Below are 115343 nucleotides of genomic sequence, written 5' to 3'. Positions count from 1 at the left end.
TTTGCAAACCTGGCCCGACTCTTGCTGTATGTCTTTTACTGCATCTCCGATCCCCATGCAGTGGAGACCTTTACCTATGCCAGTCGCCCCTAATTCGCTCCTACAGGCTGCCCCTGCGGCCAAGGCTCAAGCGCCCGCCGCCAATCCACCGGCAGTGGCTGCGGACCCACGGGACAAGGGCCCTGGCTTCGCTCAAGTGTTCGCCAGCCAGGCGTCGAAACCGACGGTCAAGGCCGACGATAACGCGCCAAAATCCACGCGGGACAAGCCTTCCGACAACAGCGCCAAACCGGTCGCGAACAACGATAAGCCTGCCGCCAACAACGACAAACCTGCCGCCAGCACGTCAGCGGTTGCCGATAGCGGCAATTCCTTGCCTGCCACCGTACCGGCCAAGTCCAGTGACAGCGCGAGCAGTGAAGGCGACAAGCCCACTGATCCGACACTGGCGCAGCAGCCTCCAGTCGACCCGGTGGTCGACCCGGCCTTGATTGCCACGGTCACCCCGGTTGTGGTGCCGGTACCGGTAGTGGCGCCGGTGGAAACGCCGGCGCCGGCGCCTGTTGCCGCTGCCAAGGATGACAAGGCCCAGCCCGTGGTCGCCGCACCCGTCGCCGCCACCGATCAGCCCCAGCCACCGGCTTTCGACCCCGAAGCCGACCCCCTCGACGCCATGCCGGCCGTGCGCCTGGCGATGGAGCAGGGCGGTCATGTGTCGGCCAGCAGCCAGACACCGGCGAAAACCGCACCGACTACGACTCAGGATCAACCGACCGCTGCACAGAGCTTTGCCGCTGGCATGGCCAATATGGTCGACCAGCAAGCCACCAAGGACAGCACCGACCAGGGGGGCGACAAAGCCTTCAGCGGGCTCATCGAAGGCGGCCTCAAGGACCTGAAGAACGCCAGCAGCGATACCCGTGTCGATGATTTTGCCAACCGCCTGGCCGCACTGACCCAGGCCGCCACGCCGAAAACCGCCAACGCCTTGCCGCCGGTGGCCAACGCACCGTTGGCCATGCATCAGAGCGGCTGGACAGAAGAAGTGGTCAACCGCGTGATGTACCTGTCCAGCGCCAACCTCAAGTCGGCGGAAATCCAGTTGCAGCCGGCTGAGCTGGGGCGCCTGGATATCAAGGTCAACATGACGGCGGACCAGCAGGCCCAGGTGACGTTCATGAGTGGTCACGCCGTGGTGCGTGAGGCGCTGGAAAGCCAGTCCGGCCGTCTGCGGGAGATGTTTGCCCAGCAGGGCATGGGCCAGGTGGACGTCAACGTGTCCGACCAGTCCCGTGGCTGGCAGGGCCAGGGCCAGGAACAACAGCAGCAGAACCAGGCGCGCGGCGTGAGCGGCGGCGGCGGCCGGGGTGACGGCAGCGACTTGACGGATCACGCCGAGGTGGCCGCGGCCGTCGCGCCGGTGACCCAGACCGTGGTCGGCTCCAGCGCCGTCGATTACTACGCCTGATGTAAGTCTGGCATAGGACAAAATGTGGGAGGGGGCTTACCCCCGATGAGGGTGTGTCAATTCATACATCAGTTGACTGATACACCGCTATCGGGGGCAAGCCCCCTCCCACACTTGATTTGTGGTGTTCCCTCGTCTGCGTCCAGCCAGACAACTCTGGCATAACACTTGCTCTTGCCTTTCCGAAGATCTATGAATCCCCGAATAGTGACGGATTATTGGCATGGCGAAGAGCGACGACGCAGCAACAGCACCCGCAGGCAAGGGTAAGGGCAAGCTCAAGCTTATCCTGGTGATTGTCCTGGGCCTGCTCCTGGCCATTGGCGCCTCTGTGGGCGGCACCTGGTACATCATGCACAGCAGTGCAAGCAAACCGGCACCCGCCGCCGAAACCGCCAGTAACGTCAAGCAACCGGCAATCTTCGAGCCGATGCTTCCGGCCTTTGTCGCCAACTTCAACCAGAACGGCCGTCAACGCTACCTGCAGGTGAGCATCACCTTGCTGGCGCGCAACCAGGCCGACCTGGATGCCCTCAAGGTGCACATGCCCGTGATCCGCAACAACCTGGTCATGCTGTTCTCCGGGCAGAGCTTCGACGCCCTGGCCACCCCGGTGGGCCAGGAAATGCTGCGCCAGAAGGTCACCGCCAGCGTGCAGGAAGTGGCCCAGAAGGAGCTCGGCAAAGTGGTGATCGAGCAGGCGCTCTTTACTAATTTCGTATTGCAGTAGGATCACGACATGGCCGTGCAAGACCTGCTGTCCCAGGATGAAATCGATGCGCTGTTGCATGGCGTGGACGATGGTCTGGTACAGACCGAAACGGCTGCCGAGCCCGGCAGCGTCAAAAGTTATGACCTGACCAGCCAGGATCGCATCGTCCGTGGACGCATGCCGACCCTGGAGATGATCAACGAACGTTTTGCCCGCTACACACGGATCAGCATGTTCAACATGCTGCGCCGCTCGGCGGACGTGGCGGTAGGTGGCGTGCAGGTGATGAAGTTCGGTGAATACGTGCATTCGCTGTACGTGCCCACCAGCCTCAACCTGGTCAAGATCAAGCCGTTGCGCGGCACCGCGCTGTTCATCCTCGACGCCAAGCTGGTGTTCAAGCTGGTGGACAACTTCTTCGGCGGCGACGGCCGTCACGCCAAGATCGAAGGCCGTGAATTCACCCCGACCGAACTGCGGGTGGTGCGCATGGTGCTGGAGCAAGCCTTCATCGACTTGAAGGAAGCCTGGCAGGCGATCATGGAAGTCAATTTCGAGTACATCAACTCGGAAGTGAACCCAGCCATGGCCAACATCGTCGGCCCCAGCGAAGCCATTGTGGTGTCCACCTTCCACATCGAACTCGATGGCGGCGGCGGCGACCTGCACGTGACCATGCCGTACTCGATGATCGAGCCGGTGCGCGAAATGCTCGACGCCGGTTTCCAGTCCGACCTGGACGACCAGGACGAACGCTGGGTCAAGGCCCTGCGCGAAGACCTGCTCGACGTCGACGTTCCCCTGAGCGCCACCGTGGCCCGTCGCCAGTTGCGCTTGCGCGATATTTTGCACATGCAGCCAGGCGATGTGATTCCAGTGGAATTGCCGGAAGAAATGATCATGCGCGCCAATGGCGTGCCGTCGTTCAAGGTCAAGCTCGGTTCCCACAAGGGCAACCTGGCGCTGCAAGTGGTCGAGGCGATCAACCGTCGCTGAGCCACCCCGATTGATGCACCCCCATTTATGAATGTTTGCTCCGCCGAGGACATGTAATGGCTACCGAACACGAAAGCACTTCCGCCGAAGACCAGGCCCTGGCCGACGAATGGGCTGCGGCCCTGGAAGAAACCGGTGATGTCGGCCAGGACGATATCGACGCATTGCTGGCCGCTGACGCCGCCACCGCGCCGGCCGGCAAGCGCCTGCCGATGGAAGAGTTCGGCAGCGTGCCGAAGAACAACGAGCCGGTGACCCTCGATGGCCCGAACCTGGATGTGATTCTCGATATCCCGGTGTCGATCTCCATGGAAGTGGGCAGCACCGACATCAACATCCGCAACCTGCTGCAACTCAACCAGGGCTCGGTGATCGAGCTGGACCGCCTGGCCGGCGAGCCGCTGGACGTGCTGGTCAACGGCACCCTGATCGCCCATGGCGAAGTGGTGGTGGTCAACGAAAAGTTCGGCATCCGCCTGACCGACGTGATCAGCCCGAGCGAACGCATCAAGAAGTTGCGCTGATATGAAACGGCTGATGGTGGGACTGTTAGTCGCGCTGCCATTGGCGGCCTGGGCCGCCGAGCCGGTGGCCCAGGCCGCCGTTGCGCCGGTGGGCGGTGGCGTCGGCGGGCAACTGACCCAGCTGGTGCTGGGCCTGTTGCTGGTGGTCGGCTTGATCTTCGTGCTGGCCTGGCTGATGCGCCGTGTGCAGAACATCGGCCCGGGCAATGCCCAGGTCATCGAGATGATCGGCTCGCGCGCCCTCGGCCCACGTGATCGGCTGGTGCTGGTGCAGGTGGGCGAGGAGCAGATTCTGCTGGGTATAACCCCCGGCCGCATCACCCCGCTGCATGTGCTCAAGACCCCGGTGAACGTGGACGCGTCCCAGCCCGCCACGCCAGAATTCGCCCAGCGCCTGATGGAGTTGCTGGGCAAGGATCAGAAGGATAAGAAGTAATGCGCGTTTTATTGACGCTCATGCTGTGGCTGGTCGCGCCACTGGCGTTGGCCGCCGACCCGTTGTCGATCCCGGCGATCACCCTGGGTACCAACGCGGCCGGAGCCCAGGAGTATTCGGTCAGCCTGCAGATCCTGCTGATCATGACCGCGCTGAGCTTTATCCCGGCGTTTGTCATGCTGATGACCAGCTTTACGCGGATCATCATCGTCTTCTCGATCCTGCGCCAGGCCCTGGGCCTGCAGCAGACCCCTTCGAACCAGATCCTCACCGGCATGGCGCTGTTCCTCACGCTGTTCATCATGGCCCCGGTGTTCGACAAGGTGAACCAGCAAGCCCTGCAGCCCTACCTGGCGGAGAAAATGACCGCCCAGGACGCGATCGACAAGGCTCAGGGCCCGATCAAGGACTTCATGTTGTCGCAGACCCGCTCCAGCGACCTGGAGTTGTTCATGCGCCTGTCCAAGCGGACCGACATCGCCACCCCGGACCAGGCGCCGCTGACCATCCTGGTGCCGGCGTTCGTCACCTCTGAACTGAAGACTGCGTTCCAGATCGGCTTCATGATCTTTATCCCGTTCCTGATCATCGACCTGGTGGTGGCGAGCGTGCTGATGGCCATGGGTATGATGATGCTGTCGCCGCTGATTATTTCGTTGCCGTTCAAGATCATGCTGTTTGTGCTGGTGGACGGCTGGGCGCTGATTATCGGCACGTTGGCCAGCAGTTTCGGCGGAGTGTAGCGACATGACTCCAGAAGTAGCGGTCGACCTGTTCCGTGAAGCGCTGTGGCTGACCACCATGATGGTGGCGGTGCTGGTCGTGCCGAGCCTGTTGGTTGGCCTGCTGGTGGCGATGTTCCAGGCCGCGACCCAGATCAACGAACAAACCTTGAGCTTCCTGCCGCGCCTGCTGGTGATGCTGATCACGCTGATCGTCGCCGGCCCGTGGCTGGTGCAAACCTTCATGGAATACATCCTGCAGCTGTATGGCAGTATTCCGCAGTTGATCGGCTGAGCCCATGCAATCGCTGCTGGCCTTGACCGATACCCAGATCAGTACCTGGGTGGCGTCCTTCATCCTGCCGCTGTTTCGCGTCACGGCGGTGCTGATGAGCATGCCGGTGTTCGGGACTACCCTGGTGCCACGCCGCATCCGCCTGTATTTCGCCGTGGCGATTACCGTGGTGCTGGTACCCGGCCTGCCGCCGATGCCGCCGGTCAATGCGTTGGACCTCAGTGCGCTGATGCTGATTGCCGAACAGATCCTGATCGGCTCGCTGCTTGGCTTCTCCCTGCAACTGTTCTTCCAGGCGTTCGTGATTGCCGGGCAAATCATCTCGATCCAGATGGGCATGGGCTTCGCCTCCATGGTCGACCCCACCAACGGCGTGTCGGCGGCGGTGATCGGACAGTTCCTGACCATGCTGGTGACCTTGCTGTTCCTGGCCATGAACGGCCACCTGGTGGTGTTCGAGGTGCTGACCGAAAGCTTCACCACCTTGCCGGTGGGCTCGGGGTTGGTGGTCAATCATTTCTGGGAACTGGTGGGGCGCCTGAGCTGGGTGTTGGGCGCATCGCTGCTGCTGGTGTTGCCGGCCATCACCGCGCTGCTGGTGGTCAACATCGCGTTCGGCGTGATGACCCGCGCGGCGCCGCAACTGAACATCTTTTCGATTGGTTTCCCGTTGACCCTGGTGCTGGGCATGGGGATTTTCTGGGTCGGCATGGCTGACATTCTCAATCAGTATCAACCGCTGGCGACCGACGCCCTGCAGTTCTTACGTGATCTGGCACGGGCGCGCTGAGCTATGGCCGAGAGCGAGAGTGGCCAGGACAAAACAGAAGACCCCACGGAGAAGCGCAAAAAGGACTCCAGGGAGAAGGGCGAGATTGCCCGTTCCAAGGAGCTCAACACCGTTGCGACCATGATGGCCGGGTCCGGCGCCTTGCTGATCTATGGCGGCGGCCTGGCGCTGGACCTGATGGAGCTGATGAAACTCAACTTCACCTTGCCCCGTGAAGTACTCCTTAGCCCCGGTGCCATGGGGCAATACCTGCTGCATTCAGGGAAGATCGCGATCCTGGCGGTGCAACCGATCCTGATCACGTTGCTGCTGGCTGCGCTGATCGGTCCGGTCGCCCTGGGCGGCTGGCTGTTCGCCGCGAGCAGCATGGCGCCCAAGTTCAGCCGGATGAACCCGGCAGCCGGGCTCAAGCGCATGTTTTCCAGCAAGGCCCTGGTGGAACTGCTCAAGGCCCTGGCCAAGTTCATCCTGATCCTGTTCGTGGCGCTGGTGGTATTGTCCTCCGACATCGACGACCTGCTGCGCATTGCTCATGAACCGCTGGAGTCCGCGATCATTCACAGCGTGCAAGTGGTGGGCTGGAGCGCGCTGTGGATGGCCGCAGGGTTGATCCTGATCGCCGCGGTGGATGCGCCGATCCAGTTGTGGGAAAGCCACAAGAAACTGCTGATGACCAAGCAGGAAGTGCGCGACGAGCACAAGGACCAGGAGGGCCGTCCTGAGGTCAAGCAACGTATTCGCCAGCTGCAACGCGAAATGTCCCAGCGCAAGATGATGGCCGCGGTGCCCGACGCCGACGTGGTCATCACCAACCCGACCCACTACGCCGTCGCGCTCAAGTACGACCCGGAGAAAGGCGGCGCGCCGATGCTGCTGGCCAAGGGCAGCGACTTTACCGCGCTGAAAATCCGCGAAATCGCCGTGGCCAACGACATCCTGCTGCTGGAGTCGCCGGAGCTGGCGCGGTCGATCTTCTACTCCACCGACCTCGACCAGGAAATCCCCGCCGGGTTGTACCTGGCCGTTGCGCAGGTGTTGGCGTATGTCTACCAGATCCGCCAATACCGCGCAGGCAAGGGCAAGCGCCCTGATCCGCTCAAGGACCTGCCGATCCCGCCAGACCTGCGCCGGGATTCTTGATCACATTCTCTGTGGCAAGCCGGCCTATTGTGGCAAGCAGGCTGACCGTGGCAAGCAGGTTGGCTGTGGCAAGCAGGTTGACTGTGGCGAGCGGGCTTGCCCTAATGCCGTTCAGTTAAGCGTACATCGCCTTCTGTAGGAGCGAGCTTGCTCGCGAAAAACGTCAACGATAACGCGTGTTTCCTGAGTGAACGCGGCGCCTGTGAGTTCTTCGCGAGCAAGCTCGCTCCTACAAAAAAGCCTTAACTGAACGGCATTAGGGCTTGCCCCGCGTCGGGCTGCGAAGCAGCCCCGGCAGGAACACTGCAGTCCTTCAGGCACAACTCAGTGTCTGTTTTTGGGGCCGCTTCGCAGCCCGACGCGGGGCAAGCCCGCTCGCCACAAATGTGCTCTCCTTCCCCTATGACCGCTCATCGCAAACACCCCTCAACCTGTCAACTTTGACAGTAGCCACCATCGCCTTATCGCGTTTCTATTGCCTCAGGCACTGCGCAACAAGATGCAGGATGTGAAGTGATGAAGCCATTTACAGGCAGAGTCAAAGCTTATAACCAGAAGACCGGCAAGGGCTCTATTGCGCCGGATGAAGGCGGGGACGACGTGTCAGTAGATCGGCGCGGCTCGGGTGGACACAGGCTTTCGAAGGGTCAGAAAGTCTCGTTCCTGATGATCCATCGACCGGATGGCATCTATGCCTATGACGTAAAACTGATCTGACGACACCTGTGCAGGTCCTTAATTGAAGTGTTCGGAGAACGGCTATGGCTACGGGTATTGTGAAGTGGTTTAACGGGGAGAAGGGGTTTGGCTTCATCACTCCCGACGACGGCAGTCCGGATCTTTTTGTCCACTTTTCGGCAATTCAGACTGATGGTTACAGAAGCCTTGAGGAGAATCAAAAAGTCGAGTTCGAGGTCACTCAAGGCCCAAGGGGCCCGCAGGCTGCCAACGTCCGTGCCCTATGAGCTTGATGATCGTTCCCGCAGGGTGCTGCAGGAACGATCAGCCATCAGGCCATCAAGTGCTCGCTGTCCTCCAGCACACTGCCAGCCAGCAGCTTTGCCAGCCCGATCAACTGAGCAACGCCCAGCGCACCTTCGCGTTTTGCCCCGCCCAATTCAATGACCCCGGCATATCCCAGGTGGCAACGGATGGACACATCTCCGATAGGTGGGAGGGGGCTTGCCCCCGATAGCGGCGCATCAGTCACCTGTTCTTGGCCTGACACACTGCAATCGGGGGCAAGTCGAATCGTCGCACCGCCCCTCCCACATTTGAACGGTGTATATCCGGTAGAACTCGGGCGCCTGTAGCGATCCATACCCTCAAAAGCAAAGTTGGAAGGCTTCTTGCAATACCGCCTTCAAGTCGCCAACTGGCGTCAAAAGTTTGCTTTAAGGGATACGGGGAATACCGGTGGTAGATCGCTCTCAAATGCTCAGCACGGCCCGTGGCACCCTGACTGATTTGTCACGGGGCAACCTGGGTGTGCCGTTGTTGTTGCTGGTGATGCTGGCAATGATGATGTTGCCGATGCCGCCGTTCCTGCTCGATGTGTTCTTCACCTTCAACATCGCTTTGTCCGTCGTCGTCCTGTTGGTCTGCGTGTATGCCCTGCGGCCGCTGGATTTCGCGGTGTTCCCGACGATCCTGCTGATTGCGACCCTGCTGCGGCTGGCGCTGAACGTGGCCTCCACGCGGGTGGTGATGCTCCACGGCCAGGACGGCCATGCTGCCGCAGGCAAGGTGATCCAGGCCTTCGGTGAGGTGGTGATCGGCGGTAACTACGTGGTCGGTATCGTGGTGTTCGCGATCCTGATGATCATCAACTTCGTGGTGGTGACCAAGGGTGCCGGGCGGATTTCCGAGGTGAGCGCGCGCTTTACCCTCGACGCCATGCCCGGCAAGCAAATGGCCATTGATGCTGACCTCAACGCTGGCCTGATCGATCAGAACCAGGCCAAGTCGCGCCGCCTGGAAGTGGCCCAGGAGGCCGAGTTCTATGGCTCCATGGACGGCGCCAGTAAGTTTGTACGCGGTGACGCCATCGCGGGCCTGTTGATTCTGTTCATCAACCTGATCGGCGGCATGGCGGTCGGGATCTTCCAGCACGGCATGACCTTCGGCGATGCCGGCAAGGTGTATGCCTTGCTGACCATCGGTGACGGTTTAGTGGCGCAATTGCCATCACTGTTGTTATCTACAGCTGCGGCGATCATGGTGACCCGTGCGTCGGGCTCCGAAGACATGGGCAAGCAGATCAGCCGGCAGATGTTTGCCTCGCCCAAGGCGCTGGCCGTGGCGGCGGGCATCATGGCGATCATGGGGCTCGTGCCCGGCATGCCCCATGTGTCGTTCCTCAGCATGGCGGCCATGGCTGCGGGTGGCGCCTACCTGTTCTGGAAAAAACAGAACACGATCAAGGTGAAGGCCCAGCAAGAGATCGCGCGCCAGCAGGAACTGCTGCCATCCCCGGCCCGTGCCCAGGAAACCAAGGAATTGGGCTGGGACGACGTGACCCCGATCGACATGATCGGCCTGGAAGTCGGCTACCGCCTGATTCCGCTGGTCGACCGCAACCAGGGTGGGCAATTGCTCGCGCGGATCAAGGGGGTGCGCAAGAAGCTGTCCCAGGACCTGGGCTTCCTGATGCCCACCGTACACATCCGCGACAACCTCGACCTGGCCCCCAGCGCCTACCGCCTGACCCTGATGGGCGTGATCCTCGCGGAAGCCGAGATCTACCCCGACCGCGAACTGGCGATCAACCCCGGCCAGGTGTTCGGCACGCTCAACGGCATTACCGCCAAAGATCCGGCTTTTGGCCTGGAAGCGGTGTGGATCGAAATCAGCCAACGCAGCCAGGCGCAGTCGCTGGGTTACACCGTGGTGGACGCCAGCACCGTGGTCGCCACCCACCTCAACCAGATTCTGTACAAGCACTCACACGAGCTGATCGGCCACGAAGAAGTCCAGCAATTGATGGGGTTGCTCAGCAAAGCCTCGCCAAAACTGGCCGAAGAGCTGGTGCCGGGCGTGCTGTCGCTGTCGCAGCTGCTCAAAGTGCTGCAGGCGTTGCTCGCCGAACAGGTGCCGGTACGCGATATTCGCAGCATCGCCGAGGCTATCGCCAACAATGCCGCCAAGAGTCAAGATACTGCCGCGCTGGTGGCTGCGGTGCGTGTCGGATTGTCCCGCGCAATCGTGCAAAGCATTGTGGGGCTTGACTCCGAGCTGCCTGTGATCACCTTGGAACCAAGGTTGGAACAAATATTGCTCAATAGTATTCAGAAGGCCGGACTTGGCCAGGAAGAGGGTGTCCTGCTGGAGCCGAGCATGGCTGAAAAGCTGCAGCGTTCGTTGATCGACGCGGCGCAGCGCCAGGAAATGCAGGGCCAGCCGGTGATTCTGTTGGTAGCAGGCCCGGTCCGAGCGATGTTGTCGCGGTTTGGACGCCTGGCAGTACCGAATTTGCACGTATTGGCTTACCAGGAAATTCCTGACAATAAGCAAGTGACCATCGTCGCGACAGTTGGGCCCAACGGCTGAGGTAGTGGGTTATGCAAGTAAAGCGTTTTTTCGCCGCCGATATGCGTCAGGCCATGAAACTGGTCCGTGATGAGCTGGGCGCCGACGCTGCGATTATCGGTAACCGCCGTATTGCTGGCGGTGTCGAGCTGACGGCTGCCCTGGATTACACCCCTTCGGCGCTGGCCCCGCGCGTGCCGAACATGGAACTCGAAGACGAGCTGCGCAAGACCGCCTCGCGCATTGTGTCGGCCCAGGCTGAGCTGAGCATGCGGGGTGACAGCGATGCCACCACCAATCGCCAGTTGTTCGCCGGCTTGCCGCTGACCGCTGCCGAGCCGCTGGTCGAACCTACGTTCAAAGAACCGCCACGTCCTGCAGCGCCCGCGCCGGCTGCCGCAGTCGACCAGCGCGTGTTCGATTCGATGCGCTTTGAACTCAACGGCCTGCGTGAATTGCTGGAAGTGCAGTTGGGCTCGCTGGCCTGGACCCAGTTGCAAGGCAGCAAACCGCACCAGGCTAACCTCTGGCGTCGCCTGCAACGCATCGGCCTGTCTGGCCCGTTGTCCCGCGACCTGTTGGCGCTGACCACCGAAATCGAAGAACCTCGCCAGGCCTGGCGCATGTTGCTGGCCCACCTGGCGCGGATGATCGCCACCCCGGAAATCGAACCCCTGGAAGAGGGCGGCGTGATCGCCATGGTCGGCCCTGCCGGCATGGGCAAGACCACCACCCTGGCCAAGCTGGCGGCCCGTTATGTGCTCAAATACGGCGCTTCGAATATCGCGCTGGTGAGCATGGACAGCTACCGTATCGGCGCCCAGGAGCAACTCAAGACCCTGGGCCGCATCCTCAATGTGTCGGTGACCCACGTCGACCCGGGCCAGTCGCTGGCCAACGCGCTCGACCCGTTGCTGCGCAAACGCGTGGTGCTGATCGACACCGCGGGGCTGCAAGCCAGCGACCCGGCCTTGCGCCTGCAACTGGAAAGCCTGGCCGGGCGTGGCATCAAGTCTAAAAATTACCTGGTGCTTGCAACCACCAGCCAAAAACAAGTTCTTACCGCTGCGTACCATAGCTACAAGCGCTGCGGGCTGGCCGGCTGCATCCTGACTAAGCTTGATGAAACGGCGAGTCTGGGCGAGGTGTTGAGCCTGGCCATCAGTCATGAACTACCGGTCGCCTACCTGACCGACGGGCCGCGGATCCCGGATGACCTGCATCTGCCGCGCCGTCATCAGTTGGTCAGCCGTGCCGTCAGCGTGCAAATGCAAGAAGAGCCTAGCGAGGAAGCGATGGCCGACATGTTCGCTGACCTCTACCACAACCCGGCAAAACGGGTGGGTTGAGTCAGTATGAACACCGTGAAATGTATCTACATCGATGGTCTGCAAGCGATTCACGCGGCCAAGCCATGTAGCCTGCGTCTAAGCAAGACAAGGTAAAGAAATAAAATGGGCAGCATGCATCCCGTACAGGTGATCGCGGTGACCGGCGGCAAAGGTGGCGTCGGGAAAACTAACGTGTCAGTGAATTTGTCCCTGGCGCTGGCAGAGCTTGGCCGTCGCGTCATGCTGCTGGATGCTGACCTGGGGCTGGCGAATGTCGACGTTCTGCTGGGACTGACGCCCAAACATACCCTCGCCGATGTGATCGAGGGCCGCTGTGAGCTGCGTGATGTGCTGCTCCAGGGCCCCGGTGGGATCCGTATCGTACCGGCCGCCTCGGGCACCCAGAGCATGGTGCACCTGAGCCCGGCGCAGCATGCCGGTCTGATCCAGGCGTTCAGCGATATCGGCGACAACCTCGACGTGCTGGTGATCGACACCGCCGCCGGGATCGGCGAGTCGGTGGTCAGCTTCGTGCGCGCCGCGCAGGAAGTGTTGCTGGTGGTCTGCGATGAACCCACCTCGATCACCGACGCCTATGCCCTGATCAAACTGCTTAACCGCGACTACGGCATGAACCGCTTCCGCGTGCTGGCCAACATGGCCCAAAGCCCGCAGGAAGGCCGCAACCTGTTCGCCAAGTTGACCAAGGTCACGGATCGCTTTCTCGATGTCGCCCTACAATACGTCGGCGCAGTTCCCTATGACGAGTGTGTGCGCAAGGCTGTGCAAAAGCAGCGTGCAGTCTACGAAGCGTTCCCTCGTTCGAAATGCGCCTTGGCGTTCAAGGCTATTGCTCAGAAGGTCGATACTTGGCCGTTGCCCGCTAACCCTCGGGGGCATCTGGAGTTTTTCGTCGAGCGATTGGTGCATCAGACGAGCGCAGGACCCGTGCTATGACAGCGACCGGCTACAACGCCTACAAGAAGTCCGCCCGTGACAGTCAGGGTGAGTTGATCGAGCGTTACGCGCCTTTGGTCAAACGCATCGCCTATCACTTGCTGGCACGCCTCCCCGCCAGTGTCCAGGTCGAAGACCTGATCCAGGCCGGCATGATCGGCCTTCTCGAAGTGTCGACCAAATACGACGCGAGCAAGGGCGCGAGTTTCGAGACGTATGCGGGTATCCGTATCCGTGGCGCGATGCTCGATGAGGTGCGCAAAGGCGATTGGGCGCCGCGTTCGGTACACCGCAATACGCGCATGGTCAGTGACGCAATTCGGTCAATTGAAGCAAAAACCGGTCGCGACGCTAAAGATCATGAAGTTGCGGCCGAACTCCAATTGAGTCTCGACGATTATTACGGGATTTTGAACGATACCTTGGGCAGCCGCCTGTTCAGTTTCGACGACCTGTTGCAGGACGGCGAACACGAAGGGTTGCACGAGGACGGCGCGAGTACGCATATGGAGCCGTCGCGTGACCTGGAGGATGAACGCTTCCAGGGCGCATTGGCCGACGCAATTGCCAATTTGCCGGAGCGTGAGCGACTGGTGTTGGCGCTGTACTACGACGAAGAGCTGAACCTCAAGGAAATCGGTGAGGTCCTGGGGGTCAGCGAATCGCGTGTCAGCCAGCTGCACAGCCAGTGCGCGGCCCGCTTGCGGGGGCGATTGGGAGAGTGGCGCGCGCGCTGACAGGCAGTGTGGGGACACTGCAGACGCAACCGCGAGGGCCTTGGCCGCCGCGGGGGCTAACCGTGGTGCCCTGGGCAGTCCTTTTTGTGTAACGCCTGTTGATTGAAATGGCGCGTCCAGGTGCTGGGCGCGTTTAAGACTGCTTGGAGGTCGAATTGGACAAGAACATGAAAATCCTCATCGTTGATGACTTCTCAACGATGCGGCGGATCATAAAAAACCTGTTGCGTGACCTTGGGTTCACAAACACGGTCGAGGCGGATGACGGCCTTACGGCGATTCCGATCCTCAACAGCGGGAGCATCGACTTTCTGGTAACCGATTGGAACATGCCGGGCATGACGGGTATCGACTTGTTGCGCCACGTGCGTGCCGACGAAAAACTGCGCAGCCTTCCCGTGCTGATGGTGACCGCCGAAGCCAAGCGTGAACAGATCATCGAAGCCGCCCAAGCCGGGGTTAACGGCTATGTGGTCAAACCATTCACTGCGCAGGCCTTGAAAGAGAAGATCGAAAAAATCTTCGAACGCATCCACGGCTAATGCTGCCACGGGGGAGCTATGGAGCAAAAAGAATCATCGCAGGCCGACTTTGAGTCGACCCTGAAAAAACATGCTCACCAGCTGGTCGACAGCCTTGAAAAAGGCCAGTTCGGCGATGCGGTGCAGTTAATCCATCAGCTCAACCAGACCCGTGACCGCGGCCTGTACCAGGAGGTGGGCAAGCTCACACGCGAGCTTCACAGTGCGATCGTCAATTTCCAGATTGACCCGCACATGCCTCAAGCCGAAGAGATTTCGCAGATCACCGACGCCACCGAACGCCTGTCCTATGTGGTCAGGCTGACTGAGGCAGCGGCCAACCGCACCATGGACCTGGTGGAAAACGCCACGCCCCTGGTCAACGGCATGGCCACGGAAGCCCAGGCGCTGAGCGTTGACTGGGGTCGCTTCATGCGCCGTGAAGTCGGCGCAGAAGAGTTTCGTGAGCTGGCCCGTCGGGTCGAAGGGTTCCTGTCACGCAGCGAGCAGGAAAACCGTACGGTTTCCAGCAACCTCAATGACATTCTGCTCGCCCAGGATTACCAGGACCTGACCGGTCAGGTGATCAAGCGTGTGACCCAGTTGGTCACCGAAGTGGAAAGCAACCTGCTCAAATTGGTACTCATGGCCGGCCAGGTCGACCGTTTCGCCGGCATCGAACATGACCGCGAAGCGATCCTCTCTGAAAAAGATCCACAAAAACATCTCGCCAAGGGTGAAGGTCCGCAGATTCATGCCGATAAACGTGAAGACGTTGTGTCAGGTCAGGATGACGTAGATGACCTGTTATCCAGTTTAGGCTTCTAAGGAGCACACCCATGAGCTTCGGCGCCGATGAAGAAATCCTTCAGGATTTCCTTGTAGAGGCCGGCGAAATTTTAGAGCAACTGTCCGAACAACTGGTCGAGCTGGAAAGCCGCCCGGATGATGCGAACCTGCTCAATGCAATTTTTCGCGGTTTTCATACTGTAAAAGGGGGCGCCGGCTTCCTCCAGCTCCATGAGCTGGTGGAGTGCTGCCACATCGCCGAAAACGTGTTCGACATCCTGCGCAAGGGTGAGCGTCACGTTGACTCGGAGTTAATGGATGTAATCCTCGAAGCGTTGGATGCGGTCAACGGCATGTTCAGCGAAGTGCGCGAACGTGCCCCGATCACCGCCGCCACCCCGGAACTGCTGGCCGCCCTGGCGCGCCTGGCAGAACCTGCCGACACCTCGGCCGCGCCCGTGGTGGAAGCGGCGCCGGAGCCGGTGGTCGAAGCCGAAGCGGATGTCACCGACAGCGAGTTCGAGCAGTTGCTCGACTCTCTCAATGCGGTCAAGGCCGAGGCTGAAGCACCGTCGGCCGTACCCGCACCCGCGGCCGCTGCGCCTGCCGAGCCGACCAGCGAAGACATTACCGACGCAGAGTTCGAATCCCTGCTCGACCAGTTGCATGGCAAAGGCCAGTTCGCGGCTGATGCCGTGGCCACTGCGGCTGCCCCGGAAACGCCGGCGGCAACGGCCAGTACCGATATCACCGACGACGAATTCGAAGCGTTGCTCGACCAGTTGCATGGCAAGGGCACCTTTGCCGCCGATGCCTTGCCGGAAGTCGCGGCCACTGGCGCGGCGCCGACGCCAGCTGCACCGGGCGCCGCTGCGGCCCCTGCTGACGACGGCTTGATCTCCGATCACGAATTCGAAGCCCTGCTCGACGAATTGCACGGAAAGGGCAAGTTCACCGAAGTGGCCCCGGCTGCTGCGGCGACTGCCACCCCCGTGGCCGCGAAACCGGCACCGGCCAAGGCCGCCGCGCCTGCTGCCGCCAAACCGGCGCCAGCCCCAGCGCCAGCCGCCGCGGCCGCCGCGCGTGCGCCTGCCGCTGCCGTAGCCGACAAGCCTGCCAGTGAAGCCGAAACCACCGTACGGGTCGATACCGCACGACTGGACGACATCATGAACATGGTCGGCGAACTGGTGCTGGTGCGTAACCGCCTGGTGCGCCTGGGCCTGAACAGCGGCGACGAAGCCATGCAAAAGGCTGTGTCGAACCTCGACGTGGTCACGGCTGACTTGCAGACCGCCGTGATGAAGACGCGGATGCAGCCGATCAAGAAAGTCTTCGGCCGCTTCCCACGCCTGGTTCGCGACCTGGCTCGCCAGCTCAAGAAAGAAATCAACCTGGAACTGGTGGGTGAAGAAACCGACCTCGACAAGAACCTCGTCGAGGCCCTGGCCGACCCCTTGGTCCACTTGGTGCGCAACGCCGTCGACCACGGCGTGGAAACCCCGGAAGAACGCGAAGCCTCGGGCAAGTCCCGCAACGGCAAGGTGATCCTGGCGGCGGAGCAAGAGGGCGACCATATCCTGTTGTCGATTACCGATGACGGCAAGGGCATGGACCCGGCGATCCTGCGCAATATCGCGGTCAAGCGTGGCGTGATGGACAAGGACGCCGCCGACCGCCTGACCGACACCGAGTGCTACAACCTGATCTTCGCCCCAGGCTTCTCGACCAAGACCGAGATTTCCGACGTGTCGGGCCGTGGCGTGGGCATGGACGTGGTGAAGACCAAGATCAGCCAGCTCAACGGCTCGATCAATATCTACTCGACCAAGGGCCAGGGCTCGAAAATCGTCATCAAGGTGCCGTTGACCCTGGCGATCATGCCGACCCTGATGGTGATGCTGGGCAACCAGGCCTTCGCCTTCCCACTGGTCAACGTCAACGAGATCTTCCACCTCGACCTGTCACGCACCAACGTGGTGGACGGCCAGGAAGTGGTGATCGTGCGCGACAAGGCGCTGCCATTGTTCTACCTCAAGCGCTGGCTGGTGGCATCGGCTGCCCATGAAGAGCAGCGCGAAGGCCACGTGGTGATCCTTTCGGTGGGCACCCAGCGTATCGGCTTTGTGGTCGATCAACTGGTGGGCCAGGAAGAAGTGGTCATCAAGCCTTTGGGCAAAATGCTGCAGGGAACCCCGGGCATGTCGGGCGCGACCATCACCGGTGACGGTCGGATCGCGCTGATTCTCGATGTTCCGAGCATGCTCAAGCGTTACGCCGCACGGCGTATTTGATTCTGGTGGGGCAGGGCGGTATTGCCCGTCCCGCCTAACGGAGTGTTTATGGTAGTCAAGGTCCTGGTGGTGGACGATTCGGGTTTCTTCCGCCGCCGCGTCTCGGAAATTCTTTCCGCCGATCCAACCATCCAGGTGGTCGGTACGGCCACCAACGGCAAAGAGGCGATTGATCAGGCCATAGCGTTGAAGCCGGACGTGATCACCATGGACTACGAAATGCCGATGATGGATGGCATCACGGCAGTCCGGCACATCATGCAGCGCTGCCCGACCCCGGTATTGATGTTCTCCTCGCTGACGCACGAAGGCGCCCGGGTCACCCTGGATGCGCTGGATGCTGGCGCGGTGGATTTCCTGCCGAAGAACTTCGAAGACATCTCGCGCAACCCCGAGAAGGTCAGGCAGATGCTGTGCGAGAAGGTGCACAGCATTTCCCGCAGCAACCGTCGCAGCCTGTTCAGTGCGCCTGCACCGGCACCCGCAGCACCCGTCGCGCCCCCGGCTGCGCCCACCAGCACCGCGTTCGGTCGTCCGGCCCCGGCGCCTGTTGCCCGGCCAGCCGTGGCCCCGGCCCGTGCGTCGGCGCCCAGCGCCTATTCGCAAGCGCCCAAGCGCAAGGCTTATAAGTTGGTGGCCATTGGCACGTCCACCGGCGGCCCGGTGGCGCTGCAACGGGTATTGACCCAGTTGCCGGCCAACTTCCCGGCGCCGATCGTGTTGATCCAGCACATGCCTGCGGCCTTCACCAAAGCGTTCGCTGAACGCCTGGACAAGCTCTGCCGTATCAGCGTCAAGGAAGCCGAGGATGGCGACATCCTGCGCCCTGGCCTGGCGCTGCTGGCGCCGGGTGGCAAGCAGATGATGGTCGATGGCCGTGGCGCGATCAAAATCCTGCCAGGCGATGAACGCCTCAACTACAAGCCGTGCGTGGATATCACCTTTGGTTCTGCGGCCAAGTCCTACGGCGACAAAGTTCTGGCGGTGGTCCTCACCGGCATGGGCGCCGACGGTCGTGAAGGCGCGCGGTTGCTCAAGCAGGGTGGCAGTGCGATCTGGGCCCAGGATGAAGCCAGCTGCGTGATCTATGGCATGCCCATGGCCATCGTCAAGGCGGACCTGGCCGACGCCGTCTACAGCCTCGACGACATCGGCAAGTATCTGGTGGAGGCTTGCCTCTGATGGATGTCTTGAGCCTGATCGGTATCACCATGGCGTTTGTCGCGATCATCGGCGGCAACTACCTCGAAGGCGGTCACCTCGGCGCATTGGCCAACGGCCCGGCGGCCTTGATCGTGATTGGCGGTACCGTGGGCGCCGCGTTGCTGCAGTCGCCCTTGAGCTCATTCAAGCGCGCCATGCAGATCCTGATATGGATTATTTTTCCGCCACGCGTCGACCTTCCGGGTGGCATCGATCGGGTGGTCAACTGGAGCCTCATCGCTCGCAAGGAAGGCCTGCTGGGCCTGGAAGGCGTGGCCGATGCCGAGCCTGACAGCTACGCGCGCAAGGGCCTGCAATTGCTGGTGGACGGCGCCGAGCCGGAAGCAATCCGCAGCATCCTGGAAGTGGACTTCTACACCCAGGAAAGCCGCGATATCAACGCGGCCAAAGTCTTTGAAAGCATGGGCGGCTACGCGCCGACCATCGGCATCATCGGTGCGGTAATGGGTCTGATCCACGTGATGGGCAACCTCGCCGACCCTTCGCAACTGGGCAGCGGCATTGCCGTGGCGTTCGTCGCCACCATCTACGGTGTGGCGAGTGCCAACCTGGTGCTGTTGCCGGTGGCCAGCAAGCTCAAGTCGATCGCCATGCGCCAGTCCCGTTACCGCGAGATGCTGCTCGAAGGCATCCTCTCGATTGCCGAGGGCGAGAACCCGCGCTCCATCGAATTGAAGCTCCAGGGCTTCATGGATTGATGTACATGAAAGGTGTAGGAGCGAGCGTGCTCGCGAAAAGGGTCAACGATAACGCGGGCATCCTGGATGAACGCGTGGCTCTCGGATTTTTCGCGAGCAAGCTTGCTCCTACAGGTGATTCGTTGTGCGGAGGTAATCGTCTGTGAGCCGTCGCCGTCGCGAGCCTGAAGAACATGTCAACCACGAACGCTGGCTGGTGTCCTACGCGGACTTCATCACCTTGCTGTTCGCGTTTTTCGTGGTGATGTATTCCATCTCGTCGATCAACGAAGGCAAGTACAAAGTGATTTCACAGGCGTTGATCGGCGTATTCAACGACGCCGACCGCTCGCTCAAGCCCATCCCCATCGGTGAGGAGCGGCCCAAGACCGTGACCCCGGCCAAGCCGCTGGTCAACGACAGCGATGAAACCGCGGCTGGCGTGGGTGGCACCAGCGACCCGCTGAAAAGCATCGCCGACGACATCAGCGCCGCATTTGGCGACCTGATCAGTTCCAACCAGATGACCGTGCGCGGCAATGAGTTGTGGGTGGAGATCGAACTCAATTCCAGCCTGCTGTTCGCCAGCGCCGATGCGATGCCGAGCGACCAGGCGTTTACGATCATCGACAAGGTGGCGGCGATCCTCAAGCCGTTTGAAAACCCGATCCATGTCGAAGGCTTTACCGACAATATCCCGATCAGCACCGCGCAATACCCGACCAACTGGGAGCTGTCCTCGGCCCGTGCCGCCAGCATCGTACGCATGCTGGCCATGCAGGGTGTGAACCCCGGGCGGCTGGCGTCGGTGGGCTATGGCGAGTTCCAGCCGGTGGCCAACAACGCCACGGTGGAAGGCCGCGCGCGTAACCGCCGCGTGGTGCTGGTGGTGTCACGTAACCTGGATGTACGCCGCAGCCTGACCGGTACCGGCACCGCCAATGCAACACCGGACGCGGCCTTGAAGCGGGCTGGCACACAAACTGCACCAGCCCTTGCAAAACCGCCGGTGCGTCAAAGCTCCGTCAATTCTCCGTCACCGGCTCAATAACTTTATGCAATGTCTCGGTCGCGTCTACGCCCACCGGGAGGAACCAACCGAATGAGAGTCTGGGCAGTTGCCAATCAAAAAGGTGGAGTCGGCAAGACCACCACCTCCATCGCTTTAGCCGGCTTGCTGGCTGAGGCGGGCAAGCGTGTGGTCGTGGTCGACCTCGACCCCCATGGCTCGATGACCAGCTATTTCGGTTACGACCCGGATGCCCTGGAACACAGCAACTACGACTTGTTCCTGCACAAGGGCAGTGTGCCGAGCGATTTGCCTGGCCAATTGCTGTTGCCTACCAGTAACGAAAGCATTTCCCTGCTGCCGTCCAGCACCGCCCTGGCCACCCTGGAGCGCCAGTCGCCGGGGCAGAGCGGCTTGGGCCTGGTGATCGCCAAGACCCTGGCGCAACTGTGGCAGGACTTCGACTACGCAATCATCGACAGCCCGCCGTTGCTGGGGGTGCTGATGGTCAACGCCTTGGCGGCCAGCCAGCAACTGGTGATCCCGGTACAGACCGAGCACCTGGCGGTCAAAGGCCTGGAGCGCATGGTCAGCACCCTGGCGATGATCAACCGTTCGCGCAAACAGGCGCTGCCGTACAGCATCGTGCCGACCTTGTTCGACCGCCGTACCCAAGCCTCCCTTGGCACTTTACGCGTGCTGCGCGACGCCTACCCGGAGACCATCTGGAATGGCTATATCCCGGTGGACACGCGCCTGCGTGACGCCAGCCGCGCGGGCCTGGCACCGTCGCAATTCGACCCCAAGAGCCGTGGCGTGCTGGCTTACCGCGCATTGCTCAAGCACCTGCTGTCCCAACAGCTTGTGCCGCAGGTGGCGTGATGAACCGTCCCGTCGAACTCAAGACCCGGCCGCAACTGGCACTGGAATCCTACCTGGATGCCTTGCTGCAGGAAGCCACCGCCGAAGAACTGCCGGAACCGATCCTGGTGCTGGAACCGGCCGTACAGGAACCGCCGCAAAGCACGCTGGATGAGTTTCAACTGGCCGTGCTGGAAGAGCAGGCGCGGGATGCGCGGGCGGTGCCCGTCGCCGCGCCGGTGATGCCGAGCGCCCCTGTGGTGGTGGCGCCCGTGGTGGTCGAACCGGTGGTCGAAGTCCACTTGCCACCGAGTATCACACCGCCGCCGGTCAGTGGTGATGATCGCCCGTCGTGGGCCGCCGAGCCGTTCGAATGCCTGTTGTTCGACGTGGCCGGCTTGACCCTGGCGGTACCGCTGGTGTGCCTGGGCTCGATTTATTCCCTGGAAGGCCAGGAGCTGACGCCACTGTTCGGGCAACCGGAGTGGTTCCTCGGCATCCTGCCCAGCCAGGCCGGCAACCTCAAGGTGCTGGACACCGCGCGCTGGGTGATGCCCGATCGCTACCGCGATGATTTCCGCCAGGGCTTGCAATACGTGATTTCGGTGCAAGGCTATGAGTGGGGGCTGGCGGTGCATCAAGTCAGCCGCTCGTTGCGCCTGGACCCGAATGAAATCAAATGGCGCAGCCACCGGGGCCAGCGCCCCTGGTTGGCGGGCACCGTGATCGAACATATGTGCGCGTTGCTTGATGTCGCTGAACTGGCCGAGTTGATCGCCAGCGGTGCCGTCAAATCGATGCCAGGCCACACACGCAGTTGATTGAACAACAAGGACCGCACGGTTGTGCGGCCCACGAAGCACACACGCCGAAACTAACGGCATTTGAAGGGGTAGGGGTATGAATAAGTCAGCGTCCGCGTCCGCACAAGGTTCGGATGATCCGATCCTGCAATGGGTGACCTTCAAACTGGACAACGAAACCTACGGCATTAACGTGATGCGCGTGCAGGAAGTGCTGCGCTACACCGAGATCGCCCCGGTACCGGGTGCACCGAGCTACGTGCTGGGCATCATCAACCTGCGCGGCAATGTGGTGACGGTCATCGACACGCGCCAGCGTTTCGGCCTGGATACCGTCGAAGTCAGCGACAACACGCGTATCGTCATCATCGAAGCCGACAAGCAAGTGGTCGGGATCATGGTCGACAGCGTCGCCGAAGTGGTCTACCTGCGCCAGTCGGAAGTGGAAACAGCGCCGAACGTCGGTAACGAAGAGTCGGCCAAGTTCATTCAAGGCGTATGCAACAAGAACAACGAGTTGTTGATTCTGGTTGAGCTGGACAAAATGATGAGCGAAGAAGAGTGGTCGGAACTGGAGAGCATCTGATTGTTCCTTGAAGCAGCGGTGATTGTCCTGGCCCTGTTGTGGGCCGGGACGTTGGCATTCCTGCTGCGCCACCTGCGCCAGCAACGCGAATCGGCCATGCAACAGGCCGAGCGCGATGCCGTGCGTGATCGGCGCGTGCTGGAGCTGGTCAAGCGCGTTGATCACTTCCAGCAGAGTGCGGTACGGGTCGGAGACGAAGTGCATGAACTGCGCGCGATCCTTGCTCCCCTGCCGGACAAGCTGGCGCAGATCGAGCAGCGTGATCCGTCGAGTCTTTCCTTTGCCCAGGCCGCGAAGCTGGTGGGCATGGGGGCTACGGTGGATGAACTGACGCAGTCGTGTGGGTTGACCCAGGCTGAGGCGCAGTTGATGAGTAAGTTGCACAGGAGCTGAGCGTACTCGCCAATCCACCCGGTCAATTAATTTCCAATCCCAATGACTTTTTTCTCCTCCCCAAAGGTCAACATCCTTCAAGCCCTTTGAACGCGGAGATTTCCCCCCATGACCACCCCCAAGGCCCTGTTGATCCTCCACGGCAAGCAAGCCCTCAACGAGGACGTGCGCGCCGCTGTAATGAGCCGGCGTGAGCAGGGCGAGGAGCTGGCCGTGCGGGTCACGTGGGAGGGCGGCGACGCCCAGCGCCTGGTCAAGGAAGCCCTGGCCGATGGCTATACCCACATCATCGCTGGCGGCGGCGACGGCACCTTGCGCGACGTGGCCGAAGCCATGGCCCTGGCCAGGACCGACGCCAGCCTGGTGCTGATGCCGCTGGGCACCGCCAATGACTTTGCCAAGGCCGCCGGCGTGCCGCTGGAGCCTGCGCAGGCCCTGGCGCTGCTGGATGTACCGGCCAGGGCGATCGACCTCGGCCAGGTCGGTGGGCAAATGTTCTTGAACATGGCCACCGGCGGTTTTGGCAGCCAGGTCACCGCGAACACCTCCGAAGACCTGAAAAAAATCCTCGGTGGCGCCGCCTACCTGTTCACCGGCCTGTCGCGCTTCAGCGAATTGAAGGCGGCGTATGGCGAGCTGGAAGGCCCGGGTTTCCATTGGAAGGGCGAACTGCTCGCGCTGGGTATCGGCAATGGGCGCCAGGCGGGCGGCGGGCATGTGTTATGCCCCGAAGCGTTGGCTGATGACGGGTTGCTCGACGTCAGCATCCTGCCGGCGCCCCAGGAAGTGGTCGGCACCTTGCGTGAGCTGATGAACAATGGCTGGGGCCTGGACACCATGTTCGTGCGCGCGCGCCTGCCGTGGGTTCAGATCAAACAGGCCGAGGGGTTGTACATCAATCTCGATGGCGAACCGCTGAAGGGCGACGATTTGCGCTTTTGCGCGCTGCCCAAGGCGTTGCGCGTGCACTTGCCGCTGGGCTCGCCCCTAGTCGTCCAGGCTGATGATCTGCTCGCGCACGGCAAATAACACCAGGCCCGCCACATCGAAAATCTGCAGGCGCTTCATGATCTGTGAGCGGTGCGCCTCCACGGTCTTGATGCTCAGGCCGAGGCCGTGGGCGATTTCGCGGGTGGACTTGCCGCGCACGATCAGGCGCAGGATTTCCAGCTGTCGCGCGGTGAGGTTGTGGTTCTGGGCGACGGAGGAAACCGGGCCCTGGTTGCGCACCAGCGCCTGGTTGATCACCGTATGGGCGATCGCCGGGCTCAGGTAGCGCTCATTGTTGCGCAGGGCCAGCAGGGCGTGCTCCAGTTCGTTGGCGGTGGTGTCCTTGAGCAGGTAGCCATGGGCGCCGGACTCCAGCGCGCGCATGATCAGCTCCGGGTCGGTGTGCATCGACAGGATCAGCACCTTGCTCGCCGGGTAGGCAGCTTTTAACTGTTGCAACGCGTCCAGGCCGCCGGTGTGTTTCATCGACAGGTCCAGCAGCACGATATCGGGCTGCAAGGCGCTGAACGCCTCCAGCACCTGTGCACCGTCGCTGGCCTCGCCGACCACCGCATAGCCGGGTATATCCAGGATCAGCGCGCGTACGCCGGCCCTGATCAGTGCGTGGTCATCCACCAGGAGTAAATTGCAGATCACTCGAGAACCTTAGGGGAACTGGCCCGTTCGAGGGCGCGGGGCGCCCAGGGGAAAAGCGCGTCGATCCGGGTCCCTTTGCCAGGCTGGCTGCTGACGGACAAGGTGCCCCCCAGTTGATCAATCCGCTCGGACATACCCGCCATACCCCGTTGGCCTTCCAGGCCGGGGTTACTGGCGGGCGAGAAACCCTGGCCGTCATCACTGATAAACAGCGATAACCCTTCGGGCAGGCGTTGCAGGCGTACCAGCAGGTTGCGGGCCTGGGCGTGGCGCAGCATGTTGGTCACGGCTTCCTGGGTGATACGAAACGCCGCCACGGCCATTTCTTCCGGAATGCCGGTCAGGCGTTGATGGCATTCCAGGCTCCAGTGCACCTGAGTGTTTTCCAGGGTCTTGAGCAAGTGTGCCCGCAGGCTGGCTTCCAGGCCCAGGCTGGTCAACTGGCGCGGGTTGAGAATCGCGGAGACGTCGCGCACCTTGGCCAGGGTTTCATTCAGGGTGTTGCACAGCACCGCGCATTGGCCTTGCAGGTCGTCCGGCAGGCGACGCTTGAGCCATTCGCTTTGCAGCTTGGCAGCCGTGAGCAATTGGCCGATATCGTCATGCAGGTCGCGGCTGAGGCGGTGGCGCTCGTTTTCCTGCACTTGCAGCAGGCGTTCGGCCAGTTCCTGAGGCTGGAACTTGATGGATTTGCGCGAACTCCATTGACGCAACCCCACCAACGCCAGCGTGGCCAGGTTGAACAGCAGCACCGCCAGCGGCAGGGTGTCGGCGCGAATATAGGCCCACAGGCTGAGCAGCGACGAGCACAGGCACAGGGCAAGGATCAGGCGCCGTGCATGGCTGCGGGACACGGACCTTGCGATGAGTGACTTGAGGCTGGCGTACATAACGGATGGAGCCAATGAGGGTTCGCTGCGATAAGACCGGTCACGGCGGCTGACGGGGCTCTGTTTGGAATGCGTGGCCGAATCGTTTTTGTACATGATGAAGTTGAGTGACTTCGAGCGGGGGCATAGTACCACCACTCTTACCGTTGGTCGCCTGGCGCCTGACACCGTTGAGTCATAATTCAGGCAAACGGTCTGGACGGTAAATACTGGGTCTAAACAATGGAGGGTTGTATTGTTTAAGTTGGATCGTATCGTTATTGCGGTTAGTGGCTAATTGATATCTTTTCGCCTGCAGGTCGATCACGGCCGATGAGTTGCGTCTGTCGTTTTTAGCTAACTCACGTATTAAAAGCGACCTGGCTGGACTCAGGAGGTGTGATGCAAACGTTGCTGCGGTTTATAGCTGTAGTCCTTTTGCGGGATTTGCAGTGTCACCGTGGCAATCAATGTCGTTTGTTCACTTTCATCCAGTGTCAGTTCGCCGGTCCTGGTGTCAATCAACTCCAATTGCCATGCCAGTAATGTCAAGCAATCGTGCAAGGCCTTCAGGGCTTGATCGTGCAGTTGCAGCGGGTTTTCCGCATTGGCGATCAGGTATTGGATGTGCCGGGAGAACTCGCTGATCGCCCGCAGGGCCAGGCTGTCGGCCTTCTCGGCCAGTTGGGTCAGGCTGACCGTCATGCAGTCGATGGCATCGCTGTCGTTGCGAATCAGATGCAGGTGGCTCAGGCATTCTTCCGACTTGGTCAGCAGCGTTTCGGCCTCAAGCAGGAACTCGGGAAGTGTGGTTTGCCATTCGTTTGCGCTATTCATCATGCAAGTCTCCACAACGTAAGGTCGGGTGATGAGATGTCGCACCAAGTGAATGGCGTAAAACTATCGCTGAAAGATGACTGAAATCTGTAGGTCGCTTCTGAGATTTCAGTAGGACCGTTATCTAAATACGGGCGACAGCCGAGTACGCGGCCCGCAGTTGAGTTCATTTGCACAACTTCGGTTGCCGCGACGTGAATGTCTGGAAGGCCAGTAGGCCGTGGACTTGCGATGGCAAACAAAAGCCTGACTCCATTCATGCAATGAGAATGGCGTCACATTAATGGCTATTAGATATCGCGAATATCAGGTTGGGCCTGATTGTGCATAGGGGAATCCCTTACGCAGCGGAACCTCGCGCCGATTTGGATGTCGCGCGATGTCGCTGCCTTGCCGAATGGAGAGGCCAGCGCAGTAAAGCATGATGTCAGTGTGACATCAATGGATTTACGTGGCATTTTAACGGGGTCAAGGTCTGGCGTTTGCCGCCGATAACTAGCGTAGGAGCGAGCTTGCTCGTGAAGAACTCAAGATGCCACGTGATCCAGAAGGGGCGCGTATCGTCGGTGCTAATCGCGACCTGCTTCAGTCAACTGCATAACCCTTAGCGCATCAGGAGCTTTTAATGGCCGGCATTCTCGACACGGTAGATCAACGCACGCAACTGGTGGGTGAGAATCGCCTGGAGATCCTCATGTTTCGCTTGGCGGGTCGGCAGTTGTTCGCGATCAACGTGTTCAAGGTGCAGGAAGTGTTGCAACTGCCCAAGCTGACCCTGATGCCCCAGCGCCATCCTTTTGTGTGCGGGGTGGTCAACCTGCGCGGCCAGACCCTGCCCGTTATCGACCTGTCCCAGGCCATCGGCATGCGCCCGCTGGTGCCGGGCCCGAACAGCACCATCATCGTCACCGAGTACAACCGCTCGGTGCAGGCGTTCCTGGTGGGCGGCGTCGACCGCATCGTCAACATGAACTGGGAAGCCATCCTGCCACCGCCGACCAGCGCCGGTCGCCAGCATTACCTCACGGCCATCAGCAAGGTGGATGACCAGTTGGTGGAAATCATCGACGTGGAAAAAGTCCTGGCCGAGATCGTGCCGTACAACGCCAAGGTCTCCCGCGAGAAACTCGATGATCCGGTACTGGAACGCGCCCGTGGCCGTGAAGTGCTGCTGGTGGACGACTCCAATGTGGCCCTGTCGCAACTGCGCGACACCCTCGGCCAACTGGGGGTGAAAATGCACATCGCCAGCGACGGGCTCAAGGCCCTGAACATGCTCAAGGGCTGGGCCGACAGCGGCCAGGTGATGACCGACAAGCTGCTGATGATCTTCACCGACGCCGAAATGCCTGAGATGGATGGCTACCGCCTCACTACCGAAATTCGCAACGACCCACGCCTGCGGAGCCTGTATGTGGTCCTGCACACTTCACTGTCAGGCAGCTTCAACGAGTCGATGGTGAAGAAGGTCGGCTGCGACAACTTCCTCTCCAAATTCCAGCCGGACAAACTGGTGGACGTCGTGCGCGAACGCTTGATGCTGGACGAAGTGTCCGCCTGACCTTAGGGTGACGTCTTTGCCCCTCAGGAACGCAGGCCCATGCTTCGTCTCAGCGCGCTGTACCGTTACCCCTTGAAGTCCGGCAAGGCCGAACCCCTTCAGCATATCGGCCTGGATAAACTCGGGCTGGCTGGGGATCGACGCTGGATGCTGGTGGACGAAGCCAGTGGGCGGTTCCTCACCCAGCGGGCCGTGGCGAAGATGAGCCAGCTGTCGGCGCTTTGGAACAGCGCAGGTGGCCTCAGCCTGAGCGCGCCCGGCCACACGCCGCTGGAAATCGCGCTGCCCGGCCGTGATGCCGAGTTGCGCGGCGTGACCATCTGGCGTGACACCCTGCGCGTACCGGATGCCGGCGATCAGGCCGCCGCCTGGGTCAGTGACTTTATCGGCAAGCCGACCCGGCTGGTGCACATCCCGCTGGAGCGCGCCCGTTACACCGAGGCGGGGTATGGCCAGGAGGGTGACCAAGTGGCCTTTGCCGATGGCTACCCGCTGTTATTGATCGGCCAGGCCTCCCTGGACGACCTGTCCGCGCGGGTGGGGCGGCCCATGGAAATGTTGCGTTTTCGTCCCAACCTGGTGATCGAAGGCGGCGATGCCTTCGCCGAGGACGGCTGGAAACGCCTGCGCATCGGTGACGTGGAGTTTCGCGTGGTCAAGCCTTGCTCGCGTTGCATTCTCACCACCATTGACCCCAGGACCGGCGAGCGCAGTGCCGACCGCGAACCCTTCGTCACGCTGGAGGCCTATCGCAAGACGGAGAACGGCGCGATGTTCGGCCAGAACCTGGTCAACGATGGCGTCGGTCGCCTGGAAGTCGGCATGCCGGTGACTATCCTCGAATAGATCGCCCGCCCATAAAAAATCTATGGTCCCCCCATTTTTGCAATACTGATTAACGGGCGATGTGGTTGGCTTGCTTAAATCTATCCGGCGTCTGTTTGGGGCTTGCCCCAGCGCCACGATGAGAGTCGCGCCTGACGATCCTTAAAAGCCCGTCGGCTTCTGAAGCCGATTTTTATGTCAGGATCTTCGCCAGGCCGGTAGGCCGTTCACGTCATCCGTTGTTCAGCTATCGCAAAACCTGAAGGGTGAATTGTGGTACTGCAACAACCGCAGGGTCAGGCGTTCAAGGCGTCTGGCCCTGCTTCATATTGCGCATGGTGAGCCGCTATCGCCCAAGCGATACGCGCCAGTTTGTTGGCCAGGGCACAGGCCACCACATTCGAGTGTCGTCGGCGCAGCAGCGCTCGCACCCAGTCGGCCAAAGCCCCCTTCTGATGATCCAGCCTCTGCATGTAAACCCTGGAGCATTGCACCAGCAGTTGCCGCAGGTGCTTGTCACCCCGCTTGCTGATCCCCAACAAATTGGCTTTGCCGCCCGTGCTGTACTGTCGCGGCACCAAGCCCACTGAAGCCGCAAAATCGCGACTGCATCGGTATTGCTTGCCATCGCCCATTTCTACAGCCAGAAGGCTGGCGGTGATCGGACCGACACACGGCATGCTAAGCAAACGGCTCCCCAGATCATCGTCGGCCAGCTGGCAAGCCAGTTGTTTGTCCAGTTCCTTGATCTGTTCATCCAGGTAAACGAAGTGATCGTGCAGGCGTTGCAACAGCACTGTCAGCCGCACAGGCAGCTCATGCTCGGCCAAAACAGCTGCCAAACGCTTCATGATGGCTGAGCCTTTGGGCAGGCTGATGCCAAATTCCAGCAGGAAACCGTGCATCTGATTGGCTGTCTTGGTGCGGTCATGCACCAACGACTCGCGCATGCGATGCAGGACAGACAGGGTTTGCTGAGACTCGGTTTTAGGCGTAACGAAGCGCATGGACGGACGGGAAGCCGCCTCGCAAATGGCCTCTGCGTCGATAAAGTCATTTTTGTTGCCCTTGACGAAAGGGCGGACAAACTGCGGTGAAATCAACTTGGTCGTATGCCCCATCGCCGCAAGCTGACGGGCGATGAAGTGAGAGCCGGCACAGGCTTCCGTTACCACGACGCAGCTCGGTAAGTTGCCGAAGAACCGCATCATCTGCGCTCGCGAGAGCTTTTTGCGAAACACCTCGCGGCCCGATTTGTCTTGGCCCAGAAGGTGGAAATTATGTTTGCCGAGATCGATCCCGATCAGTGCTGACTCGCTCATGATGATGGCCTCCAAAAACAAAACACCCTGCGAAAGCGTAGCCCTCGCAGGGTGTGGGGGTGACCATCTCATTAGCCCGTCTCCTGCGAGACGGGCATTTTTTTACGCGGCAGGAGCGCTTAGCCGCGGTATTCGCACAGGTAAGCGGTGTCCACGGCGACTTTCAGCTGGAACTTGCTGTTGGCCGGTACGTTGAACTGGCTGCCGGCGGCGAAGGTTTCCCAGTCGCTGCTGTCGGGCAGCTTGACGGTCAGGGCGCCGGACACCACGTGCATGATTTCACGCTGGGCGGTGCCGAATTCGTATTCACCCGGGGCCATGACACCAATGGTCGCCGGACCTTCTGCGGTGCCGAAAGCGATCGACTTGACGGTGCCGTCGAAGTACTCGTTGACTTTAAACATGGGCGAATCCTCGGAAAAGGGTCTGGAAAGGTCGGCCAGTATGCCCAAGGGCAGGGGAGCTGCCTAGACCGGCAAAATCAGCGGCAGCAGGCGGGCGGTGTTGCGCGCATCTTCCAGCGCCCGGTGTTGCTGGCCATGGAACTGCATCCCCGCCAATTGCAGGGCACCATTGAGCCCCAGGGGTTTGTCCAGGCGCCGCGCCTTGGCGAAGCGTTGCTTGAGGTTGACGTGGGGCGTGTGGGCGAGGGCGCTGCTCAGGCCATGACGCTGCCATTCCAGTTCCAATTGCTGGCGATCGTAGTCACCCCAACTGGCCCAGCCCTCCAGGCGGGGTTGATGCTGGCCCAGCCAGCGCTCGAACAGCGGCCACACCTCGGTGATGGGCGCGGCGCCGTCGATGTTCGCCTGGGTGATATGGGTCAGCTTGCGGCAGAACGGCGTCAGCAAGGGGCGCCGCAGCGGCCGCACAAAGCGCTGGAAATGGTCCAGTTCGCGGCCCTGTCGGTTGACCAGGCTCGCACCGATCTCGATGACTTCCATCTCCGTCACGGGCCAGCCGCCGTCATCCGTTGTGGCCTCAAGGTCAATAATCAGCCAATGATGCATGGTGCAGGTTCCCGTACTCTTCCCTTCCTGATGGGGATAGAGCGTAGCCCGGTCGCGTAGTTCCGCGCTGTTTTTGATTGAGGCCGGGCTTATTCGATCTCCAGCAGCACCTGGCGATTGCGCACCTGGTCTCCGGCGATCACCTGCACGTCCTTGATCACGCCATCCATGCCGGCTTTCAGCGGGTGCTCCATTTTCATCGCTTCGAGCACCAGCAACAGCTGGCCTTTGCTGACGCAGTCACCGGCCTGGACACGCACATCGACGATCGCACCGTCCATCGGCGCCTTGAGCGTGCCGCTGTTGGCCTGGGCCTGGCGGCTCGCGACCTGCTGCGTGCGGTCAACCACGCTGACACCCGGCAACCAGGCATGGGCGCCGTCAAGGTGGTAGGCGAGGCGGCGGCGAATGCCGTTGATCACCAGGGTGGCCCAGCGGCCGTCGGTGCGAAGGTCCTGGATGTCGACGCCATCGATGTGCAGCCGGTGATCGGCCAGCACACTTAGGGTGACGTGGTGAACGGCATCGTTGACGCTCAGTTGGTAGGTACAGGGGACAGTGGCGTTGTTGCGCCAGCCTGCCAGGTCCCGGCGATGCTCGGCGGCGCTGCGTTGGTAGAACAGTGCGGCAGCCAGGGCGATCTGTTCTGCACTGGCGGTCACGGGCGGGATAGGGCTGAAGTGCTTGGCGATAAACCCGGTGCTGACGTCGCCCTGGATAAAGTCCGGATGCCCGAGCAGGTCGGCCAGTAGCCGCTGATTGCTCGCAACCCCGAGCAGCACCGTGTCTTGCACCGCCCGCAGCAGTTTGCGCCGTGCCTCTTCACGGGTAGCGCCATGGGCGATGAGCTTGCCGAGCATCGGGTCGTAGAACGGGCTGATCTTTTCGCCTGTGCACAACCCATGATCGATCCGGATGCCGGGGGCCGGCTCCCAACGCAGCACCTCGCCGGTCTGCGGCAAAAAGCCCTGGGCCGGGTCCTCGGCATACAGGCGTACTTCCATGGCGTGGCCGCTGAGGGTCACTTGTGATTGCAGCAGCGGCAGCGGCAGGCCGGCGGCGACTTGCAGTTGCCAGTCCACCAGGTCGAGCCCGGTGATCAGTTCGGTAACCGGGTGTTCCACTTGCAGGCGCGTGTTCATTTCCAGGAAGTAGAACCGGCCGTTGCGGTCGAGCAGGAACTCCACGGTACCGGCGCCCACGTAATTCACTGCGCGCCCGGCCTTGAGCGCCGCTTCGCCCATGGCCTGGCGCAGTTCGGGCGTCATCACCGGGCACGGCGCTTCTTCAATGATTTTCTGATGGCGGCGCTGGATCGAGCAGTCGCGTTCGCCGAGGTAGACCAGGTTGCCGTGGCTGTCGCCGAACAGTTGGATCTCGACGTGGCGCGGGTCGATCAGCGCCTGCTCGAGGATCAACTCGTCGCTGCCAAAGGCATTGCGGGCTTCCGAACGTGCGGTGTGGAGGTTGTCCAGCAAGGACGCGGGATCGTGCACCAGGCGCATGCCGCGCCCCCCACCGCCGGCGCTGGCCTTGATCATCAGGGGGTAGCCGATGCGCTGGGCTTGCGCCTGCAAGGTGGCGTCGTCCTGGGCGCTGCCTTGGTAGCCGGCGATACAGGGCACGCCAGCCTCCAGCATGGCGAGTTTGGACAGGCGCTTGCTGCCCATCAGTTCGATGGCCTCGACGCTGGGGCCGATGAAGATCAGGCCGGCGTCTCGGCACGCGCGGGCGAAGTCGGGGTTTTCCGAGAGGAAGCCGTAGCCGGGGTGGATGGCGTCGGCGCCGGTCTTTTCGGCGGCCGCGAGGATGGCCGGGATATTGAGGTAGGACTGTTGTACCGGGGCGGGGCCGATGTACACCGCTTCGTCGGCCATCTGCACGTGCAGGGCCTGGGCGTCGGCGTCGCTGTAGACGGCGACGGTGCGGTAGCCCATTGCCTGGGCCGTGCGTTGGATGCGGCAGGCGATTTCGCCGCGGTTGGCGATCAGGATCTTGGTGAGCTGGGGCATTGGATTATCCCTTGGGTTATGCGGTGTCTGTTCCGGCCTCATCGGGGGCAAGTCGAATCGTCGCACCGCCAATCCACAGGCGGCGCGGAAAAAAATGTGGGAGGGGCGGTGCGACGATTCGACTTGCCCCCGATGACGTCACTTGCACCACCGAGGCTTTCTCTTCTGCACAAACGCCTGCGTCCCCTCGATCCCTTCTTCACTGGTCACCGCCTCGGCAAACCACTGCGCCGCCTGGTCCAGCAGCGGCCCCAACGGCTGTTCCACACTGGCCAGCAACAGCGCCTTGGTGCGCGCGTTGGCGCCTGGCGCGCAGCGCAGCACTTGCCCCAATACCTCATCCAAACGCTCCGCCAACGCCTGCGGATCGCGCTCGGTGAAGTGCACCAGCCCCAGCCGTTCAGCTTCCAGTCCATCAAAGCGTGCGGCAGTGAGTGCCAGTCGCCGCGCCTGGGTCAGGCCGATACGCTTGACCACGAACGGCGCAATCTGTGCCGGCAGCAACCCCAGGCTGGTCTCCGGCAAACCGAACTGCGCCTGGTGATCGGCAATCGCGATGTCACTCACGCAGGCCAACCCGAACCCACCGCCCAGCACTGCGCCTTGCAGCACCACGATGACCACTGGCGACACGGCTTCCACGTCTTGCAGCAAAGCGCCAAAGGCCCGGTTCAGTGCCTGCAATTGATCGCCTGCGCTGACCAGATCCTTCACATCGGCACCGGCGCAAAAGTGTCCGCCTGCGCCACTGATCACCACCGCGCGCACCTGGCTGTCCAACCCCGCCAGCACCGCGCGCAGTTCATTGACCATTTCCAGGCTCATTGCATTGCGGCTTTCCGGCCGGTTGAGGGTGATATGCAGCACCCCGTTATGCGGTTCGAGCAGCAGGGTGTTCATGGTTTTTTCCCCGGCAGGGTGCCCATCAGTTTGCAGATAATGCCGAGCATGATCTCGTCGGCACCGCCGCCAATCGATACCAGGCGCACATCGCGATAGGCGCGGGCCACCGGGTTGTCCCACATAAAGCCCATGCCACCCCAATATTGCAGGCAGCTGTCGCTGACTTCACGGCCCAGGCGCCCGGCCTTGAGCTTGGCCATGGAGGCCAGGCGCGTGACGTCCTGGCCTTTGATGTATTGCTCGGTGGCCTGGTAGACCAGTGCGCGCAGGCATTCGATTTCGGTGGCAAGTTCAGCCAGGCGAAAGTGAATCACCTGGTTGTCGATCAGCGCCTTGCCGAACGTCTGGCGCTCTTTGCAGTAGTCGATGGTGCTGTCGATGCAGTACTCCAGGCCCTTGATCATATTGGCCGCGCCAAACAGGCGTTCTTCCTGGAATTGCAGCATCTGCATCATAAAGCCGGCCCCCTCATGGCCGATGCGATAACGCTGCGGCACGCGCACGCCATCGAAAAATACCTGGGCGGTCTCGGAGCTGTGCATACCGAGTTTTTCCAAGGGCGGGCTGACGCTGATGCCCGGGGTGTTCATCGGCACCATGATCAGCGACTTGTTGATATGCGGCTTGTCGTCGGAGGTGTTGGCCAGCAGGCAGATAAAGTCGGCGCTGGGGGAATTGGTGATCCACATCTTGCTGCCGTTGATCACGTAGTCGCCGCCGTCCTTACGCGCATGGGTCTTCAGCCCGGCCACATCGGAGCCCGCACCGGTTTCCGAGACGCCGATGCAGCCCACTTTTTCGCCGCTGATGGCCGGGCGCAGGAATTCGTCGCGCAATTCGTCGGAACCGAAGCGGGCGAGGGCGGGGGTGCACATGTCGGTCTGCACGCCGATGGACATGGGGATGCCACCGCAGCGTATGGTGCCGAACTCTTCGGCGGCGACGATCGAGTAGCTGTAGTCCAGGCCCATTCCGCCGAATTGCTCGGGCTTGGAAATGCCCAGCAGGCCGAGGTCGCCGGCCTTGCGGAAGACGTCGTGGATGGGAAAGCGGCCGGCTTTTTCCCATTCGTCGACGTAGGGGTTGATCTCGCGGTCGACGAAGGCGCGGACGGTGCGGCGCAGTTCCTGATGTTCCTGGGTGAAGATCATTGTGCTTATTCTCCGGTTAGAAACGCGCCACGCCAAAGCTGTTCGGCTGCAACTCCCGCACTTCGGCTTCATCACAGATATCCAGCAGAAACCCCAGCAGCGTGCGGCTATCCCGTGGGTCGATCAGCCCGTCATCCCACAGGTTCGCGCTGCCATACAGCGCGGTGGATTGACTCTCGAGCTTCTGTGCAGTGACTTGCTCCAGCATATCCAGCACCTTGGGGTCCGGCACCAGGCCGTTCTTCAGTTGTTTGGCCTCGGTGACAATCCGCAGCACCTTGCCGGCTTGCGCGCCGCCCATCACGGCGGTGCGGCTGTTGGGCCAGGCGAAGATAAAGCGTGGGTCGAGGCCGCGTCCGCACATCGCATAGTTGCCGGCGCCGTAAGAGCCGCCGACCACGAGGGTGAGTTTAGCGACGCGTGCATTGGCCACGGCCTGGATCATCTTGGCGCCGTGCTTGATCACGCCTTGTTGCTCCGACTCGGTGCCGACCATAAAACCGGTGGTGTTGTGCAGGAACAGCAGCGGCGTACGGCTCTGGTCGCACAGCTGGATAAACTGCGCGGCCTTGCTGGCGCCCTTGGGGGTGATCGGGCCGTTGTTGCCGATGACGCCGACGGCCCGCCCCTGGATGTGCAGGTGACCGCAGACGGTGTGGGGGTCGAACTCGCCCTTGAACTCCAGGAAGTTCGAACCGTCGCCCAGGCGTGCGAGGATTTCGCGCACGTCATAGGGTTTTTTCGGGTCGTCGGGGATCAGTCCCAGCAAGTCGTCGGCCGGGTACAGCGGCTCCTGATAAGCCCGCTTGGGCGCAGGCGGCAGGCGATCATTCCAAGGCAGCAGGCTGACAATCTCGCGCACGATGCGTATGCCGTCGGCGTCGTTTTCAGCCAGGTATTCGGCGGTGCCTGCGGTTTGCGCGTGCATTTGGGCACCGCCCAGTTCCTCGTCGCTGGCGACTTCGCCGGTCGCTGCCTTGAGCAGCGGCGGCCCAGCCAGGAATAGCTTGGCCTTACCGCGCACCACCACCACGTAATCCGACAGCCCCGGCTGGTAGGCGCCGCCCGCCGTGGCCGAGCCGTGTACCACGGTGATCTGGGGCAGGCCCATGGCGGACATGCGCGCCTGGTTGGCGAAGCTGCGTGCGCCTTCGACGAAAATCTCTGCTGCGTAGTTGAGGTTGGCACCGCCGCTTTCAGCGAGGGTCACCACCGGCAGCTTGTTCTCCATGGCGATCTGTTGCAGGCGCAGGGATTTTTTCAAACCGGTAGGCGAAATGGTGCCGCCCTTGATCGCACTGTTGTTGGCCACCACCAGCACGCGCACACCGCTGACGTAGCCGATACCGGCGATCAAACCGCCACCGGCCGCGCTGCCGTCCTTGTCGTCGTGGAGCTTGTAGCCGGCGAGGCTGGCCAGTTCCAGGAACGGCGCGCCGGGGTCCAGCAGCCGGTTGAGGCGCTCGCGGGGCAGCAGTTGGCCGCGTTGGTCGAACTTGGGCTTGGCCTCCTGGGCCTTGCTGAGCAGGGCATCTTCCAACTGGCGCCACTGCGCGATGGTGGCGAGCAGGGCTTCGCGGTTCTGTGCGAACTGCGGGCTGTGGGCATCGATCGAGCTTTCAATCACGGGCATGGTTTATTGCTCCGCCTTGAGCACGTCTGGCAGGTACGCGCGGTGGAAACCATTGAACGGCGCGCTCGGTGGGTGCGCCTTGTGCAGCGGCCAGGCGCGGTTGCCCAGGCTGGCGGCGCCGTCGATGCGCAGGGTGCTGCCGCTGATGAAGGCCGCGGCGGGGCTGAGCAGGAACACAATGGCCGCACTGACTTCCGACTCGGTGCCGATGCGCTTGAGCGGCACGTGTTCGCGCAGGGTCGGGATCACGGCCTTGAACGCGCCTTCGTAGGTGTCCATGCCGCTGGAGGCAATCCAGCCCGGCGCTACCGCGTTGACCCGCACCCCGGCGTAACCCCATTCGAACGCTGCGGTCTTGGTGAAGTTGTCCATGCCCGCACGCGCCGCACCCGAATGGCCCATGCCGGGCATGCCGCCCCACATGTCCGCGAGCATGTTGACGATGGCGCCGCCGTGTTTGCTCATCGACTGGTTGAACACCTCGCGCGCCATCAGGAAGCCGCCGACCAGGTTGGTGCGCAGTACGGTTTCGAAGCCTTTTTGATTGATCGACGCGAGCGGCGACGGGTACTGGCCGCCGGCGTTGTTGACCAGCCCATGGATCGGGCCGTGGTCATTGAGGACCTGCGTGACCAGCGCTTTCACCGCCTCTTCATCGCGAATATCGCAGGCCAGCCCGTGGGCGCTGCCACCGTCTTCGGCAATTTCCGCCGCGACCTTTTGCAGTTTTTCCGGCTTGCGCCCGACCAGGATCACCTGGGCACCGAGGGCTGCCAGTTCATGGGCGGTGCAGCGGCCAATGCCGCTGCCGCCGCCGGTGACAATCACGGTGTGACCCTGGAACAGGTTGGCTTTGAAGATCGAGTCGAAGGCCACGGCGACATTCCTTTTATTGGCATTGATCGGCGATGTGTTGCGGCACGGCGATGGGGATTTCCAGCAGTTGCTGGGCAAAGGCCTTGCCTTGCGGGTCAATGCGCAGGCTGGCGATACCGCCGCCGCCCAGGGCATTTTCCAGCAGGAAGTTGAGGCTGTGGCTGCCCGGCAGGTACCAGCGTTCGACACGGCCGTGGAGCGGGTCGAGCACGTGGCTCATCCAGTCGACGACCACGGCTGGGGTCAGGGTCTCGGCGATCCACGGCAGGTACGCCGGGTCGCGGGCGATCACCCCGATATTGCTGTGGTTGCCCTTGTCGCCAGAGCGCGCCACGGCGAGTTTCACCAGGGGCACGCTGGCGTCGGCACGGCCCTCGGGCATGGGCGGGTCGACGGGGGCGGAGGGCGTGCCCAGCGCATCGAGGGTGGGCAGTTCGCAGGTGTGACGCTGGCCCTGGACGTCGATGAGCAACGCACACGCAGACTTATCGACCAGGAATGAAAACAGTCGAATCAGCGGATACACCGTCGGCCGCCCACCGACGATGCCGGTCAGCCCCGGCGCCATGCCGGTGGCCGCCTGGGCGATCTCGCGGGCGAACAGCGCCAGTGCCTGCTTGCTCGGGTGCCGCACCGCGATCTTCACCACCACTTCGCGGCAGTCATGGCGCTGGGCGTGGGCGCCGTAGGTGGCTTCACTGCCGAGCAATTCGATATTCACCTCGGTGTAGGGCGCCCAGCCTTGTTGGCTGAACAGTTCCGAGGTCTTGTGGATGATCGCTTGGCTGACTCGCTCGGCCTTGGCCACCGCGTCGATCCCGGCGATCAGGCAACTGGCGGTGCAGCGAAAACCATCGGGGTAGGTGGCGCTGACTTTGTATTGAGCGGTGGGCGGCAAGCCCTTGGCGCCATGCAGGCGCACGCTGTGCTTGCCTTGCTGGTGCAATTTGACCTGGCTGAAATCGCAGATCACGTCAGGCAATAGGTAAGCGCGGGGGTCGCCGATTTCGTAGAGCAGTTGTTCGGCCACGCTCAGTTCGCTGATCAGCCCGCCGCTGCCTTCGACTTTATTGACGGTGAACTGGCCGTCGGCGCTGACTTCAACAATGGGGAAACCGATGTGTTCGTAGTCCGGCACGTCGCGCCAGTCGGTGAAGTTGCCGCCGGTGCACTGGGCGCCGCATTCGATGATATGCCCGGCCAGGGCGGCCTGGGCGAGGCGGTCGTAATCCTGCCAGGACCAGTTGAATTCATGCACCAATGCCGCACTGACCACCGCGCTGTCGACCACCCGGCCGGTGATGACGATATCGGCGCCCAGCTTCAGCGCCTGGGCAATGCCCGGTGCGCCCAGATAGGCGTTGGCAGACACGCACAGGGGCGGCAGGGGCGCGCCGTTGAACATGTCAGTGATGCCTTGCAGGTGCGGGAGTTGGGCGTGCAGGTCATCGCCCAGCAGCACCGCGATTTTCAGTGGCACGTGGGCCTTGTCACAGGCCGCTTGCAGGGCGGCGGCGCAGGCGTGCGGGTTGATCCCGCCGGCATTGCTGATCACGCGGATGCCCTGGCGCTGGATATCGCCCAGCAACGGCGCGAGGACCTCGACAAAGTCCGTGGCGTAGCCGGCCTGGGGATCTTTCATCCGGGCGCTGGCCAGGATCGACATCGTGACTTCCGCGAGGTAGTCGAACACCAGGTAATCCAGCTTGCCGCCGTGCACCAACTGGGCAGCGGCAGTGCAGGTGTCGCCCCAGAAGGCACTGGCGCAGCCGATACGAACCGTCTTGCTCATGAGAAATCCTTCCTCGAATGGCTGGCTTCGATCCTACCAAGCAAGCGCTTGGTTTGTAAACTTCGGATACAAGTTTTAGCCAAGCGCTTGCTTGGGTGGCGGCCACGGCCTAAATTGCCGCCCAAGACGTCAAAGAAGTAGAGGAGAGCAGCATGGATGAGCACAAAGCCCTGCGGGTGATGCGCACCATGGTCGACGGCGGCCAATTGACCGACCCCGACAGTGCCCGGGGCAAGTTGCTGCAAACCGCGGCTCACCTGTTTCGCAACAAGGGCTTCGAACGCACCACCGTGCGCGACCTGGCCAGCGCCGTGGGCATTCAGTCCGGCAGCATCTTTCATCACTTCAAGAGCAAGGATGAGATCCTGCGCGCGGTGATGGAGGAAACCATCCACTACAACACCGCGTTGATGCGGGCGTCGCTGGAAGAGGCGACGAACGTGCGCGAGCGTGTGTTGGCGCTGATTCGCTGCGAATTGCAGTCGATCATGGGCGGCAGCGGCGAGGCGATGGCGGTGCTGGTATACGAATGGCGCTCGCTGTCGGCCGAAGGCCAGGCCCAGGTGCTGGCCCTGCGTGATGTGTATGAGCAACTCTGGTTGCAGGTGCTGGGCGAGGCCAAGGCCGCCGGCTATATCAAGGGCGATGTGTTTATTGCCCGGCGCTTTCTCACGGGGGCCTTGTCCTGGACCACCACCTGGTTCCGTGCCGAGGGCAGCCTGACCCTTGAACAATTGGCCGAAGAGGCTTTGTTGATGGTGTTGAAGGCCGATTAAGACGCAAGCTGTTAATTTGGCGGTGGAAAAGTTGTCTCGCCAGACAAAAACGCCTAGCTTATCGCCATCAGAATAGTGAACGGTGTGTGCCTCGATGTTTTCGCCATGGCGGCTGGCTGCAGGACTTTCTTTATGGGCACTGGGCACCGCAGGGTGGATGCCAGCTTCGGCCGCGCAATTGGTGAGGATTGGCGCCGCGCATTTCCCGCCCTACACCGTACGCCCTGAGCAGGGCGCAGACACCGGTTTGCTGCCGCAACTGGTGGAAGCGCTGAACGCCGCGCAGGCGGACTACCAATTTGTGCTGGTCCCCACCTCCATCCCCCGGCGTTTCCGGGATTTCGAGCAAGGCCGGGTGGACATGGCGATCTTCGAAAACCCGGACTGGGGCTGGCAGAAGATTCCCCACACCAGTGTCGACATGGGGCTTGAAGATGCCGAAGTGTTCGTCGCCCAGCATGAACCCGACCGCGATCAAAGCTATTTCAACGACCTGACCGGCAAGCGCCTGGCGGTGTTCAGCGGTTATCACTACGCCTTCGCCAACTTCAACGCCGACCCCAGGTACATGGCCGAGCACTTCAACGCGACGCTGACCTACTCCCATGACAGCAACCTGCTGATGGTCGCCCGTGGCCGTGCCGATATCGCGCTGGTCACGCGCTCATACCTGAGTGACTTCATGGTGCGCAATGCCGAGATGGCGGGCCAGTTGATGGTGTCGGAGCGCATTGATCAGGTGTACCACCATTACGCCTTGCTGCGACCCAAGGCGCCGATCAGCGGGCCGGCGTTTGCCGAACTGCTCAAACGTTTACGCGATAACGGCGAGATGTTGAAGATTTTCGAGCCGTATCGCATTGATGTGATGGCCGTGCCCTGACCTTGGCCAGGGTGGGGGTGGCCTCAGTCAGACCCGCCGCGCAAACGTATCGCTATGGTTGCCCGACACTTTGCGGCAATGCACCAGCGCATCACGGATCATGAAGTTCACCAGGGTTGGCGACACACCCAGTTCCTTGGCGATGTCCTTTTGCGGCACGCCGTGCAGGCGGTACATCTCGAATGCATAGCGGGTGCGCTGGGGCAGCTCCGTCAGGGCGTCGGCGATGTTTTCCAGGGTGTTGAAATTGATGTGGGTGGTTTCCGGTGATGCGCCATGAATCACCACATTCAAGCCTTCCTCTTCCGTGCCCGAGTACTTGAGCTCCAGGGCTTGCTTGCGGTAGTGATCGATCGCCAGGTTGCGCACGATCTGGAACAGGTAACTCAACTGGGCCTTGAACGATGAGGTGATCGTCGGTGCCGATTGCAGCCGGAAGTAGGCGTCCTGCACCACATCTTCGGCCCGGGAGCGGCACCCGGTAATTCGTGCTGCGATCTTTACCAGGATCAGCCGATTGTCGACGAATGCCTGGAGCAGCGGTGAGTCGCACCTGCCTGTGGATACTTGTTCCGTCATGGAAATCACCTTGTCGCTAAAGAGGTTAGGGGAGGGCGTCCTTGCTGAGGCCTCCTACACATCGGGCAACAAATTATGCTTAATGATAATGATTGTCAAATGAGAAGGCGAACTAATCTTATGCCTTTGCGGAAGGTGTGAGCCACGTCTCGCTCGCCCCCGGCGACTAATTATTTGCCGGTGTCGTCCGTTCTTCTGGGTGACAGGTCCGTTAGTAAAACGGCCAAGGATCAGCACCCGCAGGAGGGCGAGATGGGTTTCTATCGTGCATACAGCGTGATTCAGTGTGGGGGCCACCGGCGATGAGTGCGCCGACTCGACTGCGCCTGTTTTGCCTGCCTTATTCAGGGGCCAGCGCCATGGTCTACGTGCGCTGGCGCCGCGCCCTGCCGGAGTGGTTGCAAGTGTGCCCGCTGGAGTTGCCCGGGCGTGGCATGCGCATGGACGAGCCGTTGCAGCGCGATATCAAGGTATTGGCCGCGCAGTTGGCGGATGAAATCAGTCGCGACCTGGACGGCCCCTACGCGTTGTTCGGTCACAGCCTGGGTGGCCTGCTGGCCTTCGAGCTGGCGCACGCGCTGAACGCACGCCATATACCTGCGCCGCTGGCGTTGTTCGCCTCCGGCACCGCCGGGCCCGCGCGCCGTGATGTCAGTGAATACGCCATTGAAAAGACCGATGAGCAACTGATTGCCCGCCTGCGCGAACTGCAAGGCACCGCCGAAGAAGCCCTGGCCAATCCCGAGTTGATGAAATTGATGCTGCCGATCCTGCGCGCCGATTTCCTGCTGTGCGGCAGTTTCACCTATGGCCAGCGCACGCCGCTGGACATGCCGATCCACGTGTTCGGCGGCAAGCAGGACAGTGTGCGCGCCGACCAATTGCTCGATTGGCAGGCCGACGCCGCCAGTGGCTTTTCCCTGGATATGTTCGACGGCCACCACTTCTTTCTCGTGCAGCACGAAAGCGCCGTGCTGCGCTGCCTGCGGCGTTATGCCGACGAGCACCTGGCCCGCTGGCGCAATGGCACGGCGCGGCAACTGGCCGCCGGCTGAACGCCCCCTCCCATTCCCGAATTTCCCGTAAGCCGATTTCAGGCAGGAACCCCAAGATGGACGCCTTCGAACTTCCCCGCACCCTGGTCCAGTCCCTTCAACAGCGTGCCGAGCAGACCCCGGACCAAGTGGCCCTGCGCTTTCTCGCCGAGTCCGCCGAACAGAGCATCGTGCTCAGTTACCGCGACCTGGACCTGCGCGCCCGCACCATCGCCGCCGCCCTCCAGGCCAACGCAGCGTTGGGCGAGCGCGCGGTGCTGCTGTTCCCCAGCGGCCCGGACTATGTCGCGGCGTTCTTCGGATGCCTGTACGCCGGCATCATTGCAGTGCCGGCCTACCCGCCGGAGTCCACCCGCCGGCATCACCAGGCGCGCCTGCTGTCGATCATCGCCGACGCCGAGCCACGCCTGCTGCTGACCATCGCCAGCCTCGGCGATGGCTTGGCGCAGCTCGAAAACGCGCCGCCGGTGTTGAGTGTCGACACCCTGGACGCACAAATCGCGGACAGCTGGCGCGCCCCCGACCTGCAACCCGACGACATTGCCTTCCTGCAATACACCTCTGGCTCCACCGCGTTGCCGAAGGGTGTACAAGTCAGCCACGGCAATCTGGTTGCCAATGAAGTGCTGATTCGCCGAGGCTTCGGCATCGACGTGAACCCGGACGATGTGATCGTCAGCTGGCTGCCGCTGTACCACGACATGGGCCTGATCGGCGGCCTGCTGCAACCGGTTTTCAGCGGCGTGCCCTGCGTACTGATGTCGCCGGCGTACTTCCTCGGCCGGCCGCTGCGTTGGCTGGAAGCGATCAGCGAATACGGCGGTACCATCAGCGGCGGCCCGGATTTCGCCTACCGTTTATGCAGTGAGCGGGTCAGTGAGTCGGCGTTGGCGCGTCTCGACCTGAGCCAGTGGCGCGTGGCCTATTCCGGCTCCGAGCCGATCCGCCTCGACACCCTGGAACGCTTCGCCGAGAAATTCGCCCGTTGCGGTTTCACCGCGAACAGCTTCTTCGCCTCCTACGGCCTGGCCGAAGCGACCCTGTTTGTCGCCGGTGGCCGCCGTGGCCAGGGCATCCCCGCGCTGCGTGTCGACGAACAGGCGTTGGCCGCTAACCGCGCCGAACCAGGGCAGGGCAGTGCGATCATGAGTTGCGGCACGAGCCAGCCGGACCATGCGGTGCTGATCGTCGACCCGCACACCTTGAGCGAACTGGCCGACAACGGCGTCGGCGAAATCTGGGCCAGCGGGCCGAGCATCGCCCATGGCTACTGGCGCAACCCCGAAGCCAGCGCCAAGACCTTCGTACAGCACGCCGGCCGCACCTGGCTGCGCACCGGTGACCTGGGCTTTATCCGCGAGGGTGAGCTGTACATCACCGGCCGCCTGAAAGACCTGCTGATCGTGCGCGGGCACAACCTGTATCCCCAGGACATTGAGCAGACCATCGAGCGCGAAGTGGAAGTGGTGCGCAAGGGTCGCGTTGCGGCGTTCGCGGTGAATGATCAGGGCCAGGAAGGTATTGGCATTGCGGCGGAAATCAGCCGCAGCGTGCAGAAGATCTTGCCGCCTGAAGCGCTGATCAAAGCCATCCGCCAGGCCGTGGCCGAGGCCTACCAAGAGGCGCCGTGCGTGGTGCTGCTGCTCAACCCCGGTGCCTTGCCCAAGACCTCCAGCGGCAAGCTGCAACGCGCGGCCTGCGCGGTGCGTCATGCCGATGGCAGCCTCGATAGCTATGCGCAGTTCCCCGACCTGCATGCGCCGGCGCCTAATGCGGCGCAGGGGTCGGAGCTGCAAAGCCGGATCGCGGCGATCTGGTGCGAACAGTTGCACGTGGCGAGCGTGGCGGCCGACGATCACTTCTTCCTGCTCGGCGGCAACTCCATCACCGCCACCCAGGTGGTCGCGCGCCTGCGCGAAGACCTCGGCCTGGAGCTGAACCTGCGCATGCTGTTCGAAGCCCCGACCCTGGAAGGCTTTGCCGCGCATATCGCGCAATTGCAACAGGACGGTGGCGTTGCCCAAGGCGCGATCCACACCCTATCGCGCGACGAAGACCTGCCCCAATCCCTGGCCCAGAATCGCTTGTGGATCACCTGGCAACTGGATCCCCTGAGCAGCGCCTACACCATCCCCGGCGCCCTGCGTTTGCGTGGCGAGCTGGATGAAGACGCGGTATGTGCCAGCTTCCAGCACTTGATCCAGCGCCACGAAGCCCTGCGCACACGTTTCTATGAGCGCGATGGCCAAGCCTTCCAGCGTGTGGACGCCAACAGCGATTTCGATCTGCACGTCATCGACCTCAGCCACCTGCCCGCCGCCGAACGTGACGCCCGCGCGCAACAGATCCGCGAGGACGAAGCGCGTACCCCGTTCGACCTGGAAAACGGCCCGCTGCTGCGGGTGACCCTGGTACGCCTGGAGGATGAAGATCATCAACTGCTGGTGACGCTGCACCACATCATTGCTGACGGCTGGTCGCTGAATCTGCTCATCGACGAGTTCTCGCGACTGTATGCCGCCGCTGCCCAGGGCCAAACCCTGGCGTTGCCACCCCTGGCTTTGCAGTACGCCGACTACGCAAGCTGGCAACGCCAATGGCTGGCCGAAGGCGAAGGCCAGCGCCAACTGGCGTACTGGAAGGCGCAACTGGGGGAGGAGCATCCGGCCTTGAGCCTGGCCACCGACCACCCGCGCTCGGCGCAGCAACGCCACACTGCTTCACGCCACAGCGTGCGCCTGGGCGCCAGCCTCAGCGAAGCGATTCGCCAGACTGCCCAGTCCCATGAGTCCACGCCATTCATGCTGTTGCTGGCGGCGTTCCAGACCTTGCTCTATCGCTACAGTGGCCAGCGCGATATCCGCATTGGCGTGCCCAACGCCAACCGCCCACGCCAGGAAACCCAGGGTCTGGTCGGTTTCTTTATCAACACGCTGGTGCTGCGCGCCGAACTGGACGGGCGTTTGCCGTTCAACCAGTTATTGGCTGCGACACGCCAGGCCGCCTTGGGCGCCCAGGCGCATCAGGACTTGCCCTTCGAACAACTGCTGGAGGCATTCCCGCAGGCCCGCGAACAGGGTTTGTTCCAAGTGATGTTTAACCACCAGCAACGCGACCTGAGTGCCTTGCGCCGCCTGCCGGGCATGCTTGCCGACGAGCTGCCTTGGCACAGCCGCGAAGCCAAGTTCGACCTGCAACTGCACACTGAAGAAGACCGCAATGGGCGCTTGGGCCTGTCGTTCGACTACGCCGATGAACTGTTCGAGCCTGCGACGATCCAGCGCCTGGCCGAACACTTCATCCACCTGCTGCACGCGATCTGCGAGCATCCGCAGCGTGCCCTCGGCGACCTCAAGCTGATGCAGCAGGACGAACAGCAAGCGTGGAGCCAGGCGCCGTGTGCCCCCGCTCAACAATGGCTGCCCGAACTGCTCAACCCATCTGTCTCTGATAACACCGCGCTGGTCTGGCAGGACGGCAGCCTGACGTTTGCCCAACTGCATACCCAGGCCAACCGCCTGGCCCATTACCTGCGCGACAAAGGCGTTGGCCCGGACGTGTGCGTGGCCATCGCTGCCGAGCGGTCGCCGCAGTTGCTGATCGGCCTGCTGGCGATCATCAAGGCCGGCGGTGCCTATGTGCCGCTGGACCCGGACTACCCCGCCGAGCGCCTGGCCTACATGCTCCGGGACAGCCGCGCGCACCTGCTGCTGACCCAGACCGCCTTGCTCGAACACCTGCCGACGGCCGACTGCGTGTGCGTGATCGCCATGGACAGCCTGCATCTCGACAGTTGGCCGACCCAGCCCCCTGGCCTGCACCTGGAGGGTGACAACCTCGCCTACGTGATCTACACCTCCGGCTCCACCGGCCAGCCCAAGGGCGTGGGCAACACCCATGCGGCCCTGGCCGAACGCTTGCAATGGATGCAAGCCACCTATCAGCTCAACCACACGGATGTGCTGATGCAAAAGGCGCCGATCAGTTTCGACGTGTCGGTGTGGGAATGCTTCTGGCCGCTGATCACCGGCTGCCGCCTGGTGCTGGCTGGCCCTGGCGAGCATCGTGATCCGCACCGTATCGCGCAGTTGGTCCAGGAACACGGCGTGACCACGCTGCACTTCGTGCCGCCGCTGTTGCAGCTGTTTATCGATGAACCGTTGGTGGCCGAATGCACCAGCCTGCGCCGCCTGTTCTCCGGTGGTGAAGCCTTGCCCGCCGAGCTGCGCAACCGCGTATTGGCGCAGTTGCCGGCGGTGCAATTGCACAATCGTTATGGCCCGACCGAGACCGCGATCAACGTGACGCACTGGCACTGCCGCGTGGAGGATGGCGAGCGCTCGCCGATTGGCCGCCCGCTGGGCAATGTGATCTGTCGCGTGCTGGATGAGCAGCTCAACCCCGTGCCCGTTGGCGTGCCGGGTGAGCTGTGCATCGGTGGCATTGGCCTGGCGCGGGGTTACCTCGGTCGTCCTGGGTTGACCGCTGAGCGCTTTGTCGCCGACCACCAAGGTGCGCGCCTGTACCGCACCGGTGACCGCGCCCGATGGAGCGCCGACGGTGTGCTTGAGTACCTCGGCCGTCTCGACCAACAGGTCAAGCTCCGCGGTTTCCGTGTGGAGCCGGAAGAAATCGAAGCTCGCCTGCTCGCCCTGGACGGCATCGCCCAGGCCGTCGTGCTGGTGCGTGACGCACAGTTGATCGGCTACTACACCGCCCATGCCGAGCTGGACGAACAGCAGGTCAAAACCGCCCTGGCCGCCGAGCTGCCGGAGTACATGGTGCCCGCCCTGCTGATGCGTCTGGACGCCATGCCCCTGAGCCCGAGCGGCAAGCTCGACCGCCGCGCTTTGCCGGAGCCGGTGTGGCAAACCCGTGAGCACGTCGAGCCTGAAACGCCGCTGCAACAGCAGATCGCCGCGATCTGGCGCGAGGTCCTTGGCCTGCCGAAGATCGGCCTGCACGATGACTTCTTCGCCCTGGGCGGCCACTCGCTGCTGGCCACGCAAATCATCTCCCGTACCCGCCAGGCCTGTGACGTCGAGCTGCCGTTGCGCACTTTGTTCGAAGCCAGCGAGTTGGGCGCTTTTGCTGAACAGGTCGGGCTGATCCAGGCGTCGGGGCAACGCAACCAACAAACCACCATCGCCAAGGTCGACCGCAGCGAACCGGTGCCGTTGTCCTATTCCCAGCAGCGCATGTGGTTCCTCTGGCAGATGGAGCCGGACAGCCCGGCCTACAACGTCGGCGGCATGGCGCGCCTGCGCGGGGTGCTGGATGTGGGGCGTTTCGAGGCGGCGTTGCAAGCCTTGATCATGCGCCATGAAACCTTGCGCACCACCTTCCCGAGTGTCGATGGCGTGGCCTATCAGAAGGTCGCGCCGCAGTCCGGCGTGCGCATGGGCTGGCAGGACATCTCGGCGCTCTGCGAAACCGAGCGCCAGCAACGCTTGCAGCAGCTGGCCGACCATGAAGCCCACTCACCGTTCAACCTGGAAACCGGCCCGCTGCTGCGCGCGTGCCTGGTCAAGGCCGGTGAGCAGGAGCACTACCTGGTGCTGACCCTGCACCATATCGTCACCGAAGGCTGGGCCATGGACATCTTTGCCCGTGAACTCAGCGCGTTGTACGAAGCCTTTATCGACGAGCGCGACTCGCCGCTGGCGCCATTGCCCGTGCAATACCTCGACTACAGTGTGTGGCAACGCCAATGGCTGGAAGCCGGCGAACGCCAACGCCAGCTGGATTACTGGACCGCGCAACTGGGTCATGAGCACCCGCTGCTGGAACTGCCGGGCGACCGTCCACGGCCACCGGTACAAAGCCATCGGGGCGAGCTGTACCGTTTCGATTTGAGCGCTGAACTGGCCGCGCGGGTGCGGGCGTTTAATGCCGAGCGCGGCCTGACCTTGTTCATGACCATGACCGCCACCCTGGCCGTGTTGCTCTACCGCTACAGCGGCCAGACCGACTTGCGCATCGGCGCCCCCGTGGCCAACCGGATTCGCCCGGAAAGCGAAGGGCTGATCGGCGCGTTCCTCAATACCCAGGTGCTGCGTTGCCAGCTCAATGGGCAGATGACCGTGGGTGAGTTGTTCGAACAGGTGCGTCACACCGTGATCGAGGGCCAGTCCCATCAGGACCTGCCGTTCGACCATCTGGTCGAAGCCTTGCAACCGCCGCGCAGTGCGGCGTACAACCCGTTGTTCCAGGTGATGTGCAACGTGCAGCGTTGGGAGTTCCAGCAGAGCCGCCAACTGGCCGGCATGACGGTCGAGTACCTGGCCAACGATGCGCGCGCGACCAAGTTCGACCTCAACCTGGAAGTCACCGACCTTGACCATCGCCTGGGGTGCTGCCTGACCTACAGCACCGACTTGTTCGATGAGCCGCGCATTGCGCGGATGGCCGAACATTGGCGCAATCTGTTGCAAGCGCTGATCGCCAGCCCCGAGCAGCGTCTGAGCGAATTGCCGTTGCTCAGCGCCACGGAACAGCGCGCGTTGCAGGACAGCCTGGGCGTCGAAGCGGGCGAGCACCGCCTTGATCAGTGCATTCACACGCTGTTCAGCCAACAGGCAAAAGCCCGTGGCGATGCGCCCGCGCTGACCTTCGCCGGCGTTACCCTCAGCTACCGCGAGCTGGACGCCCGCGCCAACCGCCTGGCCTGGATGCTGCGCGAGCGTGGTGTCGGCCCGCAGGTACGCGTCGGCCTGGCGTTGCCGCGCTCCCTGGAAATGGTCATCGGCCTGTTGGCGATCCTCAAGGCGGGCGGTGCCTATGTACCGCTCGACCCGGAATACCCGCTGGACCGCCTGCACTACATGATCGAAGACAGCGGCATTGGCCTGCTGCTCAGCGATGCAGCGATGTTCGAAGCCCTGGGTGAACTGCCGGCGACCGTGGCCTGCTGGTGCCTGGAAGATGACCTTCCGGTGCTGGAGAATTACCCGGCCGATGAACTGCCCTTTATCAGCCTGGCGCAGCACCAGGCCTACCTGATCTACACCTCCGGTTCCACCGGCAAGCCCAAGGGCGTGGTGGTGTCTCACGGTGAAATCGCCATGCACTGCCAGGCCGTGATCGAGCGCTTCGGCATGCGTCCGGACGACTGCGAATTGCACTTCTATTCGATCAACTTCGACGCCGCTACCGAACGTTTGCTGGTGCCGTTGCTCTGCGGTGCGCGGGTGGTATTACGCGCCCAGGGCCAGTGGGATGCAGAAGAGATCTGCGCGCTGATCCGTACCCATCGCATCAATATCCTCGGCTTTACGCCGAGCTACGGCAGCCAGTTGGCGCAGTGGCTGGCCACCCAGCAGCAGACGTTGCCGGTGCGCATGTGCATCACCGGTGGCGAGGCGTTGACCGGCGAACACTTGCAGCGCATCCGCGCAGCGTTCCAGCCGCAGGTGTTTTTCAACGCCTATGGGCCGACCGAAACCGTGGTGATGCCGCTGGCCAGCCTCGCGCCCGAGCAGTTGGAGGAGGGCGCCGGCAGCGTACCGATCGGCAGCATCATCGGGGACCGCGTGGCGTACATTCTCGACGCCGACCTGGCCTTGGTGCCGCAAGGTGCGACGGGTGAACTGTATGTCGGCGGCGCCGGCCTGGCCCAGGGGTATCACCAGCGTCCGGGCATGACCGCCGAACGCTTCGTGGCCGATCCCTTCGCGCGTGACGGCGGGCGTCTTTACCGCACCGGCGACCTGGTGCGCCAACGCGCCGATGGTCTGGTGGAGTACCTGGGGCGGATCGACCATCAAGTGAAGATTCGTGGCTTCCGTATCGAACTGGGCGAGATCGAAACCCGCCTGCTGGAGCACCACGCCGTACGCGAGGCCGTGGTGCTGGCGCTGGATTCGCCCAGCGGCAAACAGCTGGTGGCCTACCTGGTCAGCGATGCCGAGCACGGCGCATTACGCGATGCGCTCAAGGCGCATCTCAAGGCGCAACTGCCGGACTACATGGTACCCGCGCACCTGATCGTGCTGGACAGCATGCCGTTGACCGCCAACGGCAAACTTGACCGGCGTGCCTTGCCGCAACCGGACCCGGAAGCCAACCGCCAACAGTACGTGGCCCCGCGCAACGCGTTGGAAAGCACCCTGGCCGCGATCTGGTGCGCCGTGTTGAACGTGCCGCAAGTCGGCCTGGACGATAACTTCTTTGAACTGGGCGGCGACTCGATCCTGTCGATCCAGGTGGTCAGCCGTGCGCGGCAGGCGGGGATTCACTTCAGCCCCCGCGACCTGTTCCAGCACCAGACCGTGCAAACCCTGGCGGCGGTTGCCACGCTCGTCGAGCAAGTGACGGCCGAGCAGGGCGTGCTCACCGGCAGCTCGGGCCTGACGCCCATCCAGCAGTGGTTCTTCGATACCCCGATTCCCGAACGTCAGCATTGGAACCAGGCGCTTGTCCTCAAGCCCCTGCAACTGCTCGAGCCCCATCGCCTGGAGCAAGCGCTGTTGGCGGTGCTGGAACACCACGACGCGCTGCGCCTGAGCTTCAGCCAGCGCGACGCGCAATGGCACGCCGAGCACTTGGCCGTGCCCCAGGGCGGCGTGCTGATGCAGGCGCACGTGCACGATATGGCGCAGTGCACCGCGCTGTTCACCGAGACCCAGCGCAGCCTCGACCTGGCGCACGGCCCGCTGTTGCGCGCCTTGCTGGTGGATGGCCCGCAAGGGCAACAGCGCCTGCTGATCGCTATCCATCACCTGGTGGTCGATGGCGTGTCGTGGCGGGTGCTGCTGGAGGATCTGCAAAACGTCTATCGCCAGCTGAGCGAAGGCCAGTCCGTCAGCCTGCCGGCCAAGACCAGCGCCCTGCGTGACTGGGCTGCGCGCTTGCAGGCTTATGCCCACAGTGAATCCCTGCGCGAGGAATTGACGGTATGGCAGGCTCAATTGGCCGGCCCGGCCGTGGCATTGCCGGTGACGCGTCCTCTAGGCGCGCTGCGTAATCGGGATGCGGATACCGTCAGCGTGCGCCTGGATGCCGAACACACCCGCCAGTTGCTGCAACAGGCCCCCAGCGCCTACCGCACCCAGGTCAATGACCTGCTGTTGACCGCGCTGGCCCGTGTGGTGTGCCGCTGGAGTGGGCATGATTCGGCGCTGATCCAGCTGGAAGGCCATGGTCGTGAAACCCTGTTCGATGATATCGACCTGACCCGTAGCGTCGGCTGGTTCACCAGTGCTTATCCGCTGCGCCTGACCCCACTGGCGGAGCAGGGCGCTTCGATCAAGGCGATCAAGGAGCAACTGCGCGGCATCCCCCACAAGGGCCTCGGCTATGGCGTGCTGCGTTACCTGGCGGACGACCTGTGCAAGCAGACCCTGGCCGGGCTGCCCAGCGCCGGCATCACCTTCAACTACCTCGGTCAATTCGACCAGAGCTTTGGCGCCGATGCGCTGTTCCACCCGCTGGACGAGTCTGCCGGCCTGGCCCATGACCCGGATGCACCGTTGCCCAACGAACTGAGCATCGACAGCCAGGTGTACGGCGGTGAGCTGGTGCTGCGCTGGACCTTCAGCCGCGAACGCTTCGATCGGCAGACTCTCCAGGCTCTGGCCGATGCCTACCTGGCCGAACTGCGCAGCCTGATTGCGCACTGCCTCAGGGACGATGTTGGCGGTTTCACGCCGTCGGACTTCCCCCTGGCGCACTTGAGTCAGGCGCAACTGGACAGCTTGCCGGTACCCGCCAGCGTCATCGAAGACGTCTACCCGCTGACGCCAATGCAGGAGGGTTTGCTGCTGCACACCCTGCTGGAACCGGGCACGGGTCTCTACTATATGCAGGACCGCTACCGCATCGACAGCGCCCTGGACCCTGAGCGTTTCGCCCAGGCCTGGCAGGCGGTGATCGCCCGGCATGAAGCCTTGCGTGCCTCGTTCTGTTGGAACGTTGGCGAAGACATGCTGCAAGTGATCCATCAGCCGGGCAGTACGCCGATTGAGTACCTGGATTGGAGTGCTGATCCAGAAAGCGAGCAGGAGCCGCGTCTGCAAGCGCTGCTCAAGAAGGAGCGCGAAGCCGGTTTCGATCTGCTCAACCAGGCGCCGTTCCACCTGCGCCTGATCCGCGTCGGCGCCGAGCGCTACTGGTTCATGATGAGCAACCACCACATCCTCATCGATGCGTGGTGCCGCTCGTTGTTGATGAATGACTTCTTCGAGATCTACATGGCCCTGGGCGAAGGGCGCGAGGCACAACTGGCCACGCCGCCGCGTTATCGCGACTACATTGCCTGGCTGCAACGCCAGAACCTGAGCGAAGCACGCCAGTGGTGGCAGCAGAACCTGCAAGGCTTCGAGCGCACCACGCCGATCCCGAGCGACCGGCCATTCCTGCGTGAACATGCCGGCCATAGCGGTGGCATGGTGGTGGGCGACTGCTACACCCGTCTCGAGGCCCGCGACGGTGCGCAACTGCGCGAGTTGGCGCAGGCCCATCAACTCACCGTCAACACCTTCGCCCAGGCTGCATGGGCGTTGGTGCTGCGCCGCTTGAGCGGCGATCGTGACGTGCTGTTCGGCGTCACCGTGGCTGGTCGCCCGGTGGACATGCCCGAGATGCAGCGCACCGTCGGCCTGTTCATCAACAGCATCGCCCTGCGGGTAAAACTGCCCGAGGACGACCAGCGTTGCAGCGTGCGCCAGTGGTTGAGCGGCTTGCTCGACAGCAATATGCAACTGCGCGAGTACGAATACCTGCCGCTGGTGACGATCCAGGAACACAGCGAGTTGCCCAAGGGCCAGCCGCTGTTCGACAGCCTGTTCGTGTTTGAAAATGCCCCGGTGGAAGTCTCGGTACTGGATCGCGCACAAAGCCTGAATGCCACCTCGGACTCCGGCCGCACCCACACCAACTTCCCGCTGACGGCCGTGTGCTATCCGGGTGATGACCTGGGGTTGCACCTGTCTTACGACCAGCGTTACTTCGACGAAACCACCGTGCAAGGCATGCTCGGCGAGTTCAAGCGTTTGCTGCTGGCATTGATGCACGGGTTCCATGGCGACATGGCCGACCTGCCGCTGATGGGCGAGCAGGAACGTGCGTTCCTGTTGCACGGCTGCAACCAGAGCGCGCACGCCTACCCGCTGGAACGCAGTTATGTCGAACTGTTCGAAGCGCAGGTCGCCGCCCATCCACAGCGCATTGCCGCCAGTTGCCTGGACCGACAGTGGACCTATGACGAATTGAACCGTCGCAGTAACGGGCTCGGTCACGCGCTGATCGCGGCGGGTGTCGGCCTGGACCAACCGGTGGCGTTGCTGGCCGAGCGTAGCCTTGACTTGCTGGGCATGATCATCGGCAGCTTCAAGGCCGGTGCCGGTTACCTGCCGCTGGACCCCGGCCTGCCGAGCCAGCGTTTGCGCAGCATCATCGACCTGAGCCGTACGCCGTTGCTGGTGTGCACCGAGGCGTGCCGCGAGCAGGCCATTGCGTTGCTGGACGGTTTTGACTGTCAGTTGCTGGTATGGGAGGAAGTGCCGTCCCGGGGTGCCAACCCTGGTGTCTACAGCGCACCGTACAACCTCGCCTACGTGATCTACACCTCGGGCTCCACCGGTTTGCCCAAAGGGGTGATGGTCGAGCAGCGCGGCATGCTCAATAACCAGTTGAGCAAAGTGCCTTACCTGCAACTGAGCGAGACGGATGTGATCGCCCAGACGGCCTCGCAAAGCTTCGATATTTCCGTGTGGCAATTCCTTGCCGCGCCGCTGTTCGGGGCGCGGGTGGATATTGTGCCGAACACCATCGCCCACGATCCCCAAGGCTTGCTGGCGCATGTTCAGACTCAAGGCATCACGGTGCTGGAAAGCGTGCCGTCGCTGATCCAGGGCATGCTGGCCGAGGAGCGCATCAGCCTCGATGGCCTGCGCTGGATGCTGCCCACCGGCGAGGCCATGCCGCCGGAGCTGGCGCACCAGTGGTTGCTGCGTTATCCGCAGATCGGGCTGGTGAACGCCTATGGCCCGGCAGAATGCTCGGACGACGTGGCGTTCTTCCGCGTCGACCTGGCCTCGACCCGTGGCACTTACCTGCCGATTGGGACGCCGACCGACAACAACCGCTTGTACCTGCTGGACGGTGCGTTGGAACTGGTGCCCCAAGGCGCGGTAGGCGAGTTGTGCGTAGCCGGTACCGGTGTGGGGCGTGGCTATGTCGGCGACCCGTTGCGCACCGCCCCAGTGTTTGTGCCGAACCCGTTCGGCGCGGCGGGCGAGCGTTTGTACCGCACCGGCGACCTGGCACGCCGTCGCAGCGATGGCGTGCTGGAGTACGTCGGGCGTATCGACCACCAAGTGAAGATTCGCGGTTACCGCATCGAGCTGGGGGAAATCGAAGCACGCCTGCACGAACAATCGGACGTGCGCGACGCGGCCGTCGGCGTGCAGGAGGGGGACAACGGCAAACACCTCGTCGGCTACCTGGTGGCCGCCGATGAAACCTTGAACCCAGGCGAGCGCCTGGACCGCATCAAGCAACGCCTGCGCGCCGAACTGCCGGAGTACATGGTGCCGCTGCATTGGCTATGGCTGGACCGCCTGCCGCTCAACGCCAACGGCAAGCTCGACCGCAAGGCCCTGCCCACCCTGGAGATCGGCCAATTGCACAGCCAGGACTACCTGGCGCCGCGCAACGCACTTGAAGCCACCTTGGCCGCGATCTGGGCCGAGGTGCTGAAAGTCGAAAGGGTAGGGGTACAGGACAACTTCTTCGAACTGGGCGGACACTCGTTGCTGGCCACGCAGATTGCCTCGCGGGTGCAGAAAACCCTGCAACGGGATGTGCCGCTGCGGGCGATGTTCGAGTGCAGCACGGTGGCGGCGTTGGCCGAGTACATCGATGGGCTGGCGGCGAATGAGATCAGCGCGCAGAAGGTGGATCGCTTGAGTGATTTGATGGCGGAGTTGGAAGGCTTGTAATTTTCGCAGCCTGCGCGGGCCTCATCGAGAGCAGGCCCCCTCCCACAGTGACCGGGTTCATCCTGAAGGAAGGGGCTCGAGTGTGGGAGGGGGCTTGCTCCCGATGGCGTCAGCCCAGGCGCGGCTTATTTCGGTCCAAGAATCTTCACCAACTTATCCGGCGACGGCGCGCCTTGCTGTTGCTGCAAGCCACCCTTGTCATCCAGGTAGAAAATCGCCGGGGTTGCCGACAACTCCAAGTCATCCATCAACTGCATATTGGCATTGAGTTGGGCCTGGATATCCGCCGGGATTTTCTCCAGCGGCTTGAGCTTGCTGCCTTTGCCGGCGGCTTCGTGTTCTTCCAGGGCCTTGGGCGCGTCTTTGCTGGCCAGCAGCGCAGCGGATTTGCCTGGGCTGTCCTCGCGAATAATCCCCACCATGATATGTCGCAGCTGCACCTTGCCGGCTTTCACCCATGGCCGCGCCTGTTCCCAGAACATGTTGCAGTACGGGCAGTTGGGGTCGCTGAACAGGTAGACGGTGCGGGGGGCGTTTTTGTCGCCGTCCTGGATCCAGTGGCTCTTTTCCATCTTGGCCCAGACTTCCTTGGCCATCGGCGCGTACACCAGTTTTTCCAGGGGCGCGCTGCTCAGGTCATTACCCTGGGCGTCGTACAGGTTGCCGGCGATCACACTTTTGCCGTCGGCGGTCAGGTACAGGGCCATGCCACGGTTCTGATACTGCGCGGCGTAGCCGGTGAGGCCGCTGGGTGCATCGAATTTGCCGATGATCTTGGCACCCTTGGCTTCGATCTGTTTGATCGGTGCCGGCCAGTCTTCGGCCTGGGCCAGGGTGGCGGCCAGGCTCAGTGGCAGCAGGGTCAGCAGGTGGCGGAGGCGGGGCATGTCGGTTTCCTTGAGGGGGCCGTGGCGGCGGGGGCGGAGTCGAAGGGTTCCATGGCACGGGCCAGGCTGGCCTGGGACAGTTCACCGAGGTGGCTGTTGATCAGGCGTCCATCGGCTTGGTAGAACAGCGTGGTCGGCAAGGCCATGGAGCCCACGGCCTGGCCCAGGCGACCACTGGCATCGAACAGCACGTTGTCCAGGTTCAGGCCCTGGGTGGCCAGGTAGGTGCTGACGCTTTGCATGCTCTCGGCCTGGTTGACGAACAGGAAGGTCACGTCGGGGCGCATGCGTTGGGCGCTTTCCAGTACCGGCATTTCGCGACGGCAGGGCGGACACCAGGTGGCCCACAGGTTGATCACCAGCGGCCCGCCTTGATAGTCGGCCAATTGCACCACCTCGCCGTTGGCGGTGCGCAAGGTGATGTCTGGCAGTCGTGTGCCTTTTTCATACACGCTGAGGGACAGGCTGGTCATGCCCCAGAACACCAGGCCGGTGATTACCCCGGCGCTCAGCGGCTTGCGCAGGGCCGGGCGGCGCCAGCCGTACAGCAGCGCGCCGAGGATCAGCGCGATCACGCCCGGCCAGGCCAGAAAGCCGCCGTCGCGCAGGTCGACCATCTGCAGCGGGTCGTTGCTGTAGTAACTCCAATACATCAGTACGAAGCTGACCCGCGCGCTGAGCATGCCCAGCAGGAACAGGCTGAACAGCACCGACTCGGGGTTTTCCCCGCCACGCTTGGCCACGCGCCAGCCCACCAGGGTGGCGAGAATCAGCGCGCTGATCAGCAGGATGTGATTCAGGGCGATAGCGAAGGTGCCGATGGTCAGGGTCAGCATCAGAGGGCGCCCCGGGTCTGGGTCCAGCGTTGCAGGAAGGCCGCGGCATCCACTTCGCCGGTGATGCGCTGGGCACGCCGTTCTTCGCCGTCAGGGCCGATCCACACGAAGCTCGGCGGCCCTGGCACCTTGTAACGGCCGAGCAGCTCGCGGCTGGCGGCGTTGTCGGCGGTGACATCCAGGCGCAGCAGGCGCACGTCCTTCAGGGCGTCGAGGACTTCGGGTTTGCCGAATACCTGTTTCTCCATGATCTTGCACGACACGCACCAGTCGGCGTAGTAGTCCACCAGCACCCATTGGCCCTGGGCCTTGGCGCTGTCGAGCTGGCTTTGCAGCACGGCTGGGTCGTTGATGGTCATGAACGCGTCGTGGGCGGTAGGGCCGGCGACAGCGCGCGAGCCGCTGTAGACCTTCAACGGTTGCCACAGGTCATCGCTGCCACCTGCCGCGCCCACCAGCAGCAGGCCGCCCCACAACCCCAGTACCACGGAACCGGCGCCGGACAGCATGGCGACACGCCCGAAATCCTGTGCCAGGCGCCAGCCGCAATAGGCCATGGCCAAGGCCAGTACACCCCACAGGCCCAGCCACAGGGCTTCATCGACGACCGGACGAATCATCAGTATGGCGGTGGCCAGGAACAGGAAGCCGAAGATCCCCTTGAGCACATTCATCCAGGTGCCCGGCTTGGGCAGGAAGCGGTTGCCCACGGTCACCAGCAGCAACAGCGGCACACCGATGCCGATGCCCATGGCGAACAGGATCAGGCCGCCGTGCAGGGCATTGCCGCTTTGCGCGATATACAGCAGCGCACCGGCCAGGGGCGCGGTCATGCACGGGCCGACCAGCAGGCCGGAGAGGGCGCCGAGTACTCCGGCGCCGATCAGGCTGCCGCCACTCTGGTTACGGCTGACGTTGTCCAGGCGGTCGCGCAGGGCCACCGGCAGTTGCAGTTCAAAGAAGCCGAACATCGGCAGGGCCAGGATCACAAACAACGCAGCGAAGCTGCCCAGAATCCACGGGGTTTGCAGCAGCGCGGCGAGGTTACTGCCGAGTAGGGCGGCGACTACGCCCAGCGCGGCATACACCAGCGCCATGCACACGACATAACTGCCGGCCAGGGCAAAGCCACGACGCGGGCTGGCACCGCTGCCGACCACCAACCCGGCGAGAATCGGCAACATCGGCAATGAACAAGGGGCAAACGCCAGCAGCAGGCCCAGGCCAAAGAACACCAGCAGGCTCCAGCCCAGGCTGCGTTGTTGCAGGCCGCTGGCCAGGCTCTGGTCCTGGGCTTCGGCGGTAGCGGCCACGGCGGGGTTGCCCCCCAGGTCCACGGTGATCGACTGCGGCGGGTAGCACAGGCCGGCATCGGCACAGCCCTGCCAGCCCAGCTTGACCTTGCCGGTGGTCCCGGCGGGGATCTTCACTTCCAGGCCCTGGCGATACACTTGCTGCTCGCCGAAGAACTCATCGCTATGGGCTTCGCCTTGGGGCAGCGGCGGCTTTTCAGCCAGGCCGTCGAACTTCATGCGCTGCTGGTACAAGTAATAGCCGTCGGCGATCTGCCAATACCACTGGGTTTCACCGGACTCCAGGCGTTCGGAGGTAAAAGTGAAGGCTTTGCCCACCGGGAGGAAGTCGGGTTTGGTCTCGAATGGGTTGCCCGGCGCGGCCTGGACGAACCCTGCGAATAACGCCAGCAGAACGATAAACAAATGCCGCATGGTCAAGCCTTAGTTCGATGCAAGTGAGGCACACAATGTGTGGTGTTGATTAACCGATGATTAACCGGGCGCTATTCTAAAGTGTAGGGAATGTCTGAGGGGGCTTCTTTTCGCGGCATAATCGCTGCTTAATCCGCAGCACTTTTAATCACCCCCATCTTTCATGAAGGGTTCAGCATGCACGTACTGGTCTGTGAAGACGACGAACTGATCGCCAGCGGCATCGTGGCCGGCCTCGGCGCCCAGGGCTTTACGGTCGAGCGCGTGGCCTCGGCGGCAGCGGCGCGGGCGATGCTCAAGGCGGCTACCTTCGACATCATGGTGCTCGACCTCGGCCTGCCCGACGAAGACGGCCTCAAGCTGTTGCAGCAACAGCGCAGCCAGGGCCTGGAGATCCCGGTGCTGATCCTCACCGCGCGCGACTCGGTAACCAACCGCGTCGACGGCCTGCAGGCCGGTGCCGACGACTACCTGCTCAAGCCCTTCGACCTGCGCGAACTCGCCGCGCGCCTGCAAACTCTGCTGCGGCGGGTGGCCGGGCGTAGCGTCAACCTGATCGAGCATGGCCAACTGACCTACAACCCCAGCAGCCGCGAGACCTTCCTGGGCGGGCAGCCTGTGGACTTGTCGCGCCGCGAACAAGCGTTGCTGCAAGCCCTGCTGCACAACAAAGGCCGAGTGCTCTCCAGCGAGCAGCTCAAGGACAGCGTCTACGGTTTCAACGACGAGCTGGAGAGCAACGCGCTCAACGTGCACATCCACCACCTGCGGCGCAAATTGGGCAATGGCGTCGTTGAGACCGTGCGCGGCCTGGGCTATCGCCTGGGGCCGGCGGATGGCGGCCCGGCCGAGGCGGGAGAGAAGGTTTCGTGATGAGCCTGCGACTGCGGCTGACGTTCAAGCTCGGCGCCGCCTTTGTGCTGATCTGGGCCCTGGCGGCTGCCTGGATGCTCAATGATCTGCGCAACCAAATGATGTTTTCCCTCGACCAGCGCCTGGTGGCGTCCGCGCGCATGGTCGCTGGTTTGATGGAGCAAATGCCCGGCCTGGCGAGCACCGCCGAGGGCAAGCATTTCAGTGCCGAACAACTCAACGTGCCGGGGGGCATGGCATGCCAGGTCAGCTCCTTGCGCGGTGAGGTGCTGGCGCGCAGCCACACTACCCCTGACCAGGGCCTGGAATCCCACCGCAGTGGTTTCCGTGACCAGATCATCGACGGCGCGGCGTGGCGCAGCTTCACCCTGGCCCGTGGCGACCTGTTCATCACCACCGCCGACCGCCAGGTGGAGCGGGAAGCCTTGAACCTGTCGATCCTGCTGGCGGCCTCGGTGCCGGTGGGCGTGGCCCTGTTGGGCTGCTTGTGCCTGCTGTGGCTGGGCATCGGCCAGAGCCTGCTGCCGCTCAACCGCATGCGTGACGCGTTGATGCGCCGCAGTGCCGACTCCCTTGAGCCGTTGCAGATCCACCCGCTGCCCAGCGAGCTCAAGCCGCTGCTCGACACGCAAAACCAACTGTTGCAACGCATCGCCAAGACCATCGAGCGCGAACGCCGCCTCACCGGCGACGCCGCCCACGAGTTGCGCAGCCCGCTGACGGCGATCAAGACCCACCTGCAAGTGGCCCGCATGACCGAGGGCGCTGCCCGCGACCAGTCCCTGGCCCACGCCGAGGAGGGCGCCGACCGTCTGCACCGCACCCTCGAACAATTGCTGCTGCTGGCGCGGGTGGAGGGCAGCCTGTCGTTTGACGATGGCATGCAATCCAGTGCCGAGGAGGTTGCACGGCTGGCGATCCAGGACGCGAATGCCGGTGACAATTCGCGGATCGACCTGATCCTGCCGGACAACCTCTCAAGTGCCCCGGTGGAAATGCCGGTGGGCCTGGCGGTTGCGGCCCTGCGCAACCTGTTGGACAACGCCCTGCGCCACACCCCGGCGGCTACCCGGGTGGAACTCAATGTATCCACCACCGCCGACCAGGTGGTGTTTCGTGTGCGTGACCATGGCACGCAGATATCCGCCGAAGACCTGCAATACCTGACCCAGCGTTTCTGGCGCAATGGCAACAGCGAAGGGTGCGGCTTGGGCCTGGCGATCGTGCAAGCGATCGTGCAGCGCTGTTCGTGCTCGTTGACATTCGACAGCCAGCCGGATGGCCTGCGAGTTGACCTGGGCATGCCCCTGCGGCGCTGATCACCCTTTTTTCAAGTGTCACACATAGTTACCGCCCTCCTGAGGTTCAACCCTTCAGGATGGCGGTAATTTTTTTGCGCTTGAACGGGCTGAATGACTCGGCCTGTGTTGAAAAGGACAGCTCTTATGTTGGTGATCGATACCAGTTTTCCCTCCCGGGACTTCAACGAACGCAATGGCGAACCTGTGCGCCAAGTGATCCTGCATTACACCGCGGCACCCTTCGCCTCCTCCTTGCACACCCTGACCCGGAACGGGGTCAGTGCGCATTACTTGCTGCCCGACCCCGATGAGCCCGGCTACCGCACGGCCGGCTATGACGAATTGCGCGTGTTTCGCCTGGTGGACGAGGACAAGCGTGCCTGGCATGCCGGGGTGAGCCAATGGGGGGGGCGGGATAACCTCAACAGTCGCTCGATTGGCATCGAAATCGTCAATCAGGCGCGGGATGACGCCAGTGGGTTTACCTTTCCCTGTTACGCCGAGGAGCAGGTCGAGGTGTTGATCGAGTTGCTGCGTGACATTCTCGAGCGTTACCCACAGATCGGGCCGACCGACGTGCTCGGGCATTCGGATGTGGCCTATGGGCGCAAGAGCGATCCGGGGCCCCGGCTGCCGTGGCGCCGCTTGTTCGAGGCGGGAATCGGGGCGTGGTTTGACGAGTCGACGCGAGCCATGTACCAGCGCCGGTTCTGTCTCGGCTTACCGCCTGAAGTGGAGGTGGAGCGGGCATTCCAGCGCTACGGCTATAAGCCGGCGCAGAACCGCCATGGGTTTGAACTGAGGACCCGCGCATTTCAGATGCACTTTCGGCCGCGGGATTACTGCGGGTTCCTGGATGTCGAAACCTGCGCGATTCTGTATGCCTTGAATGAAAAGTACCTTGGGCTTTGAAGCCCCGCACCGTTCAAAGGTGGGAGGGGCGGGGCGACGATTCGACTTGCCCCGCCCACATTTTGATCCTCATGCCTCAGTCAACAATCACTTCTCCTAAATCCTCCTCTCGCTGGTGCGTTTCCAGAACAGGAAATCCGTGCGCATGCCCTTGGGCCAGACGCCAACGGATCGGCAGTTTGGTCACCATCATCAGCGTATTGAGGGATCGAGAGATGTCAGTCGCTACCAGCCGTATCGAAGACGCCCAGGCGCTTGTCAGCCCGGCACCCGCAGAAACGCTCTACCAGTTCGAAGAAACGCCGCTGCTGGCCCGTCAGCGCCAGCAGGAGTCCAATGCCCGCAGTTACCCACGGCGTATCCCCCTGGCGCTCAAGCGCGCCAAGGGGATCTACGTGGAGGATGTGGAAGGGCGCAGCTTCATCGACTGCCTGGCGGGCGCCGGCACCTTGGCGTTGGGGCATAACCACCCGGTGGTGATCGCCGCCATCCAGCAAGTGCTGAGCGATGAATTGCCGTTGCACACCCTCGACCTGACGACGCCGGTCAAGGACCAGTTCGTGCAGGACCTGTTCGGTCTGTTGCCGCCAGCATTGGCCCGTGAAGCGAAGATCCAGTTCTGCGGCCCCACCGGCACCGATGCGGTGGAAGCCGCGTTGAAACTGGTGCGCACCGCGACCGGCCGGAGCACGGTGTTGTCGTTCCAGGGTGGGTACCACGGTATGAGCCAGGGTGCCTTGAGCCTGATGGGCAGCCTGGGTCCGAAGAAACCCCTGGGGGCGTTGCTCGGTAATGGCGTGCAGTTCCTGCCGTTCCCCTACGACTACCGCTGCCCGTTCGGCCTGGGCGGCGCGCAAGGGGTTCGGGTCAACTTGCATTACCTGGAAAACCTGCTCACCGACCCGGAAGCCGGGGTGTTGTTGCCGGCGGCGGTGATCGTCGAAGTGGTGCAGGGCGAGGGCGGCGTGATCCCGGCCGATCTCGATTGGCTGCGCGGTTTGCGCCGTATCACCGAGCAGGCCGGCGTGGCGTTGATCGTCGATGAGATCCAGAGCGGTTTCGGCCGCACAGGCAAAATGTTCGCCTTTGAACACGCCGGGATCATCCCGGACGTGGTGGTGATGTCCAAGGCCATCGGCGGCAGCCTGCCGTTGGCGGTGGTGGTGTACCGCGACTGGCTCGACACCTGGCTGCCCGGCGCCCATGCCGGAACCTTCCGCGGCAACCAGATGGCCATGGCGGCGGGGTCGGCGGTGATGCGCTACCTCAAGGACCATGACCTCGCCGGCCATGCGGCGGCGATGGGCGAGCGCCTCGGCGAGCACCTGCGCCTCCTGCAGCGCGACTTCCCGCAGTTGGGCGATATCCGTGGCCGTGGGTTGATGCTCGGCGTAGAGCTGGTGGACCCGCACGGCCCCCTCGATATCCAGGGCCACCCACCGGTGCATCGCCAACTGGCACCGCTGGTACAGCGTGAATGCCTCAAGCGCGGCCTGATCCTGGAGCTGGGTGGCCGACATGGCGGCGTGGTGCGCTTCCTGCCGCCGCTGGTGATCACGGCCGTGGAAATCGACCGCGTTGCCGAGATCTTCGGGCGTGCATTGGCGGCGGCGGTCGCCAGCCTCTAATTTTTCAACGTCTTGGTACGTTTCTACAGATATCAGCGCTGCGCGTGGTGCGCAGCCAGCCTTTGAGCGACGGAGAACCGCAATGACCTCAGTATTTGACCGCGACGACATCCTGTTCCAAGTAGTGGTCAACCATGAAGAACAGTACTCCATCTGGCCCGACTACAAGGCCGTGCCGGAAGGCTGGCGTATCGTGGGCAAGAGCGGCCTGAAGAAAGAGTGCCTGGCCTATATCGAGGAAACCTGGACCGACATGCGCCCGCTGAGCCTGCGCCAGAAGATGGACGGCGCCGCGCTGGGCTGACACAAAACCTGGGTCAAGCCTGCTGGATGTGGAAGGCGGGCTTGATGTGGAAGGCTGGCTTGATGTGTGGCGAGCGGGCTTGTTGTGGCGAGCGGGCTTGCCCCGCGTTGGGCTGCGCAGCGGCCCCAAGACCAGCCGCTGAGTTGTACCTGATACACCGAGTGCTTCTTGATTGGGGCTGCTTCGCAGCCCAACGCGGGGCAAGCCCGCTCGCCACAACAAGCCCGCTCGCCACAACAGACCCGCTCCCACCAGAGGTCTGCTCCCACAACAGGCCTGTACCCCTTATACGTTCTTGTCTTTTTCCAGCCCACCCGCAGCCCCTGTCACCACCTGCACACTCAAGCGCGGCGTGGCCAGGTCGAGCCCGGCTTCGTCCAGATGGCGCTTGAGTGACAGGTTGAACGCCCGCGACACTTCCCACTGCTTGATCGGCGCGGTCTTGAAGCGTGCGCGCAGGATCGCGCTGCCCGACTCGAAGCTCTCCACGCCCTGAATCTCAAGGGGCGACCAGATATTGCGACGCTGCAGCGGGTCGTTGCGCATTTTATGGCCGACGTCGCGTATCAGCTTGATCGCGCTGTCGATGTCCATGTTGTAGGGGATCGCGACCCGGAAGATCGCGTAGCCGAACTCCCGCGAGTAGTTCTTGATGCTCTTGATTTCGCTGAATGGGATGGTGTGGACGATGCCGTCGATATCGCGCAGGCGTACGGTGCGGATGGTCAGGCCTTCGACGGTACCGAGGTGGCCACCGACGTCGACGTAGTCATCGATGGCCAGGGAATCCTCGATGATGATGAACAGGCCGGTGATCAAGTCCGCCACCAGCGACTGCGCACCAAAACCGATGGCCAGGCCGATTACACCGGCACCGGCCAGCAGTGGCGTGACGTTCATGCCCATGTTCGCCAGGGCAACGATGGCCGCGATGATAAAGATGGTCACGAACAGCACGTTGCGGATCAACGGCATCATGGTCTGCGCACGGGCATTGGCCAGGCCTTTGCGCGAGCGGGTGAGGGCGTGGAGGATCGCGGTGTCGCTGAGAATCCAGATCAGCCACGCGAACAGCAGGGTGCCCGCCAGGCCGAATAGCTTGACGGCGACTTCATGACCATCGCCTTCGGTAAAGCGGATCAGCGACAAGCCCCAGACTCGCAGCCCCAGCTCGATAAATGCCAGCCATACCGCCAGGTGGGCCAGGGTGTAGACGAAGCTTTTCAGGCGCTCGGAGTACAGCGCATGGCGCTTGTGCCCGCGTTGCGGTTTGAGCGCGTGGCGTCGGACCAGGCCGTTGATCACCATGCACAGCACCAGCAACACGGTGCACAGCAGCGACTGGCGCAGGGCGGTGCTGGTGTCGCCGGCCGAGACGAAGGTGGCGAACAGCGAGATACCCACCAGCAGCAGGGCCGGGATGAACCAGAAGGTGCCGATGATTTCGATCGTGTCGCTGAGGGCGCGGCGGGTCAGGCGTCGGGACAGCGGCTGGTTGCGGATCAGGTGCGCAATCGGCCGGCGAAAACGCAGGATAAACACACCGGTGGACAGCGCAGCCATCACATTGGCCACGGTCGCTGCGGTATGAGCCAAATGCTGGCCGAGCGCCGTGACCAGCCTGGGGTCGCTCAACGCTTCGCCAAAGGCGGCAAAGCTACCGATCCACCACAGTGGACGGAACGCCTGGTGCCGCAGGATATACAACGCGCGGTGGCGGTGCGGGCCGTCGAGCAGGGAGAACGCGATCACGCAGATCGCCGAGAAGCACGTACCGACCACCAGTGCGTAGGCCAGCACCATTGCCAGGGATTTGCCCAGGGACGACGGCAGTGCATAGCTCAGGTACACGGTGATCACCAGGGCGATCAGCCAAGGCCCCAGCTTGCGCAGGGCGAAGCGCAGCATGTCCCAGGTGCGCGGGTGTTGTGGCAATTCCTCGGGCAGGCCGAAGCGCTCGCGCACGCGGTGGCTGAGCCAGATCAACGCGGCGGCGAGCAGGCTCCACACCGCCAGGATCACGGCGAAACCGAAAATGATGGGGAGCCATTCATTGGCCGGCAGTATCAGTGCGCTCAGTTCATCCTTGGCCAGGTCAACCTCGTTGGACCAGCGGCTGATCGGGCTGTCGTCCCCGGAAAATTGTTGCTCAAGGTCCGACAGCGTGCTGCCGATCAACCCGAGCACGCCTTGTTCGGCGGCCGGCTGGGCTTTTTGCGTGGCTTCGCGCAGCTTCTTCAGGTCGCTCAGCAGTTGGGTGCGCTGCTGGTCGTTTTCCAGGGTCTTGATCACCTCGTCCAACGACTGCCCCAGGGGCACATCGGCCTGGGGTTGGGTCTTGTTGGTGCTGCCCAGCATGCCGGGCAAGCTCACGGCCTGGGCAGGTGCGAGCGGCAGCAGCGTGAGCAGGGCGATCAGTAGGTAGCAGGGCAGAGCGAACAGACGGGAAAGCACGGAGGCGGTCAACCTTGGAAACGACGAGTTGACCGAGTGTACGAGGCCGCTATGCCCAATGCGAGTGCATTTGTCATTCGGCCAGTTTGGCGAGGATCTTGTAGACCACGGTGCCCAGGATCAACAGCATGCCGATCCACATGCCGAACACACCCAGGGGCTTGTCACGAAAGTTAAAACCAACCGCGAGCATGATCATGCCGATCAGGATAGGGATGAGCATGGCGTGGAAGGAGGACATGGTGATCATGAGGCGATGGCCTTGTCAGAGTGGGAATAGTGACAAGTCTAGGTGGGATTGTGGGAAATGCAGGTGATATAGATCAGGTGTACGCGAAGCCAAATGTGGGAGGGGCAAATCGAATCACCGCCCCTCCCACCTGTTTAACTGCATTCAGCCTTTGGATCAGGGCAGGTCGTGGCTGGCGTAGAACGCGCCGAGTACTTTGACCAAATGCGCCAGGTCATGGCTGCCGCACAGCTCGCGGATGGAATGCATGGCAAACGTCGGCAGGCCGATGTCCACGGTGCGCACGCCCAGGTGGCTGGCAGTGATCGGGCCGATGGTCGAGCCACAGCCCATGTCGCTGCGCACCACGAAGCTCTGTACCGGGACTTCCTCGGCCATGCACAGGTGGCGGAAGAAACCGGCGGTTTCGCTATTGGTGGCGTAGCGCTGGTTGCTGTTGACCTTGATCACCGGGCCCGCATTCAGCTTGGGCCCGTGGTTGGCGTCATGCTTCTCGGCGTAGTTCGGGTGCACGCCATGGGCGTTGTCGGCTGAAACCAACAGCGATTTCTGAATGGTGCGTACGAATTCATCACCTTCAGGCAGCAGGCGGCGCAGGGTCTGTTCCAGCATCGGGCCGTCGGCACCGCAGGCCGAGCAGGAACCGACTTCTTCGTGGTCGTTGCACACCAGCACGCAGGTTTCATCGGTCTCGCTGGTGAGCAAGGCTTGCAGGCCGGCGTAGCACGACAGCAGGTTGTCCAGGCGTGCGCCGGCGATGAAGTCGCCGTTCAGGCCGATCACGGCAGCACTCTGGGTGTCGTAGAAGCTCAGCTCGTAGTCGAGTACCACATCGGCGTTCAAGCCGTGCTCGCGGGCCAGTTGCTCGGTGAGCACGGCGCGGAAGTCCACGCGTTCATCGCCGGCAAACTGCGCGAGGATCGGCGGCAACTCGGTCTGGGCGTTGATCGCCCAGCCCTGATTGGCTTCACGGTTCAGGTGAATGGCCAGGTTGGGGATGATCGCGATGGGCAGCTTGAAGTCGATCAGTTGGCTTTCGACCTTGCCGTCGCGGCGGAAGGTGACGCGACCGGCCAGGGACAGGTCGCGGTCGAACCACGGCGCCAGCAGCGCACCGCCGTAGACTTCCACACCCAACTGCCAGAAGCCCTGGCGTTGCAGCTCAGGCTGCGGCTTGACCCGCAGGCACGGGCTGTCAGTGTGGGCGCCAACCAGGCGGATGCCGCCTTGCAGTGGCGCGTGACGGCCGAGCTTGAAGGCGATGATCGAGGAATCGTTGCGGGTGACGTAATAGCGCCCGTTGGCTTCGGTGGCCCAGGTTTCGCGCTCGTCGAGACGCTGGAAACCGGCGGCTTCGAGGCGCTGGGCCAGGGCCGCGGTGGCATGGAAAGGAGTAGGGGAGGCCTTGAGGAAGTCGATCAGGCCTTGATTCAACGCTTCGCGCATAAATAGCTCCAGACAGCAATGCGCGGAGTTTACCGTCCGATGGCAAGAAGTGCACAGCACAAATGTGGGAGGGGGCTTGCCCCCGATTGCCGTGGCCCAGTCAACAAATACAGTGACTGACACTCCGCAATCGGGGGCTGCCCCCTCCCACATTTACTGTGTTTGCAGCTTTAGAACGGGGCTGGGCACTCGAAGCGCAAACGCTCGCCGCTTTGCGGGTGGGTAAAGCTCAGCATGCTCGCGTGCAGGCACAGGCGTGGCCAGGCGGCCAGGGCTTGTTCATGGGCGTACAGGCCATCGCCGAGCAAGGGGTGGCCGATGGACAGCATGTGCACCCGCAACTGGTGGGAACGCCCCGTGATCGGCGTCAACTCGACGCGGCACCAGTCGCCGCAACGTTCCAGCACCTTCCAGAAGGTCAGCGCATGTTTGCCGAATTCGTGGTCGACCACATGCCGCGGCTTGGTCGGCGGGTCATAGCGCAGGGGCAGGTCGATGCTGCCGCTGTCCAGTGCCGGCTGGCCCCAGGCCAGGGCGGTGTAGGCTTTTTCGGTTTCGCGATCGTGAAACTGGCGAGACAGCTCGCGGTGAGTATCGGCGTCCCGGGCCAGCAGGATGATGCCCGAGGTTTCCCAGTCCAGGCGATGGACGATGCGGGCTTCGGGGTAGCCGTTTTCCTGCAGGCGGGTGATCAGGCAATCCTTGTTGTCATCGGCGCGGCCAGGCACCGAGAGCAGCAAAGTCGGCTTGTTCACCACCAGGACGGCATCGTCCTGATGAAGAATATGGATGTTGGACAACGGCATTAAACAGCCTCGTAACAAACGCCAACGGCGGCTCGACCACCCGATGCCCGCAAAGGCATCAGGGTGACGGAGCCGCCGTGGCGACCGCCCTTTCGATCAACGATCAGGCAGGGTGATATTGAGTTCCAGAATCGAGCAGCTGCCGTCGTTTTCCAGGGCGACATGCACGTCATCGTTGCCGATATTGACGTACTTGCGGATCACCTCTACCAATTCCTTCTGCAAGGCTGGCAGGTAGTCCGGTGTACTGCGTTGGCCGCGTTCGTGCGCCACGATGATCTGTAGACGCTCTTTCGCTACCGACGCGGTACTTGGCTTTTTGTTGGCGCGAAAGAAGTCGAGAAATTTCATTGTTTAGTTGCCTCCAAAGATACGCTCGAAGAATCCCTTCTTCTTAACATCGAGGAAGCGATGTTCCACGGTCTTGCCCAGCAGACGATCGACCGCATCGCTGTACGCCTGGCCGGCGTCGCTCTGGTCGTCAAGAATCACCGGCACGCCTTGGTTGGATGCCTTCAAAACTGCCTGGGATTCCGGGATCACGCCCAGCAGGGTCACTGCAAGGATTTCCTTCACGTCTTCAACGCCGAGCATTTCGCCGTTGCTGACACGCTCAGGGTTGTAGCGGGTGAGCAGCAGGTGTTCCTTGATCGGGTCCTGACCCTCTTCGGCGCGCTTGGACTTGCTGGCCAGCAGGCCCAGCATACGGTCCGAGTCACGTACCGAGGACACTTCCGGGTTGGTCACCACGATGGCTTCATCGGCGAAGTACATCGCCAGGTGAGCACCGGTTTCGATACCGGCCGGGGAGTCACACACCACGTATTCGAAGGTTTCCTTAAGCTCGGCGAGGACTTTGCCGACGCCTTCCTTGGTCAGTGCGTCTTTGTCACGGGTCTGGCTGGCGGCCAGTACATACAGGTTCTCAAGGCGTTTGTCCTTGATCAGGGCCTGTTGCAGGTTGGCTTCACCATTGACGACGTTGACGAAGTCGTACACCACGCGGCGTTCGCAGCCCATGATCAGGTCGAGGTTACGCAAACCGACGTCGAAGTCGACGATGACTGTCTTGTGGCCGCGCAGTGCGAGGCCGGTACCGATAGCGGCGCTGGTGGTGGTCTTACCCACACCACCCTTGCCGGATGTAACCACGAGAATCTTGGCCAAGGTGTTTCACCCCTAAGGAAAAAGGACTTTTCAGCCCCTGAAAAACATCTCTTGGAACTCGCTGCAGGCGGACAGCCTTTGTAGGGAAAAGATGGGGTTCCCGCAGGGGAAACGCCAACTTCCAATTATTCCTACGCAAGTCTTGCCAGTTTCGCTGTGCTATCAGAGTCTAGAGATGCTTGGAAAATGCGGCAGTATCCGTTAAAGACGGATGATGTTCAACACATCGCCCGACAGGCTGACCTGTACACCAGCCCCCCACAGCGGATCGCGGCGCAAATCTTCTGAAACCTTGTACTGGCCTGCGATGGACACGAGTTCAGCGGTCAATTGCTGGCAAAAAATACGTGCCTTGGTGTCACCCTTGATACCGGCGAGCGCACGTCCGCGCATCGGGCCGTATACATGGATGTTTCCGTCGGCCAGAAGTTCCGCGCCGGGGCTGACCGATGAGATCACCACCAGGTCGCCGCCCTGGGCGTAAATCTGCTGCCCGCCGCGTACGGGGGAGGTGATGATCTTTGTCGGCTTGATCGTCGGTTCCGCCGGTTTTTCCGGTTTTTTCTTCACTTCACCTTCCGTCGGATCGAGTGGACGCTCGCGTGCGCCGGACGGTGGCAGTACTGGCAGTTCAATGGCGATGGCGGCGGCAATGTCTTCGATACGGCTGGCACGAATCGCCAGGGTGCGTAAGCCATGGGAGCGGCATACGCGCATCAGGCCGGGCAGGTCGATCGCGCCTTGGCCGGCCGGCAGCTTGTCCAGGGCCAGCACCAGCGGGGCATTGTTGAAGAAGTTCGGCGCCAGGGCGACCTTGGCGGCGAGCTGGCGGTCCAGGGCATCGAGGTCATTGCGGGCCAGTTCCAGCACGGTGATGGCGAGCATGCTGCCTTTCAGCTGGAACACGGGATCTTGGTCTAGCGGTTCGGTTTGGCTCATGGTCGGCAAAAGCGGCTTGTCACGAAAAGTGTCGAGACTTATAACGAGAACATCCACTGGCCGCAAGCCGAGTCGAACCGTTGTAGAATGCGCGGCCCTTGTCTTTACCGGAATCTGTAATGGATCGCCCGCGTTTTCGTGCTGTATTTTTTCACCCGCGTTTTTGGCTGTTATGGCTGGGACTCGGCCTGCTGTGGCTGATCACTCAATTGCCGTATCGCGCGTTGCTGGCCATTGGTCGCCTGCTGGGTGCGGGCATGTACCGCGTGGCCGGCGAGCGTCGCCGCATCGCCGCGCGCAACCTGGAGCTGTGCTTCCCGGAAAAATCCGCCGCGCAGCGCAAAAAGCTGCTCAAGGAAAACTTTGCTTCCACCGGCATCGCGTTCTTTGAAATGGCCATGAGCTGGTGGTGGTCGCGCCAGCGCCTGGCGCGCCTGGCTCACGTCGAGGGCCTGGAACACCTCAAGCAGGCGCAGTTGGATGGCAAGGGCGTGATCCTCATGGCCCTGCACTTCACTACCCTGGAAATCGGCGCAGCCTTGCTGGGACAGAAGCACACCATCGATGGCATGTACCGCGAGCACGGCAACCCCTTATTCGACTTTATCCAGCGCCGTGGTCGCGAGCGGCATAATCTCGATTCCCTGGCCGTCGAGCGCGAAGACGTGCGCGGCATGCTCAAGCTGCTGCGCGCCGGCCGCGCCATCTGGTATGCGCCGGACCAGGACTACGGCGCCAAGCAAAGTATCTTCGTGCCGCTGTTCGGCATCCAGGCCGCCACCGTGCCCGCCACCAGCAAGTTCGCCAAGCTGGGCAAGGCGCTGGTGGTGCCGTTCACCCAGGAGCGCCTGGCCGATGGCAGCGGTTACCGCCTGGTGATCCACCCGCCGTTGACCGACTTCCCAGGCGAAAGCGACGAAGTCGACTGCCTGCGCATCAACCGCTGGGTCGAAGCCTCGGTGCGTGAATGCCCCGAGCAATACCTGTGGACCCACCGCCGCTTCAAGAGCCGGCCACCGGGCGAACCCAAGCTGTACGAAAAACGTCGTCGATAACACCTGACCTTCCCCTGTTGGCCCCACATGGAGTGATGCAATGCGCCCAGCTGAACCGGTCACAGGCTTGATTCTTTCCGGCGGCGGAGCGCGAGCGGCGTATCAGGTGGGGGTTTTGGCGGCGATTGCCGAGTTGCTGCCGTTGGGGGCGCCGAATCCTTTTCCGGTCATCGTCGGCACCTCGGCCGGGGCGATCAATGCGGTCAGCCTGGCCAGCGGCGCCATGGACTTCACGGCGGCGATCCAGCGTCTTACCGCGTTCTGGCAGGGCTTTCGCAGCCATCGGGTGCTGCGCAGCGATTGGCCGGGGGTGATTCACCAGGCCAGCCGTTTCTGTTTTCACAGCCTGCTGGGCCTGGGCGCCCAAGTGCCGGTGGCGCTGCTCAACAGCTCGCCGCTGCGCGAGCTGCTCCACGACAAGCTGCACCTGGAGGGCATCGATGAGGCCATCCGCGAGAAGCATCTGCACGCGGTGGCGGTGACCGCGTTCGGCTATGAGTCCGGACAAGCGGTGACCTTCTATCAGGGCGGCGGCACCATCGACGCCTGGTTGCGCCACCGCCGTATCGGCGTGCCGACCCAACTGACGGTTGAACACCTGTTGGCCAGTTCGGCGATCCCCTTGCTGTTTGCCCCGGTGAAACTCGACCAGGAATATTTCGGCGATGGCGCCGTGCGACAGTCGGCACCCATCAGTCCGGCCTTGCACCTGGGGGCCAGCCGCGTGCTGGTGGTGGGGGTCAGTGGCAACCCACGGGGCAACGAGGCGGCGACACCGCGCGTCTTCACGGGCCAGCAACCGACCCTGGCGCAGATTGGCGGGCATATGCTCAACAGCACGTTCATCGACAGCCTGGAAAGTGATATCGAGTTGCTGGAGCGTTTGAACCAGTTCAGCCATTTCCAGCCTGCCGACAGCGCATCCCGCGGCCTGGCCCCGGTGGACGTGCTGGTGATTGCGCCGAGCCAGCCGATCGATGAAATCGCGGCGCGGCATCGTCAGGAATTGCCCGCGGCATTGCGCCTGTTCCTGCGCGGGCCGGGGGCGACCAAGACGAGTGGGGCAGGGGTGCTGAGTTACTTGTTGTTCGAAGCGGGGTATTGCAGCGAGTTGATTGAATTGGGCAGGAAAGATGCGTTGGCCAAGCGTGAAGAAATCACCCGGTTCTTAGGCCTGCCGCCTATCTGAATGTGGGAGGGGCAAGCCCAAATACCAGTCAGTTATCGCTCCTACAGAAGGCGCTGTACGCTTAACTGACTGGCATTGGGGCTTGCCCCTGACACATTTTGACCTGCGATGTTCGGTCAGAAGTGATACTTGACCAGGAAGCTCGCCGTGTCCTGGTTGGTCTTGAACGCCCCGGAATCCTCGATCCCGTACTTGTTCTTCCAGTAGTCGTATTCAAAACCCACATACAACTGCTTATCGCCCCAATGCAGCGCCTTGCCTAGGTCGTATTTGACCTGTGGGTTGAAGTGCAGGTTGGCGTGGTAAGTGCCACGGGCGTTCTTGTCGTTGTCCACCACCCAATCCATGAAACCGTCGATCAGGATGTCGGAGTTGCCAACGGGGAGGGTGTACGCCCATACCGGAGTGATCTGCCATACGCCGTCACCCGGGCGATTGCCTTCGGTCTGACGCTGGTAGAAGTTCAGCTGGAAGTAGTCGAAGCCTGGGATGTTCAGGTCGAAGCCAGGGCCGAGCAGGTACGATTCGTTATCGCCTTCGCCGAACTCATAAGTGAAGGCCAGTAACACATCCTTGATCGGGCCGAAGGACAAGTCCTTGTCCAGGATCTTGCCGAACGACAAGCGTGGGCTGAACTCGCCGTAGTAAGTGCTCGGGCCGACGTTGCCGTCTTCCTTGCCGTTATAAAAGATGCGGTCGAGGAAGAAGAAGTTGTCGCCGTACTTCCATGCGTCGGCATGTTCGAAGGTGACGGTTTGCTGGATCTGCGGGTTAACCGTGAAGCTCTTGCCCCACAGGTAAGTCAGGCTGTTGTTCTGCCACTGCAACAAGTCACCGGCCACGGCTTGGCCACCGGCCAGCAGCGATCCCGCCAGCATCAGGCCCTTGAACATAGGTTTCATTCGGTTGCTCCCGAGTTAAAGTTTTATGGTTTTTCTTCTACGCAGGCGCTCTGGTGTGGCGCCTTTTGGTTCGCTGCAAAAATCGTCTATTCGGTCAGCTTTGATGCTTTTAGCAAGAGCTGCGCCAACGTGTTTGAAAAACCAAAAAATCCCCGTCGGCTGCACGGAATGCAGTCGAATTCAGGGGATGTTTGTGCACATTGGTCGCTGTTGCAGGGCCGGGATAAGTTGGCCTTGCAGTCAGCTTTTACATTCGCTGTTTTTTTTTGAGTCGATTCGAGCGGGCGCGGAGAATACTGGCTCCAAAGCCTTGGCTCAAGTGCGCTGTTAGAGCGCGCAGGGGGCGAGAATGGGGCACGGCACATGGCCGGCCCCAGGTGAATGGCATGCATGGGATGTTCCTTGTCTGTTGTTATTTTTGGACTAACAAAGGCATCAATGCGTATGGGCGACGGCGGGGCGCTCTGCGCCGCCGAGGATATTGAACAGCACGTTCAGCGCCAGCGCGCTGAGGGTCGCCATGGCAATCCCGCTGTGGGTGATCGGGCTCATCCACAACGGCAGTTGTGCGAAGAACTCCGGGCGCACCACCGGGATCAGGCCCATGCCGATGCTGACAGCCACCAGCAACTGGTTGCGACGGTCGGCGATATCGGCTTCCTGGAGAATCTTGATCCCGGTGGCCGCCACCATGCCGAACATGGCAATCGCCGCGCCGCCAAGTACTGCTGGCGGAATCGACGCCACCAGGTAGGCGGCCTTGGGCAACAGGCTGAGCACAATCAGAAAGGCGCCGGCCATGATCGTCACCGAACGGCAGCGCACGCCCGTCATCTGCACCAGGCCGATGTTCTGCGCAAACGAGGAGTGGGTAAAGGTGTTGAAGAACCCGGCGAAGAACGATGCGCCGGCATCGCACAGCAAGCCACGGCGGAGCATCTTCGGGGTCACGTCCTGGCCGGTGATCTTGCCCAGGGCGAGGAACATGCCGGTGGATTCGACAAAGATGATCACGACCACCAGGCACATTGACAGGATCGGCGCCAGCTCGAATGTGGGCATGCCGAAGTGCAACGGTGTCACCACCTGTACCCATGGCGCCTGGGCCAGGCCGCTGAGATCGACCATGCCAAGCAGGCCGCACAAGCCGTAGCCGAGCGCCATGCCGATCAACACCGAGATATTCACCCAGAAGCCCCGCATGAAGCGGTTGATCAGCAGGATAGTGGCCAGCACCAGTGCGGCGATGGCCAGGTAGATGGGCGAGCCGAAGGTCGCGGCGGCGCTGCCACCGCCTGCCCAATTCACCGCCACAGGGAACAGCGACAGGCCGATGGCGGTGATCACGGTGCCGGTTACCAACGGCGGAAAGAAGCGCACCACCTTGGACATGAATGGCGCGATGAGCATGCCGAAGAACCCGGCGGCGATGGTCGCGCCGAAGATCCCCTGCAAGCCGATACCCGGCATGCCGGCCATGGCGACCATGCTGCCGACCGCGGCGAAACTGGCGCCCATCATCACCGGCATGCGAATCCCCAGGGGGCCGATGCCGAACGACTGGACCATGGTCGCGACACCGGCCACCAGCAGGTCGGCGTTGATCAGGAAGGCGATTTCTTCACGGCTCAGGCCGGCGGCCTGGCCAATGATCAGGGGGACCGCGACGGCGCCGCCGTACATCAGCAAGACGTGTTGCAGGCCTACCAGAATCAGTTGCAAGAGGGGCAGCCGCACCATGGCGGGTGCGGCAGGAATCTGCGGTTCGACTAACTCGGTCATGCAACACCTCGGATCTTTTTATTGTTGTGTTGTGTGGAACGCAATCTTCAAAACACGGCATGTCCAAATGTGGGAGGGGGCTTGCCCCCGATAGCGGTGTGTCATTCAACGTATCTGTGACTGATGCACCGCCATCGGGGGCAAGCCCCCTCCCACATTGGAACTGTGTGAATCCGTCAGTTGGTACGCGCCCCCTGATTGATCCAGGTGCCGATCAAATCGCGCTCCTGCTGGGTCATCTGGGTGATGTTGCCCAGCGGCATGATCTGGCTCGCCACGGCCTGCGCCTGGATACGCGCCGCCTGTTGCTGGATCTGCGCCGGTGTATCGAACATCACGCCTGCCGGTGCGGTGCTGAACAGCGGGCTGGTGGGCTTGGCCGAATGGCATACCGCACAGCGTTCCTGGATCACCCCATGCACCTTGTCGAAATCAATCGTCGCCTGGGCGGGGGCAGATGCTGCGACGGGGGCGGCTGGCGCTGCGGATTTCACGCCGCCGCCCAAGGCGGTTTCCGGCAACGGTTGGTACTCGATCGCGGCGGGTGCCTTGGCCACTTCTGCCACGGGCTTGGGCCCGGTCACGTAGGCCAGGGAGATCATCGCCAACGCCCCCACCGGCAAGGTCCAGGCATACTTCTGGCTGTTATGCCGGGTGTTGAAATAGTGCCGCACCAACACCGCTGCCACCGCGATACCCGCGAGGATCAGCCAGTTGTATTGGCTGCCGTAGGTGCTCGGGAAGTGGTTGCTGATCATGATGAACAGCACCGGCAGGGTGAAGTAGTTGTTGTGCCGTGAGCGCAGCAAACCCTTGGCCGGCAGGGCCGGGTCGGGCGTGCGGTTCTCCGCGATCGCCGCCACCAGCGCACGCTGGGCCGGCATGATGATGCGGAATACGTTACCGACCATGATGGTGCCGATCACCGCACCCACGTGCAGGTACGCGCCACGGCCGCTGAACACTTTGCTGAAACCGTATGCGGCGCCAATCAACAGCACGAACAGGATGAAACCGAGCAGGGCAGGGCGCTTGCCCAGGGCCGAGTCGCAGAGGAAGGAGTAGATGAACCAGCCGGCGAACAGCGAGCCAATGCCCAGCAATACGCCTTCGGTGCCGCTCAGGCTGCTGCCGGGGGCGAGCAGGTACAGCGTCGGGTTGAGGTAGAACACCACGCATAACAGCGCGACGCCCGACATCCAGGTGAAATAGGCTTCCCATTTGAACCAGTGCAGGTTGTCCGGCATGGTCGGCGGGGCCAGTTTGTATTTTTCCAGGTGGTAGATACCGCCACCGTGGATCGCCCACAAGTCGCCGGCCAGGCCGCTCTTGGGGTTGACGCGGTTGAGGTTGTTTTCCAGCCAGACAAAGTAGAACGAAGCGCCGATCCAGGCGACGCCAGTGATCATGTGAACCCAGCGCACGCTAAGGTTCAGCCATTCCAACAGATGTGCTTCCACAGTCTTTACCTCTCGCCTGTCACCCTTGTTGTCGGGTGATCCGGCCTTCTCTTATTGGTGGGGGGCGAGGATCAACCGCTCATCCTCTTTGAAAAAATGCTCATCGCAGTTATTGCCTGTGCCACTGCGATCAACCACCAGGAAGTCATCCCGCTTTTCGATCGTCAGCACCGGGTGGTGCCAGACGCCGCGATGGTAATTAATGCCCTGCCTGCCGTTGGTGACGAAGGCGCGGACCAAGCCTGATACAGGTGCATCGCCAAGTGGCGCGACCACGATCAGAAAGGGGTTGCCGAGCAGCGGAATGAAGGCCTGGCTGCCCAGCGGGTGTCTCTCCAGCATGCACACGGTCAGCGGCATATCCAGCGCGTCGGCGCGGAAGATGCTGATGATTGCGTGGTCTTCAGGCTGTGCGGTTTCTACCGTTGCCAGCTTGTGAAAGCGCATGGTCGAGCCGTTGTTGATCATGAAGTGATCGCTGCCGTCGGTTTCGATAACGTCTCCGAAAGGGGCGAAGGCTTCTTTGGTCAGCGGTTCGATCATCAGTGTGCGCATGGCTGTCTTCTTATCCGGATTCTGTGTTGTGTCATTCAGTTCATGTGGCGAGCGGGCTTGCCCTAATGCCGTTCAGTTAAGCGGACATCGCCTTCTGTAGGAGCGAGCTTGCTCGCGAAAAACGTCAACGATAACGCGTGTTTCCTGAATGAACGCGGCGTCTGTGAGTTCTTCGCGAGCAAGCTCGCTCCTACAAAAAAACCTTAACTGAACGGCATTAGGGCTTGCCCCGCGTTGGGCTGCTAAGCAGCCCCCATCAAGTCAGCGCGTTTCTACCGATACAACGCGGTGCCTGGTTTCAGGGCTGCTTCGCAGCCCAACGCGGGGCAAGCCCGCTCGCCACAGAGGTTCACTGCTTACTTCGAAACTTTACCCAGCACACGCAGGCGGCTTACGCCCCCATCCGGGAACACGTTCAAGCGGATATGGGTGATTGGCCCCAGCGCCTTGATCTGCTCAGCGAAGGTGTGTTCGGCGTGCATTTCCAGCTTTTGCGCCGGCAGCAGTTCGCGCCAGAACAGCGATTGGGTTTCGATCTGGCTGTCGGTACCGCCCTTGACGAACGCGCCCTGGATCGAACAGGTGTCCGGGTAGTTGCCCTTGAAGTGCAGGGTGTCGACGATGATCTTCTCGATCTCGCCGGGGTGGCCCAGCGCGACGATCACCCAGTCATTGCCTGGCGTGCGACGACGCGCGGTTTCCCAACCATCGCCCATGTTGATGCCACGGCCCGGGTTGAGGATGTTGCTCATGCGGCCGAAGTGTTCGTCGGAGCAGGCCAGGGCGCGACCACCATTCAAGGCGGCAGCCAGGTCGACCTGTTCGTTATCGCCCACTGCGGACCAGTCGCGGAACGGCACGCCGTACACACGCAGGCGGGCCACGCCGCCATCCGGGTAGATGTTGAAACGCAGGTGGCTGAACGCCTGGTCGTTGCTGATTTCGTGGTAGTGGTGGCTGTTGCCTTGCAGTTCGACGGCCGACAGTACTTCTACCCACTGGGTGTTGTCGTCAGGCTCGCCCGAGGCCAGGAAGCAGGCTTCCAGGGACGCCGACGGCGGGTAGTTGCCGGTGAAGAATGAAGTGTCGATGTCCACGCCCTTGATCGAACCCGGTACGCCCAGGCGGATCACTGCGCTGTCGTAGCCTTCGAAGCGCTTGCGGCGCGACTCCCAGCCGTCCATCCACTTGCCGTTGTCATCGAAAACGCCCTCCTTCCACACGGCCGGGGTCGGCTGGAACAGGCGGTTGGCGTCGGCGAACCAGTCATCGGTGACGGAGATGATCTTGGTGCCCAGGCGGGCGTCGGCCAGGTTGACGAACTTCTCGAAAGGTACAGCGTAAGCTTTCATTCTTCTTGTCTGCCTTAGATAGAGTGGCTGGGGATGGTCGTTTAGAGGGTCAGTAAACGGAACAGCGCGATCTTGTTGATCTCGGCCAGTGCGCAGTTGAACTCGGTGTCTGCCGAGTGGTGGATGCGCGTTTCGAACGCGGCCAGGATCTGGTGCCGGTTGCTGCCTTTTACCGCCATGATGAAGGGAAACTTGAACTTGGCCTTGTAGGCATCGTTCAGCTCGGTGAAGCGCGAGAACTCTTCGGCCGTGCATTGGTGAATACCGGCGCCAGCTTGTTCATTCGTGCTGGCTTCGGTCAACTGGCCCTGGACGGCCGCACGGCCTGCCAGGTCCGGGTGAGCGTTGATCAACGCCAGCTGACTGGCGTGATCGGCGCTCAACAGGATATCGCTCATGCGCTGGTGCAGGGTTTCGATCTGGTCGATCGACGCATCCAGGCCCAGGTCATAGGCTTTTTCGGCCACCCATGGCGAGTGTTCGTAGATATCGGCGAAGGCTTTGACGAATGCGTCGCGGCTCAAGGTCGAGGGTTTCAGGGTCTGGAACGTGGTCATTTCGCCACTCCCGTATAGGGGTGGGTTTCCTGCCAGTGGCGGGCAATGTCGACACGGCGGGCGAACCACACCTGCTCATGACCCTTGGCGTATTCGAGAAAACGCTTCAAGGCGGCCAGACGGGCAGGGCGGCCGATCAGGCGGCAATGCAGGCCGATGGAAAGCATCTTCGGCGCGTCGGCACCTTCGGCATACAGCACGTCGAAGGCGTCCTTGAGGTACTCGAAAAAGTCATCGCCCTTGTTGAACCCCTGCACCTGGGTGAAGCGCATGTCGTTGGTGTCCAGGGTATAGGGGATCACCAGGTGCGGCTTGCCGGTGGGGTTGTTCGGTTCCCAGTAGGGCAGGTCGTCGTCGTAGGTGTCGCAGTCGTACAGGAAGCCGCCTTCCTCCATCACCAGCCGCCGTGTGTTCGGGCCGGTGCGCCCGGTGTACCAGCCCAGGGGGCGTTCGCCGGTCAGTTCGGTGAGGATGCGGATAGCTTCGAGCATATGCTCGCGTTCCTGGGCCTCGTCCATGTACTGGTAGTCGATCCAGCGGTAGCCGTGGCTGCAGATCTCGTGGCCGGCTTCGACCATGGCGCGGATCACATCCGGGTGGCGCTGGGCGGCCATGGCCACGGCGAAGATGGTCAGCGGAATGTCGAACGCCTTGAACAGCTTGAGGATGCGCCACACGCCGGCACGGCTGCCGTATTCGTACAGCGACTCCATGCTCATGTTGCGCTCGCCCTGCAGCGGCTGGGCCGAGACCATTTCCGAGAGGAAGGCTTCTGACTCTTTGTCGCCATGCAAGATGTTGCGCTCGCCGCCTTCTTCGTAGTTGAGTACGAAAGACAACGCAATGCGTGCCTTGCCCGGCCAGTGGGGGTGAGGAGGGTTACTGCCGTAACCGATCAGGTCGCGTGGGTAGTCAGCGCTCACTGCAGTCTTCCTTCTTGTTCGTGGTAGCAATAGGTGTGGCGGCCGGGCAGTGAAAAGACTGGGTGGCGTCACAGCGATGAGTGATTGTATACAACTTATTGCCAACTTTGTAAGCCTGCATTTCTGCATTTTTTCCGCATCGCTCTCCTTCAAGGGTGTAGCAAGAAACTTGCCTGACTGGTCAGCTAATGGACAAAAGGTCGTTTAAAAGCAAGGATTACTGACGAATCGACTCGTCGAGCAATGTCGGCGGGGGGATCAAAAGCGTTGTGATATTTATTGTGTACAATTTTTTTAAAAAGTGTCTTAATCAGCCATCGCCGACTTTTTTGATGCCCTGAAAAAGTGCGGTTTCCTCTTCTACTGACTTCGGGAGGCGCACAAACGCCATGGGACGCTTGACCACACACGTTTTGGACGCCGCACATGGCTGCCCCGGCAGCGCAATCAAGGTTGAGCTGTACCGCGTCGAGGGCGAGAAGCTTGAACGGCTCGCCACCGCCCTGACCAACAGCGACGGTCGTTGCGACGCGCCGCTGCTGCAAGGTGATGACTACCGCAGCGGCGTGTACCAGCTGCAATTCAGTGCCGGCGATTATTACCGCGCCCGGGGCGTGCAACTGCCGGAGCCGGCTTTCCTCGACGTGGTGGTGTTGCGCTTCGGCATCAACGCCGAACAGGATCACTACCATGTGCCCTTGTTGATTTCGCCTTACAGCTACTCCACCTATCGCGGTAGCTGAGCGTCACCTCGCCTAACGCTCTTCGTTGGTTTTTTGCCCGCCCACACTGCGGGCTTTTTTTTTGCGTGTCGTGCGTTCAACTATCTAGCGCCAGGGGCACCTCGGCGATACCTAGGATGGGTGTTTTCCTCCTAGAAAAGAAAACACCATGACCTCGTCCATCGATCACCCAAGCGCTGCGCCCCCTTCCAGTTCCCCATCCGTTGCAGACGACAGCGATGCGCCACAGGCCATTCGTGAGCGGTTAACGCGGCGGATCAACGCCCATCCCCATCCAAGCCGCCTGATCAATCAGATCGGCCTTGTAGATCGGCGTTGTACAGAGTCGACGCAGGAACTTGCACGCTTGATAGGACGCTCTCCCAAAGTCTTGACGGTTATCCGTGCCGAGCTGCGCAAAGCATTCGGCATGGACCCCGACTGCTTGTTGTTCACCGAATCCAAGCGGCCAAGCGAAGCCGGCAAAGTCGACAGTTTGACCGATCGGGCGTTGATGTTGCTGGCGTTGCCCGTGGTAATGGCCAACGTTAACCAGTTCACCGCGCTGAGCGTCAAGGGAGATCCGGGTTGCCGCTTACCGTATACGCCGCTGGAAGCGTTGCAGCGTGTCAATGCGCTGAGGCTCTTTGAGCGATTGGATCACGCGGTTTCTGAATACTGGGGCACGCTGGCGCAGGGCTCCTGGCTCACCCGCCAGGAACGTTGGGTCGAGTTGCAAAAGACGCTCTTCGCTGACCGTGCGTTCATGGCGCGGCAACTTGAGGAGCTATCGAGCGCGGGCATGGCCCTGGTTCAAGCCCTGATCGACGCCCCTGCCGCAGAAGCACGCGAGCGGGCAGGCGGGGAGTGGGCCAGCGTCAAAGTGAGCCAATTGATGTGGCCGGGCACTCCTGCCGTCGCGATGCCCGGGGCCTTGCATCTTTACCGTGAGGGGGAGGCCAGTGATACGCCTCATGTGATTTACCTGCCGGGCGCCGCCCGCAATTTCTACGAGGCCCCATCCTTCCTTGCCCTTCAGTGCGACCTGCTGGCGTTGAACCGGTCGCTGTTCCACGACCTCTGGCATTGCTTGCCGTTAAGTCGCCGCAAAACCTTGTACCGGCCGGCGGACCTGTCGCCGGCCACCGGCTTCACGCGTGGCTTGGAGGTGAGGGACGATGCGCTGGCGCATGGCGCCCAGGCCTTGCTGGCCGGGCAATGGAGCAATGAGCTGGGGTGTGCGGTGAAGGTGTATTTTGCCCATGTGTTTTCTGACGTGCGGTCTCAGCCGCCACCGCTGGATGCCGTGCTTTTTTTCGCGCAGGTGGAGAGCGCCAGGCGCCAACTGGTCGGCGCTGCCCGGCTCGGGGTCATTGGCGATCAATTGCTCAAATGGGACCAGCAACGACGACGCGAAGAAATCATGTTCACCGGTGTGGCGCCGGGTTTGCCCATGCGTACCGTAGAACAGCAGGTCAAACGCTATGAAAAGGGCCTGGTCGCGTTATTGGCCGCGGATGACCCCTGCGCGGAGACTCCAGCCTATCTGGAGATCATGTCCCAGGTGGGGCGACTCAACGTCCATACCCATGTGCTGAAAACCTTGATGCAAAGCGCGCGGCATCGGCTGCTTGAGTTGGCATTCTGGGCAGAGCGCCCCCATGGGAAGGGAACGGCCAGACGTGTTTCCCTGTTTATGCAAGCCCAGACCGAAGCCTTGCGTTGCGAAGCGCAGTTGCTGCACGGGCTCAAGTTGATCAGTGCGGCCCATCGAGACCTGGTGGTCGAAGTGGTGGCCCAGCCCCTGGCAGCCAAACGCCCGGGCAGCGATACCCGGGTGCTGTCGATCGCGGTGGGCAGCGAACCGGACGCCTTCTACCCACTCCATAATGTCTGGGTGATGACCACGGCGGCAGCGGTGCGGGTTCCGGCCCGCCAGCATCCGGTGGTGCTGTACGCGTTCGGCGTGGAGGGGGGGATTCAGGCGTTTGCCGGTTTGGACGCCTTGACCCGAAGCCTCAAGACGAGCCTGAGCAGCCCGGATGGCTCTGTGCTGTGGGGCACCGTCGAGCGGGATAAACGCTCCGATCTGCGGGGGCATGCGGCACGTGAAACGCTCGCTGTTCGCTACCTTGAGATCCCGGGCAAGCCAGCGCTGGCCTCGCTCAAGAAACTGCTGGGTAGTTACTCTCGCTTGCACAACAGCAACGAGGACATCACGCGTATTTTCAGTGAGGTGACGGATCCCGGGCTGAGCCGCTCGCTGTTGATGGTCGAGCTGGAAGATCAACTGAGTATTCCCCTCAATAACCTCCTGAGCCGGGCTCTGGCCAATGTCGAGCTGCTGCGCAAAGCGGTATCCGAAGCGAAGAAACTGCCCACGTGGTTGGCGCGCGCAAGCCGTGCCCAGCGTAAAAAATTCCAACACTTGGAGCGTGTGTACCTGGGCAGTACCTTTGCCTTTCATGATCGGATCGAGCACTACCTGCCTGACCTGAACACGTTCGCCCGCCAAGCCTTGATCGACCGTTTACGCCAGGATGGTTTTTCCCCGCTGCCGGATATCGACGAGCCTTTGATTGAGCTGCCCGATGATGTGCGCGGCTCTTTCTGTGGCTGGAGCAGCACCTGTACCGTGGGTGATCGCAACATAGTGTTGACGCCAACCACGACGCGCACGACGTTCAGTCTGCTGCAATTGGCGCTGCATAACCTGGACCCACTGGCGCCCTGGACGCAGTGGCGACTCGATCGCGCCCGCTATCTGCAAGCTGACTGGAAGCAACAGCTCAATGCCGGTTACCTGATCCGCCTGGTGTCTTCACTGGATATCGGTGGGCAATACGACGCGTTGATCAACCGGGCTTTTTACCCACTCATTGGTCCTGGCCGGACGCTCAGCGAAGGACGTATCCCCGCGTTGCTGAATCGCGCCCTGCGTGCGGGCGTTGAACATCATCTGTTCTCGGCGATTCAACGGGGTCTGACAGCCAATGCACAAAACCTGTTCATCGCCGCGATGGCGGCGATAACCCCGCAAGACTTGTGGAAGAGCCCGTACCAGTTGCAATTGCATGTGGTGCATGTGGTGGGGCACACCCTGCAGCATGATCGCTATATCGCGGGGATAGTGGTCGTGCAGGACAAGCTTTCCGGGCTCTGCGTGGTCTACTGGCCCGATGCGCCCCACGGCTTGGCGCTCACTGAGTACAGCAGCCTGCAAGTGGCCCAGGATGAACTCAATCGCATCGGTGCCTTGCCCGATAACGTCAAGGCACTCTCGCGGCAGGTCGCCCCCGGTTGGGCATTCGAGGCGATCACCCATTATCCGGAGGCGGTTGGCGAGCGCGCTGTGGGGGCCGCGCACTTGATTGTCGCGCCGGCTTTTTTCTTCATGAAAGGGATCTGGAAAGGTATCGGTTTTGTTCGCTCATTCAAGGTCAAGCACTTGGAGCCGACGCCGTTGCCGGAAGAAATTGAAAAACTGATCCTCGAGCAGATCGCTTGCGAGCCGCGGGAATGGTTGGCGATCGTCGGAACATCCCACAGCAACGCCCAGGCATTGCTCTACCGTGCCAGCCTGCTTGACCTGCAGCGCCGGACGCAGGCGGCGAGTCAATCCGGCAACGCGCTGCAAGACTATCGAATTCGGCGCCTTGGTGAGCAGGGCGATACCCGTGCGCGGGCGTTGGTGGCGTTTTTCTCTCCGGCCTTCGGGGTGTTGAACGAAGCCTATGAGTTGTTGCTTTCGGCACGGCGTTATCACCGTTCTGGCGACCCTCGGGATGCCGTCGAAGTCGGTTTCAGGAGCGCCTATCTGGCGATTGACCTGTTGATGAGCTTTATCCCCGGCCCCAAGAGCACCGGCATGGCGCGCCCCGCGCTGGGTAATGGGCTGAGAAAAATACACCGCTTGCGCATGACACCGTATGACGGGCTTTCACGCCCGGAACCGCCCAAGGTGACCCAACTCAAAGCCCTGGAACGCTTCAAAGCCAAGGGTGTGCCCGAGGGCGCGGTGGCGCTTAAAGGGCCTGGGGCGTCCGGCGTCTACGTGAAAAACGGCGAGCTCTTCGTGGCGGATGAAACCCACCATTACCCACTTTACCGGCGCGACAACGAACGGGTATTGCGCCTGAAAAACCAGCAGGCGCCGGGGCAGGACGAACTGATTATCAACGTCCACCAACCTGGGGAGTGGTTACTGGGCGCTGATGCGCCCCAGCCGGTGGCGGGGACGAGTACCGCTGGGCTTGACCCCTGGCGTGCGCCAATGCCGGTAGTGTCGGATTGGCGGCCAACCAGTGTGCGCGCAGCGACAGAACATCGTATTTACCAGTCACCCGCCACAGCCAACGAATGGTTCGATTGGAGGGTTCAGGTTCCTCTCGAGCAGATGTCTGCCGCCACGGAGTTCGGGACGTTTCATGTGAGCCAGGACGCCCGAGGGTTTTCCTACGACGCTATCTACATCGGGGCGCAATATGACACGCCGACCGTGTCGGGGATCGGGTATTACCGGTTGCTTCATGAGGGTAGCAATGCGCCAAGGAGCGGTATTGCGTTTATTGTCCCGGACGAGCCGCTGGTTTCACGCGCCTACGTGGATATCGAACGTTGGACAAGCACTGCGCCAGGCGAACAGCCGATACCGGTATCGCGCAATGCGACGGGTGACTGGCAAGTGCATACGCGTTTGTTCGACCGGCCGTTGGAGCACTATGTCGGCACGGCCTTCCCCACCATGACCCTGCACAGCCAGAGAATGGCAGCCAGAAGGCTGATCGAGTTGGCCGACACTGCCTACTCGGTCTCGACCACTCACCTGCTCAATATCCGGGCGACGCTGGACAATTGGCTGGCCTCCAATGCCAGGGGCTCGAGCCAGACCGATGACTTGCTGAGAATGTTACGCCGCACCGAACGAGCGCACGGATCAATCCGCATCGGTAACGAGAGCAACGCGCCGGGCTTCACTCGCGTCGACTTCAGGGCTCCCCACTTGGATCCTGTGTTGCGATATAGCGGTCCAGGGAGAACGGCTCAGCGCAACACTGCACAACGCGCCGCCATCCGGAATGTCCTGGAGCAGCAGGGCTTCAACGTGTATGACGTCGAGGTAAGAAGAAACAGGTACCTGAGCAATGAATTTATCGCGACGCACCGTTCTTCCGCGTCAGGCAATGTGTACTACATCAGCGCCCTGTGGGTTGAGCGAGCCAGTGTTCAGTTGAAAGAAAGGCTGACCGATCACTGGTTGAATGTCGCCATCAGAGCCAACCCGGGTTCGCTTCCCGTTGTGAGTGTCCAGCGCGCCATGCAGGAAAATCGATTGGTCCGGATCGTGGCAGGTATTCAATGGCCTGTCTTTCAGGCGGATCCACCCAGTGTTTATTTTGTGAAGGTGTGAGCGCCTCGCCGCGATCGACTCGACAGTGTGCAGGCTGAAGCGTCTGCCAGTGACCTCATCGACTCAGCAGAGACGCTGCCCCGGCCCCGCTGAATAATGCGGCGCTGACGCGGTTGAACCCGACCTGGCCCTTGCCGCTGCGCAGGTAGCGTGCCGCTCCCTGTGCGCCGAGCCCGTAGGTCAACTTGCACAGCAGGTCGAGCACCGTCCAGGTGGCGATCATGACCAGCAGTTGCGGCAGGAAGGATTGCCCGCTGTCGAGAAACTGTGGCAGGAAGGCGGCAAAGAACAGAATGTCCTTGGGGTTGCTGGCGCCCAGTACAAACGCGCGGCCAAACAAGCTGCGAAAACGCGGCGTGGCGATGGCCTGTGGTACGTGCACGGCGAGGCTCGGCTGGCGCGATTGCTGCCAGCTTTGCCAGGCGAGGTAGAACAGGTACAGCGCGCCGAGCAGTTTCAATGCGCCGAACAGTTGCTCACTGGCCAGCAGCAGGGCGCCCAGCCCCAGTGCCGATGCACTCAAAAGGCAGACCGAGGCAAACACGCCACCCAGGAATGCGGGGTACGAACCGCGCAGACCATAGTTGAGGCTGTTACTGATCATCAGCAAGGACAGTGGGCCGGGGATCAGGATCACGATCAATGCAGCGCCGCTGAACAGCAGCCAGGTTTCCAGGGTCATGCCTTACTCCTTTTTATAGAAATATGAATTTAGCGATGAAAATCGCGCACAGCACCCACAGGCTGAGGGAAATTTCGCGGTACTTGCCGGTACCTGCTTTCAGCGCCACATAGGTGATAAAGCCCAGGGCGATACCGTCGGCGACCGAGAAGGTCAGCGGCATCATGATCGCGGTCACGATTGCCGGGATGCTGTCGGTGGCTTCATCCCAATGGATATGGGCCATGCTCGCCATCATCAGCATCGCCACATAAATCAGTGCACCGGCCGTCGCATAGGCCGGGATCATGCCGGCCAGCGGTGCGAAAAACATCGCCGCCACAAACAGCACGCCCACGGTCACGGCGGTCAGCCCGGTGCGACCACCGGCCGCGACGCCGGCAGCGCTTTCCACATAACTGGTCACCGGCGGCACGCCGACCATGGCGCCAAACACGCTGGAGGCACTGTCGGCCTTCAGCGCCCTGGACAGGTTATGGATCTTGCCATCGTCGCCCACCAGCCCGGCGCGTTGTGCCACGCCCATCAGTGTACCTGCGGTGTCGAACATGTGCACAAAAAGGAAGGCAAATACCACGCTGATCATGCTGACATTGAATACACCTTTGATGTCCATGGCCATCCAGGTCGGTGCCAGGCTCGGTGGGGTGGAGAGAATGCCGTTGTAGTGCACCAGGCCCAGGCCCCAGCCGGCCAGGGTCACGGTGATGATGCTGATCAGGATCGCGCCAAACACGCGGTGATAGCTGAGGATCGCGATCAATAGAAAACAGATGGCCGCCAGCAGCGGGGCGGGTTCGTGCAGGGAACCGAGTTTGATCAGGGTGGCGGGGCTATCGACGATGATGCCCGCGGTTTTCAGGCCGATCACCCCGAGAAACAGCCCGACACCGGCGCCCATGGCATGGCGCAGGCTGACCGGGATGCTGTTGAGCAGCCATTCACGCACGCGCGACAGTGTCAGGAGCATGAACAGCACGCCAGAGATGAATACCGCACCCAGTGCGGTCTGCCAGGTGTAGCCCATGGTGCCGACCACGGTGTAGGTGAAAAACGCATTCAAGCCCATACCCGGCGCCAGGCCCACCGGCCAGTTGGCATACAGGCCCATCAACAGGCACCCCAGGGCGGCGGCGATGCAGGTGGCGACGAACGCCGCACCGTGGTCGATACCGGCGTCGGCCATGATGTTCGGGTTGACGAAGATGATGTAGGCCATGGTGATGAAGGTGGTGAGGCCGGCGATCAGCTCGGTCTTCACTGTGGTGCCATGCAAGCGCAGTTTGAACAGGCGTTCGAGCCAGCCGTGGTTCGTGTGGGTGAGGTTCGGCGGGGCGAGGTCCAGCGGGGCTTCGGATTTGCGGCTATCCACAGCGAGTACTCCTCAAGCATTTTATTGTTATGTCCAGCGCGCACGCGCTGTGAGGTACTGGCGGGTTTGTTGACCAATAGGTCAGGAACTCGCACGAAGCGAATTATGCTTTTGTATACAAAGAAAGCAAATAATGTTTTCTATTTCTTGTGCGAAATAGATGAAAGGCACATCCCGGTGGGGGGTGTGGCAAGCGGGCTGGCCTGTGGCGAGCGGGCGTGTTGTGGCGAGCGGGCTTGCCCCGCGTTGGGGCGCGAAGCGGCCCCATGACAGGCGTGTGTTTTTAACTGACACACCGCGGTGCCTGGTTTTGGGGCCGCTTCGCAGCCCAACGCGGGGCAAGCCCGCTCGCCACAGCGATCACGGCGGCCCTGCAAGGGCCTGGTTCACCGCCAACCAGCCGGTTACCGCTTCTTCGCCTGCTTCGGCGAAGGCGCGCTGCAGCAATTTCACCTGTTCGCGGCGCAGTGACTGCTCGAAACGCCGGCCGTCCTCGGTCAACGCCAGCAAGCGTTTACGCTTGTCGGCCTCGGACGCGACACTGTTCACCAAGTGCATTTCCTGCAATTGGCGCAACGGCATGTTAAGCGCCTGCTTGCTCACGCCCAGCAATTCCAGCAGTTCCTTCACGCTCAGGCCCGGGTAGCGCGCGATAAAAAACACGATGCGTTGGTGCACCCGGCTCAGGCCGCGGCGCTCGAGCATTTCGTCGGCCTTGGCGGTAAACGCCTGGTAGCCGAAGAAGAACGCTTCCATGGCGGCTTGCTGACTGTTCTGGTTTTTAAGGTCAAGCATATTGACGTATCTACTCAAGTCGTCGTAATTTCGGTCAACTAGTTTGACGTATTTCCCACAGGCTTCGCTAGCGGTGACCTTATGGCCTTCTCTGAACGTGTTACGCGCCTCAAAAGCTCCTTGATTCGTGAAATCCTCGCGGCGGCCCAGCGCCCGGAAGTGATGTCGTTCGCCGGAGGCTTGCCCGCCGAAGCGATGTTGCCGGCGTTGAACTGGGATGGCATGCCGCTGAATATCGGCCAGTACGGCATGAGCGAAGGCGAGCCGCAACTGCGTGAATTGCTCGCTGCCCAGGCCCGCGCCCTTGGCGTGCCGTGCCAGGCCAGCCAAGTGCTGGTGGTCAGCGGCTCCCAGCAGGCCCTGGACCTGGCGGCCAAGCTGTATATCGATAAAGGCACCCAGATCCTACTGGAAGGCCCGACCTACCTGGCCGCCTTGCAGATCTTCCAACTGTTCGGCGCCGAATGCCTCACCGTGCAACTGGAAACCGACGGCCCGAACCTGGCCGCCCTGCGTGCCAGCCTTGAACGCCATCGGCCGGCGTTCATTTACCTGATCCCGACGTTCCAGAACCCGTCGGCGGTGCGCTACAGCGAAGCCAAGCGCGAGGCTGTCGCGGCTTTGCTCGACGAGTTCGGCGTGACCCTGATCGAGGACGAACCCTACCGCGAGCTGACCTTCGATGGCGGCAGCGCGCAGCCCATTGCCGGCCGCCTGAAAAAGGCCAGCTGGATCTACACTGGAACGGTGTCCAAGACCTTGTTGCCTGGCCTGCGCGTCGGCTACCTGATCGCCAGCCCCGACCTGTTCCCGCATTTGCTCAAGCTCAAGCAATCGGCTGACCTGCACACCAACCGCGTCGGCCAGTGGCAAGCGATGCAGTGGTTGGGTACCGACAACTATCAACAGCACCTGGTCGAGCTGCGCGGTTTTTATCGCGAGCGACGCGATGCTTTTCAGGCTGCATTGGCGCGTCACTTCAGCGAGTTGGCCGACTGGCAAGTGCCCCAGGGCGGATTATTCTTCTGGCTGACCTTGAAACAGCCGCTCGATACCCGCACCTTGTTGGCTCCTGCACTCGATCAGGACGTCGCGTTCATGCCCGGTGAACCGTTCTTTTCCGAGCCGGACCAGCACCTGGGTTCACTGCGGCTCAATTTCAGCCATATCGACCCGTCCCGCCTGGACGAAGGTCTCAAGCGCCTGGCCGCAGTGGTCCGTCAAGCACAGCACGCGCAAGCGGCATAAGGGGAGCCCCATGTATAAGGTTTATGGCGATTACAAATCGGGCAACTGCTACAAGGTCAAATTGATGCTCAACCTGTTGGGCATCCCGTACCAGTGGGTGGATGTCGACATCCTCAACGGCGACACCGAGACCCCGGAATTCCTGGCCAAGAACCCCAACGGCAAGATCCCGGTGCTGGAACTCGAAGACGGCACCTGCCTGTGGGAATCCAACGCGATCCTCAACTTCCTGGCCGATGGCAGCCAGTTCCTGCCCACCGAGCCGCGCCTGCGCACGCAAGTGCTGCAATGGCAGTTCTTCGAACAGTACAGCCATGAGCCGTACATTGCGGTGGCGCGGTTTATCCAGCTTTACCTGGGGCTACCGGAAGATCGCCAGGAGGAATACAAGAAGCTGCACAAGGGTGGCTACAAGGCGCTCAAGGTCATGGAGCGCCAGTTGCAACTCACGCCCTACCTGGTCGGCGACCAGTTCTCCATTGCCGACGTGGCGTTGTATGCCTACACCCATGTGGCCGAGGAAGGCGGTTTTGATCTGGCGCCGTACCCGGCCGTGCGGGCTTGGTTGGAGCGTGTGGCCAGCCATCCCAGACATATCGCGATGCTCGACTGACTGACGCGGTCAAAAACTCTGGGAGGGTGTGTCGGACAGTTCCTCATTCAGCAGGTCGAAACAACGTTGTGCCGCCGGGCTCAGCCCCATCCCGCTACGACTGATCAACCCGATCTCCCGGTTCACGCCGGGATGATCGATGTGGATACGTTTCAACCCCTCCAGGCTGTCCGCCGCCGACTCCGGCAGCACACTGATTCCCAGGCCCTGGCGCACCAGCGCCAACACCGTAGACATGTAGTTGGCTTCCATGCCGGCGTGCATCGTCAGCCGCGTCTCATCGAACAGCCCATCCACCTGCTCACGCACGCTGCTGTCGCGGCCGGTGAGGATGATCGGCTGGTCGGCCAGTTGTTGCAGCGTCAGCTGGCGATGGTGGGCGAGGGGGTGATCCAGCGGTACAAACGCGCACAAACGATCATTAAGCACCGGCACGAATTCCAGGCCATGGCTCAACCGCGCGCGTACGCCGATACCAAAATCCACCTCGCCTGCGCGCACCTGGGCGTGAATGCGGTGGGCCACCAGGTCCTGCAAGCGCACTTCGATCCCGGCAAAACGCTCGCGAAACAGGCGCAACGCCGGGGGCAGGGCGCCTGCGCAGACCGAGGGCAGGGCGGCGATGGTGACCACGCCCCGGCGCAGGGCGGCCAGGTCGCGGGAGCCAGTGACGATGTTGTCCAGGTCCAGCAGCAGCTTTTCCATCGGCCCACGGGCTTCCTGGCCGGCGGCGGTGATGCTCACATGGCGCGGGCTACGGTCCAGCAGGGTGACGCCGAGCCAGTCCTCCAGTTGTTGCACCTGGACTGTCAGTGCCGAAGGAGACAGGTGCAGTTCATTGGCGGCCTTGGTGAAACTTCCGGTACGGGCCACCGCGAGAAACGCTTGAATATGCTGGATTGAGTTCTTCATTTTGTTTTTCCGAACATGCGGGGCTGAATATTCCAATTTACAAAGACTAACCCGCTTCCAATACTCCAGGGAAAACAATAACCGGCCACCAAGGCCGCTCTGGAGTAACCCATGCTCGCTACCCTGGGTGTCATCACCATCCTGTGCCTGCTCGCTGCCGTCATGAGCAAACGCCTTTCGCCGCTGGTGGCCCTGATTGCCTTGCCGATCATCGCCGCGCTGCTCGGCGGTTTCGGCCTGCAAACCAGCGCTTTCATCATTACCGGTATCAAGAACGTCGCCCCCGTGGTGGGCATGTTTGTGTTCGCGATCCTGTTTTTCGGGATCATGACCGATGCCGGCATGCTTGATCCCATCATTGATCGCATCCTGCGTACGGTAGGGACGCGTCCTACACGAATTGTGGTGGGTACCGCGACCCTGGCCTTGCTGGTCCACCTGGACGGTTCCGGCGCGGTGACCTTTCTGGTGACGGTGCCGGCGATGCTGCCGCTGTATACACGGCTGGGCATCGACAAGCGCATCCTTGCCTGTGTCTGCGCGATGGCCGCCGGGGTCAACTTCCTGCCTTGGACCGGCCCGGTGTTGCGCTCGTCGGCAGCCTTGCACGTGCCAGTGGCGAACTTGTTCCAGCCGCTGATCCCGGTGCAGATCGTCGGCCTGATCTTCGTTTTCGCCTGCGCCTGGTGGCTTGGTCGTCGCGAGGAAAAACGCCTGGGCCTGGGCGCCGGTTCCACAGTGGATGCCGTGCCGCAACGGGTGCTCAGCGACGATGACATCCAGCTGCGCCGCCCACGCCTGTTCTGGGTCAACCTGATCCTGACGGTGCTGGTGATGGTGGTGATGATTGCCGGTTGGGTCGATCCCGTGGTGATGTTCATGCTAGGCACTGTGGTCGCGCTGTGCATCAATTACCCGAATGTCGACGCCCAGCGTGCGCGCATCGATGCCCACGCCAAAACCGCCCTGACCATGGCCAGTATCCTGCTCGCCGCCGGGGTGTTCACCGGCATCATGCAAGGCACCGGCATGCTCAAGGCCATTGCCGAAGTGGCGGTCGCGCAGATTCCAGCGGGCCACGGCAAGCTGATCCCCGCAGTGGTGGGCTTCATTTCCATGCCCCTGAGCATGCTGTTCGACCCCGATTCCTACTATTTCGGCGTCATGCCGGTGATCGCCGAAGTCGGCAAGGCCCTGGGCGTCGACCCGCTGCAAGTGGCCCAGGCCTCGCTGCTCGGCGTACACACCACCGGCTTCCCGGTCAGCCCGCTGACCCCCGCGACATTCCTGTTGGTGGGCCTGTGCAAGATCGAATTGGCCGATCACCAGCGCTTTACCATCCCTTTTCTGTTTGCTGCGTCGGTGTTGATGACCCTGACGGCGTTGCTCCTGGGAGTGATTTGAGATGAACACCTTGCGCATCGGTTCCGGTGCCGGCTATTCCGGCGACCGCATCGAACCTGCCGTAGAACTGGCCGAACACGGCGACCTGGATTACCTGGTCTTCGAATGCCTGGCCGAACGCACCATCGCCCTGGCGCAACAGGCGCGCATCAGCGATCCGCAGGGCGGGTATGACCCGCTGCTGAGCGAGCGCATGCGCCGCGTGCTGCCGTTTGTCGGCCGCCGCGCGGGGCGCCGACGTCTGCGAGTGATCACCAATATGGGCGCGGCCAATCCGGTGGCGGCGGCCCTTGAAGTGCGCCGCATCGCCAATGAGTTGGGCCTGGGCCTCAAGGTGGTGGCGGTGCTGGGTGACGATGTGCTCGACATCCTGCGTCCCGAGCAGGTGCTGGATAACGGCCAGACCTTGGGCTCACTGGGCGCGCGGTTGATTTCTGCGAACGCCTACCTGGGGGTCGATGGCATTCTCGAGGCCCTGGGTGCCGAGGCTGATGTGGTGATCACCGGGCGCGTGGCCGATCCGTCGCTGTTCCTGGCGCCGCAGATGTTTGAGTTTGGCTGGGCGATGGACGATTGGCCGCGTCTGGGGCGCGGCACACTGGTGGGGCATTTGCTCGAATGCGCGGGGCAGGTCAGCGGTGGGTATTTCGCCGATCCCGGCTTCAAGGACGTGAATGACCTGGCGCGCCTGGGGTTTCCGTTGGCCGAGATCAATGCCGACGGTGATGCGGTGATTACCAAGGTCGCGGGTTCCGGTGGACGGGTCAGTCGAGCGACCTGTACCGAGCAATTGATCTATGAAGTGCATGACCCTGCGGCGTACCTGACCCCTGATGTCACCGCCGACTTTTCCCAGGTGACCTTTATCGACGACGCTACTGACCGGGTGCGGGCCCAGGGCGCCAATGGCCGAGCACGGCCGGAACAGTTGAAGGTCAGCGTGGGTTACCTGGACGGTTGGATCGGCGAGGGGCAGATGTCCTACGGTGGCCCGGGTGCGGTCGCACGGGCGCAACTGGCGCGAGATGTCGTGCTCAAGCGCCTGGAGTTGATGGGGGTGAAGATGCAGGAGGTGCGCGCCGAGTTGATCGGCATGGACTCATTGCACGGCCCACGCAGCAGTGTCGAGCCTTGGGAAGTGCGTCTGCGCGTGGCTGCGCGCTGTGAAGAGCGCAGCGAGGCGGTACGTGTCGGCAATGAAGTGGAAACCCTCTACACCAACGGCCCGTCTGGCGGTGGCGGCGCCAGCAAGAGTGTGCGGCAGGTGGTGGCGGTGGCGTCGTTGCTGCTGCCGCGTAACGCGGTCAACCCGAGGATCGAAGCATGAAGCTGCACACCCTGGCCCATTCCCGCACCGGGGATAAGGGCGACACCTCGAATATTTCGATCATTGCCTATCGCGCCGAGGACTATCCCTCGCTTTGCGAACAGCTCACGGCCGAGCGCGTGAGCGAATTTTTTGCGGGCCTTCTGGAACCGGGGGCTGCGCCGATACGGCGTTATGAGTTGCCCAACGTGCAGGCGCTGAACTTCGTGCTGCCTGGGATCCTGCGCGGCGGGGTGACACGCTCGCTGGCGCTGGATGCCCACGGAAAATGCCTGGGCTCCGCATTACTGGACATGGAAATCCTGTAGGAGCGAGCTAGCTCGCGAAAATCGTCAACGATAACGAGGGGAACCTGACACCCCGCGGCGTCCTCAGGTTTTTCGCGAGCAAGCTCGCTCCTACAGAGGAGACGGCGTCTGTCAGAGCGCAGCGAAGCGCTTGTCCAGGTAATCGATGATCACCTTGGAATCGTACATCCACGTGGTCTGGCCATTCTCTTCGATGCGCAGGCACGGCACCTTGATCTTGCCGCCTTGCTCCAGCAGGGTCTGGCGATCTTGCTCGTTGTTCTTTGCATCCTTCAACGCCACCGGAACATTCAGGCGATGCAGGGTACGACGGGTCTTCACGCAGAACGGGCAGGCGTGGAACTGGTACAGGCTCAGGCCCTTGGCCGCCGCGTTCACCTGTGCCTGCTGCTCGGCGGGGCGCTGCTTTTTGCGTGGGCGGGTAATGAAGTCGCCCGCGATGATGACGTGGCCGAGGCCCACTCGAAGTGCTTTGACGAACATGGCTGAAACCTCTTGCCCATGACAGAAGGGGCCGCAGCTTACCTGAATTTTGCGGGCGAAAAAAAACCGGCGATGGACGCCGGCCTTTTCCTACGCAGCCTGTTACTTGATCAGGCTGAGGAATTCGCTACGGGTCGCCGCGTTTTCGCGGAACTCACCCAGCATCACCGAGGTGATCATCGACGAATTCTGTTTTTCCACACCGCGCATCATCATGCACATGTGCTTGGCTTCGATCACCACCGCCACGCCCAGGGCGCCGGTGACCTGCTGGACCGCATCGGCGATCTGGCGGCTGAGGTTCTCCTGGATCTGCAGGCGGCGCGCATACATGTCGACGATCCGCGCGACCTTGGACAGGCCCAGCACCTTGCCGCTCGGGATGTAGGCGACGTGAGCCTTGCCGATAAACGGCAGCAGGTGGTGTTCGCACAGCGAGTACAACTCGATGTCCTTGACCAGCACCATTTCGCTGTTGTCGGAGCTGAACAAGGCACCATTGGTGACTTCTTCAAGTGTCTGTTCATAGCCGCGGCAAAGGTACTGCATCGCCTTGGCGGCACGCTTTGGCGTGTCGAGCAGGCCCTCGCGGGAGACGTCCTCGCCAAGTTGGCCGAGGATCTCGGTGTAATTCTGTTCCAGGGACATGAAACTACCTGTTGGATTTTCGCAAAGCGCAAGGTTACGGTGGCCGACACATGGCTGCAAGCCTGACGATGGCACTTGTTACTCGTCGCGCCCTTCCATCATGGTGCGCTTGAGCATCACGTACACCGCGCCGGCGCCACCATGACGGGCCTGGCAGGAGGTAAAGCCAAGCACCTGGGCATGCTGGCGCAGCCAGGTGTTGACATGGCTCTTGATCATTGGCCGCTTGCCGTCCAGGCGCACGGCCTTGCCGTGGGTGACGCGCACGCAGCGGATTTCGAATTTGGTGGCTTCGGCCAGGAAGGCCCAGAGGGTTTCCCGGGCTTTTTCCACGGTCATGCCATGCAGGTCTAGACTGCCTTCGAACGGGATCTGGCCTGCCTTGAGCTTGCGCATCTGGCTTTCCTGCACACCGTCGCGGGCCCACATCAGTTCGTCTTCGGGGCCGACGTCGATCACGAACTGGTCCGACAGGCCGTCTACGGTGGTGGCATCGGTGCGCACGGTCGCAGCCTGGCGCAACTTGGCGATCTGCGCCCGGTCAGTCTTAGGCTTGCCGGTGTCGGCGCGGTCGTGCTTGATCGGCTTGACGCCGCGCAGCTCGTTCTTGAACAGGGAAAAATCGTCGTCTTGCATGTCAGCCTCCGCGAAGGGCGGGCAGTTTACCTAAATCGCGGCGGCCAGGGCGCAGGAAACGCTATCCAAGCGCCATCAGTCGTGTTTTTTCATCAGGTGCGAGGCGATGTTCAGTGACAACGGCTGGCGCATCCGCCGCCGGCTGCGCCGCCACAACCACACGCCGAACCACAGCACCAACAGGCCGACCACCACCAGGATCGCCGAGCCGCCAGGGCTGGCATTCAATTCGCCCAGTGCCGGGGAGTGCCCCGACAAGCCTGCGCCACCGGCCACCGCCAGCAGCACACCTACAACCGCCAGCAGCGCGGCAATGCCGGCCACCAGGCGCAGGCGCCAGTTGCTCGGGCCCTTGGGGCGCAAGCGACGAGCATCAAAACCATCGGATATCTTCATTCCGACCTTTCCTCCAGGGTATCGGCCCTTCGACCGGAAGATACACAGGTTGTTCCTGTGCCAGAGGCAATTGCAGCAAATGACAGGCATTTGCAGATGAGCGGGGCCCGCACGCGGCCGCTCCGCTCATCGCGCGGCTGTCAGATCAGGTCTTTGGTCAAGGCAAGGGTGGCGAAGTTGTCGGCCATGATGGCCATTTCGGTTTGCTGCACGTGTTCGGCAGTGAGGACGCCGCCCTTGTAAGGCAGGTCGCGGGTGGCACAGGCGTCCTCCACCAGGGTGCAGCGAAAGCCCAGGTTCTTGGCGGCGCGCACGGTGGTGCTGACGCTGGAGTGGCTCATGAAACCGCAGACGATCAGGTCCAGCGAACCCAGGTCCTGCAGGTGTTTTTCCAGGCCGGTGCCGTGGAAAGCGCTGGGCAGCAGCTTGCCGATGATGGTTTCGTCGCCGGCCGGTTCCAGGCCAGGGATGAATTCGCCACGCTCGCCCTGAGGGTCGAACAGGCCGCCCACGGTGCCCAGGTGGCGCACATGCACGATCGGGCGCCCGGCGCTGCGTGCGGCTGCGACCAATTGCTTGATATTGGCGACCGCCGCGTCCATGCCCGTGAGGGCGAGCGGGCCGCTGAGGTATTCCTTCTGGGCATCGATGATCACAAGGGTCGCATGGCTGAGATTGGCAGCTGCATAACCACGACCGCTGAGTTGAAACATCGTCTTTGGAACGGACATTCTGGGGCTCCTGTGAGTGGGGCTTTTGTGACATTGTCCACTGGCTGAGCGGTTCTGTGAATCGCTACGATCATAAGGTACGCCGTTGCTGGCGTGCAGCCATGTCAAGAGGCCGGCTTGTTCCAGCCAATGATGGCAAACTGGATGAAATCCGACGTACGGCGAGGGCGTTACGTACATCGTCGCTACGGGCGAAGGCTGTTAGAATCGCCAGTCGTTTTTTCCAGGAGCTTGCCCCCGTGATCACTTCTCGCCTGCGCACCTTGCGCGACCATATCCGTTGGGCTGTCAGCCGTTTCCATGGGGAAGACCTGTTTTTTGGCCACGGTACCGACAATGCCTGGGACGAAGCCCGGCAATTGGTGCTCGGCGCCTTGCACTTGCCGTGGGAAATCGCCGACAGCTACCTGGACTGCAACCTGGAAGAAGAGGAAATCTCCCATGTGCAGCGTTTGCTGCATCGCCGTATCCACGAGCGGGTACCCACCGCCTATCTGTTGAAGGAAGCCTGGTTCTGCGGCATGTCGTTCATTGTCGATGAGCGTGTGCTGATCCCACGCTCACCGATCGGCGAACTGATCGAAAACCGCTTCGAACCCTGGCTGGCCCAGCCGCCGGCGCGCATTCTCGACCTGTGCACGGGGTCCGGTTGCATTGGCATCGCGTGTGCCTATGAGTTCCCGGACGCCGAAGTGGTGTTGGGCGACCTGTCCTTCGAAGCGCTGGAAGTGGCCAACCAGAATATCGAGCGCCATGGCGTCGATGAACGCGTGTACACCGTGCAGGGGGACGGCTTTGATGGCTTGCCGGGCCAGCGCTTTGACCTGATCGTGTCCAACCCGCCGTATGTGGATGCCGAGGATTTTGCCGACATGCCGGACGAATACCAGCATGAGCCAGAGCTGGGCCTGGCGTGCGGCGACGATGGCCTGAACCTGGTGCGGCGCATGCTCGCCGAAGCGGCCGATCACCTGACCGAGAAGGGCTTGCTGATTGTCGAGGTGGGCAACAGCCAGGTCCACGTCGAGGCGCTGTACCCGGAAGTCGATTTTGCCTGGCTGGAGTTCCAGCGCGGTGGGCATGGCGTGTTCATGTTGACGGCTGAACAGTGCCGGGCGCATCAGGCAATCTTCGCCGCCAGGATCTAACTGAAGAAGAACCGGCTGTCGTGGCAAGCGGGTTGTTGTGGAAGGCGGGCTGTTGTGGCGAGCGGGCCTGTCTGTGGCGAGCGGGCTAGCCCCGCGTTGGGCTGCGCAGCAGCCCCAGTAAGATCACCGCGTTTTTTCAGACAAAACGCAGTGCGGGATTTGGGGCTGCTGCGCAGCCCAACGCGGGGCAAGCCCGCTCGCCACAGGGTTCCAGTTTGCTGCGCCACGGCGCCCAGTCGGATAGTCGGATAGTCGGATAGTTGGCGCACCTTCCACCTGTGTATCCCGTGTAACCCGGTCACTCGCGATTTACCGGTGCGTAGCGATCCAGATCAACAACCCCGCCTGAAACACGGTGAACGCTACCAGGCAGGTGATGGTAAAGCGTAGCCCGCTGTCCTCACGCTTGAACTTGGTGACCTTTTCCTCTTCCTTGCGCAGCTTCACTTCCTGCTCCGCCAGGTTCTGTTCGGCCTGTTGCAGCATTTGCGCGGCTTCGAGGATCTCCACGAACTGCACCTTCTCGGTGTTCCAGCTGTCCAGCACATCGCCGACCTTGCCGGGCTGCACGTTGCCTTTCAAATGCTGCACATCGGCGTAGGCCACGTCAAAGCCTTGGACACGCAGGAAGTGATCGCGACGCAGGCGCGTGGCTTCATTGAGCGCGTCCTTGTTGGCCAGGTCTACGCCGTCAACGCGGTAGTGGGCCCACTTCTTCTTCGCCCACGCGGCGCCTTGGGCGACCAGGAATCGGCCGATGCCACGGTTGGCCGGTTCGATTTCCAGGCTGTTGCCTGGGCCGAAGTGCACGCGGTGCTTGTCGTGATCGACCCAGATGTCCAGGTGATTCTGCTCGCGGCGCACCCGTTGGCCCGGTAACTGGATGACCATGCGCAGCAGGCTGTGGTGTTTGTCGTTGCGTTCGGCGTAACCGAACTGCACGAAACGCAAAGGCCTCACCCCCGTGGCGCGGTCAGTGGCCAGGGGCGCCAGGCGCAGCATCTTGAAATGTTCCGCCTGCACGTCTGCCCACGGCAGGGGCGCCGCGTCGACGACCTCGGTTTTTTCCGTGGCGGTTTCAGCGGTAGGTTCTGGTGTTGCTTCGGTGATAGTCATGCGGCGCGATCCTGTCCAAGCCCAGCCAGTCGACAGGCTTTTTGCTGTCGACCCTGGGCTTATCGGCCGCTTTTCCCAGTACTGGAGGCAATTAGTCGGTCAACGGGGTTGAAGTCCGTCGATAAAGCGCACCAGGCGTGTGCCCAGCTCGGCGGCCAGGGGCAATTGAGGGTTGTTATAGGAGGCCAGTTGCTGCTTCACGTCGTTGGGCACGATGCGCATCACGTGGTTCATGCCCTCGATTATCGTCAATTCGGCGTCGGGCTTGGCGTTCTTCAATTGCTGCGCATCGCCCACCCCCACCTGGATATCGTGGGTGCCCTGGATGATCAGTGCCGGCATGCGTAGCTTGGCAAAAGCTGCCGAGGGGTCGGCACGAAACAGGCTGATCAGATAGGGCTGAACGCTGGGGCGGAAAATCCCTTCCAGAGGGGCCGGCACATCGGGGTCCACCTGGCCGGCCTTGAGGTGGTCAAGGATTTCATTACTGCGCAGCAGCAGGGCAGGGGGCAGGTGGTCGGCCAACTGTTGGCGTATCACCTGGTCCACCGGACGGGCGCTGCCGGACAAGGAGACCACCCCCGCCGGATCGAGTTGCGGCGCGGCCAGGGCGGCCACCAGCGCACCTTCGCTATGGCCCAGCACAATCAGCGGGCCCATGCGCTTGTCGGCCTTGAGCAGCTTGCCCCAGGCCACGGCGTCGGCCACGTAGGCGTCCAGGGTCAGGTTGCGCTCATCGGGCGTGGCGGCCAGGCTGGCGGCAACGCCGCGCTTGTCGTAGCGCACGCTGGCGATGTTATGCCGGGCCAGTACCCAGGCCAGGCGCTTGAGGCTGTCGTTGCGCGCGCCGTCGGCGCTGTTGCCGTTGCGGTCGGTGGGGCCGGAGCCGGCAATGATCAGCACCACCGGCACCGGTTTGTCGGACTGGGGCAGCAGCAGCGAGCCAAACAGCTCGCCGCTGCCGGTGTCGAGGCTGATGGGCCGTTGCAACACCACGGGGGACGCGGCACAGGCCACGCCAGTAAACAGGGTCAGGGTCAGTAGCAAAACTCGAAGCATCATCACGCCATCATCAGGAAGGTGCCGGTTCGACCAACGTCTACCGGTAAGGTTTCGAGGATGAACTAGTCGGTTGGCCCGCGTATACTGGCGCGCTTGGTTATCACCTCTGAGTGATTACAACTGATTTCACGGAGCGCCCTGCATGTCCGGCAATACCTTCGGCAAGCTGTTCACTGTCACCACCGCAGGCGAAAGCCATGGCCCGGCGTTGGTCGCCATTGTCGACGGCTGCCCGCCCGGCCTCGAGCTGTCCCTGGAAGACCTGCAGCGCGACCTCGACCGCCGCAAGCCCGGCACCAGCCGCCACACCACCCAGCGTCAGGAGCCTGACCAGGTCGAAATCCTCTCTGGCGTGTTCGAAGGCCGCACCACTGGCTGTGCCATCGGCCTGCTGATCCGCAACACCGACCAGAAGTCCAAGGACTACTCGGCGATCAAGGACCTGTTCCGCCCGGCTCATGCCGACTACACCTACCATCACAAATACGGCGAACGCGACTACCGTGGCGGCGGCCGCAGCTCGGCCCGCGAGACCGCAATGCGCGTGGCGGCCGGTGCGATTGCCAAGAAGTACCTGGCCACCCAGGGTATCGTCATCCGTGGCTATATGAGCCAGTTGGGCCCGATCGAAATCCCGTTCAAGACCTGGGACAGCGTGGAAGACAACGCCTTCTTCTGCCCCGACCCGGACAAAGTGCCGGAACTGGAAGCCTACATGGACCAGTTGCGCCGCGACCAGGACTCCGTGGGCGCCAAGATCACCGTGGTCGCCGAAGGCGTCAAGCCGGGCCTGGGCGAGCCGATCTTCGACCGCCTGGACGCCGAGCTGGCCCACGCGCTGATGAGCATCAACGCGGTGAAAGGCGTGGAAATCGGCGCGGGCTTCGCATGTGTCGCCCAGCGCGGCACCGAACATCGCGACGAACTGACCCCACAAGGTTTCCTCAGCAATAACGCGGGCGGCATCCTCGGCGGTATTTCCTCCGGGCAGCCGATCATTGCGCACTTGGCCCTCAAGGCCACATCGAGCATCACCACCCCGGGGCTTTCGATCGATGTGCACGGCAATCCGGTGGACGTCATCACCAAGGGCCGCCATGACCCGTGCGTCGGCATCCGTGCCACACCGATTGCCGAAGCGATGATGGCGATCGTGTTGATGGACCACCTGCTGCGCAACCGTGGGCAAAATGCCGATGTACGCGTGAGTACCCCGGTACTGGGCCAACTGTGACGGATTGTGGTGGCGAGCGATGTGGCTCGCGCGGGGCTGTGAAGCAGCCCCTTGCGGCAACATGACACCCCCCGTCCCGTACTGGCGCCTCTCCAGCTTCTACCTGTTCTACTTCGCCCTGCTGGGGGCGACAGCGCCATTCCTGGCGCTTTACTTCGATCATCTGGGGTTCTCCAGCGCGCGCATCGGCGAACTGGTGGCCATCCCCATGCTGATGCGCTGCGTGGCGCCCAACCTGTGGGGCTGGCTCGGCGACTATACCGGTCGGCGCCTGGCCATCGTGCGTTTTGGCGCGGTGTGCACCCTGGCGAGCTTTTGCCTGATTTTCATCAGCAAGACTTACGCCTGGCTGGCGCTGGTGATGGCCTTGCACGCGTTCTTCTGGCATGCGGTGCTGCCGCAGTTTGAAGTCATCACCCTGGCCCACCTGCACACACAAACCTCGCGCTACAGCCAGGTCCGCCTGTGGGGCTCCATCGGCTTTATCCTCACCGTCGTGATCATGGGCCGCCTGTTCGACTGGCTGAGCCTGGATATTTACCCGGTGGTGGTCGTGGTGATCATGGCCGGCATCATCGGCGCCAGCCTGTGGGTACCGAACGCGCAGCCTGCCACCCAGGGCAATCGCCTGGCTGCCGAGGGTTTCCTCACGCAATTGCGCAGCCCCGGGGTCCTTGCGTTTTATGCCTGTGTGGCGCTGATGCAAATGAGCCATGGGCCGTACTACACCTTCCTGACCCTGCACCTGGAGCACTTGGGCTACAGCCGAGGCGTGATCGGTATGCTCTGGGCCCTGGGGGTGGTCGCGGAAGTGCTGATGTTCCTGGCCATGAGTCGCATCCTTACGCGCTTTTCCGTGCGTCGTGTGTTACTGGCCAGTTTCCTGCTGGCGGCGCTGCGTTGGTTGCTGCTGGGCTCGTTTGCCGAGTTTTTCTGGGTGTTGCTGTTGGCGCAAGTGATGCACGCGGCAACGTTCGGCAGTTTTCATGCGGCGGCGATTGCCTTTGTGCAACGCAGCTTCGGCGACCGCCAGCAGGGCCAGGGCCAGGCGTTGTACGCAGCGTTGGCCGGCACCGGCGGCGCACTTGGCGCTTTGTATGCCGGCTATAGCTGGAACCTGTTGGGGCCGACCCTCACGTTCAGCATCGCCAGCGTCGCGGCCCTGGCCGCCGCCCTTATCATCGGCTTTCGATTGCAAGAGCAGAACCAAGGAACCGTCCAATGAGTTATGTAGCCGTTTACTCCGTCACCACCCCGGATACCCCGAACAAGGTCCTGACCCATTTCGACGACATCGTCTCGACCCTGGCCGAGCACGGTGTGCGGTTCGAGCGCTGGCAACCAGGCCCACTGGCAAAAGGTGCCAGCGAGGCTGAAATGATCGCCGCGTGCCAGCCCCGGATCGACGCCCTCGGTTACGGCTGCATTGAGGTGTTCAGCGTCACCGGCGACCACCCGCAACGCACCGAGCTGCGCGCCGGCCTTCTCGATGAGCGCCGCTACAGCTCGGACCAGGCCAGGTTCTTTATCGCCGGCCAGGGGCTGTTCAGCTTGCACATCGGTGACTATGTGTACGGCGTACGCTGTGAGAAAAATGACCTGCTGGTGATCCCGGCCGGCTTGCCGCATTGGTTCGATATGGGAGAGCACCCGCACTGCGTGATCTTGCAGTTATCCCACCAGCCTGGGCACGCGGTCGCTGAGTTTACCGGGAGTGAGCTTGCCGCTGGATTTCCAGGATTGGACGACTAGTCGCTGGTTCGCGATTGTTCAACCCGCCTATGCGGAAAAGTATTGTGGGAAGAACCTTATTGGAGTGTAAGACTTGGCTGTTTTTGCCGGTCTTGCTCTTTAATTCCGTTCGTTATGTAAATCTCTCCAAACCTCGATGTTTATGCTGTCTGTCAATAGGAGAAATCCGAAGGTTAGGACAGCGTCCGCAAATAAAAGGAGAGAGATGAATGAGCGCGCAACAGGAGCAGGATCGATCGTCACCGACGCAGGACGAAGTGTCCACAGCGGTGAGAAAGCGCCTGAGCTTGTCCGGCAAGCCCCTGACCCCCGCGGAACAGGAAATCCTGCGCTGGGCCCTGGAGGGCAAGACTGTCTGGGAGATCAGCCAGATTCGAGCCAGTTCCGAAGCCACGGTGAAATTTCACCTGCGTAACATCTATGGCAAGTTGCAGGTCACCAACCGCGTGCAGGCAATGAATGAAGCGGTTCGGCAAGGCCTGTACTGAACGCATAAAAAAGGGCCGCGACGCTTGATGGCGTCGCGGCCCTCTTTATTGCTGGATAGCTCAGGCCGAATGGTAGGTCGGCAAGGCAAAGCGGTTCTGGCTTTGCAGCATCGAAATCTGCGGCAGCTCACTGGCTTGTTCGGCCAGGTCGCGGCGAATCGCGCTGATCACCCACGTCAGTTGATCGGCAGTGTGCAACTGCTGGTAAGAGATTGAACGCTTGACCTGCTTGCCTTCGCTGTTGCGCAGGGTCAACAGGATACCGCCGTCGGGACGTGGCTGGGTGGTGACGTCGTAGTTGGAGAATACTGAGGCGAATTTATCTTGGATCAGGCTCATGTCTATCAGCTCCGTTGGCTCAAGTTGGCAAGCATGGAGTGATAGGTGCAGTGATTGTGCCAGCTAGTGATTTTATAAAAAGTCTTTATAAATCAATAGTTTAAAAATATTCAGAATTTTCGGTTTCGTGCAATTTGCATGAATGGCCATCATGCATCCTGCATTTTGCGCTATTCGATAGGCCCGTCGCGGCGGGTGCTCAAGGGTAAAGACTGTCAGTACGTGACTAAATTCCCTTTTTTCAGCCGACGAGGGGCAGGGGATACAAAACTTTTCAAATCCCGCGTGTACAGCTGAAGAATCGCTGGCGTATTTTCCTGCAAGGCATTCGGCCTCCTGCCTTCGCAAGGCGCCGGTGTTTCCGGATCAGATAAAGAATAAGAAAAAGGATGTTCCGCCATGAGCCATCAGCCAAACGACATGATCACCTGGGGCATGATGCTGCGTAAGGTGCCAGCCATCGTGCGGGCCTTGCCCCGAGTGGTGCGCGGCATGCGCGCTGCGAATGTCACCGACCCGGCGCAGCCTTGCGGCCTGGGCTGGCACTTCGAACAAGCCACCCTGCGTAACCCTGATGGCGCCGCCTTGCTCTACGGCGACAGCATGCTCAGCTACCGCGACGCTAACCAGCGTGCCAACCGCATCGCCCATCATCTGGCCTCCCAAGGCATCGGGAAGGGTGACGTCGTCGCGCTGTTTATCGAAAACCGTCCCGAGTTGCTGCTGAACGTGCTGGCGGTGGCCAAGCTTGGCGGCATCTGCGCCATGCTCAATACCGCACAAACCCAGGCGGCGTTGGTGCACAGCCTGAACCTGGTCAGCCCGGTGGCAATCGTGGTCGGCGCGGAATTGGTGGATGCCTATACGGTGGTGCGCGATCAAGTGTCGATCCCGGCGGAGCGCACCTGGTTCGTCGCAGATCAGCATGCCAGCGCGGTCCCCGAGGGGTATGTCGACCTGATGGCCGCCAGTGCCGACTGTTCGCCAGACAACCCCGCCAGCAGTGCCCGGATCTTCTTCAGCGACCCCTGCTTCTATATCTACACCTCCGGCACCACCGGCCTGCCCAAGGCCGGCATCATGAAACATGGTCGCTGGACCAGGACCGCCGTCAGTTTCGGCAGCATCGCCCTGGACATGGGCCCGGACGATGTCATGTATTGCACCTTGCCGCTGTACCACGCCACCGGTCTGTGCGTGTGCTGGGGGGCGGCGATCATTGGTGCCTCGGGATTCGCCATTCGGCGCAAATTCAGCGCCAGCCAGTTCTGGGACGATGCGCGCAAATTCAACGCCACTACCCTCGGGTATGTCGGCGAATTGTGCCGCTACCTGCTTGACCAGCCCACCAGTACCCAGGATCGTGATAACCAGGTGACCAAGATGGTCGGCAACGGCTTGCGCCCCGGTGTTTGGGCACAATTCAAACAGCGCTTTGGCGTCGAGCATATCTGCGAACTGTATGCCGCCAGCGATGGCAATATCGGCTTTACCAACGTGCTGAACTTCGACAACACCATCGGCTTTTGCCTGCAACATTGGGCGCTGGTGGATTACGTCCCGGAGAGCGGCGAACCGCTGCGGGGCAGTGATGGCTTCATGCGCAAGGTGCAAACGGGCGGCCAGGGCCTGTTGCTGGCCAGGATTGATGAAAAGTCGCCGTTCGATGGCTACACCGACCCGGAAAAGAACCGCAAGGTGGTGCTGACCGACGTGTTCGAAAAGGGCGATCGCTACTTCAATACCGGCGACTTGTTACGCAGCATCGGCTTTGGTCATGCGCAGTTTGTCGATCGTCTGGGGGATACCTATCGCTGGAAGGGCGAGAACGTTTCCACCACCGAAGTCGAGAACATCCTGCTGCAACACCCGCAGATCGCCGAGGTCGTGGCCTATGGTGTCGAGATCGAAAACACCAACGGCCGCGCAGGCATGGTCGCCATCACTCCCAGTGAATCCCTGGCGGCCCTGGATATGCGCGAACTGCTGCAATTCGCCCATGGTCAATTGCCGCACTATGCGGTGCCGTTATTCCTGCGGATCAAGGTGAAGATGGAGACCACTGGCACCTTCAAGTACCAGAAGGTACGACTCAAGGAAGAAGCCTTCGACCCGGACAAGGCGGGCAACGATCCGGTCTACGCGTGGTTGCCGGGCTCGGACAGCTACGTGCCGGTCACCGGGCAATTATTGGCGCAGATCCAGGGCGGTGAGTTTCGCTATTGATTGTGTCTATGAAGGCTTTTGACAAAAAAGCCATGACAGTGGGGAACTCCATCGCGACACTGGGCGCCATATAAAGCACCAGAACAGGAGCCTCCCCATGTCAGACCACGCCAAACGAATGACCGAAGACGAAGCCGCCGAATTTGCCGAGCAGGTCTTCGACGTGGCCCGCAAAGGCGACGCGGCCATGCTCGCCGCGCTGCTGGCCAAAGGCTTGCCGGCCAACCTGCGCAACCACAACGGCGACACCTTGCTGATGCTCGCGGCCTACCATGGCCACGCCGAGGCGGTAAAAGTGCTGCTGGAATTCAAGGCTGACCCGCTGATCGCCAATGACAAGAACCAACTGCCGATCGCTGGCGCGGCGTTCAAGGGCAACCTGCCCGTGGTCAAGGCCCTGATCGAGGGTGGCGCGCCGGTTGACGCAGCATCCTCGGACGGCCGCACGGCACTGATGATGGCGGCGATGTTCAACCGCGTTGAGATGGTGGACTACCTGCTGGGCCAGGGCGCGAACCCCAAGGCGGTCGATGCCCAGGGTGCGACGGTGCTGGCAGCGGCGCAGACCATGGGCGCGATGGATACGGCGGCGCAGTTGCAGAAACTGGTGTAGGCTACGCGCCCTCGAAAACCAGCCCGTCACAGGATCGCCCCATGAAAACCGCCCTCGTCGAACTCATCAGCAACATCAGCACCGGCCTCATGAGCGACGACGAGGTGGCGCGCATCGCCGAAGAGGCCGCCCAGGCCTACGCAGACCCTGCGGCCTTCCTGGCGGCCAATCCGGACATCAACTACGACGACACCTTCCCGATCCCGCTGGGGGAGTGGGTGGTGGTCGGCAGCCTGCCGGACACCGTGCTGTTCCAGGCCGATACCTACAGTGATCTGTTTGCCCAGATCGTCGCGTCGTTCGGCCCGGGCGTGGCATTCAACCTCAAGCCCAAGCAACTGGCCAAGACCGAAGCGCTGACCGTCCTCAACCGCATCCAGATCCAGATGAGCGCCCTGAGCCCGGAAGACGGCGGCTATGTGTTGATGAACTTCAGCCAACCGCTGGATGACGAGATCCAGGCGGTGCTGGTGTACGGCAACGACCTGGCGCGCGTGTTGGCGCTGTGTGCCGAAGTCGGCATCAAGGGCGAGCCTTCCCTGGAAGCGTTGAAGGTGGCCGTTCACGTCTGAAATAAAACGGAACCCCCGCCAGGGCTGACTATCCTACAAGGGCATGCCCTCACTTAGGAGCGACACCATGGGTTCTACTTTCAACGGTCTGATCGGGTTGATCATCCTGGCGCTGGATATCTGGGCGATCATCAATGTGTTCCAAAGCGGCGCAAGCACCGGGGCCAAGGTGCTCTGGATCCTGTTGATCCTGTTGCTGCCAGTGTTGGGCCTGATCATCTGGGCGATCGCCGGGCCGCGCGGTAATGTGCGGATCTGACCCCTCACTCCCTTTGGCGTGTGAGCAATAAGTGTGGGAGGGGGCTTGCTCCCGATAGCGGTGTGGCAGTGCCAGATGAGTTGGCTGACCCACCGCTATCGGGAGCAAGCCCCCTCCCACAGTGGTCTTCAGCGCACTCCAGAGATTTGTGTGTCGAAATATTCGCTGCACGAAATTTTCACATCCCATCCAAGACAATTCGCCCGCTTTGAATCGCCGCCCCAAGGCTCTATCTCCAGTGCCGTTAACGGCAGAAGGGGGGCGCACATTCAGTAATTAATAGCGTTGCTCGCATTGATCGGGCACCATTTGCGCCACCGCGCAAACCGCCTACCCCCAGCCAGCCTGGGCGAGGCCGAGCGCCATTGCTTTATTTCGCAACTTAAACTTCCAATGGGTCCTGAAACGACATGGCAAACCCGGACGCCCTGAGTCAGCAGCGAGCTTCTAATCGCCTGCTGCAACCGACCGTCAAATCCCATCTGGCGTACACGCTGCTTTGCGCACTGGTCATGATGGTGATGTTTTCCCTGCTGCGCCTGGCGCTGCTGGCCTACAACCGCGAGATGATCCTCGACACCCCGGCCTCGACCTTCCTGGAAGCGTTCGCCAACGGCCTGCGCCTGGATATTCGCCTGGTGGTGTACGTGCTGATCCCGCTGCTGCTGGCCCTGTTCAGCGTACGGGCCATGGCCGCGCGTGGGTTCTTCCGTTTGTGGCTGACCGTTGCGTCCAGCATCGCCCTGTTCCTGGGCTTGATGGAGATGGACTTCTACCGCGAATTCCACCAGCGCCTCAACGGCCTGGTCTTCCAATATGTCAAGGAAGACCCGAAGACCGTGATGAGCATGCTCTGGTACGGTTTCCCAGTGGTGCGCTACCTGCTGGCCTGGGCCGTGGGCACGCTGATCCTGAGCATCGCCTTCAAGGGTGCCGACCGTGCCACGCGCCCGCGCGGCCCGTTCAGCGGTGGCAGCATCGGTACCCGCCAGGTGGCGCCGTGGTACTCGCGCATCGCGGTGTTCGTGGTTTGCCTGCTGGTCGCGGTCGTCGCTGCTCGTGGCACCCTGCGCCAGGGCCCGCCGCTGCGTTGGGGTGACGTCTACACCACCGAGTCGAACTTCGCCAACCAGTTGGGCCTCAATGGCACCTTGTCGCTGATCGCCGCGGCCAAGTCGCGCTTCTCCGAAGAACGCTCCAACATCTGGAAAGCCACCCTGGATCAACCGCTGGCCACCCAGACCGTGCGCGACATGCTGGTCTTGCCGCAAGAGAAACTGGTGGATACCGACACCGCCGCCGTGCGCCGTGACTACACGCCGCCGGCCGAAAAAACCCTGCCGATCAAGAACGTCGTCGTGATCCTGATGGAAAGCTTCGCCGGTCACTCGGTGGGCGCCTTGGGTCGCCCGGGCAATATCACGCCGTACTTCGACAAGTTGTCCAAGGAAGGCCTGCTGTTCGACCGCTTCTTCTCCAATGGCACTCACACCCACCAGGGTATGTTCGCCACCATGGCCTGCTTCCCGAACCTGCCGGGCTTCGAATACCTGATGCAGACCCCCGAAGGCAGTCACAAGCTGTCGGGCCTGCCGCAGTTGCTCAGTGCACGCAAGTTTGACGACGTGTATGTCTACAACGGCGACTTCGCCTGGGACAACCAGTCCGGTTTCTTCAGCAACCAGGGCATGACCAACTTCATTGGCCGCAATGACTTCGTCAACCCGGTGTTCTCCGACCCGACCTGGGGCGTGTCCGACCAGGACATGTTCAACCGTGGCCTGGAAGAGTTGAAGGCCCGCGAAGGCGGCAAACCGTTCTACGCATTGCTGCAAACCCTGTCCAACCACACGCCGTACGCGCTGCCCAACCCGTTGCCGGTGGATAAAGTGACCGGCCGTGGCAGCCTCGACGAGCATTTGACGGCCATGCGCTACTCCGACTGGGCCCTGGGCCAGTTCTTTGAAAAGGCCCGCAAAGAGCCGTACTTCAAGGAAACCCTGTTCGTGATCGTGGGTGACCACGGCTTTGGCAATGAACAGCAGATCACCGAAATGGACCTGGGCCGCTTCAATGTGCCGATGCTGATGATCGCACCGGGTATCCAGGAGAAGTTCGGCGAGCGTGACCACACCGTGGGCACCCAGATCGACATCGTCCCGACTATCATGGGGCGCCTTGGCGGCGACACCCTGCACCAGTGCTGGGGGCGTGACCTGCTGAACCTGCCGGAAGGCGACAAGGGTTTCGGCGTGATCAAGCCTTCGGGCAGCGACCAGACCGTGGCGTTGCTCACTGGCGACCGCGTGCTGGTGTTGCCTAAGGAAATGCCACCGAAGTTGTGGGAATACGAACTGGGCGCCGAGCCAACCGGTAAGGTCATTCCTGATTCGCCGGACGAAGCTGCACTGAAGCAGAAGCTTGAATCGTTCCTGCAGACCGCGACCAAGAGCCTGTTGGATAACACCGCAGGGGTGGTTGATGGCAAGCCGGACTAATTGACCGGCAATAAAAAAGAGGCCTTCAAGAAGGCCTCTTTTTTTGCCCGGCTTTTATATCTTGCCGAGCAGCAACAACACCAGCAGCACGACCAGGACCACACCGAGAATACCCGACGGACCATAACCCCAGCTACGGGAGTGCGGGAACACTGGAAGGCCACCGACCAGTAGAAGGATCAGGATAATGATCAGAATGAGGCTCATAGTTTTTTTCCTTGTAGGCCTTCTGTAAAGACCGGTTATTTAACGATAGGCCCGACAGTTGAATACGGACGCCTTAATAACTCCGACTGTGCGCCTGCGTGGAAAATTCCATGTTTTTTTAAAGCGTTTTGCAGCGTCGCTTATTTCTTTTAATACCCTCGCCAATGCACCTGCTTAGTTGAAAAAGATTGAACTTAGCCTGTGGGCAGGTATCCGACCGAGCCCGCGGTTTGCCTGGGGCATTCATCACTCTGATGGTGCGTGGGTGTAGGAAAAACCTTCGCTACACTGCCGATCACTTCTTCTGTGAACCACAAGGCTACTTTCTATGCAAAATCGCATGATGATCACTGGCGCCGGGTCCGGCCTGGGTCGTGAAATCGCTCTGCGCTGGGCCCGCGAGGGTTGGCAACTGGCCTTGTCGGATGTCAGTGAGCCGGGCCTGCAGGAAACCTTGAAGCGGGTGCGCGAGGCCGGTGGCGACGGTTTTATCCAGCGCTGCGACGTGCGCGACTACAGTCAGCTCACGGCCTTTGCCCAGGCCTGCGAGGAGAAGCTGGGTGGCATAGATGTGATCGTCAACAATGCCGGCGTGGCCTCCGGTGGGTTCTTCGCCGAACTGTCCCTGGAGGATTGGGACTGGCAGATCGCGATCAACCTGATGGGCGTGGTCAAGGGCTGCAAGGCGTTCCTGCCGCTGCTGGAAAAGAGCAAGGGCCGCATCATCAACATTGCTTCGATGGCAGCACTGATGCAGGGCCCGGCCATGAGCAACTACAACGTGGCCAAGGCCGGCGTAGTGGCGCTATCGGAAAGCCTGTTGGTGGAGCTCAAGCAGCAGGAAGTGGGGGTGCACGTGGTCTGCCCGTCGTTTTTCCAGACCAACCTGTTGGACTCGTTCCGTGGACCGACCCCGGCAATGAAAGCGCAGGTGGGCAAGTTGCTCGAGAGCTCACCGATTTCGGCGGCGGATATCGCCGATTACATTTATCAGCGGGTGGCCCAGGGCGAGTTCATGATCCTGCCCCATGAGCAGGGCCGGATGGCGTGGGCGTTGAAGCAGAAGAACCCGCAGTTGCTGTATGACGAGATGACCGTGATGGCGGATAAGATGCGCGCGAAGGCCCAGGCTGTCAGGGGGTGATTGGGATGGTGTGCATATCCGTTTCCTTGGTAACGGATATGCCCCGCTAAACCCGCCACAACCAAGCCTCTGTCTGTCAGGCAATTTACCCGCCTATGTAGGCGCTGCCTGATTTAGCCGCAAGCCATTGCTGCCACAAATCCAAGCGCGCAAGGTCAAGGTCCTGTCACTCGAAAAGGACAACCGCCATGCTGGTCTTAAGCCGCGCCGTAGGCGAAATCATCTCTATTGGCGATGACATCGCCTTGCACATCCTCGAACTGAACGGTACCCAGGTTAAATTCGGCATCCAAGCGCCGGTGGGCGTCAATGTGCACCGCGCCGAGGTGTTTGAGAAGATCGTCGAACGCCAGGGTGCCGGCGCCCATCCGCAACCCAACGCCTGAAACCGCACTCAGTCGAACAGATGCTTGGGCACGTCGTGCTTGAGCATCAACTGGCATTGTTCGCTGTCGGGGTCGAATACGATCAATGCCTGGCCCTTGGTCAGCGCCTGGCGCACGCGCAATACCCGGGTTTCCAGGGGCGTGTCGTCGCCATTGTCGGTACCGTCGCGGGTGACGAAGTCTTCGATCAGGCGGGTCAGGGTGTCGACTTCAAGTGCGTCGTAGGGAATCAGCATACAAGCCTCAACTAGAGAATCCCGGCGATGCTACTGCGCCGGGACCATTGTTGCCAGCGTCAGGACTTCTGACCGACCAGGCTGTCTACCGGCGGCACACGCGTGTCGCTCTCCATCTGCGTTTCGTGCTCGATCTGATGGCTGAACCTGTCCAGTGAACCCTGGGCCGGTTGCGCATCGCTGGCAAACACGGGGGGGCTGAGGATATACGCGCTCAGCAGGCGACTCAGGGCCGCCAGGCTGTCGATATGGGTGCGCTCGTAGCCGTGGGTCGCATCGCAACCAAACGCCAGCAGCGCGGTGCGGATATCGTGGCCAGCGGTCACCGCCGAATGGGCATCGCTGAAGTAATAACGAAACAGGTCGCGACGCACCGGCAGTTCATTGTCCGAAGCCAGGCGCAGCAGGTGGCGGGACAGGTGATAGTCATACGGCCCGCCGGAGTCCTGCATCGCCACGCTCACCGCGTGCTCGCTGGAGTGCTGGCCAGGGGCGACCGGTGCGATATCGATGCCGACAAACTCACTCACATCCCAGGGCAGGGCAGCCGCTGCGCCGCTGCCGGTTTCCTCGGTGATGGTGAACAGTGGGTGGCAGTCGATCAGCAAGGGTTCGCCGCTGTCGACGATGGCCTTGAGCGCGGCGAGCAGGGCGGCGACACCGGCCTTGTCGTCCAAGTGGCGCGCGCTGATATGGCCGCTTTCGGTGAACTCGGGCAGGGGGTCGAACGCCACGTAGTCACCGATGCCGATTCCCAGGGAGTCGCAGTCGGCACGGGTCGCGCAGTAGGCGTCCAGGCGCAGCTCCACATGGTCCCAGCTCACCGGCATTTCATCCACGGCGGTATTGAATGCGTGCCCTGAAGCCATCAATGGCAGGACGCTGCCACGGATCACGCCGTTGTCGGTGAACAGGCTGACGCGGCTGCCCTCGGCAAAGCGGCTTGACCAGCAACCGACGGGGGCCAGGGTCAGGCGTCCGTTATCCTTGATCGCGCGGACGGCGGCGCCGATGGTGTCCAAGTGCGCCGATACTGCGCGGTCGGGGCTGTTCTTCTGGCCCTTGAGGGTGGCGCGAATGGTGCCGCGACGGGTCATTTCAAACGGGATGCCCAGCTCTTCCAGGCGTTCGGCGACATAGCGCACGATGGTATCGGTAAACCCGGTGGGGCTGGGGATGGCGAGCATTTCCAGCAGCACTTTTTGCAGGTAGTTGAGATCCGGTTCGGGGATGGTTCGGGTCATAAAGACTCCTGACTGGATAAGATAAGGGCGGTTTTGTGGCGAGCTGGCTTGTTGTGGAGAGCTGGCTTGTTGTGGCAAACGGACTTGTTGTGGCGAGCTAGCTTGTTGTGGCGAGCGGGCTTGCCCCGCGTTGGGCTGCGCAGCAGCCCCCACATGTGCCAATGAGGTCTGACTGAAAGAGCGTGGTGCTTGGAGAGAGGGGGCTGCTGCGCAGCCCAACGCGGGGCAAGCCCGCTCGCCACAACAAGCCCGCTCGCCACAAAAAATCGCTACCACAACAAGCCCCCTCGCCACAGGGTTTATTGAGCGGTCGGCTGACTGTGTGGAAACAACAAATCCACAAACTTCTCTGCCGTCGGCTG

The 115343-nt window shown here is 61.9% G+C and carries 105 protein-coding genes (1 of these 105 only partly in view); 58 read left to right on the top strand and 47 right to left on the bottom strand.

What is annotated here, in order from left to right; genetic code table 11:
• The first annotated feature begins 76 nt into the window (after positions 1-76).
• The 11 genes from QU606_RS26470 (at position 77) to QU606_RS26420 (ending at position 8048) form a co-directional block, all read left to right on the top strand.
• Entirely contained in the window at positions 77-1468 is a 1392-nt protein-coding gene (locus QU606_RS26470; RefSeq protein ID WP_304997807.1) for a flagellar hook-length control protein FliK, read from the top strand.
• Positions 1469-1691: 223 nt separating this feature from the next.
• Complete coding sequence (gene fliL / locus QU606_RS26465; RefSeq protein ID WP_024076706.1) at positions 1692-2198, top strand: flagellar basal body-associated protein FliL; 507 nt, start codon at positions 1692-1694, stop codon at positions 2196-2198.
• Between the two features lie 9 nt (positions 2199-2207).
• Positions 2208-3176 carry a flagellar motor switch protein FliM gene (fliM, locus tag QU606_RS26460; protein WP_024076705.1) on the top strand — a complete coding sequence of 323 codons (969 nt, stop codon included), beginning with the start codon at positions 2208-2210 and terminating at the stop codon, positions 3174-3176.
• Between the two features lie 56 nt (positions 3177-3232).
• Positions 3233-3700 carry a flagellar motor switch protein FliN gene (gene fliN, locus QU606_RS26455; protein ID WP_024076704.1) on the top strand — a complete coding sequence of 156 codons (468 nt, stop codon included), beginning with the start codon at positions 3233-3235 and terminating at the stop codon, positions 3698-3700.
• Between the two features lies 1 nt (position 3701).
• The gene (gene fliO, locus QU606_RS26450) at positions 3702-4136 is read left to right on the top strand and encodes a flagellar biosynthetic protein FliO (protein ID WP_024076703.1); all 435 of its coding nucleotides are present in this window, start codon (positions 3702-3704) and stop codon (positions 4134-4136) included.
• Positions 4136-4879, top strand: coding sequence for a flagellar type III secretion system pore protein FliP (gene fliP / locus QU606_RS26445; protein ID WP_024076702.1), 744 nt, complete (start codon positions 4136-4138; stop codon positions 4877-4879). The genes fliO and fliP overlap by 1 nt, the downstream gene beginning before the upstream one ends.
• A gap of 4 nt (positions 4880-4883) precedes the next feature.
• Complete coding sequence (fliQ, locus tag QU606_RS26440; protein ID WP_003214552.1) at positions 4884-5153, top strand: flagellar biosynthesis protein FliQ; 270 nt, start codon at positions 4884-4886, stop codon at positions 5151-5153.
• A 4-nt stretch (positions 5154-5157) separates the two neighbouring features.
• Positions 5158-5943 (top strand): flagellar biosynthetic protein FliR, encoded by a 786-nt coding sequence (gene fliR / locus QU606_RS26435; protein WP_024076701.1) that lies wholly within the window; start codon positions 5158-5160, stop codon positions 5941-5943.
• A gap of 3 nt (positions 5944-5946) precedes the next feature.
• Positions 5947-7083 carry a flagellar biosynthesis protein FlhB gene (gene flhB / locus QU606_RS26430; protein ID WP_024076700.1) on the top strand — a complete coding sequence of 379 codons (1137 nt, stop codon included), beginning with the start codon at positions 5947-5949 and terminating at the stop codon, positions 7081-7083.
• A gap of 516 nt (positions 7084-7599) precedes the next feature.
• Complete coding sequence (locus tag QU606_RS26425; protein WP_024076699.1) at positions 7600-7800, top strand: cold-shock protein; 201 nt, start codon at positions 7600-7602, stop codon at positions 7798-7800.
• A gap of 44 nt (positions 7801-7844) precedes the next feature.
• On the top strand, positions 7845-8048 hold the full coding sequence (locus tag QU606_RS26420) for a cold-shock protein (protein ID WP_304997806.1): 204 nt from the start codon (positions 7845-7847) through the stop codon (positions 8046-8048).
• A gap of 44 nt (positions 8049-8092) precedes the next feature.
• On the opposite strand, the gene QU606_RS26415 is transcribed toward QU606_RS26420, so the two are convergent.
• A complete protein-coding gene (locus QU606_RS26415; protein WP_304997805.1) occupies positions 8093-8242 on the bottom strand; it encodes a hypothetical protein in 150 nt (49 codons plus the stop codon).
• 275 nt (positions 8243-8517) lie between these two features.
• Between QU606_RS26415 and flhA the strand changes: the two genes are divergently transcribed.
• From flhA to yegS, 15 genes are all read left to right on the top strand, one after another.
• Complete coding sequence (gene flhA / locus QU606_RS26410; protein WP_041160990.1) at positions 8518-10632, top strand: flagellar biosynthesis protein FlhA; 2115 nt, start codon at positions 8518-8520, stop codon at positions 10630-10632.
• 11 nt (positions 10633-10643) lie between these two features.
• A complete protein-coding gene (gene flhF, locus QU606_RS26405) occupies positions 10644-11960 on the top strand; it encodes a flagellar biosynthesis protein FlhF (RefSeq protein WP_024076695.1) in 1317 nt (438 codons plus the stop codon).
• A gap of 105 nt (positions 11961-12065) precedes the next feature.
• Positions 12066-12899 (top strand): flagellar synthesis regulator FleN, encoded by an 834-nt coding sequence (gene fleN, locus QU606_RS26400; RefSeq protein WP_003192912.1) that lies wholly within the window; start codon positions 12066-12068, stop codon positions 12897-12899.
• Positions 12896-13636, top strand: a complete 741-nt coding sequence (gene fliA, locus QU606_RS26395) for an RNA polymerase sigma factor FliA (RefSeq protein ID WP_024076694.1) — start codon at positions 12896-12898, stop codon at positions 13634-13636. The genes fleN and fliA overlap by 4 nt, the downstream gene beginning before the upstream one ends.
• A 167-nt stretch (positions 13637-13803) precedes the next feature.
• A complete protein-coding gene (locus tag QU606_RS26390; protein WP_160385018.1) occupies positions 13804-14178 on the top strand; it encodes a chemotaxis response regulator CheY in 375 nt (124 codons plus the stop codon).
• 18 nt (positions 14179-14196) lie between these two features.
• Entirely contained in the window at positions 14197-14985 is a 789-nt protein-coding gene (locus QU606_RS26385) for a protein phosphatase CheZ (protein WP_024076693.1), read from the top strand.
• Positions 14986-14996: 11 nt separating this feature from the next.
• A complete protein-coding gene (locus QU606_RS26380; protein WP_102624821.1) occupies positions 14997-17240 on the top strand; it encodes a chemotaxis protein CheA in 2244 nt (747 codons plus the stop codon).
• A 48-nt stretch (positions 17241-17288) separates the two neighbouring features.
• A complete protein-coding gene (locus QU606_RS26375) occupies positions 17289-18422 on the top strand; it encodes a chemotaxis response regulator protein-glutamate methylesterase (protein ID WP_304997804.1) in 1134 nt (377 codons plus the stop codon).
• On the top strand, positions 18422-19162 hold the full coding sequence (locus tag QU606_RS26370; RefSeq protein WP_168233199.1) for a flagellar motor protein: 741 nt from the start codon (positions 18422-18424) through the stop codon (positions 19160-19162). Before QU606_RS26375 ends, QU606_RS26370 begins: the two co-directional genes overlap by 1 nt.
• A gap of 142 nt (positions 19163-19304) precedes the next feature.
• Positions 19305-20192, top strand: coding sequence for a flagellar motor protein MotD (gene motD / locus QU606_RS26365; RefSeq protein ID WP_069076742.1), 888 nt, complete (start codon positions 19305-19307; stop codon positions 20190-20192).
• Positions 20193-20243: 51 nt separating this feature from the next.
• A complete protein-coding gene (locus tag QU606_RS26360) occupies positions 20244-21032 on the top strand; it encodes a ParA family protein (RefSeq protein WP_024076687.1) in 789 nt (262 codons plus the stop codon).
• Positions 21032-21832 carry a CheW domain-containing protein gene (locus QU606_RS26355; protein WP_024076686.1) on the top strand — a complete coding sequence of 267 codons (801 nt, stop codon included), beginning with the start codon at positions 21032-21034 and terminating at the stop codon, positions 21830-21832. Before QU606_RS26360 ends, QU606_RS26355 begins: the two co-directional genes overlap by 1 nt.
• Positions 21833-21911: 79 nt before the next feature.
• Complete coding sequence (locus tag QU606_RS26350; RefSeq protein ID WP_024076685.1) at positions 21912-22400, top strand: chemotaxis protein CheW; 489 nt, start codon at positions 21912-21914, stop codon at positions 22398-22400.
• On the top strand, positions 22401-22793 hold the full coding sequence (locus tag QU606_RS26345; RefSeq protein ID WP_024076684.1) for a DUF2802 domain-containing protein: 393 nt from the start codon (positions 22401-22403) through the stop codon (positions 22791-22793). It begins immediately after the preceding gene.
• 108 nt (positions 22794-22901) lie between these two features.
• The gene (yegS, locus tag QU606_RS26340; protein WP_024076683.1) at positions 22902-23822 is read left to right on the top strand and encodes a lipid kinase YegS; all 921 of its coding nucleotides are present in this window, start codon (positions 22902-22904) and stop codon (positions 23820-23822) included.
• Here yegS and QU606_RS26335 read toward each other — a convergent pair.
• The 3 genes from QU606_RS26335 to QU606_RS26325 form a co-directional block, all read right to left on the bottom strand.
• Complete coding sequence (locus tag QU606_RS26335) at positions 23781-24440, bottom strand: response regulator transcription factor (protein ID WP_024076682.1); 660 nt, start codon at positions 24438-24440, stop codon at positions 23781-23783. The genes yegS and QU606_RS26335 overlap by 42 nt on opposite strands.
• Positions 24437-25330 (bottom strand): sensor histidine kinase, encoded by an 894-nt coding sequence (locus QU606_RS26330; RefSeq protein WP_024076681.1) that lies wholly within the window; start codon positions 25328-25330, stop codon positions 24437-24439. Before QU606_RS26330 ends, QU606_RS26335 begins: the two co-directional genes overlap by 4 nt.
• Positions 25331-25699: 369 nt before the next feature.
• Positions 25700-26149, bottom strand: coding sequence for a hypothetical protein (locus QU606_RS26325; protein ID WP_024076680.1), 450 nt, complete (start codon positions 26147-26149; stop codon positions 25700-25702).
• Positions 26150-26771: 622 nt separating this feature from the next.
• Here QU606_RS26325 and QU606_RS26320 point away from each other — a divergent pair.
• A complete protein-coding gene (locus tag QU606_RS26320; protein ID WP_024076679.1) occupies positions 26772-27707 on the top strand; it encodes a chemotaxis protein CheV in 936 nt (311 codons plus the stop codon).
• Positions 27708-27746: 39 nt separating this feature from the next.
• On the top strand, positions 27747-28553 hold the full coding sequence (locus QU606_RS26315) for an MOSC domain-containing protein (protein ID WP_024076678.1): 807 nt from the start codon (positions 27747-27749) through the stop codon (positions 28551-28553).
• A gap of 275 nt (positions 28554-28828) precedes the next feature.
• Here QU606_RS26315 and QU606_RS26310 read toward each other — a convergent pair whose 3' ends face one another.
• From QU606_RS26310 to QU606_RS26270, 9 genes are all read right to left on the bottom strand, one after another.
• Positions 28829-29854: an IS110 family transposase gene (locus QU606_RS26310; RefSeq protein ID WP_024074122.1), complete on the bottom strand. Its 1026-nt coding sequence runs from the start codon at positions 29852-29854 to the stop codon at positions 28829-28831.
• A gap of 119 nt (positions 29855-29973) precedes the next feature.
• On the bottom strand, positions 29974-30258 hold the full coding sequence (locus QU606_RS26305) for a pyrimidine/purine nucleoside phosphorylase (protein WP_003226701.1): 285 nt from the start codon (positions 30256-30258) through the stop codon (positions 29974-29976).
• Positions 30259-30321: 63 nt separating this feature from the next.
• Positions 30322-30864: an exonuclease domain-containing protein gene (locus QU606_RS26300; protein WP_024076677.1), complete on the bottom strand. Its 543-nt coding sequence runs from the start codon at positions 30862-30864 to the stop codon at positions 30322-30324.
• Between the two features lie 89 nt (positions 30865-30953).
• Positions 30954-32876 carry an acetyl/propionyl/methylcrotonyl-CoA carboxylase subunit alpha gene (locus QU606_RS26295; protein ID WP_304997802.1) on the bottom strand — a complete coding sequence of 641 codons (1923 nt, stop codon included), beginning with the start codon at positions 32874-32876 and terminating at the stop codon, positions 30954-30956.
• A gap of 138 nt (positions 32877-33014) precedes the next feature.
• On the bottom strand, positions 33015-33776 hold the full coding sequence (locus QU606_RS26290; RefSeq protein WP_168232010.1) for an enoyl-CoA hydratase/isomerase family protein: 762 nt from the start codon (positions 33774-33776) through the stop codon (positions 33015-33017).
• Positions 33773-34930 carry a citronellyl-CoA dehydrogenase gene (gene atuD, locus QU606_RS26285; protein ID WP_304997801.1) on the bottom strand — a complete coding sequence of 386 codons (1158 nt, stop codon included), beginning with the start codon at positions 34928-34930 and terminating at the stop codon, positions 33773-33775. The genes QU606_RS26290 and atuD overlap by 4 nt, the downstream gene beginning before the upstream one ends.
• A gap of 16 nt (positions 34931-34946) precedes the next feature.
• Positions 34947-36563 (bottom strand): geranyl-CoA carboxylase subunit beta, encoded by a 1617-nt coding sequence (gene atuC, locus QU606_RS26280; protein WP_102624826.1) that lies wholly within the window; start codon positions 36561-36563, stop codon positions 34947-34949.
• A 3-nt stretch (positions 36564-36566) separates the two neighbouring features.
• Positions 36567-37439, bottom strand: a complete 873-nt coding sequence (locus QU606_RS26275; protein ID WP_024076672.1) for an SDR family oxidoreductase — start codon at positions 37437-37439, stop codon at positions 36567-36569.
• A 13-nt stretch (positions 37440-37452) separates the two neighbouring features.
• Positions 37453-39231, bottom strand: coding sequence for an acyclic terpene utilization AtuA family protein (locus tag QU606_RS26270; protein WP_304997800.1), 1779 nt, complete (start codon positions 39229-39231; stop codon positions 37453-37455).
• A gap of 152 nt (positions 39232-39383) precedes the next feature.
• Here QU606_RS26270 and QU606_RS26265 point away from each other — a divergent pair, with 152 nt between their 5' ends.
• Both QU606_RS26265 and QU606_RS26260 read left to right on the top strand, forming a co-directional pair.
• On the top strand, positions 39384-40007 hold the full coding sequence (locus tag QU606_RS26265; protein WP_024076670.1) for a TetR/AcrR family transcriptional regulator: 624 nt from the start codon (positions 39384-39386) through the stop codon (positions 40005-40007).
• Between the two features lie 94 nt (positions 40008-40101).
• Positions 40102-40890: an ABC transporter substrate-binding protein gene (locus QU606_RS26260; RefSeq protein ID WP_024076669.1), complete on the top strand. Its 789-nt coding sequence runs from the start codon at positions 40102-40104 to the stop codon at positions 40888-40890.
• A gap of 27 nt (positions 40891-40917) precedes the next feature.
• On the opposite strand, the gene QU606_RS26255 is transcribed toward QU606_RS26260, so the two are convergent.
• Positions 40918-41469: an RNA polymerase factor sigma-70 gene (locus QU606_RS26255; protein ID WP_024076668.1), complete on the bottom strand. Its 552-nt coding sequence runs from the start codon at positions 41467-41469 to the stop codon at positions 40918-40920.
• 302 nt (positions 41470-41771) lie between these two features.
• Between QU606_RS26255 and QU606_RS26250 the strand changes: the two genes are divergently transcribed.
• Positions 41772-42524 (top strand): thioesterase II family protein, encoded by a 753-nt coding sequence (locus tag QU606_RS26250; protein ID WP_304997799.1) that lies wholly within the window; start codon positions 41772-41774, stop codon positions 42522-42524.
• 56 nt (positions 42525-42580) lie between these two features.
• On the top strand, positions 42581-55465 hold the full coding sequence (locus tag QU606_RS26245; RefSeq protein ID WP_304997798.1) for a non-ribosomal peptide synthetase: 12885 nt from the start codon (positions 42581-42583) through the stop codon (positions 55463-55465).
• A 125-nt stretch (positions 55466-55590) separates the two neighbouring features.
• On the opposite strand, the gene dsbG is transcribed toward QU606_RS26245, so the two are convergent.
• The 3 genes from dsbG to dsbD are packed head-to-tail and all read right to left on the bottom strand — an operon-like array spanning position 55591 to position 58915.
• Positions 55591-56352 (bottom strand): thiol:disulfide interchange protein DsbG, encoded by a 762-nt coding sequence (gene dsbG, locus QU606_RS26240; protein ID WP_024076665.1) that lies wholly within the window; start codon positions 56350-56352, stop codon positions 55591-55593.
• A complete protein-coding gene (locus QU606_RS26235) occupies positions 56328-57188 on the bottom strand; it encodes a TlpA disulfide reductase family protein (RefSeq protein WP_024076664.1) in 861 nt (286 codons plus the stop codon). Before QU606_RS26235 ends, dsbG begins: the two co-directional genes overlap by 25 nt.
• Positions 57188-58915 (bottom strand): protein-disulfide reductase DsbD, encoded by a 1728-nt coding sequence (dsbD, locus tag QU606_RS26230; protein WP_069076731.1) that lies wholly within the window; start codon positions 58913-58915, stop codon positions 57188-57190. Before dsbD ends, QU606_RS26235 begins: the two co-directional genes overlap by 1 nt.
• 177 nt (positions 58916-59092) lie before the next feature.
• On the opposite strand from dsbD, the gene QU606_RS26225 reads away from it, so the two are divergent.
• From QU606_RS26225 to QU606_RS26205, 5 genes are all read left to right on the top strand, one after another.
• On the top strand, positions 59093-59788 hold the full coding sequence (locus QU606_RS26225; RefSeq protein WP_304997797.1) for a response regulator: 696 nt from the start codon (positions 59093-59095) through the stop codon (positions 59786-59788).
• Positions 59788-61107: an ATP-binding protein gene (locus QU606_RS26220; RefSeq protein ID WP_041160988.1), complete on the top strand. Its 1320-nt coding sequence runs from the start codon at positions 59788-59790 to the stop codon at positions 61105-61107. Before QU606_RS26225 ends, QU606_RS26220 begins: the two co-directional genes overlap by 1 nt.
• Positions 61108-61233: 126 nt before the next feature.
• Complete coding sequence (locus QU606_RS26215) at positions 61234-62001, top strand: N-acetylmuramoyl-L-alanine amidase (RefSeq protein ID WP_024076660.1); 768 nt, start codon at positions 61234-61236, stop codon at positions 61999-62001.
• Between the two features lie 215 nt (positions 62002-62216).
• Entirely contained in the window at positions 62217-63629 is a 1413-nt protein-coding gene (locus QU606_RS26210; protein WP_024076659.1) for an aspartate aminotransferase family protein, read from the top strand.
• Between the two features lie 82 nt (positions 63630-63711).
• Entirely contained in the window at positions 63712-63933 is a 222-nt protein-coding gene (locus tag QU606_RS26205; protein ID WP_304997796.1) for an MbtH family protein, read from the top strand.
• A gap of 285 nt (positions 63934-64218) precedes the next feature.
• Here QU606_RS26205 and QU606_RS26200 read toward each other — a convergent pair whose 3' ends face one another.
• From QU606_RS26200 to minC, 7 genes are all read right to left on the bottom strand, one after another.
• Positions 64219-66387 carry a mechanosensitive ion channel family protein gene (locus QU606_RS26200; RefSeq protein ID WP_168232016.1) on the bottom strand — a complete coding sequence of 723 codons (2169 nt, stop codon included), beginning with the start codon at positions 66385-66387 and terminating at the stop codon, positions 64219-64221.
• A 73-nt stretch (positions 66388-66460) separates the two neighbouring features.
• Positions 66461-66637, bottom strand: coding sequence for a hypothetical protein (locus tag QU606_RS26195; RefSeq protein ID WP_017845812.1), 177 nt, complete (start codon positions 66635-66637; stop codon positions 66461-66463).
• Between the two features lie 156 nt (positions 66638-66793).
• On the bottom strand, positions 66794-68083 hold the full coding sequence (locus QU606_RS26190; protein ID WP_024076656.1) for a M18 family aminopeptidase: 1290 nt from the start codon (positions 68081-68083) through the stop codon (positions 66794-66796).
• Positions 68084-68253: 170 nt separating this feature from the next.
• Positions 68254-68889, bottom strand: a complete 636-nt coding sequence (locus tag QU606_RS26185; RefSeq protein ID WP_003192838.1) for an RluA family pseudouridine synthase — start codon at positions 68887-68889, stop codon at positions 68254-68256.
• Positions 68890-68985: 96 nt separating this feature from the next.
• Entirely contained in the window at positions 68986-69240 is a 255-nt protein-coding gene (minE, locus tag QU606_RS26180; RefSeq protein WP_003175252.1) for a cell division topological specificity factor MinE, read from the bottom strand.
• A gap of 3 nt (positions 69241-69243) precedes the next feature.
• Positions 69244-70056, bottom strand: coding sequence for a septum site-determining protein MinD (gene minD, locus QU606_RS26175; protein WP_003175251.1), 813 nt, complete (start codon positions 70054-70056; stop codon positions 69244-69246).
• Between the two features lie 201 nt (positions 70057-70257).
• On the bottom strand, positions 70258-70995 hold the full coding sequence (minC, locus tag QU606_RS26170; protein ID WP_024076655.1) for a septum site-determining protein MinC: 738 nt from the start codon (positions 70993-70995) through the stop codon (positions 70258-70260).
• A gap of 119 nt (positions 70996-71114) precedes the next feature.
• Between minC and QU606_RS26165 the strand changes: the two genes are divergently transcribed.
• Both QU606_RS26165 and QU606_RS26160 read left to right on the top strand, forming a co-directional pair.
• Positions 71115-72050 carry a lipid A biosynthesis lauroyl acyltransferase gene (locus QU606_RS26165; RefSeq protein WP_024076654.1) on the top strand — a complete coding sequence of 312 codons (936 nt, stop codon included), beginning with the start codon at positions 71115-71117 and terminating at the stop codon, positions 72048-72050.
• A 40-nt stretch (positions 72051-72090) separates the two neighbouring features.
• Positions 72091-73239 (top strand): patatin-like phospholipase family protein, encoded by a 1149-nt coding sequence (locus tag QU606_RS26160; protein WP_069076727.1) that lies wholly within the window; start codon positions 72091-72093, stop codon positions 73237-73239.
• 116 nt (positions 73240-73355) lie between these two features.
• On the opposite strand, the gene QU606_RS26155 is transcribed toward QU606_RS26160, so the two are convergent.
• The 7 genes from QU606_RS26155 to puuE form a co-directional block, all read right to left on the bottom strand.
• Positions 73356-74141 (bottom strand): outer membrane protein OmpK, encoded by a 786-nt coding sequence (locus tag QU606_RS26155; RefSeq protein ID WP_024076652.1) that lies wholly within the window; start codon positions 74139-74141, stop codon positions 73356-73358.
• Positions 74142-74576: 435 nt separating this feature from the next.
• A complete protein-coding gene (locus QU606_RS26150) occupies positions 74577-75923 on the bottom strand; it encodes a nucleobase:cation symporter-2 family protein (protein ID WP_024076651.1) in 1347 nt (448 codons plus the stop codon).
• 176 nt (positions 75924-76099) lie between these two features.
• The gene (locus QU606_RS26145) at positions 76100-77383 is read right to left on the bottom strand and encodes a urate hydroxylase PuuD (protein WP_304997795.1); all 1284 of its coding nucleotides are present in this window, start codon (positions 77381-77383) and stop codon (positions 76100-76102) included.
• 51 nt (positions 77384-77434) lie between these two features.
• Entirely contained in the window at positions 77435-77938 is a 504-nt protein-coding gene (locus QU606_RS26140) for an ureidoglycolate lyase (protein ID WP_024076649.1), read from the bottom strand.
• Between the two features lie 356 nt (positions 77939-78294).
• On the bottom strand, positions 78295-79290 hold the full coding sequence (gene alc / locus QU606_RS26135; RefSeq protein ID WP_069076708.1) for an allantoicase: 996 nt from the start codon (positions 79288-79290) through the stop codon (positions 78295-78297).
• 41 nt (positions 79291-79331) lie between these two features.
• Positions 79332-79847 (bottom strand): 2-oxo-4-hydroxy-4-carboxy-5-ureidoimidazoline decarboxylase, encoded by a 516-nt coding sequence (gene uraD / locus QU606_RS26130; protein WP_024076647.1) that lies wholly within the window; start codon positions 79845-79847, stop codon positions 79332-79334.
• Positions 79844-80770: an allantoinase PuuE gene (gene puuE / locus QU606_RS26125; protein WP_024076646.1), complete on the bottom strand. Its 927-nt coding sequence runs from the start codon at positions 80768-80770 to the stop codon at positions 79844-79846. The genes uraD and puuE overlap by 4 nt, the downstream gene beginning before the upstream one ends.
• A gap of 389 nt (positions 80771-81159) precedes the next feature.
• Here puuE and uraH point away from each other — a divergent pair, with 389 nt between their 5' ends.
• Together uraH and QU606_RS26115 are read left to right on the top strand one after the other, a co-directional pair.
• A complete protein-coding gene (gene uraH / locus QU606_RS26120; protein WP_024076645.1) occupies positions 81160-81513 on the top strand; it encodes a hydroxyisourate hydrolase in 354 nt (117 codons plus the stop codon).
• A 148-nt stretch (positions 81514-81661) separates the two neighbouring features.
• The gene (locus QU606_RS26115) at positions 81662-86902 is read left to right on the top strand and encodes a dermonecrotic toxin domain-containing protein (protein WP_304997794.1); all 5241 of its coding nucleotides are present in this window, start codon (positions 81662-81664) and stop codon (positions 86900-86902) included.
• A gap of 55 nt (positions 86903-86957) precedes the next feature.
• Here QU606_RS26115 and QU606_RS26110 read toward each other — a convergent pair whose 3' ends face one another.
• The 3 genes from QU606_RS26110 to QU606_RS26100 form a co-directional block, all read right to left on the bottom strand.
• On the bottom strand, positions 86958-87584 hold the full coding sequence (locus QU606_RS26110; RefSeq protein ID WP_168232020.1) for a LysE family translocator: 627 nt from the start codon (positions 87582-87584) through the stop codon (positions 86958-86960).
• A gap of 13 nt (positions 87585-87597) precedes the next feature.
• Positions 87598-88929, bottom strand: coding sequence for an NCS2 family permease (locus tag QU606_RS26105; RefSeq protein ID WP_304998654.1), 1332 nt, complete (start codon positions 88927-88929; stop codon positions 87598-87600).
• 387 nt (positions 88930-89316) lie between these two features.
• Positions 89317-89751, bottom strand: a complete 435-nt coding sequence (locus tag QU606_RS26100; protein ID WP_304997793.1) for a MarR family winged helix-turn-helix transcriptional regulator — start codon at positions 89749-89751, stop codon at positions 89317-89319.
• Positions 89752-89832: 81 nt separating this feature from the next.
• On the opposite strand from QU606_RS26100, the gene QU606_RS26095 reads away from it, so the two are divergent.
• Both QU606_RS26095 and QU606_RS26090 read left to right on the top strand, forming a co-directional pair.
• On the top strand, positions 89833-90999 hold the full coding sequence (locus QU606_RS26095; RefSeq protein WP_277378481.1) for a PLP-dependent aminotransferase family protein: 1167 nt from the start codon (positions 89833-89835) through the stop codon (positions 90997-90999).
• A 10-nt stretch (positions 91000-91009) separates the two neighbouring features.
• Positions 91010-91612, top strand: coding sequence for a glutathione S-transferase family protein (locus QU606_RS26090; RefSeq protein WP_024076639.1), 603 nt, complete (start codon positions 91010-91012; stop codon positions 91610-91612).
• A gap of 9 nt (positions 91613-91621) precedes the next feature.
• Here QU606_RS26090 and QU606_RS26085 read toward each other — a convergent pair whose 3' ends face one another.
• Entirely contained in the window at positions 91622-92524 is a 903-nt protein-coding gene (locus tag QU606_RS26085) for a LysR family transcriptional regulator (protein WP_069076714.1), read from the bottom strand.
• 111 nt (positions 92525-92635) lie between these two features.
• Between QU606_RS26085 and QU606_RS26080 the strand changes: the two genes are divergently transcribed.
• The 3 genes from QU606_RS26080 to QU606_RS26070 are packed head-to-tail and all read left to right on the top strand — an operon-like array spanning position 92636 to position 95563.
• Positions 92636-93928 carry a CitMHS family transporter gene (locus QU606_RS26080; protein ID WP_304997792.1) on the top strand — a complete coding sequence of 431 codons (1293 nt, stop codon included), beginning with the start codon at positions 92636-92638 and terminating at the stop codon, positions 93926-93928.
• 1 nt (position 93929) lies between these two features.
• The gene (locus QU606_RS26075) at positions 93930-95255 is read left to right on the top strand and encodes an acyclic terpene utilization AtuA family protein (RefSeq protein ID WP_304997791.1); all 1326 of its coding nucleotides are present in this window, start codon (positions 93930-93932) and stop codon (positions 95253-95255) included.
• Entirely contained in the window at positions 95252-95563 is a 312-nt protein-coding gene (locus tag QU606_RS26070) for a hypothetical protein (RefSeq protein ID WP_102625227.1), read from the top strand. The genes QU606_RS26075 and QU606_RS26070 overlap by 4 nt, the downstream gene beginning before the upstream one ends.
• 111 nt (positions 95564-95674) lie before the next feature.
• Here the strand turns inward: QU606_RS26070 and QU606_RS26060 are convergent, their stop codons facing one another.
• The 5 genes from QU606_RS26060 to QU606_RS26040 form a co-directional block, all read right to left on the bottom strand.
• Positions 95675-96046 carry a glutathione S-transferase N-terminal domain-containing protein gene (locus QU606_RS26060; RefSeq protein WP_024076634.1) on the bottom strand — a complete coding sequence of 124 codons (372 nt, stop codon included), beginning with the start codon at positions 96044-96046 and terminating at the stop codon, positions 95675-95677.
• 102 nt (positions 96047-96148) lie between these two features.
• Positions 96149-96694: a GTP cyclohydrolase I FolE gene (gene folE / locus QU606_RS26055; RefSeq protein ID WP_024076633.1), complete on the bottom strand. Its 546-nt coding sequence runs from the start codon at positions 96692-96694 to the stop codon at positions 96149-96151.
• Positions 96695-96772: 78 nt separating this feature from the next.
• Positions 96773-97330: a Smr/MutS family protein gene (locus tag QU606_RS26050; RefSeq protein ID WP_003192796.1), complete on the bottom strand. Its 558-nt coding sequence runs from the start codon at positions 97328-97330 to the stop codon at positions 96773-96775.
• Between the two features lie 75 nt (positions 97331-97405).
• Positions 97406-97726 (bottom strand): hypothetical protein, encoded by a 321-nt coding sequence (locus QU606_RS26045; RefSeq protein ID WP_102625225.1) that lies wholly within the window; start codon positions 97724-97726, stop codon positions 97406-97408.
• Between the two features lie 140 nt (positions 97727-97866).
• Entirely contained in the window at positions 97867-98457 is a 591-nt protein-coding gene (locus QU606_RS26040; protein ID WP_024076631.1) for a cysteine hydrolase family protein, read from the bottom strand.
• Positions 98458-98696: 239 nt separating this feature from the next.
• On the opposite strand from QU606_RS26040, the gene prmB reads away from it, so the two are divergent.
• Positions 98697-99605 carry a 50S ribosomal protein L3 N(5)-glutamine methyltransferase gene (prmB, locus tag QU606_RS26035; protein ID WP_024076630.1) on the top strand — a complete coding sequence of 303 codons (909 nt, stop codon included), beginning with the start codon at positions 98697-98699 and terminating at the stop codon, positions 99603-99605.
• Positions 99606-99914: 309 nt separating this feature from the next.
• Here prmB and QU606_RS26030 read toward each other — a convergent pair whose 3' ends face one another.
• A complete protein-coding gene (locus tag QU606_RS26030) occupies positions 99915-100721 on the bottom strand; it encodes a hypothetical protein (RefSeq protein WP_024076629.1) in 807 nt (268 codons plus the stop codon).
• 99 nt (positions 100722-100820) lie between these two features.
• Positions 100821-101783, bottom strand: coding sequence for an alpha/beta hydrolase (locus tag QU606_RS26025; protein ID WP_024076628.1), 963 nt, complete (start codon positions 101781-101783; stop codon positions 100821-100823).
• Between the two features lie 142 nt (positions 101784-101925).
• Here QU606_RS26025 and aroC point away from each other — a divergent pair, with 142 nt between their 5' ends.
• The 4 genes from aroC (at position 101926) to QU606_RS26005 (ending at position 105257) form a co-directional block, all read left to right on the top strand.
• Complete coding sequence (gene aroC, locus QU606_RS26020) at positions 101926-103017, top strand: chorismate synthase (RefSeq protein WP_168232022.1); 1092 nt, start codon at positions 101926-101928, stop codon at positions 103015-103017.
• Between the two features lie 61 nt (positions 103018-103078).
• Positions 103079-104242 (top strand): MFS transporter, encoded by a 1164-nt coding sequence (locus QU606_RS26015; protein WP_150296157.1) that lies wholly within the window; start codon positions 103079-103081, stop codon positions 104240-104242.
• Positions 104239-104769 (top strand): acireductone dioxygenase, encoded by a 531-nt coding sequence (locus QU606_RS26010; RefSeq protein WP_024076625.1) that lies wholly within the window; start codon positions 104239-104241, stop codon positions 104767-104769. Before QU606_RS26015 ends, QU606_RS26010 begins: the two co-directional genes overlap by 4 nt.
• Positions 104770-104978: 209 nt before the next feature.
• Positions 104979-105257 carry a response regulator transcription factor gene (locus QU606_RS26005; RefSeq protein WP_024076624.1) on the top strand — a complete coding sequence of 93 codons (279 nt, stop codon included), beginning with the start codon at positions 104979-104981 and terminating at the stop codon, positions 105255-105257.
• A gap of 60 nt (positions 105258-105317) precedes the next feature.
• Here the strand turns inward: QU606_RS26005 and QU606_RS26000 are convergent, their stop codons facing one another.
• Entirely contained in the window at positions 105318-105596 is a 279-nt protein-coding gene (locus QU606_RS26000; protein ID WP_003172952.1) for a DUF3509 domain-containing protein, read from the bottom strand.
• Between the two features lie 399 nt (positions 105597-105995).
• Between QU606_RS26000 and QU606_RS25995 the strand changes: the two genes are divergently transcribed.
• From QU606_RS25995 to QU606_RS25975, 5 genes are all read left to right on the top strand, one after another.
• Positions 105996-107822 (top strand): long-chain-acyl-CoA synthetase, encoded by a 1827-nt coding sequence (locus tag QU606_RS25995; RefSeq protein ID WP_102625221.1) that lies wholly within the window; start codon positions 105996-105998, stop codon positions 107820-107822.
• Positions 107823-107919: 97 nt separating this feature from the next.
• Positions 107920-108435 carry an ankyrin repeat domain-containing protein gene (locus QU606_RS25990; RefSeq protein WP_150056425.1) on the top strand — a complete coding sequence of 172 codons (516 nt, stop codon included), beginning with the start codon at positions 107920-107922 and terminating at the stop codon, positions 108433-108435.
• A 41-nt stretch (positions 108436-108476) separates the two neighbouring features.
• The gene (locus QU606_RS25985) at positions 108477-109007 is read left to right on the top strand and encodes a hypothetical protein (protein ID WP_304997790.1); all 531 of its coding nucleotides are present in this window, start codon (positions 108477-108479) and stop codon (positions 109005-109007) included.
• Positions 109008-109074: 67 nt separating this feature from the next.
• A complete protein-coding gene (locus QU606_RS25980) occupies positions 109075-109266 on the top strand; it encodes a PLDc N-terminal domain-containing protein (protein WP_024076620.1) in 192 nt (63 codons plus the stop codon).
• A 410-nt stretch (positions 109267-109676) separates the two neighbouring features.
• Positions 109677-111764, top strand: coding sequence for an LTA synthase family protein (locus QU606_RS25975; protein WP_024076619.1), 2088 nt, complete (start codon positions 109677-109679; stop codon positions 111762-111764).
• 54 nt (positions 111765-111818) lie between these two features.
• Here QU606_RS25975 and QU606_RS25970 read toward each other — a convergent pair whose 3' ends face one another.
• A complete protein-coding gene (locus tag QU606_RS25970) occupies positions 111819-111971 on the bottom strand; it encodes a DUF3309 family protein (protein ID WP_010208879.1) in 153 nt (50 codons plus the stop codon).
• Between the two features lie 328 nt (positions 111972-112299).
• On the opposite strand from QU606_RS25970, the gene QU606_RS25965 reads away from it, so the two are divergent.
• Together QU606_RS25965 and csrA are read left to right on the top strand one after the other, a co-directional pair.
• A complete protein-coding gene (locus QU606_RS25965) occupies positions 112300-113115 on the top strand; it encodes an SDR family oxidoreductase (protein ID WP_024076618.1) in 816 nt (271 codons plus the stop codon).
• Positions 113116-113303: 188 nt separating this feature from the next.
• Entirely contained in the window at positions 113304-113501 is a 198-nt protein-coding gene (gene csrA, locus QU606_RS25960) for a carbon storage regulator CsrA (RefSeq protein ID WP_069076724.1), read from the top strand.
• An 8-nt stretch (positions 113502-113509) separates the two neighbouring features.
• Here csrA and QU606_RS25955 read toward each other — a convergent pair whose 3' ends face one another.
• The 3 genes from QU606_RS25955 to ngg form a co-directional block, all read right to left on the bottom strand.
• Positions 113510-113737, bottom strand: a complete 228-nt coding sequence (locus QU606_RS25955; protein WP_003236706.1) for a YheU family protein — start codon at positions 113735-113737, stop codon at positions 113510-113512.
• A gap of 59 nt (positions 113738-113796) precedes the next feature.
• Complete coding sequence (locus QU606_RS25950; protein ID WP_069076725.1) at positions 113797-114981, bottom strand: osmoprotectant NAGGN system M42 family peptidase; 1185 nt, start codon at positions 114979-114981, stop codon at positions 113797-113799.
• Positions 114982-115280: 299 nt separating this feature from the next.
• Positions 115281-115343 carry the 3' portion of an N-acetylglutaminylglutamine synthetase gene (ngg, locus tag QU606_RS25945; protein WP_024076615.1) on the bottom strand. It continues 1686 nt past the right edge of the window, so 63 of the gene's 1749 nt are visible here — the last part of the coding sequence; the start codon falls outside the window, past its right edge; the stop codon is at positions 115281-115283.

The sequence above is a fragment of the Pseudomonas sp. OVF7 genome, assembly GCF_030644265.1.
In the GTDB taxonomy this organism is placed as follows: domain Bacteria; phylum Pseudomonadota; class Gammaproteobacteria; order Pseudomonadales; family Pseudomonadaceae; genus Aquipseudomonas; species Aquipseudomonas gorinensis.
Note: the sequence above shows the minus strand (reverse complement) of the source record. Positions and strands in the feature narration are given on the sequence as shown.

What these genes read in the sequence shown, in the direction of transcription:
- QU606_RS26470 (WP_304997807.1), top strand. Translation starts at nt 77, where the DNA reads ATGCCAGTCGCCCCTAATTCGCTCCTACAGGCTGCCCCTGCGGCCAAG.
- fliL (WP_024076706.1), top strand. Translation starts at nt 1,692, where the DNA reads ATGGCGAAGAGCGACGACGCAGCAACAGCACCCGCAGGCAAGGGTAAG.
- fliM (WP_024076705.1), top strand. Translation starts at nt 2,208, where the DNA reads ATGGCCGTGCAAGACCTGCTGTCCCAGGATGAAATCGATGCGCTGTTG.
- fliN (WP_024076704.1), top strand. Translation starts at nt 3,233, where the DNA reads ATGGCTACCGAACACGAAAGCACTTCCGCCGAAGACCAGGCCCTGGCC.
- fliO (WP_024076703.1), top strand. Translation starts at nt 3,702, where the DNA reads ATGAAACGGCTGATGGTGGGACTGTTAGTCGCGCTGCCATTGGCGGCC.
- fliP (WP_024076702.1), top strand. Translation starts at nt 4,136, where the DNA reads ATGCGCGTTTTATTGACGCTCATGCTGTGGCTGGTCGCGCCACTGGCG.
- fliQ (WP_003214552.1), top strand. Translation starts at nt 4,884, where the DNA reads ATGACTCCAGAAGTAGCGGTCGACCTGTTCCGTGAAGCGCTGTGGCTG.
- fliR (WP_024076701.1), top strand. Translation starts at nt 5,158, where the DNA reads ATGCAATCGCTGCTGGCCTTGACCGATACCCAGATCAGTACCTGGGTG.
- flhB (WP_024076700.1), top strand. Translation starts at nt 5,947, where the DNA reads ATGGCCGAGAGCGAGAGTGGCCAGGACAAAACAGAAGACCCCACGGAG.
- QU606_RS26425 (WP_024076699.1), top strand. Translation starts at nt 7,600, where the DNA reads ATGAAGCCATTTACAGGCAGAGTCAAAGCTTATAACCAGAAGACCGGC.
- QU606_RS26420 (WP_304997806.1), top strand. Translation starts at nt 7,845, where the DNA reads ATGGCTACGGGTATTGTGAAGTGGTTTAACGGGGAGAAGGGGTTTGGC.
- flhA (WP_041160990.1), top strand. Translation starts at nt 8,518, where the DNA reads ATGCTCAGCACGGCCCGTGGCACCCTGACTGATTTGTCACGGGGCAAC.
- flhF (WP_024076695.1), top strand. Translation starts at nt 10,644, where the DNA reads ATGCAAGTAAAGCGTTTTTTCGCCGCCGATATGCGTCAGGCCATGAAA.
- fleN (WP_003192912.1), top strand. Translation starts at nt 12,066, where the DNA reads ATGGGCAGCATGCATCCCGTACAGGTGATCGCGGTGACCGGCGGCAAA.
- fliA (WP_024076694.1), top strand. Translation starts at nt 12,896, where the DNA reads ATGACAGCGACCGGCTACAACGCCTACAAGAAGTCCGCCCGTGACAGT.
- QU606_RS26390 (WP_160385018.1), top strand. Translation starts at nt 13,804, where the DNA reads ATGAAAATCCTCATCGTTGATGACTTCTCAACGATGCGGCGGATCATA.
- QU606_RS26385 (WP_024076693.1), top strand. Translation starts at nt 14,197, where the DNA reads ATGGAGCAAAAAGAATCATCGCAGGCCGACTTTGAGTCGACCCTGAAA.
- QU606_RS26380 (WP_102624821.1), top strand. Translation starts at nt 14,997, where the DNA reads ATGAGCTTCGGCGCCGATGAAGAAATCCTTCAGGATTTCCTTGTAGAG.
- QU606_RS26375 (WP_304997804.1), top strand. Translation starts at nt 17,289, where the DNA reads ATGGTAGTCAAGGTCCTGGTGGTGGACGATTCGGGTTTCTTCCGCCGC.
- QU606_RS26370 (WP_168233199.1), top strand. Translation starts at nt 18,422, where the DNA reads ATGGATGTCTTGAGCCTGATCGGTATCACCATGGCGTTTGTCGCGATC.
- QU606_RS26360 (WP_024076687.1), top strand. Translation starts at nt 20,244, where the DNA reads ATGAGAGTCTGGGCAGTTGCCAATCAAAAAGGTGGAGTCGGCAAGACC.
- QU606_RS26355 (WP_024076686.1), top strand. Translation starts at nt 21,032, where the DNA reads ATGAACCGTCCCGTCGAACTCAAGACCCGGCCGCAACTGGCACTGGAA.
- QU606_RS26350 (WP_024076685.1), top strand. Translation starts at nt 21,912, where the DNA reads ATGAATAAGTCAGCGTCCGCGTCCGCACAAGGTTCGGATGATCCGATC.
- yegS (WP_024076683.1), top strand. Translation starts at nt 22,902, where the DNA reads ATGACCACCCCCAAGGCCCTGTTGATCCTCCACGGCAAGCAAGCCCTC.
- QU606_RS26330 (WP_024076681.1), bottom strand. Translation starts at nt 25,330, where the DNA reads ATGTACGCCAGCCTCAAGTCACTCATCGCAAGGTCCGTGTCCCGCAGC.
- QU606_RS26325 (WP_024076680.1), bottom strand. Translation starts at nt 26,149, where the DNA reads ATGATGAATAGCGCAAACGAATGGCAAACCACACTTCCCGAGTTCCTG.
- QU606_RS26320 (WP_024076679.1), top strand. Translation starts at nt 26,772, where the DNA reads ATGGCCGGCATTCTCGACACGGTAGATCAACGCACGCAACTGGTGGGT.
- QU606_RS26315 (WP_024076678.1), top strand. Translation starts at nt 27,747, where the DNA reads ATGCTTCGTCTCAGCGCGCTGTACCGTTACCCCTTGAAGTCCGGCAAG.
- QU606_RS26310 (WP_024074122.1), bottom strand. Translation starts at nt 29,854, where the DNA reads ATGAGCGAGTCAGCACTGATCGGGATCGATCTCGGCAAACATAATTTC.
- QU606_RS26305 (WP_003226701.1), bottom strand. Translation starts at nt 30,258, where the DNA reads ATGTTTAAAGTCAACGAGTACTTCGACGGCACCGTCAAGTCGATCGCT.
- QU606_RS26300 (WP_024076677.1), bottom strand. Translation starts at nt 30,864, where the DNA reads ATGCATCATTGGCTGATTATTGACCTTGAGGCCACAACGGATGACGGC.
- QU606_RS26295 (WP_304997802.1), bottom strand. Translation starts at nt 32,876, where the DNA reads ATGCCCCAGCTCACCAAGATCCTGATCGCCAACCGCGGCGAAATCGCC.
- QU606_RS26290 (WP_168232010.1), bottom strand. Translation starts at nt 33,776, where the DNA reads ATGAACACCCTGCTGCTCGAACCGCATAACGGGGTGCTGCATATCACC.
- atuD (WP_304997801.1), bottom strand. Translation starts at nt 34,930, where the DNA reads ATGATCTTCACCCAGGAACATCAGGAACTGCGCCGCACCGTCCGCGCC.
- atuC (WP_102624826.1), bottom strand. Translation starts at nt 36,563, where the DNA reads ATGCCCGTGATTGAAAGCTCGATCGATGCCCACAGCCCGCAGTTCGCA.
- QU606_RS26270 (WP_304997800.1), bottom strand. Translation starts at nt 39,231, where the DNA reads ATGAGCAAGACGGTTCGTATCGGCTGCGCCAGTGCCTTCTGGGGCGAC.
- QU606_RS26265 (WP_024076670.1), top strand. Translation starts at nt 39,384, where the DNA reads ATGGATGAGCACAAAGCCCTGCGGGTGATGCGCACCATGGTCGACGGC.
- QU606_RS26260 (WP_024076669.1), top strand. Translation starts at nt 40,102, where the DNA reads ATGTTTTCGCCATGGCGGCTGGCTGCAGGACTTTCTTTATGGGCACTG.
- QU606_RS26255 (WP_024076668.1), bottom strand. Translation starts at nt 41,469, where the DNA reads ATGACGGAACAAGTATCCACAGGCAGGTGCGACTCACCGCTGCTCCAG.
- QU606_RS26250 (WP_304997799.1), top strand. Translation starts at nt 41,772, where the DNA reads ATGAGTGCGCCGACTCGACTGCGCCTGTTTTGCCTGCCTTATTCAGGG.
- QU606_RS26245 (WP_304997798.1), top strand. Translation starts at nt 42,581, where the DNA reads ATGGACGCCTTCGAACTTCCCCGCACCCTGGTCCAGTCCCTTCAACAG.
- dsbG (WP_024076665.1), bottom strand. Translation starts at nt 56,352, where the DNA reads ATGCCCCGCCTCCGCCACCTGCTGACCCTGCTGCCACTGAGCCTGGCC.
- QU606_RS26235 (WP_024076664.1), bottom strand. Translation starts at nt 57,188, where the DNA reads ATGCTGACCCTGACCATCGGCACCTTCGCTATCGCCCTGAATCACATC.
- dsbD (WP_069076731.1), bottom strand. Translation starts at nt 58,915, where the DNA reads ATGCGGCATTTGTTTATCGTTCTGCTGGCGTTATTCGCAGGGTTCGTC.
- QU606_RS26225 (WP_304997797.1), top strand. Translation starts at nt 59,093, where the DNA reads ATGCACGTACTGGTCTGTGAAGACGACGAACTGATCGCCAGCGGCATC.
- QU606_RS26220 (WP_041160988.1), top strand. Translation starts at nt 59,788, where the DNA reads ATGAGCCTGCGACTGCGGCTGACGTTCAAGCTCGGCGCCGCCTTTGTG.
- QU606_RS26215 (WP_024076660.1), top strand. Translation starts at nt 61,234, where the DNA reads ATGTTGGTGATCGATACCAGTTTTCCCTCCCGGGACTTCAACGAACGC.
- QU606_RS26210 (WP_024076659.1), top strand. Translation starts at nt 62,217, where the DNA reads ATGTCAGTCGCTACCAGCCGTATCGAAGACGCCCAGGCGCTTGTCAGC.
- QU606_RS26205 (WP_304997796.1), top strand. Translation starts at nt 63,712, where the DNA reads ATGACCTCAGTATTTGACCGCGACGACATCCTGTTCCAAGTAGTGGTC.
- QU606_RS26195 (WP_017845812.1), bottom strand. Translation starts at nt 66,637, where the DNA reads ATGATCACCATGTCCTCCTTCCACGCCATGCTCATCCCTATCCTGATC.
- QU606_RS26190 (WP_024076656.1), bottom strand. Translation starts at nt 68,083, where the DNA reads ATGCGCGAAGCGTTGAATCAAGGCCTGATCGACTTCCTCAAGGCCTCC.
- QU606_RS26185 (WP_003192838.1), bottom strand. Translation starts at nt 68,889, where the DNA reads ATGCCGTTGTCCAACATCCATATTCTTCATCAGGACGATGCCGTCCTG.
- minE (WP_003175252.1), bottom strand. Translation starts at nt 69,240, where the DNA reads ATGAAATTTCTCGACTTCTTTCGCGCCAACAAAAAGCCAAGTACCGCG.
- minC (WP_024076655.1), bottom strand. Translation starts at nt 70,995, where the DNA reads ATGAGCCAAACCGAACCGCTAGACCAAGATCCCGTGTTCCAGCTGAAA.
- QU606_RS26165 (WP_024076654.1), top strand. Translation starts at nt 71,115, where the DNA reads ATGGATCGCCCGCGTTTTCGTGCTGTATTTTTTCACCCGCGTTTTTGG.
- QU606_RS26160 (WP_069076727.1), top strand. Translation starts at nt 72,091, where the DNA reads ATGCGCCCAGCTGAACCGGTCACAGGCTTGATTCTTTCCGGCGGCGGA.
- QU606_RS26155 (WP_024076652.1), bottom strand. Translation starts at nt 74,141, where the DNA reads ATGAAACCTATGTTCAAGGGCCTGATGCTGGCGGGATCGCTGCTGGCC.
- QU606_RS26150 (WP_024076651.1), bottom strand. Translation starts at nt 75,923, where the DNA reads ATGACCGAGTTAGTCGAACCGCAGATTCCTGCCGCACCCGCCATGGTG.
- QU606_RS26140 (WP_024076649.1), bottom strand. Translation starts at nt 77,938, where the DNA reads ATGCGCACACTGATGATCGAACCGCTGACCAAAGAAGCCTTCGCCCCT.
- alc (WP_069076708.1), bottom strand. Translation starts at nt 79,290, where the DNA reads ATGAAAGCTTACGCTGTACCTTTCGAGAAGTTCGTCAACCTGGCCGAC.
- uraD (WP_024076647.1), bottom strand. Translation starts at nt 79,847, where the DNA reads ATGACCACGTTCCAGACCCTGAAACCCTCGACCTTGAGCCGCGACGCA.
- uraH (WP_024076645.1), top strand. Translation starts at nt 81,160, where the DNA reads ATGGGACGCTTGACCACACACGTTTTGGACGCCGCACATGGCTGCCCC.
- QU606_RS26115 (WP_304997794.1), top strand. Translation starts at nt 81,662, where the DNA reads ATGACCTCGTCCATCGATCACCCAAGCGCTGCGCCCCCTTCCAGTTCC.
- QU606_RS26110 (WP_168232020.1), bottom strand. Translation starts at nt 87,584, where the DNA reads ATGACCCTGGAAACCTGGCTGCTGTTCAGCGGCGCTGCATTGATCGTG.
- QU606_RS26100 (WP_304997793.1), bottom strand. Translation starts at nt 89,751, where the DNA reads ATGCTTGACCTTAAAAACCAGAACAGTCAGCAAGCCGCCATGGAAGCG.
- QU606_RS26095 (WP_277378481.1), top strand. Translation starts at nt 89,833, where the DNA reads ATGGCCTTCTCTGAACGTGTTACGCGCCTCAAAAGCTCCTTGATTCGT.
- QU606_RS26090 (WP_024076639.1), top strand. Translation starts at nt 91,010, where the DNA reads ATGTATAAGGTTTATGGCGATTACAAATCGGGCAACTGCTACAAGGTC.
- QU606_RS26085 (WP_069076714.1), bottom strand. Translation starts at nt 92,524, where the DNA reads ATGAAGAACTCAATCCAGCATATTCAAGCGTTTCTCGCGGTGGCCCGT.
- QU606_RS26080 (WP_304997792.1), top strand. Translation starts at nt 92,636, where the DNA reads ATGCTCGCTACCCTGGGTGTCATCACCATCCTGTGCCTGCTCGCTGCC.
- QU606_RS26075 (WP_304997791.1), top strand. Translation starts at nt 93,930, where the DNA reads ATGAACACCTTGCGCATCGGTTCCGGTGCCGGCTATTCCGGCGACCGC.
- QU606_RS26070 (WP_102625227.1), top strand. Translation starts at nt 95,252, where the DNA reads ATGAAGCTGCACACCCTGGCCCATTCCCGCACCGGGGATAAGGGCGAC.
- QU606_RS26060 (WP_024076634.1), bottom strand. Translation starts at nt 96,046, where the DNA reads ATGTTCGTCAAAGCACTTCGAGTGGGCCTCGGCCACGTCATCATCGCG.
- folE (WP_024076633.1), bottom strand. Translation starts at nt 96,694, where the DNA reads ATGTCCCTGGAACAGAATTACACCGAGATCCTCGGCCAACTTGGCGAG.
- QU606_RS26050 (WP_003192796.1), bottom strand. Translation starts at nt 97,330, where the DNA reads ATGCAAGACGACGATTTTTCCCTGTTCAAGAACGAGCTGCGCGGCGTC.
- QU606_RS26045 (WP_102625225.1), bottom strand. Translation starts at nt 97,726, where the DNA reads ATGAAGATATCCGATGGTTTTGATGCTCGTCGCTTGCGCCCCAAGGGC.
- QU606_RS26040 (WP_024076631.1), bottom strand. Translation starts at nt 98,457, where the DNA reads ATGTCCGTTCCAAAGACGATGTTTCAACTCAGCGGTCGTGGTTATGCA.
- QU606_RS26030 (WP_024076629.1), bottom strand. Translation starts at nt 100,721, where the DNA reads ATGACTATCACCGAAGCAACACCAGAACCTACCGCTGAAACCGCCACG.
- QU606_RS26025 (WP_024076628.1), bottom strand. Translation starts at nt 101,783, where the DNA reads ATGATGCTTCGAGTTTTGCTACTGACCCTGACCCTGTTTACTGGCGTG.
- aroC (WP_168232022.1), top strand. Translation starts at nt 101,926, where the DNA reads ATGTCCGGCAATACCTTCGGCAAGCTGTTCACTGTCACCACCGCAGGC.
- QU606_RS26015 (WP_150296157.1), top strand. Translation starts at nt 103,079, where the DNA reads ATGACACCCCCCGTCCCGTACTGGCGCCTCTCCAGCTTCTACCTGTTC.
- QU606_RS26010 (WP_024076625.1), top strand. Translation starts at nt 104,239, where the DNA reads ATGAGTTATGTAGCCGTTTACTCCGTCACCACCCCGGATACCCCGAAC.
- QU606_RS26005 (WP_024076624.1), top strand. Translation starts at nt 104,979, where the DNA reads ATGAGCGCGCAACAGGAGCAGGATCGATCGTCACCGACGCAGGACGAA.
- QU606_RS26000 (WP_003172952.1), bottom strand. Translation starts at nt 105,596, where the DNA reads ATGAGCCTGATCCAAGATAAATTCGCCTCAGTATTCTCCAACTACGAC.
- QU606_RS25995 (WP_102625221.1), top strand. Translation starts at nt 105,996, where the DNA reads ATGAGCCATCAGCCAAACGACATGATCACCTGGGGCATGATGCTGCGT.
- QU606_RS25990 (WP_150056425.1), top strand. Translation starts at nt 107,920, where the DNA reads ATGTCAGACCACGCCAAACGAATGACCGAAGACGAAGCCGCCGAATTT.
- QU606_RS25985 (WP_304997790.1), top strand. Translation starts at nt 108,477, where the DNA reads ATGAAAACCGCCCTCGTCGAACTCATCAGCAACATCAGCACCGGCCTC.
- QU606_RS25980 (WP_024076620.1), top strand. Translation starts at nt 109,075, where the DNA reads ATGGGTTCTACTTTCAACGGTCTGATCGGGTTGATCATCCTGGCGCTG.
- QU606_RS25975 (WP_024076619.1), top strand. Translation starts at nt 109,677, where the DNA reads ATGGCAAACCCGGACGCCCTGAGTCAGCAGCGAGCTTCTAATCGCCTG.
- QU606_RS25970 (WP_010208879.1), bottom strand. Translation starts at nt 111,971, where the DNA reads ATGAGCCTCATTCTGATCATTATCCTGATCCTTCTACTGGTCGGTGGC.
- QU606_RS25965 (WP_024076618.1), top strand. Translation starts at nt 112,300, where the DNA reads ATGCAAAATCGCATGATGATCACTGGCGCCGGGTCCGGCCTGGGTCGT.
- csrA (WP_069076724.1), top strand. Translation starts at nt 113,304, where the DNA reads ATGCTGGTCTTAAGCCGCGCCGTAGGCGAAATCATCTCTATTGGCGAT.
- QU606_RS25955 (WP_003236706.1), bottom strand. Translation starts at nt 113,737, where the DNA reads ATGCTGATTCCCTACGACGCACTTGAAGTCGACACCCTGACCCGCCTG.
- QU606_RS25950 (WP_069076725.1), bottom strand. Translation starts at nt 114,981, where the DNA reads ATGACCCGAACCATCCCCGAACCGGATCTCAACTACCTGCAAAAAGTG.